Annotated in this window: 72 protein-coding genes and 1 pseudogene; 32 read left to right on the top strand and 41 right to left on the bottom strand. The window is 25.8% G+C overall.

The annotated features are described in order from the left end of the window. Window positions 1–101: 101 nt before the first annotated feature. The 24 genes and pseudogenes from CLOACE_RS00670 to CLOACE_RS00555 all read left to right on the top strand — a co-directional run bounded on the left by CLOACE_RS00670 (window position 102) and on the right by CLOACE_RS00555 (window position 26,169). On the top strand, window positions 102–2,717 hold the full coding sequence (locus CLOACE_RS00670; RefSeq protein ID WP_070109115.1) for a coiled-coil domain-containing protein: 2,616 nt from the start codon (window positions 102–104) through the stop codon (window positions 2,715–2,717). Between the two features lie 164 nt (window positions 2,718–2,881). Next, window positions 2,882–3,454 (top strand): annotated as a pseudogene (locus CLOACE_RS00665) (MATE family efflux transporter); the annotation flags it as partial. 293 nt (window positions 3,455–3,747) lie between these two features. Continuing rightward, on the top strand, window positions 3,748–3,939 hold the full coding sequence (locus CLOACE_RS00660) for a helix-turn-helix domain-containing protein (protein WP_278287445.1): 192 nt from the start codon (window positions 3,748–3,750) through the stop codon (window positions 3,937–3,939). Window positions 3,940–4,060: 121 nt separating this feature from the next. Continuing rightward, window positions 4,061–5,083, top strand: coding sequence for a spore photoproduct lyase (gene splB / locus CLOACE_RS00655; protein WP_070109114.1), 1,023 nt, complete (start codon window positions 4,061–4,063; stop codon window positions 5,081–5,083). Window positions 5,084–5,174: 91 nt separating this feature from the next. After that, window positions 5,175–6,113, top strand: coding sequence for a ribonuclease Z (locus tag CLOACE_RS00650; RefSeq protein WP_070109113.1), 939 nt, complete (start codon window positions 5,175–5,177; stop codon window positions 6,111–6,113). A gap of 105 nt (window positions 6,114–6,218) precedes the next feature. Then, window positions 6,219–6,692 carry an HMA2 domain-containing protein gene (locus CLOACE_RS00645; protein ID WP_070109112.1) on the top strand — a complete coding sequence of 158 codons (474 nt, stop codon included), beginning with the start codon at window positions 6,219–6,221 and terminating at the stop codon, window positions 6,690–6,692. Between the two features lie 382 nt (window positions 6,693–7,074). Next, window positions 7,075–8,067 carry an adenosine deaminase gene (gene add / locus CLOACE_RS00640; RefSeq protein ID WP_070109111.1) on the top strand — a complete coding sequence of 331 codons (993 nt, stop codon included), beginning with the start codon at window positions 7,075–7,077 and terminating at the stop codon, window positions 8,065–8,067. A 476-nt stretch (window positions 8,068–8,543) separates the two neighbouring features. Next, window positions 8,544–9,326, top strand: coding sequence for a putative hydro-lyase (locus tag CLOACE_RS00635; RefSeq protein WP_070109110.1), 783 nt, complete (start codon window positions 8,544–8,546; stop codon window positions 9,324–9,326). A gap of 69 nt (window positions 9,327–9,395) precedes the next feature. After that, window positions 9,396–9,644 (top strand): CPF_0552 family protein, encoded by a 249-nt coding sequence (locus tag CLOACE_RS00630; RefSeq protein WP_070109109.1) that lies wholly within the window; start codon window positions 9,396–9,398, stop codon window positions 9,642–9,644. Window positions 9,645–9,718: 74 nt separating this feature from the next. Then, a complete protein-coding gene (pglX, locus tag CLOACE_RS00625; RefSeq protein ID WP_070109108.1) occupies window positions 9,719–13,258 on the top strand; it encodes a BREX-1 system adenine-specific DNA-methyltransferase PglX in 3,540 nt (1,179 codons plus the stop codon). Between the two features lie 415 nt (window positions 13,259–13,673). Continuing rightward, the gene (locus tag CLOACE_RS00620) at window positions 13,674–13,895 is read left to right on the top strand and encodes a DUF3006 domain-containing protein (protein WP_070109107.1); all 222 of its coding nucleotides are present in this window, start codon (window positions 13,674–13,676) and stop codon (window positions 13,893–13,895) included. 188 nt (window positions 13,896–14,083) lie between these two features. Then, window positions 14,084–14,914 carry a carbon-nitrogen hydrolase family protein gene (locus tag CLOACE_RS00615; RefSeq protein ID WP_070109106.1) on the top strand — a complete coding sequence of 277 codons (831 nt, stop codon included), beginning with the start codon at window positions 14,084–14,086 and terminating at the stop codon, window positions 14,912–14,914. 106 nt (window positions 14,915–15,020) lie between these two features. After that, window positions 15,021–15,422, top strand: coding sequence for an HNH endonuclease (locus tag CLOACE_RS00610; protein WP_070109105.1), 402 nt, complete (start codon window positions 15,021–15,023; stop codon window positions 15,420–15,422). Between the two features lie 17 nt (window positions 15,423–15,439). Further along, window positions 15,440–16,150: a pseudouridine synthase gene (locus tag CLOACE_RS00605; protein WP_070109104.1), complete on the top strand. Its 711-nt coding sequence runs from the start codon at window positions 15,440–15,442 to the stop codon at window positions 16,148–16,150. A 22-nt stretch (window positions 16,151–16,172) separates the two neighbouring features. Further along, a complete protein-coding gene (mnmM, locus tag CLOACE_RS00600; RefSeq protein ID WP_070109103.1) occupies window positions 16,173–16,715 on the top strand; it encodes a tRNA 5-(aminomethyl)-2-thiouridylate-methyltransferase MnmM in 543 nt (180 codons plus the stop codon). A gap of 18 nt (window positions 16,716–16,733) precedes the next feature. Continuing rightward, complete coding sequence (locus tag CLOACE_RS00595; RefSeq protein WP_084027498.1) at window positions 16,734–16,898, top strand: DUF4264 family protein; 165 nt, start codon at window positions 16,734–16,736, stop codon at window positions 16,896–16,898. Window positions 16,899–17,000: 102 nt separating this feature from the next. Continuing rightward, complete coding sequence (locus CLOACE_RS00590; RefSeq protein WP_070109102.1) at window positions 17,001–17,885, top strand: MurR/RpiR family transcriptional regulator; 885 nt, start codon at window positions 17,001–17,003, stop codon at window positions 17,883–17,885. A 198-nt stretch (window positions 17,886–18,083) separates the two neighbouring features. Next, window positions 18,084–19,349, top strand: coding sequence for an NAD-specific glutamate dehydrogenase (gene gluD, locus CLOACE_RS00585; RefSeq protein WP_070109101.1), 1,266 nt, complete (start codon window positions 18,084–18,086; stop codon window positions 19,347–19,349). A gap of 152 nt (window positions 19,350–19,501) precedes the next feature. Then, on the top strand, window positions 19,502–20,725 hold the full coding sequence (locus tag CLOACE_RS00580; RefSeq protein ID WP_070109100.1) for a BaiN/RdsA family NAD(P)/FAD-dependent oxidoreductase: 1,224 nt from the start codon (window positions 19,502–19,504) through the stop codon (window positions 20,723–20,725). 94 nt (window positions 20,726–20,819) lie between these two features. Beyond that, entirely contained in the window at window positions 20,820–21,473 is a 654-nt protein-coding gene (cmk, locus tag CLOACE_RS00575; protein WP_070109099.1) for a (d)CMP kinase, read from the top strand. A gap of 20 nt (window positions 21,474–21,493) precedes the next feature. Continuing rightward, complete coding sequence (locus tag CLOACE_RS00570) at window positions 21,494–23,446, top strand: bifunctional 4-hydroxy-3-methylbut-2-enyl diphosphate reductase/30S ribosomal protein S1 (RefSeq protein WP_070109098.1); 1,953 nt, start codon at window positions 21,494–21,496, stop codon at window positions 23,444–23,446. 232 nt (window positions 23,447–23,678) lie between these two features. Then, window positions 23,679–24,062 carry an adenosylmethionine decarboxylase gene (gene speD / locus CLOACE_RS00565; protein ID WP_070109097.1) on the top strand — a complete coding sequence of 128 codons (384 nt, stop codon included), beginning with the start codon at window positions 23,679–23,681 and terminating at the stop codon, window positions 24,060–24,062. A 122-nt stretch (window positions 24,063–24,184) separates the two neighbouring features. Further along, entirely contained in the window at window positions 24,185–25,258 is a 1,074-nt protein-coding gene (locus tag CLOACE_RS00560; RefSeq protein WP_070109096.1) for a CotS family spore coat protein, read from the top strand. 35 nt (window positions 25,259–25,293) lie between these two features. Further along, window positions 25,294–26,169, top strand: coding sequence for a GNAT family N-acetyltransferase (locus tag CLOACE_RS00555; RefSeq protein ID WP_070109095.1), 876 nt, complete (start codon window positions 25,294–25,296; stop codon window positions 26,167–26,169). A gap of 35 nt (window positions 26,170–26,204) precedes the next feature. On the opposite strand, the gene CLOACE_RS00550 is transcribed toward CLOACE_RS00555, so the two are convergent. Together CLOACE_RS00550 and CLOACE_RS00545 are read right to left on the bottom strand one after the other, a co-directional pair. Next, window positions 26,205–27,404 (bottom strand): pyridoxal phosphate-dependent aminotransferase, encoded by a 1,200-nt coding sequence (locus CLOACE_RS00550; protein ID WP_070109094.1) that lies wholly within the window; start codon window positions 27,402–27,404, stop codon window positions 26,205–26,207. A gap of 237 nt (window positions 27,405–27,641) precedes the next feature. Continuing rightward, a complete protein-coding gene (locus CLOACE_RS00545; protein WP_070109093.1) occupies window positions 27,642–28,829 on the bottom strand; it encodes an aminotransferase-like domain-containing protein in 1,188 nt (395 codons plus the stop codon). Between the two features lie 335 nt (window positions 28,830–29,164). Here CLOACE_RS00545 and miaB point away from each other — a divergent pair, with 335 nt between their 5' ends. The 6 genes from miaB to CLOACE_RS00515 all read left to right on the top strand — a co-directional run bounded on the left by miaB (window position 29,165) and on the right by CLOACE_RS00515 (window position 37,809). Next, the gene (gene miaB / locus CLOACE_RS00540) at window positions 29,165–30,508 is read left to right on the top strand and encodes a tRNA (N6-isopentenyl adenosine(37)-C2)-methylthiotransferase MiaB (RefSeq protein ID WP_070109092.1); all 1,344 of its coding nucleotides are present in this window, start codon (window positions 29,165–29,167) and stop codon (window positions 30,506–30,508) included. A gap of 73 nt (window positions 30,509–30,581) precedes the next feature. Beyond that, complete coding sequence (gene mutS, locus CLOACE_RS00535; protein ID WP_070109091.1) at window positions 30,582–33,209, top strand: DNA mismatch repair protein MutS; 2,628 nt, start codon at window positions 30,582–30,584, stop codon at window positions 33,207–33,209. Window positions 33,210–33,224: 15 nt separating this feature from the next. Then, complete coding sequence (gene mutL, locus CLOACE_RS00530; RefSeq protein WP_070109090.1) at window positions 33,225–35,150, top strand: DNA mismatch repair endonuclease MutL; 1,926 nt, start codon at window positions 33,225–33,227, stop codon at window positions 35,148–35,150. A 25-nt stretch (window positions 35,151–35,175) separates the two neighbouring features. Then, entirely contained in the window at window positions 35,176–36,111 is a 936-nt protein-coding gene (gene miaA / locus CLOACE_RS00525) for a tRNA (adenosine(37)-N6)-dimethylallyltransferase MiaA (RefSeq protein ID WP_070109089.1), read from the top strand. 61 nt (window positions 36,112–36,172) lie between these two features. Continuing rightward, window positions 36,173–36,412: an RNA chaperone Hfq gene (hfq, locus tag CLOACE_RS00520; RefSeq protein ID WP_070109088.1), complete on the top strand. Its 240-nt coding sequence runs from the start codon at window positions 36,173–36,175 to the stop codon at window positions 36,410–36,412. 101 nt (window positions 36,413–36,513) lie between these two features. Further along, the gene (locus tag CLOACE_RS00515) at window positions 36,514–37,809 is read left to right on the top strand and encodes a methionine gamma-lyase family protein (protein WP_070109087.1); all 1,296 of its coding nucleotides are present in this window, start codon (window positions 36,514–36,516) and stop codon (window positions 37,807–37,809) included. 105 nt (window positions 37,810–37,914) lie between these two features. Here the strand turns inward: CLOACE_RS00515 and lexA are convergent, their stop codons facing one another. Then, window positions 37,915–38,523 (bottom strand): transcriptional repressor LexA, encoded by a 609-nt coding sequence (gene lexA, locus CLOACE_RS00510; protein WP_070109086.1) that lies wholly within the window; start codon window positions 38,521–38,523, stop codon window positions 37,915–37,917. Window positions 38,524–38,823: 300 nt separating this feature from the next. On the opposite strand from lexA, the gene CLOACE_RS00505 reads away from it, so the two are divergent. After that, complete coding sequence (locus CLOACE_RS00505) at window positions 38,824–39,207, top strand: hypothetical protein (RefSeq protein WP_070109085.1); 384 nt, start codon at window positions 38,824–38,826, stop codon at window positions 39,205–39,207. 60 nt (window positions 39,208–39,267) lie between these two features. Here the strand turns inward: CLOACE_RS00505 and CLOACE_RS00500 are convergent, their stop codons facing one another. Together CLOACE_RS00500 and purB are read right to left on the bottom strand one after the other, a co-directional pair. Then, complete coding sequence (locus CLOACE_RS00500) at window positions 39,268–40,278, bottom strand: tyrosine recombinase XerC (RefSeq protein ID WP_070109084.1); 1,011 nt, start codon at window positions 40,276–40,278, stop codon at window positions 39,268–39,270. Between the two features lie 847 nt (window positions 40,279–41,125). After that, window positions 41,126–42,556 (bottom strand): adenylosuccinate lyase, encoded by a 1,431-nt coding sequence (purB, locus tag CLOACE_RS00495; protein ID WP_070109083.1) that lies wholly within the window; start codon window positions 42,554–42,556, stop codon window positions 41,126–41,128. 188 nt (window positions 42,557–42,744) lie between these two features. Here purB and CLOACE_RS00490 point away from each other — a divergent pair, with 188 nt between their 5' ends. After that, window positions 42,745–42,963: a DUF378 domain-containing protein gene (locus CLOACE_RS00490; protein WP_070109082.1), complete on the top strand. Its 219-nt coding sequence runs from the start codon at window positions 42,745–42,747 to the stop codon at window positions 42,961–42,963. A 28-nt stretch (window positions 42,964–42,991) separates the two neighbouring features. Here the strand turns inward: CLOACE_RS00490 and CLOACE_RS00485 are convergent, their stop codons facing one another. From CLOACE_RS00485 to codY, 36 genes are all read right to left on the bottom strand, one after another. Then, complete coding sequence (locus CLOACE_RS00485; RefSeq protein WP_070109081.1) at window positions 42,992–43,249, bottom strand: HPr family phosphocarrier protein; 258 nt, start codon at window positions 43,247–43,249, stop codon at window positions 42,992–42,994. A gap of 23 nt (window positions 43,250–43,272) precedes the next feature. Then, the gene (locus CLOACE_RS00480; RefSeq protein WP_070109080.1) at window positions 43,273–44,466 is read right to left on the bottom strand and encodes a pyridoxal phosphate-dependent aminotransferase; all 1,194 of its coding nucleotides are present in this window, start codon (window positions 44,464–44,466) and stop codon (window positions 43,273–43,275) included. Window positions 44,467–44,581: 115 nt separating this feature from the next. Further along, window positions 44,582–44,929, bottom strand: a complete 348-nt coding sequence (locus CLOACE_RS00475; RefSeq protein ID WP_070109079.1) for an SMR family transporter — start codon at window positions 44,927–44,929, stop codon at window positions 44,582–44,584. A gap of 4 nt (window positions 44,930–44,933) precedes the next feature. Continuing rightward, window positions 44,934–46,184, bottom strand: a complete 1,251-nt coding sequence (locus CLOACE_RS00470; RefSeq protein ID WP_070109078.1) for a glycosyltransferase family 39 protein — start codon at window positions 46,182–46,184, stop codon at window positions 44,934–44,936. A 15-nt stretch (window positions 46,185–46,199) separates the two neighbouring features. Next, the gene (locus tag CLOACE_RS00465; RefSeq protein ID WP_070109077.1) at window positions 46,200–47,066 is read right to left on the bottom strand and encodes a decaprenyl-phosphate phosphoribosyltransferase; all 867 of its coding nucleotides are present in this window, start codon (window positions 47,064–47,066) and stop codon (window positions 46,200–46,202) included. Between the two features lie 128 nt (window positions 47,067–47,194). Next, window positions 47,195–47,455, bottom strand: a complete 261-nt coding sequence (gene spoVS, locus CLOACE_RS00460) for a stage V sporulation protein SpoVS (protein WP_012101836.1) — start codon at window positions 47,453–47,455, stop codon at window positions 47,195–47,197. A gap of 139 nt (window positions 47,456–47,594) precedes the next feature. After that, complete coding sequence (rny, locus tag CLOACE_RS00455; protein WP_423230259.1) at window positions 47,595–49,217, bottom strand: ribonuclease Y; 1,623 nt, start codon at window positions 49,215–49,217, stop codon at window positions 47,595–47,597. A 165-nt stretch (window positions 49,218–49,382) separates the two neighbouring features. Continuing rightward, entirely contained in the window at window positions 49,383–50,438 is a 1,056-nt protein-coding gene (gene recA, locus CLOACE_RS00450; protein ID WP_070109075.1) for a recombinase RecA, read from the bottom strand. Between the two features lie 157 nt (window positions 50,439–50,595). Further along, entirely contained in the window at window positions 50,596–51,141 is a 546-nt protein-coding gene (pgsA, locus tag CLOACE_RS00445) for a CDP-diacylglycerol--glycerol-3-phosphate 3-phosphatidyltransferase (RefSeq protein WP_070109074.1), read from the bottom strand. After that, entirely contained in the window at window positions 51,125–52,462 is a 1,338-nt protein-coding gene (gene rimO / locus CLOACE_RS00440) for a 30S ribosomal protein S12 methylthiotransferase RimO (RefSeq protein WP_070109073.1), read from the bottom strand. Before rimO ends, pgsA begins: the two co-directional genes overlap by 17 nt. Before the next feature lie 62 nt (window positions 52,463–52,524). Then, on the bottom strand, window positions 52,525–54,771 hold the full coding sequence (locus CLOACE_RS00435; protein WP_070109072.1) for an FtsK/SpoIIIE family DNA translocase: 2,247 nt from the start codon (window positions 54,769–54,771) through the stop codon (window positions 52,525–52,527). Window positions 54,772–54,885: 114 nt separating this feature from the next. Beyond that, window positions 54,886–55,560 (bottom strand): ClpP family protease, encoded by a 675-nt coding sequence (locus CLOACE_RS00430; RefSeq protein ID WP_070109071.1) that lies wholly within the window; start codon window positions 55,558–55,560, stop codon window positions 54,886–54,888. A 71-nt stretch (window positions 55,561–55,631) separates the two neighbouring features. Next, window positions 55,632–56,834 carry an aspartate kinase gene (dapG, locus tag CLOACE_RS00425; protein ID WP_070109070.1) on the bottom strand — a complete coding sequence of 401 codons (1,203 nt, stop codon included), beginning with the start codon at window positions 56,832–56,834 and terminating at the stop codon, window positions 55,632–55,634. Window positions 56,835–56,857: 23 nt separating this feature from the next. Continuing rightward, window positions 56,858–57,130, bottom strand: coding sequence for a YlmC/YmxH family sporulation protein (locus tag CLOACE_RS00420; protein ID WP_070109069.1), 273 nt, complete (start codon window positions 57,128–57,130; stop codon window positions 56,858–56,860). Between the two features lie 71 nt (window positions 57,131–57,201). Beyond that, complete coding sequence (locus CLOACE_RS00415) at window positions 57,202–58,500, bottom strand: M16 family metallopeptidase (RefSeq protein WP_070109068.1); 1,299 nt, start codon at window positions 58,498–58,500, stop codon at window positions 57,202–57,204. A 61-nt stretch (window positions 58,501–58,561) separates the two neighbouring features. Beyond that, window positions 58,562–60,673 (bottom strand): polyribonucleotide nucleotidyltransferase, encoded by a 2,112-nt coding sequence (locus CLOACE_RS00410; protein ID WP_070109067.1) that lies wholly within the window; start codon window positions 60,671–60,673, stop codon window positions 58,562–58,564. 120 nt (window positions 60,674–60,793) lie between these two features. After that, the gene (gene rpsO / locus CLOACE_RS00405; RefSeq protein WP_070109066.1) at window positions 60,794–61,057 is read right to left on the bottom strand and encodes a 30S ribosomal protein S15; all 264 of its coding nucleotides are present in this window, start codon (window positions 61,055–61,057) and stop codon (window positions 60,794–60,796) included. A 119-nt stretch (window positions 61,058–61,176) separates the two neighbouring features. Continuing rightward, window positions 61,177–62,109 (bottom strand): bifunctional riboflavin kinase/FAD synthetase, encoded by a 933-nt coding sequence (locus CLOACE_RS00400; RefSeq protein ID WP_070109065.1) that lies wholly within the window; start codon window positions 62,107–62,109, stop codon window positions 61,177–61,179. 5 nt (window positions 62,110–62,114) lie between these two features. Further along, entirely contained in the window at window positions 62,115–62,990 is an 876-nt protein-coding gene (gene truB, locus CLOACE_RS00395; protein WP_070109064.1) for a tRNA pseudouridine(55) synthase TruB, read from the bottom strand. Window positions 62,991–62,993: 3 nt separating this feature from the next. Next, window positions 62,994–63,953, bottom strand: coding sequence for a DHH family phosphoesterase (locus CLOACE_RS00390; protein WP_070109063.1), 960 nt, complete (start codon window positions 63,951–63,953; stop codon window positions 62,994–62,996). Continuing rightward, window positions 63,940–64,305, bottom strand: coding sequence for a 30S ribosome-binding factor RbfA (gene rbfA, locus CLOACE_RS00385; protein WP_070109062.1), 366 nt, complete (start codon window positions 64,303–64,305; stop codon window positions 63,940–63,942). The genes CLOACE_RS00390 and rbfA overlap by 14 nt, the downstream gene beginning before the upstream one ends. A 36-nt stretch (window positions 64,306–64,341) precedes the next feature. After that, window positions 64,342–66,366 (bottom strand): translation initiation factor IF-2, encoded by a 2,025-nt coding sequence (gene infB / locus CLOACE_RS00380; protein ID WP_070109061.1) that lies wholly within the window; start codon window positions 66,364–66,366, stop codon window positions 64,342–64,344. A gap of 58 nt (window positions 66,367–66,424) precedes the next feature. Then, on the bottom strand, window positions 66,425–66,688 hold the full coding sequence (gene rnpM, locus CLOACE_RS00375; protein WP_070109060.1) for an RNase P modulator RnpM: 264 nt from the start codon (window positions 66,686–66,688) through the stop codon (window positions 66,425–66,427). Window positions 66,689–66,716: 28 nt separating this feature from the next. After that, a complete protein-coding gene (gene nusA, locus CLOACE_RS00370; RefSeq protein ID WP_070109059.1) occupies window positions 66,717–67,784 on the bottom strand; it encodes a transcription termination factor NusA in 1,068 nt (355 codons plus the stop codon). A gap of 16 nt (window positions 67,785–67,800) precedes the next feature. Next, window positions 67,801–68,262: a ribosome maturation factor RimP gene (rimP, locus tag CLOACE_RS00365; protein WP_070109058.1), complete on the bottom strand. Its 462-nt coding sequence runs from the start codon at window positions 68,260–68,262 to the stop codon at window positions 67,801–67,803. A gap of 325 nt (window positions 68,263–68,587) precedes the next feature. Continuing rightward, on the bottom strand, window positions 68,588–72,859 hold the full coding sequence (locus CLOACE_RS00360; protein WP_070109057.1) for a PolC-type DNA polymerase III: 4,272 nt from the start codon (window positions 72,857–72,859) through the stop codon (window positions 68,588–68,590). 114 nt (window positions 72,860–72,973) lie between these two features. Next, on the bottom strand, window positions 72,974–74,020 hold the full coding sequence (ispG, locus tag CLOACE_RS00355; protein ID WP_070109056.1) for a flavodoxin-dependent (E)-4-hydroxy-3-methylbut-2-enyl-diphosphate synthase: 1,047 nt from the start codon (window positions 74,018–74,020) through the stop codon (window positions 72,974–72,976). A gap of 11 nt (window positions 74,021–74,031) precedes the next feature. Beyond that, complete coding sequence (rseP, locus tag CLOACE_RS00350) at window positions 74,032–75,045, bottom strand: RIP metalloprotease RseP (RefSeq protein ID WP_070109055.1); 1,014 nt, start codon at window positions 75,043–75,045, stop codon at window positions 74,032–74,034. Between the two features lie 28 nt (window positions 75,046–75,073). Next, window positions 75,074–76,240 (bottom strand): 1-deoxy-D-xylulose-5-phosphate reductoisomerase, encoded by a 1,167-nt coding sequence (locus CLOACE_RS00345; protein WP_070109054.1) that lies wholly within the window; start codon window positions 76,238–76,240, stop codon window positions 75,074–75,076. Between the two features lie 238 nt (window positions 76,241–76,478). Continuing rightward, window positions 76,479–77,276, bottom strand: a complete 798-nt coding sequence (locus tag CLOACE_RS00340; protein ID WP_070109053.1) for a phosphatidate cytidylyltransferase — start codon at window positions 77,274–77,276, stop codon at window positions 76,479–76,481. A gap of 17 nt (window positions 77,277–77,293) precedes the next feature. Then, window positions 77,294–78,046 (bottom strand): isoprenyl transferase, encoded by a 753-nt coding sequence (locus CLOACE_RS00335; protein ID WP_070109052.1) that lies wholly within the window; start codon window positions 78,044–78,046, stop codon window positions 77,294–77,296. An 81-nt stretch (window positions 78,047–78,127) separates the two neighbouring features. Next, the gene (gene frr, locus CLOACE_RS00330; RefSeq protein ID WP_070109051.1) at window positions 78,128–78,685 is read right to left on the bottom strand and encodes a ribosome recycling factor; all 558 of its coding nucleotides are present in this window, start codon (window positions 78,683–78,685) and stop codon (window positions 78,128–78,130) included. A 30-nt stretch (window positions 78,686–78,715) separates the two neighbouring features. Then, on the bottom strand, window positions 78,716–79,426 hold the full coding sequence (gene pyrH / locus CLOACE_RS00325; RefSeq protein ID WP_070109050.1) for a UMP kinase: 711 nt from the start codon (window positions 79,424–79,426) through the stop codon (window positions 78,716–78,718). An 89-nt stretch (window positions 79,427–79,515) separates the two neighbouring features. Further along, window positions 79,516–80,436, bottom strand: coding sequence for a translation elongation factor Ts (tsf, locus tag CLOACE_RS00320; protein ID WP_070109049.1), 921 nt, complete (start codon window positions 80,434–80,436; stop codon window positions 79,516–79,518). Between the two features lie 83 nt (window positions 80,437–80,519). Beyond that, window positions 80,520–81,221: a 30S ribosomal protein S2 gene (rpsB, locus tag CLOACE_RS00315; protein WP_070109048.1), complete on the bottom strand. Its 702-nt coding sequence runs from the start codon at window positions 81,219–81,221 to the stop codon at window positions 80,520–80,522. A 255-nt stretch (window positions 81,222–81,476) separates the two neighbouring features. Next, the gene (gene codY, locus CLOACE_RS00310; protein WP_070109047.1) at window positions 81,477–82,253 is read right to left on the bottom strand and encodes a GTP-sensing pleiotropic transcriptional regulator CodY; all 777 of its coding nucleotides are present in this window, start codon (window positions 82,251–82,253) and stop codon (window positions 81,477–81,479) included. Window positions 82,254–82,302 lie beyond the last annotated feature (49 nt).

Here is an 82,302-nt window from a genome sequence, read left to right as displayed (position 1 = left end):
AAGTATTCACTCCTCTTTGTTGTGTATTTTTGGTGGTACTTAAATATTCGACATTTTGGGGTGAATTTCCTTTTTGAATAATAAAAAAGTTAGTAAAATCAATGATTATAAAATATGAAATTTACTCAATTGAAAGATTTAATAGAAAAATTTTAGTATTAAAAGAAGAACAAAAAAGTAATTATATTAAATTAAATAAATTAAAAGAGGAATATAATAAACTTGAATTAGGAAAAATATTGGATATACCTAAAGATATGGAAGATAAACTTCATGAAAGGGATATCAAAATCATATATGGAATGGATTGGCTTAAGAAAAATAACTATAGTGAAGAAGAAAATTTAATATTAATAAAAAATAACCCTTTTCTTCCCTATTCTTTAATTATGGAAAAAGATGATTTAATTAAATTAGAAAAAGAGAATTTAGAAATATTTACATACTATCCTATACCTATTATTAGAAGGGATAGTTTAAACTTGAAATCTAATAAAAATAGCAGTGAATTATATAATTTAGAAGAAGTCACATTTTATTTAGCTTTTAATAATAAATTAATCAATGAAAAAGAACTAAAGAAACTACTTAAAGAAAAGAAAAATCAAATTAATAACTTAATGGAAAATATAAATATTAAGGAAAAAGATATTGAATTTTATGAAAATAATAAAAATCAAATAGAATATTCTACTTTAGATAAGAATAATTATGAAAATCTTCAAAAACAACTAGTTTTAAAAGAAGAAGAACTAAATTTAAAAGATAGCATTTTAAACTCTACTAGAGATGCTATATCAGAAATAAATAGAATTATAGAAAAAACTAATAAATCTATAAGAGAAGGAGAAACAGAGCAATACAAATTAAAAATGGAATTAGAAGATTTTCAAACATTATCTAAGAAGTATGAAATATATGTAAATAATAAAGAGAATTTAGAAAAAAACAAATTAATACTAGAAGATTTTAATAATAAAAAAAGCATTATTAATAATGAAAAAGAAAACTTAGAAAATTCTTTATCAAATTTTCTTGAAGATTTAACACATTTAAAATCAAAACTTAATGAAACTGAAAAAAATTTAACAAAATATTTTCAATATAATAATGGACATATAATTGAAAAAGACATAGAGGATTTAGAAGCTAGATATGATAGTTTAACAAAAGAGCTTTCTTCAGATATACAACTTTTAGAAGATAATCTAAAAGATGCTAATGAAAGATTAAAGAATAAAGAAGAAGATTTAATAAACAAGCAAGATGAATACAACATAAAAGAGGAACAATATAGAGAAGTAGCCTATGATAGATTTAAAGAACAAGAAATAAAAAGAGAGTTAAAAACTGTTAAAGAAAGTTCAAATAATATTAATGAAGATATAAATAAATTAAATATAATCTATGCAAAATTAGAAAGCAAAATAGAAAATTTATATACTAAAATAAAAGATGATTTTGGTAAATATCAACCTAAAGAAAGGGAAAACATAATAAGTATAGACTTTAAAAATAGAATTTTTGAAAACAAACACAAATTAGAAGAAGTTATACTTCAAAAGGATAAAACTTTTAAAATTATTAATATAATTGAAAGCAATTTATCTAATTTAGAAGAGTTTAAAGATTTTAATATAATGGAAAAAATCAATATAGATGTAGCGGTGGAAGATTTTAATAAATTTAGAGGAGAGTTACAAAGAGATTTAAGACACTCCAAAGAAGAAGAAGGAAAGAAAAGTTTACTTTTAATTGAAGAAATTAATAAAGTATCTAGAAAGCCAGAATTTTTTGAGGATGATTTTTTTAGAAAATCTTTAGAAACTATTGAAAAAAGCGTGGATAAACCAGAAATAGTAATAGAAAATTTAAGCATAACTTTAGATGCTCATAGTGCTTTAATGGAAAAGCTTCAAGCAGATATTGATTTAATTACAAAGGAAAAAGAAAATGTATGTCAAAGTATTTATGAATATGTGTTAGAAGTACATACAAACATTGGAAAAATTGATAATAATTCATCTATAAAAATAAGAGATAAATATGTAAAAATGCTTAATATAAAGTTACCACAGTGGGAAAGTAATAGTGATATTTATAAACTAAGAGTGAATGATTATATAGAAACACTTACAAATAAAGCATTATTAAGATTAAAAAATAATGAAAATATAGAAGATTTAATATCAAAAAGCATTAATACCTGTGAACTTTACAATGAAGTAGTATCTATAAGTAATATTGATGTTAAGCTTTATAAAATAGAAGAAGACAAACAAGTACAAATAAGTTGGAACGATGTTTCTCAAAATTCAGGAGGAGAGGGTTTCCTTTCCGCTTTTGTAATATTATCTAGCTTATTATCTTACATGAAAAGAGATGAAACAGATATATTTTCTAATAATGAAGATGGTAAAGTTATTATAATGGATAATCCTTTTGCCCAAACTAGTGCAGAGCATTTATTAAAACCTCTTATGGACATAGCAAAAAAGAGCAATACTCAGCTTATTTGTTTTTCAGGATTAGGAGGAGATTCTATATATAATAGGTTTGATAACATATATGTGTTAAATCTAATATCATCAAAATTGAAAAGTGGTTTAAAATATTTAAGATCCGAGAAAGTGAAAGGAGAAGAATTCACAGAAAATCTAATAGGTTCTAGATTTATATTAGAAGAAGTTTCTGTAGATCAAATGGATTTATTTTAGCATCCATAAATTATAGTGTAAGAAAAAGAATATATATAAATAATTTTATGGAGCATTTTATATAGCAATAGAGTAGAAATGATAATTAATCTCAATTATACTAATGTTAATTAATATAATTTGAGAGGGGGGAGTATAGTATTTAATAGATACTATACAAGATAATGCAAGATACAAGAGAAATGTTATTACAAGAATCACCTATAAAACTTATGTTTAAATTATGTGCACCAGCTATTATTGGAATGGTTGTAATTGGATTATATTCTTTTATGGATGGAGTATTTGCAGGGCAGTTAATTGGAGAAAATGCAATGGGTGCTATATCAATAGCATATCCTATAACATTATTTAATTCAGGAATATCTACATTAATAGGAATAGGTTCAGCTTCGGTTTTATCTAGAGCCATTGGAAATAAAGATCAAGAAATAATAGATAAAATAATGGGAAATTTAATTGCATTAGTTTTATTACTTTCAACTATTATTATGGTAATTGGATTAATTTTTACTAGACAATTACTTGCAGTTAGTGGAGCTCATGGAGAAATACTAGAGTTAGGAGTTCGTTATCTTAGAATTGTTTTTATTGGTTCTATTTTTGTAAATTTTGCTCAAAGTGCTAATATGGTTATGCGTGGAGAAGGTTTAATGAAAAAAGCAATGTCAATTATGGCTTTCGGAGCTGTATTAAATATTGTTTTAGATCCAATTTTAATTAAAGCTTTTGGAGATAAAGAAATAGTATGTAATAATTAAAATTAAGAGCATTTTTAATATATTATAAAAAACGTGCCTAAATTGGTACGTTTTTTTAGTAGTAATTCTTATATAATTATAAAAAAGGTAAATACAGACAAGATACATAAATTTTACAGATAATCTATAAAACAAACTAAAAAAAGAGGTGAGAAAATTTTTACTAAATTTATATAGGCTTTGGTAAAAATATTAATGAAAATGAATAATAAAAATAGAGAAACAAATCCTTGGGAAATGAGTCATATTAGAGTAGTTAAGGAGGAAGAATTTTTGTAAAAAAGTATAAAATGAATAGAGCGGCTTTTTTACTTGCTACTACTGAAAAAAATATTAATGATATTGCTATATCTTTAGGATATTTAAATGCTAGTAAATTTACATCAGCTTTTAAAAGCGTAATTGGAGTTCTTCTAAAAGAATATAGAAAAGAAAATAATTTTTCAGAGCATTTTTTATAAGTACGCATACTTGTATAGAATCTTGTAATATTCAATATAATATATATAAATGCATTAATAATAAAAAAATTTAAAACTAAAATATAGAAAAAATTGGATTTTAGTAGAAAGTTGGTGTACTATGTTCAGTCCTAGATTAGTTTTATTTGAAAAAGGTGCTTTAGATTATGAACTTGGCAAATATATATATAATAGATTTAAAAATGATTCTAATGTTGAAATTATAAAATTATCATCAAATAAAATTATTTCATCTATACCAGGAGAAAATATGTATGAGAAGTATAGGGCAGGTAAAAAAACATTAGTTGTAGGAGTAAAAAAGAGTTTAAAATTTCAAAGTTGTAAACCATCAGCTCATTATCAATTACCTTTAGTTACTGGTTGTATGGGACAATGTGAGTATTGCTATTTAAATACCCAATTAGGGAATAAACCTTTTGTAAGAGTTTATGCAAATATTGATGAAATATTAAATCAGGCTAAAAAATATATACAAGCACGAAGTCCAGAGATAACTATATTTGAAGGATCAGCAACTTCAGATCCAATTCCTGTAGAACCCTATACTAATTCATTAAAAACATGTATAGAATATTTTGCAGGTGAACAGCTGGCAAAATTTAGGTTTGTGACAAAATATAATGATATAGATAGTTTATTGCAAGTTAATCATAATTCTCACACAGAAATTAGATTTAGTTTGAATACATATAGTATAATAAATGAATATGAACATTTCACAGCTTCTGCTCATAAACGCATAGAAGCCGCAGCTAAACTTGCAAGACATGGCTATCCTATAGGATTTATAATAGCACCGGTATTTATATATGAAAATTGGAAAGAGGAATATAGAAAACTTATAGATATGTTACATAAAACATTACCACAAGATTTAAAAGTCCCTATTGGATTTGAAGTAATATCTCATAGATTTACCACTAAAGCTAAAAATACTATACTTGAAATATTTCCAGAAACTACTTTACCCATGAAAGAAGAAGAAAGAAAATTTAAATATGGACAATTTGGATATGGAAAGTACATATATCCTAATGAACAATTACAAGAAATAAAAAATTTTTTTAAAGAGGAATTAAGTGATAAATTTAAAGATGCACATATTAAATATATAATTTGATATAGTAATTAAAAAAATTATCCCTATGATATAATATATTAAAAATACTTATCTAGAATGTATATAAATAACTAGAAAGAAGGGACTAAAAATGCTTGATATGATACTTCTAGGAACTGGTGGAGGAATGCCAACGCCAGAGAGAAATTTATCAGCAGCACTTTTAAATTATAAAGGTCATAAAATTTTAATAGATTGTGGAGAGGGAACACAAGTTTCTATGAAAATTGCTAGGACTGGTTTTAAAAATATAGATATTATATGCATAACTCATTGGCACGGCGATCATATAGTAGGTCTTCCAGGACTTTTAGCAACTATTGCAAATAGTGGACGTATAGAGCCTTTAACTATAATTGGACCTGTGGGAATAAAAGAAGTAGTAAATGGGTTAAGAATAATAGTTCCATATATGACTTATGAATTAAATATAATTGAACATAGAAATGAAACTTTAAATTTTACTTGTACTAACGAAAATCTTTTATTATCAGATAAAGGGGAAATTAGTATAAATACTTTAGAATTAGAACATTCTGCTCCATGTATAGCTTACGCTTTTAATATAAATCGAACACCAAAGTTTAATTTAGAAAAAGCTTTAAAAAATCAAGTACCTAAAGATATTTGGAATATACTTCAAAATGGCAGTAGTGTAAATTTTCAAGGAAAAGTATATGAACCCTCTGAAGTTTTAGGCGAAGAAAGAGAAGGTATAAAATTTTCTTATGTAACAGATACATTACCTATTGATAATATAGTTTCTTTTGTAGAAAAAAGCGATATTTTAATATGTGAAGGTACCTATGGAAAAGATGATGACAAAGATAAAGCTATAAAAAATAAACACATGACTTTTTCACAAGCAGCTTTAATTGCTAAAAAAGCACAAGTTAAAGAGCTTATGTTAACACATTTTAGCACTGCAATGGAAAATCCACATCAGTTTATTCATTTTGCAAAAGATATTTTCCCTAATGTACAAATTGGTGAAGATAGAATGACTAAAACTTTAACTTTTGAAAAATAAAGGTTTATGTTTTTAGTTGACATAATTACAAAGTATATATATAATTTAGTTAAATATTGAAGAATATTCTATAAATTTAACTAATTACAGGGGGTATGTATTATTATGATTACTTCTAATATTAAAGGAAGAATAAGATTTAAAGATGGTGCTTTTAAAAATGGAGAAGTTATTGCAAAATTACAAAATGAAATTAATAAAGTAGAAGGAATTAAAAATTACAGAATTAACGAAAGAATAGGAAGTCTTTTAATAGAATATAATTCTGATATTATAGGCGAAAATAAAGTAATAGAATTAGCAAGTAAATGTATGCAAGATAAAGGAGAACTTGTTAACAATATAAAAGAAACACTTAAAAATAAGGGATTAGATACTGTAAAGCAAAGTTTTGGAAAAAGCGGTAGTGGTAAAGGAAAAGGAAGAATGTCATCTAATTCTGATATGGTAGGAAATTTAATAGAAATGGTTAATCCATTAAATTCTTCAAATCCTTTAATGGCAATAGGAAAGACTCTTGGACTAGGTTTTGCAGGACAAAAGGGAATTAAAGCATGTGGCAGATGCTTTAGAAGATAGAGAAAAGGTAGAATAATTTCAGAGAAAAAAGAATTGAAAATAATCTATATAAAAATAATAAGACCGTCTCATAAAGAAAGTTTGTAAATAAGTCATTTCATCAAGATACTCTAAGAATAAAAAATAAAAAAACTCCTACCCAATTTATGCCCCGTCCTTGGGGCGGAAATTGGCTCATCACGTCCTGTGATGAATTACGGAGTTTTTTTATTTTTTCTTCTAAGAGTGTCTAAAATTCATTCAAATTATTTACAAACTTTCTTTATGAGACGGTCTTATTATTTTTATATAGATTATTTTCAATTCTTTTTTCTCTGAAATTATTTCAATTATATATTTATGTTAAAATAATAATAAAGTCTAAAAAAAGGAGGGGAACAACATGGATTTTCAAAAATTACCAAAGGTTGAATTGCATTGTCATTTAGATGGCAGCCTTAGACCAGAAACTGTTATAGAAATAGCAAAAGAGGAAAATATAGAAATTCCTTCTTATGAAATAGAGCATGTAAAAAATATGTTAATAGCACCTATGGAATGTAAGTCACTTGTAGAATACCTTGAAAGATTTAAAATTCCTGTAGCAGTTATGCAATCAAAAAATAGTCTTAGAAGAGTTTCTTATGAATTATTAGAAGATGCAGCAAAAGAAAATGTAAAGTATATAGAAGTAAGGTTTGGACCATTGCTTCATACAGAAAAAGGATTAAGTATTGAAGAAGTAATTGAAAGTGTGCTAGCTGGAATAAAAGATGCAGAAAATAAATTTGATATAAAAGGAAATTTAATTTTAGGATGCTTAAGAAACATGCCTGTAGATACGGTATTTGATATAATAGAATCGGGGAAAAACTTCATTAAACAAGGTGCAATAGCTGTAGATTTATGTGCTAATGAAGACCCGGGATTTTGTGAAAAATATATAGAGCCTATTAAATTAGCTAGAGAATATGGTTATAGAATAACAATTCACGCTGGAGAAACGGGAGTAGGAGAAAATGTATTTGATGCAATTAATATGCTTGGTGCTGAAAGAATTGGTCATGGCGTTTTTATAAAAAATTGCAAAGCAGCATATGATATTGTAAAAAACAAAAGAATTCCTCTTGAAATGTGTCCTACTAGCAATATTCAAACAAAAGCAGTAAATTCCATTAAAAATCACCCAATTTATGATTTTTATAAAGATGGAATTAAAGTAACAGTAAATACAGACAATAGAACAGTATCTAATACAACCTTAAATAAAGAATATGAGACATTGTTTAAAGAATTTAATATGGATTATGATGATTATAAGCAACTTTATTTAAACAGTATAGATGCTTCTTTTGCTGGTTCAGATACAAAAATTAAATTAAAAAAGTTAATTTGAAAATAAAAAATCACTAAGAAAATTTGCATATAGAAAATAATTAAAAATAATCTGTGTAAAAATAATAAGGCAGCCTCATAAAGAGAGTTTGTAAATAAGTCATTTCATTAAGACACTCTAAGAATAAAAAATAAAAAAACTCCTACCCAATTTATGCCCCGTCCTTGGGGCGGAAATTGGCTCATCACGTCCTGTGATGAATTACGGAGTTTTTTTATTTTTTCTTCTAAGAGTGTCTAAAATTCATTCAAATTATTTACAAACTCTCTTTATGAGGCTGCCTTATTATTTTTATACAGCTTATTTTTGATTATTTTCTATCTGTAAATTATATTAATTATTTTTTATTCAACAATTTAATTAAAAGCCAAAAATAAAAGTTTTTAAAAAACTTTTTGTATATGTTATAATTTTCTTATAATTGATAAAATTAATAGTGTACATTTCACATTTATGGTATGAAGGGAGTTTTAAAAATGGAATTTAAAAATGCTAAAGAAGCTAGACAAAAAATTAGAGAAGGTATGTGGACAAAGCCTACTCCAGGATTGGCTTATGGATATACTCAAGCAAATTTAGTAGTGCTTCCATATAAGTATGCTTTAGATTTTTTTATATTTTGTCAAAGAAACACTAAACCTTGTCCTATTTTAGATGTTTGTGAACCAGGTAAATATACTCCTATAGTTACAGCTCCTACAGGAGATATAAGAAGCGATATTCCAAAATATCGAATTTATAAAAATGGAAATTTAGTAGAAGAGGTTACAGATATAAAAAAATATTGGTCTGAAGATTTAGTTTCATTTTTACTTGGATGTAGCTTTACTTTTGAAAAAGCTCTAGAAGATGCTAATATACCTATAAGACATATAGAAGAAAATAAAAATGTTCCTATGTACATAACAAATATAGAATGTAAACCAGCAGGTATGTTTAATGGTCCTATGGTGGTGAGCATGAGACCTATGCCAAAAGATTTAGTACAAAAAGCTATAGATGTTACTTCAAGATTTCCTCAAGTACATGGTGCTCCTATACATTATGGAGATCCTAAAAAAATAGGTATAGAAGACATTAATAAACCAGACTTTGGAGATAGTGTAACTATAAAAGAAGGTGAAGTGCCTGTATTTTGGGCTTGTGGTGTAACACCTCAAGCAGCTATTATGAGAGTTAAACCAGACTTTGTTATTACTCATTCACCAGGACATATGTTTATTACAGATATTAAAGAGAATGATTTGGCATTATTTTAAATGAATTTATTAATATTTATATAAAATACTAATAATAAATTAATAATTACTAAGAAGGAGAGAATATATATGAATACTATTATAATGGCTTTAACTATTGAACCAAGAAATGCTCATGCTGTTGATGTACAGGATGTATTAACAAAACATGGTTGTATAATAAAAACAAGATTAGGACTTCATGAAGCTGACCAGAATATGTGTTCTCAAAAAGGTCTTATAATACTACAACTACATGGTGATATAGAAAAAGTAGAAGAATTAAAAAAGGATTTAGAAATTATAGAAGGTGTTAAAGTAAACTATATGGTATTGTAATTTTATTAGACTATGTTTTAAACATAGTCTAATAAAATTTTAAACGCAAAAATATTTTTAAAAGGAGACATTATATGAACAAAAACTCAATTAAGAACTATGCAGTTTGGGCTAGGCAAACTCTTATACATCAAATGTTAGAAAAAGCTTATAATATAGGAATATCAAAAAAAGAAATAAAGAAACTTAAACAAGTAGGAAATAAATTTTTTTTGGAAGATAAAATTATTTCTAAGAAAATTAAAATTCAAAGAGATAGTCTTATTTCAAAAATTAACAAAAATGGCTTTGAGGAAACTATGGAGGAAATTGCCTGTACTTGGTTTAATAGATTTATAACTTTAAGATATATGGAAGTTAATAAGTATATACCTTTTAAGATATTTTCATTTAAAAAAGAAGAACTACTAAAATCTGAAATTATATTAAAGTCATTAAAATGTAATTCAGAAATACACCTAAATAAATTTTTAAAACTTAAAAAAGAAAATAAAATAGAAGAATTATATAAATATTGTTTAATTTTTCAGTACAATCAATTAAGTGAATCATTTCCTTTTTTATTTAAAAAAATAAATGATTGGGAAGAATTACTTCTTCCAGATAATCTTTTAAATAAAAATTCTATTATTATGCAGCTTGTTCAATGTATAAAAGAAGAAGATTTTAAAGAAATAGAAATAATAGGATGGTTATATCAATTTTATATATCAGAAAAAAAACAGCAAGTTTTTGCTAATATAAAAAAGAAAATAAAAGTATCAAAAGAAAATTTACCTGTAGCTACTCAATTATTTACTCCTAAATGGATAATTAAATATATGTTGGAAAACAGTTTAGGAAGAATTTTAAATTTACATAATAATATAAAAAATCAATTTAAATATTATATAGAGGATTCTAATCAATTAGAAAGTGTTACAAAAATGTTAGATTCTATAAAGGAATTTTATAAAAATTTTAATATAGAAAATATAACTATATTAGATCCTGCGTGTGGTTCAGGACATATATTAGTATATGCTTTTGATTTATTATATGAACTGTACTTAAAAGAAGGGTATGATGAAAAAGAAATTCCTAAAATAATTATAGAAAAGAATTTATATGGGTTAGATATAGATTATAGAGCTTGCTGGCTTTCTATTTTTTCTGTAATCATGAAAGGAAGAGAAAAAAACAAAGATTTTTTTAACCAAATAAAAAAAGAAAAAATAAATATAAATATAACCTATATAGAGGAAACAAAAAATATAAATAAATATAAATATTTTCTAATAGACAATAAAGTAGATAATAAAGAATATGCTAAAAAACAAATAGATTATTTATTTGATAAATTTTTAGATGGTAAAGAATATGGTTCCATTATAAAAATTGATAAATTCGATAAAGATTTTTGGAAAGAAAGACTAGAATTTATTAATAATTATATTCCCAATTCAAAATTTACTAAGGAATTTCAATACTTTAAAGAAAAATTAAATAGTGTATACAAGCAAGCTATTATAATGATTAAGAAATATGATATAGTATGTACTAATCCTCCTTATTTAGGTATAAGAAAAGGTATGAATAGCAAATTATCAAAGTATGTAAGTAAAAACTTTCCTAATTCAAGAAATGATTTGTTTTCTGTATTTATAGAAAGAAGTTTTGATTTTTCAAAAAAACAAGGATTTATAGCCATGATAACTCAACATTCTTGGATGTTTTTATCTAGTTATGAAAAACTTAGAGAACACATAATTAATAAAAAAACCATAGTAAATATGCTTCATTTAGGAACTAAAGCCTTTGAAGATATAGCTGGTGAAGTGGTTCAAACTACTGCTTTTGTATTATTTAATAATGACATAAAAAACTTCCAAGGAACTTATATAAGATTAATTGATTATAATAGTTCTGAAGAAAAAGAAAAAGCATTTTTATCTAAAAAAGAAATATATGTGTGTAATAATTTGAATTATTATAAAATTCCAGGTTCACCTATAGTTTATTGGATAAATGACCCTATAAGAGAAATATTTAAAATAGGAAAACCATTAAAGTATATTGCAGAACCTAAGCAAGGCATGGCTACTACAGATAATAATAAATTTTTAAGATACTGGACAGAAATTAATATAAATGAAATAGGTCTTAATTTTAAAAGTGCAGAAGAAGCTAAAGAAAGTAAATTTTCTTGGTTTCCATATAATAAAGGTGGTAAAATGAGAAAATGGTATGGAAACAATAAATACATAGTTAATTACGAAAATAATGGAGATATTTTAATAGATCTAGTTAAGAAAAAATATCCCAATATAACAGATCCAGAGTTTGTAATTAAAAACCGTAAATATTATTTTAAAAAAAGCATAACTTGGTCTTTTGTAAGTTCAAGTAATTTTGGAGTTAGATATTCTCCTTACGGATTTATATTTGATGTAGGAGGTTCATCTTTATTTCCTAAAGATGAAGATTTTTATTATATACTAGCTTTTTTATGTTCTAAATTAGCTTTTATATTTTTAAATATATTAAATCCAACTATGAATTTTCAAGTAGGTAATATAGGTCTTTTACCAATAATTAAAACTAAAGATAAAATTAAAAAATATAAAATAGAAGTATTGGCAAAAGAATGTATTGAAATAAGTAAAAAAAATTGGGATTCCTTTGAAATGTCTTGGGACTTTACTATTCATCCGCTTTTAAAATATAAAAATGAAACAAATTTAATAAAAAATGCATATAATAATTGGGAAAGTACTTGCAATTCACAGTTTAATAAGTTAAAAAATAATGAAGAAGAAATAAATAAACTTTTCATAAATATATATGGATTAGAAAAATATATAGATTATAAATTAAAAGAAGAAGACATTACAATAAAAAAAGCTAATTTAAATAGAGAAATAAAAAGTTTTATATCTTATGCAGTAGGGTGTATGTTTGGAAGATATTCTTTAGATAATTTAGGATTACAATATGCTGGCGGAGATTTTAATAAATATAATTATACAACTTTTAAAGTTTCAGAAAATAATATTATTCCTATTTTAAATAATGAAACTAAATACTTTCAAAAAGATATAGTAAGTAACTTTTTTGATTTTGTAAGAATTACTTTTGGTAATGAACAATTAATTTATAATATAGATTTTATTGCACAAGTATTAGGTAAAAAAGATGGCGAAAAACCTAAAGATACTATAAAAAGATATTTTTTAAATGAATTTTATAAAGATCACTTAAAAATATACAATAAAAGACCTATATACTGGTTATTTACTTCTGGAAAAAATAAAGCTTTTAATGCTTTAATATATATTCATAGATATGATAAAAATTTAATTTCAAAAATAAGTAAAGAATATATTAGCAAATATAAAATTTATTTAAGTGAAAAAGCATATAATTTAAATAATTTAGCTTCTAATGATAGTTCAAATAAATCTAAATTAAAAGTACTTAATAAAAAAATTAACAAAATAAAAAAATATGCAAAAGAAACTAAAGAATATGATGAATTATTAAATGATTTTATTAAATCAAATATTGAAATAAAATTGCAAGAAGGTATCAAAATTAACTATAATAAATTTGGGAATTTATTATATAAAATTTAATAAATTTAAAATTGTAATAAGTTTTAAATATTAAATTGTTTTATTAAAAATTCATTTATTAATATTTTGTCGATTTTAAAATAAAAAACGACTTTTTTCGTGTAAAAGAATAAAATATATTATTGACAAACCTTGTTTAGATGATATAATTATCAATATAAAATACTTACTAAATGAATTGTGAGTTTTAAACTCTCCTCAAATTTTTTATATAATTTAATTTAATAAAATATTTTTAAAAAATGTTTTATTAAACACCTTAATCTAGGGAAAAATATTTGTGCCTAGATTATTTTTTTGCATATTTTATATTATAATAAATTTTAGAAATAATTATTAAATAAAAACTATACAAAAAAAATAAAATTAATAATAAATAAATTTTTATAAATGCTATTAAAGGAGATATGTTTTTATGAATTTTAAAAGAGGAATAATAGATAGATTTGAAGGAGATTATGCTGTAATAGAAACAAATTATAAACAAATGGTAAACATAGAAATAAGCAAACTACCTGCTGATATTAAAGAAGGAGATGTAATAGTTTATAATGGAGAAAACTTTGTATTAGATAAAGAAGAAACTAAAAAATTAAAAGAAGAAATAGAAAAATTATGTGATGATTTATGGGAGTAATTAGAATTTATTAAAAAATATACAAAAATATTATTTTTTAATTATATAGTATTAAGTATACATAACATTTATTATGATTTTAAAACAAAAGTAAACCAAAAAGTATATAGCAAGAAATTTATAAACTATTTATTTAATGGTATACTTATATAAAAATTATAAAAACTTTAATTAGGAGGATTTGTATAATGAAATCTTTAAAAGTTGCTTTATGCCAAATGCTAATACAAAAAGACAAAATATTAAATATAGAAAAAGCTAAAAAAATGATATTAAAAGCTTCTAAAAAAGGTGCAAAAATTATAGCTTTACCTGAAATGTTTAATTGTCCTTACAATAATAAATGCTTTCGTTCATACTCTGAAAGTTATCTAGAAGGAGAGACTATAAATACATTATCTAATATAGCTAAAGAAGAAAAAGTATATTTAATAGGCGGCTCTATACCTGAAAAAGATGAAAAAGAAAACATATATAATACTTGTTTCATATTTGATGACAATGGGAAAATTATAGGTAAGCATAGAAAAATCCATCTTTTTGACATTAATATAAAAGATAAAATTAAATTTATGGAATCTGAAGTATTATCAAGAGGAAATGATATAACTATTGTAGATACTAAATGGGGTAAAATAGGAGTTGCTATATGCTACGATATTAGATTCCCAGAATTAATAAGAATAATGAGTTTAAAAGGTGCAAAAATGGTTTTTATACCTGCTGCTTTTAATATGACTACTGGGCCTGCTCATTGGAGTACTTTATTTAAAAGTAGAGCACTGGATAATCAAATATATATGTTTGGTATTTCTCCTGCAAGAAATATAGAAAGTTCCTATAAAGCTTATGGTCACTCTATAATTTCTAATCCTTGGGGAAATATAATTAATGAAATGGATGAAAAAGAAGGCATATTAATTGAAGATATTAATTTAAATTTAATAGAAGAAATAAGAGAACAACTTCCGCTTATTAAACATAGAAGAACAGATATATATAAATTAAGTGTTTTATAATATACTGCATTTAATAATAATTTTTAGTAAATAACACAAAATTGACGCATATACTATTATTGTATATTATTATATTGTATAGAAAATTTATAAGGGAGGATATCTATTGGAAAAGTGTGAAATTTGTGCAAAAGAAGAAGCCGAAAGACATCATATAGTATATAAAAGTGAAGGTGGCTTTGACTTTCCGCTTAATTTTAAATATTTATGTCCAGAACACCATAGAGGTAAAAATGGTCCTCATAAAAATAAAAAAATAGATATACAATATAAATTAGAATTGCAAACTAAACTAAAAAATATTTTAGTTAAAGATTTTTATACAATAGAAGAATTAATAAGTATTTTAAAATTAAATAGCAGTCAATCTAAAAAACTTACTAAAGATTTTAAATTATATAAAGAAGGTTTTAAAAAAACAGATATTATAAAAGGGCTTATGGGAAATAAAACTTATAATAAATATATGTTAGAAGATATTTACCAAAAATTTTGCCAAGTATTATAAAGGGGGACCTTTTTTGTATGAAGGAAAGGCTACAAAAGTACATGGCTAGATGTGGAGTTGCATCTAGAAGAAAATGCGAAGAAATAATTTTAAATAAAAAAGTAAAAGTAAATAATGAAATAATATGTGAATTAGGATATAAAGTTGATCCTTTTAAAGATAAAGTGTATGTAAATAATAAATTAATTAAAGTTGAAGAAAATAAATTATATATAATGTTAAACAAACCTATAGGATATATATCCACCGTTAAAGATGAAAAAGGTAGAAAAACTATAATAGATTTGGTATGTACAAAAGAAAGAATATACCCTATAGGAAGATTAGACAGTGATACAACAGGATTAATATTATTAACTAATGATGGAGATGTATACAATAAAATAATCCATCCTAAAGTGGAAATAGATAAGGTATATTTAGCTGATATTAAAGGAATACCTTCAGAAAATGAAATAAAAAATTTTTGTTCTGGCATAGATATAGGAGGATATATAACCGCTCCTGCAAAATTTCATTTAATAAAAACTTTCAATGGCTATAGCAAAGTAAAACTAATAATACATGAAGGTAAAAACAGACAAATAAGAAAAATGTGTAACGCAATAAATCATCCTGTAATTAACCTTGAAAGAATTGCTATAGGGAAAATTAAATTAAAAAATTTACCCCTAGGTAAATGGAGACATTTAAATAAAAAAGAAATTAACTATTTAAAAACACTATAATTGACTAAAAGGTAGGATTAATATGTTTAATTATGTAAAGGACGTAAGCTCAATATCTCATTATATAATAAGTAAATTTTGTTTAAACACTGAAATAGCTATAGATGCTACTTTAGGCAATGGCTATGATACAGATTTTTTAAGTAGTATATTTAAAAAAGTATATTCCTTTGATATTCAAAAAGAAGCTATAGATAAATATGCTTGTAAAAACAAAAAAAATGTACTACTAATACAAGATTCTCATGAAGAATTAAATAAATATATAAAAGAAAAAGTAAACTGTGTTATATATAATTTAGGCTTTTTACCTGGTGGCAACAAAGAAATAACTACAAAATACAACTCTACCATAACCAGTATAAAATCTGCTTTAACACTATTAGATAGTGGTGGTTTTATAAGTATAGCTATATATACAGGTCATACTGAAGGTAAACAAGAAGAATACTATATAAAATCTTTAGTAAAAAACTTACCTAAAAATAAATTTGCAGTACTATTACATACTTTTATTAATAGAGACAATAATCCGCCTTCGCTAATAATAATAGAAAAAAAATAAATTAATGGGAGGATAAAAATGAATAATGAATTAGAAGTAGTTGCTTCTAAAGAATTTGATTCAAATTATGAATTATATAAAGTAGTAGATTTTTTAAATAAAAACTTAGGTGATTCAGAATTCATTTTTGGTTTAAGCTTAAATGAAGAAAATAGTGTAATAACAATATATAAAGAAATTTAATTATTTATGAAAGTATTATTGATAAACTATATAATAGATGATAAAATGAAATAAAACTTTCATAAATTTGTATATAATGCAGAGAAGGGATAGGATTTTAGGATGGGAGAAAATAAGCAAGATATAGACTTAATGCATACAATTCAAATAAAGTTTCCAAGACTAAGTAAAGGACAAAAATTAATTGCAGAATATATTTTAAAACACTATGATAAAGCCGCTTTTATGACTGCTGCTAAACTTGGTACTAGTGTGGGAGTTAGTGAATCTACTGTTGTTAGATTTGCAAATGAATTGGGATTTAGTGGCTATCCTAAATTACAAAAGGCTTTGCATAACTTAATAAAAACTAAATTAACTACTGTTCAGAGAATAGAGTTATCTAATGATTTTATAAGTCAAGAATCTGCTTTAAAGAGTGTATTAAAATCAGATATGGAAAATATAAGAGCTACATTAGAAAAAATAAATCATAAAACTTTTGATAATATTGTAAATAGTATATTTGATGCAGAAAAAATATATATAATAGGATTACGAAGCTCTACAGCTTTATCAGAATTCTTAGGATTTTATTTAAGTATAATATTAGATAATGTAAAAGTAATAAGTTATGGCATTAGTGATATATTTGAACAAATGATAAATTTAACAGAAAAGGATTTTGTTTTTGGCATAGGATTTCCTAGATATGCTGCAAAAACTATAGAAGCATTAACTTTTGCAAGAAGTAGAGGAGCAAAAGTTGCTGTACTAACAGACAGTCTATTATCACCTCTTGCTTCTAAGTCTGATTATACATTAATAGCACAAAGCAATATGGCTTCCTTTGTAGACTCTCTAGTAGCACCTTTAAGCGTTATAAATGCACTTATAATAGCAGTAGGTTTAAGAGAAAAAGATAATATATCAAAGACATTTAACGATTTGGAAAATATATGGAAGGAATACGGTGTATACTCTTCTAAAGATAAAGAAGAATATTAAAAATAAAAACCCTTCATTAATAGTACGTACTATTAATGAAGGGTTTTATTAAAATATAAAAAAATATTCTAAATTTAAAAAAAGTTTTTAAAAAAAGAAGGATTCTTGCAAAATTTATCGAATATATATAGTGTAAGAAAATTAAGATATAAAAAAATAAGTAAAAGTTAATTTAATTCATTTAGGAGGTATTTTAATATGGCAAAAGAAAACTTAAACCCATTTGAAAGTGCTCAAAAACAAGTTAAAAAAGCTTGTGACAAATTAGGAATGGAACCTGCAGTTTACGAATTACTAAAGGAACCACTAAAAGTTATTGAAGTATCAATTCCAGTAAAAATGGATGATGGTTCATTAAAAGTATTTAAAGGATTCAGAGCTCAACATAACGATGCTGTTGGACCAACTAAAGGTGGAGTAAGATTCCATCCAAACGTTTCTTATGATGAAGTTAAAGCTTTATCAATTTGGATGACATTCAAATGCTCAGTAACAGGTATCCCTTATGGTGGTGGTAAAGGTGGTATCATAGTTGATCCTAGCAAATTATCAAAAGGTGAATTAGAAAGATTATGTAGAGGATACATCGATGGAATATATAAATTAATAGGAGAAAAAGTTGACGTTCCAGCACCAGACGTTGGTACTAACGGACAAATCATGGCTTGGATGGTTGACGAATACAACAAATTAGTTGGACAAAGTGCTCTTGGAGTAATAACTGGTAAACCAGTAGAATTCGGTGGATCAAAAGGAAGAGGTCCTGCAACTGGATATGGTGTTGCTGTTACAACTAGAGAAGCAGCTAAAAAATTAGGAATTGATTTAAAGAAAGCTAACTTAGCTATCCAAGGTATAGGTAACGTTGGTGGATCAACAGTTATCAACTGCGAAAAATTAGGTGGTACTGTTGTAGCTATGGCAGAATGGTGCCCAGAAGCAGGTCCATATGCTATATACAACGAAAAAGGATTAGACGGACAAGCTATGCTTGATCATATGGCTAAAAACGGAAACTTATTAGAATTCCCAGGATCAAAGAGAATCACTATGGATGAATTCTGGGCATTAAACGTTGATATATTAATTCCAGCAGCTCTTGAAAACGCTATAACTGCTGATGTAGCTAAGAAGATAAATGCTAAACTTATCTGCGAAGCTGCTAACGGTCCAACTACTCCAGACGCTGATGAAATAATCAACGAAAGAGGAATTACATTAACTCCAGATATATTAACTAACGCTGGTGGAGTTACTGTTTCATACTTCGAATGGGTACAAAACTTATATGGATACTATTGGGATGAAGAAACAGTTAATGAAAGAGAAGAAAAAGCTATGGTTGATGCATTCAACGCTATTTGGGCTATCAAAGAAGAATACAATGTACCAATGAGACAAGCTGCTTACATGCACTCAATTAAGAAAGTTGCTACTGCAATGAAACTTAGAGGATGGTACTAATTCTCTTAATAATATAAAACAAAAGAACCTGCTTTGTCAGGTTCTTTTGTTTTATATTATGCTAATTCATATAATTACTTTAAAAATATAAAGTTAAGTATATACTATAAATATAACAATAGATACAATAATTTTAAACGAGGTGTATATAAATGCCAGTAGTAATCGTAATAGGTGGAGGTCCAGCAGGTATGATGGCTGCTATTTCTGCTTCAAATAACAATAATAAAGTGATATTAATAGAAAAAAATGAAAAATTAGGTAAAAAGCTTTTTATAACTGGTAAAGGAAGATGTAATATAACTAATGCCAAAGATATAAGCGAGTTTTTTGATTATATACCTGGTAATGCTAACTTTTTATACAGTGCACTATACTCCTTTACTAATCAAGATACCATAAATTTTTTTAACAATTTAGGATTAAAGTTAAAATTAGAAAGAGGAGATAGAATATTTCCTTTTTCAGATAAATCTTCAGATGTAATTTCTACTTTAGAAAAAGAGTTAATAAAAAAACATATAAATATATTGCTTAATTCAAAAGTAAATAAATTTAATACTGCTAATAATAAAATAAATTCAATACAGCTAGAAGATGGTAAAATAATAAAAGGAGATTATTTTATTCTATGTACTGGAGGTTTATCTTATCCTCAAACAGGTTCTACTGGTGATGGACTTAAATTTGCTAAAAAACTAGGTCATAGCATTATAGAACCAAAACCTGCATTAGTTCCAATAGAAGTAGAAGAAAATTGGATTAAAGATATACAAGGTTTATCTTTAAAAAATGTAGAACTAAGTATTAAAGATAACAAAAATAAGTGCTTATACAATGCCTTTGGAGAAATGATATTTACTCACTTTGGTATATCTGGTCCTATAGTGTTAAGTGGTAGTAGGTTAGTTAATAATAGAATAAATTTAAAAGCAGTAATTAATTTAAAACCTGCTTTGAATTTTGAAGAATTAGATAAAAGAATTCAAAAGGATTTTATGAAATATTCAAATAAAATGTTTAAAAACTCCTTAGGAGATTTATTACCTAAAAAATTAATAAATACAATAATAAAATTATCTAATATAGATGAAAATAAAAAAGTTAACTTAATTACAAAAGAAGAAAGAAAAAATTTAATAAAAATAATACAAAATTTCCAACTTAACATAAAAGGTTTAAGACCTATAGAAGAAGCTATAATTACCGCTGGAGGTATAAATACAAAAGAAATAAATCCTTCTAATCTTAATTCTAAGATAATAAGTAATTTGTACTTTGCTGGCGAAATAATAGATGTAGATGCTTATACTGGAGGATTTAATATACAAATAGCACTATCTACAGGCTATTTAGCTGGTAATTCTATAATATAAAACAATTCAACTTTATATATTGAAATTAAAGGATTTTAAAGGATTTTTATGATTTTTATAGAATATATATATCAGAAAGGCGGAAGAATGAAATATGAAAATTTCAATAGCTATAGACGGTCCTGCTGGTGCAGGAAAAAGCACTATTGCAAAAATACTGTCTGATAAATTTAACTTAATGTATATAAATACTGGCTTTATGTATAGAGCTGTTACTTTATTTGCACTTAAAAACAATGTTCAACCAAATGATATAGAATCTTTATGTAAATTAATAAATTCACTAGATATGAAATTTATTAATAATAGATTAATTGTAAATGATGTAGATGTAACAAATGAAATAATTTTACCTGAAATAAGTAAAAATGTATCCAATTACGCTGCTGTGCCAGAAGTTAGAGAAAAGTTAGTTGATCTACAAAAAAAAATATCAAAAAAATATAATGTAATTATGGATGGTAGAGATATAGGAACAGTAGTTTTAAAAGATGCACCTTTTAAATTTTATTTAAATGCATCCCCAGAAGAAAGAGCTAAAAGGAGGTTTAATGAACTAATAAATAAAGGAATTAAAGTAGAATATAATAATATATTAGATGATATAATAAAAAGAGATTATATAGATACTCATAGAAAAACAAATCCTTTATATAAAGCTTCAGATGCTATAGAAATAGATTCATCTAATTTAACAATAGAACAAGTGGTAAATAAAATATACCATATTATAAATAGTAAGCTTTAATTATATGAGGTGAAAAGCAAATGAATATAACTTTAGCTGAAAAAGCAGGTTTTTGCTTTGGAGTGAAACGAGCTGTAGATACAGCTTTAAATACTAAAAAAAAGTACAATACAAAAATATATACACTAGGTCCCCTTATACATAATAACGATGCTGTAAATTATCTTAAAGATAATAATATATATCCTATAGAAATGGATAAATTAGATACTTTAAAAGAAGGAGACATAGTAATAATACGTTCTCATGGTGTTTCTTACCAAACATTAGAAATGCTAAAAAATAAAAAATTAACAATAGTAAATGCAACTTGTCCTTTTGTATCAAATATTCAACAAATAGTAAAAAAATACTATGATTTAAAATATAAAATAGTAATAGTAGGAGATAAATTTCATCCAGAAGTTATTGGAATAAATGGCTGGTGTAATAATGAAGCCATTATATCTAAAAATGGTGATAATATTTCCTTAAAAAATTTAAATAAAATATGTGTAGTATGTCAAACTACCGAAAAAAAAGAAAATTGGGAAAAAGTGTTGTGCAAAATAGTAAAAACAAGCAAAGAAATTGTTGCTTTTAACACAATATGTAGTGCTACAGATGAAAGACAATTAGCTGCCAGTATTTTATCTAAAAAATCAGATTTAATGGTAGTAATAGGCGGAAAAAATAGTTCTAATACTACAAAACTTTACGAAATATGCAAAGATAATTGCAGTAACACAATACACATAGAAAACGCAAAAGAAATTCCTAAATATATAAAAAATTATAATAATATAAATCAAGTAGGTATTACTGCTGGTGCTTCAACACCAGATTGGATTATAAAGGAGGCAATTTTAAAAATGAACAACGAAAATAATCAAGAATTAACTGAACAACAAAAATATATGGAAGAGTATATGAATGAAAATGAAATAAGTATAGTTGTTGGAAAAACAATAAGTGGTGAAGTTATTCAATTAGATGATAATTCCGCTTTAATAGACATTAAAGATAAAAAAGAAGCTCTATTACCATTAAAAGAAATAACTAAAGAACCAGATGCTAAAATATCCGACTTAGTAAATGTAGGTGATAAAGTAGAAGCTAAAATCATAAAAAGAAGAAATGAAAACGGTCAAGTAGTTTTATCTATAATTGAATTAAAAAGAGAAGAAATAAATAAAAAAAGAGAAGAGGTTTACAAGGAATTAAAAGAGGCTTTAGACAACAAAACTACAATAGAAGTAGAAGTAACTAAAGTTGTAAATGGTGGCTTAGTATCAAATTATAAAGATGTTAGAGTATTTATACCTGCATCTCATATAGAATTATCTCATGTAGATGATTTAGAATTATACTTAAATAAAAAGTTAAATGTTAAAATAATAGAACTTGTAATAGGTAAAAAGTTTAATAGAATAGTAGCTTCTAGAAGAAGCATTCTTAAATCTGAAAAATTAGAAAAAGAAAAAGCAGCTTGGGATTGTATACAAAAGGATACTATAGTAGAAGGAGAAGTTAAAAGATTAACTAATTTTGGAGCTTTTGTTGATATTAATGGAGTAGATGGACTATTACACGTTTCTGAAATATCTTGGGGTAGAGTAGAAAAACCAGAAGATGTTCTAGAAATTGGTCAAAAAATAAAAGTTTATATTATTGATGTAGATAAAGAAAATAGAAAACTATCTCTTAGCATAAAAAAAGCTACTGAAAATCCTTGGAATAATGTAGATATAAAATATCCTTTAGGAAATATAGTACTTGGAAAAGTAGTTAGATTTGCTAACTTTGGAGCTTTTGTTGAATTAGAACCTGGAGTAGATGCTTTAGTGCATATTTCTGAAATAAGCAGTGATAGAATCAATAAACCAAGTGATGTATTAAAAGTTGGTCAACAGATAAAGGCAAAAATTATAGATGTAAATAAAGAAGATAAAAAAATAGGACTAAGTATTAAAGAAGTAGCATCTATAGAATAATATTTAAAAATTTAAATAGAATATTTTATTGAAATGCGTGTTAATATAAAATATAACACGCATTTTTTTATTAAAATATATACTTATAAAAGGTTTATGAAGAAAATTAGACTAAACTAGAGCAAATAGTAAAAAAATAAAAAATTTAACGTATTATATTGACTTTTTTCATATTTTTGATAAAATTTACTTGTTAAATTTATTGAATTACAAAGGGAGGTAATGGTAAGAAATGAATACATTAGGAAGACATATTTTAGCTGAAATTTATGGATGTAATGCCGAAATGTTAGACAATAAAGATTTTATAGAAAAAATCATGGTAGACTCTGCTCTTAAATCAGGTGCTGAAGTTAGAGAAGTGGCTTTTCATAAATTTAGTCCTCAAGGAGTTAGTGGAGTTGTAGTTATATCTGAATCACATCTTACCATACATACATGGCCAGAATTAGGATATGCAGCCGTAGACGTATTTACTTGTGGCGATAGAATAAACCCTTGGGATGCTTGCAACTATATAACAGAATGGCTTGAAGCTAAAAATATGACAGCTACAGAAGTAAAAAGGGGATTATTTGATCAGTCTGTATGTGTAAAAAAAGCTTCTATTATATAGAAGTATTAAATTAATTTTAAATTATACCTCTTAATTATTGTTTTAACTTATAATAGTAAAGTAATATTTAATTTAAAAAATAATATAATTTACTAAGGTACAACTAATTTGGAGGTATATAAATGGAGTATAATAAGTTTGCATCAAACCAGGAAAAAGAACTAGAAAAAAAACTTAGTAGAGATGAAACTTCTTTTGTTTATAGAATATTAAAAAATTATAACTTTAGTGATATAATGTCTATATATAAAGTGAGAAGCGTATATAAAGTAGAAACTTCTCAAGGTAATATATGTTTAAAAAAATTTAAACATGGAAGATACAAAGTTAGAAATGGATATAATTTAGTAAAAGAACTTCACAAACTAGGATTTTATAATACACCACCTTATATAAAAACGAAAGAGGATCATTTATTTATAAAATACAAGAAGTACTTTTTTTATGCTACTAAATGGGTAGATGGAAGAGAATGTGATTTAAAAAATTTAAATGAAGCTGTAGATTGTATGAAACTTTTAGCTAAGTTTCATCTTTATTCTTCTAAAGTTAATATAAAAAAATTTAAGTTAAAAAACAATTTAAAAAATTGGCCTAATATATTTTATAATAATTTAAAAAATTTAGATAATATAAAAAAAATAATAAATAAAAGAAAAATAAAAACAGAATTTGATATAATATATTTAGAGAATATTAACACATTTTATAATAGAGGAATTTTGGCTTTAAATTTATTAAATCACTCTCAATATTATAAATTTTCTAAAGAAGCTAATAGAAATAAAACCATATGTCACGATAGCTTTTACTATCAAAATATAATTAAAATGAATGAAGAATATTATATTATTGATTTAGATAGCATAATTTTTGATATTCATGTAAATGATGTAGGTAAATTAATTCGACGATTAATGTCTAAAAAAACCTATAGTTGGGATTTTAAAAAAGCTAAAATATTAATAGAATCCTATAATTCAATTAATAAACTTTCTAAAAATGAATTGGAAATAATGATATCTTTAATCATGTTTCCACATAAATTTTGCAAATTAGGAAAAAAAAGATACTTTAAGCATAAAAATTGGTCAGAAATTAAATATTTAAAAAAATTAAACAAAATACTTAGAACAGTTAAATTAGAAAATATTTTTTTAAGTGATTACTTAAATTATTTAGATACGTATAAATAAAAAAACTAAAACTTTTAAAGGGGATTTATATATGAATGTATAAATGTATTAGATTAAATAATATTAATATAAAATTTTTAAAAAAATTAAATGGCAGAAGGTATATATTTAATACATTAAACGAAAATTTTTTTGATATATATAATACAAGTAATTTTGCTCAGCGAATATTACTTAGAAAAAGGGTTTATTTACTTTCTTATGATTCTAACTATGTAGGATATTTATGGTTTACTCCTAATAATAAATACAATTATACTATAAATGCTTTAAACATTGTATATTATACCAATATAAATTTAAAGAAAGCTTGCTCATTGCTTTTAAATTCATTAAAAATCAATGCAACTTTTAATTTTCATTGTGAAAACAATGGATTTAATTTTAAAATATTAAAGCAATTAGGATTTAGTAATGTTTCAGGAGTTTTAAAATTGAGTTTATTACTAAATAAAAGCTTTAATTTTAAATTTAATAATGATGAAATTAGTTTTTCTTCATTAAAATTAGGTAGTGAAGAAAATATTCGATGCTATATACAAAATACAGTATTTAAAAATCCTAATAGAGTTCCTTTAACTATAGAGGATATATTTTATGATGAAAATCAAAATTATTATTTTGACCGGGGTTCTATATTAGTTAAAAAAAAAGATACATATATAGGTTATGGTCAAATAATAATTCAAAACAACATACCTATAATAGTTAATGTAGGCATATTAAATTCATATAGAGGCAAGGGATATGGAGAAGAACTTCTAAAATACCTTATAAATATATTAAAAATAGAAGGCTTTAAAAAAGCCTATATAAATGTAGATATGAATAATACTATTGCCTTAAATTTATATAAAAAATTAGGTTTTAAAATTAAATCTGAAAAATGTATATGGGAAATTAAAAGGTAAGGAATTTTATTCCTTACCTTTTTGTTTATTTTATATTATTTTTCAATTTTTTTATATTCAGCTATACCTTCTGCAAATATTTTCATAGCATCTGCTAAGTCGTCGCAATTTAAGCAGTATGAAAGTCTAACTTCATCTAAACCTACACCGTCAACACCGTAGAATCCTGCAGCTGGAGCTACCATAACAGTCTTACCGTCTTTGTTAAAGTCTGTTAACATCCATGTTGCAAAAGCTTCTGCATCTTTAACTGGTAATTTAGCTACTATATAGAAAGCACCTGTTGGTTTTTCACATATAACTCCAGGTATTTTCTTTAATCCATCAAATAATATGTTTCTTCTTCTATCATATTCTGCATTAGTTTCTTCAAAATAGCTAGCTGGTGTATTGATTAAGTTAGCTGCAGCAAATTGTTCAATTGTAGGAACACATAATCTTGTTTGAGCTAATTTCATCATTTGACCCATTACTTCTGTATTTAATGATCCAGCCATACCTATTCTAGCACCACAAGCACTATAACGTTTTGAAATACTATCGATAACGATTACTCTATCTTCTAAATCTTTGAATGATAATAATGAAGTATATTTTAATCCATCATATACGAATTCTCTATAAACTTCATCAGCTATTAAATATAAGTCTTTTTCTTTAGCAATGTCGCCTAACATTCTTAATTCTTCTTTAGTGTAAACAACACCAGTTGGGTTTCCTGGGTTTGAAAGCATTATAGCTCTAGTTTTATCGTTTACTTTAGCAAGTATTTCTTCTTTAGTTGGAAGGTGGAATCCATCTTCAGCTTTTGTTATAAATGGTACAACTTTAACTCCTGCTTCAGCAGCAAAGCTTACATAGTTTGTATAGAATGGAGCAGGTACTATAATTTCATCTCCAACATCACAAATTGTAAATAATGTCATGAATATAGCTTCACTACCACCATTTGTTACCATTATGTTTTCTGGTTTAAAATCGACATTCCAGCCTTTATAATATTTTATAAAACTTTCAACTAATTCATCTATTCCTCTTGAACCAGCATATTTAAGAACTTTTCCTTCATAGTCATTTATTCCTTCGAAGAAAGTCTTAGGAGTTTCAATATCAGGTTGTCCTATATTTAAGTGATAAACGTGAACACCTTTCTTTTTTGCTTCATCAGCAAATGGAGCAAGTTTTCTAATAGGGGAAAATTGCATTGCATTAATTCTGTTTGATGTTTTTGACATAATAAAAATCCTCCAATCATTTTTAAAATTATTATATATATATTTTAAATAATATACAATTGTTAAAATAATTATATATTATTTACTAACTTTATTATATTATATATCTCTATATTTATCTATATTAAAAATGACATTATGTATATATTTTATTTTTAATTTTTATATATGTAAAATAATTCAAAATTCTTCCTATTAGGCAAAAGCCTAATAGGAATAAATTTTAAATTATTGTTTTTAATAATATTTCTTTAAAACGTTTCCTAATCTCTTAATTCCTTCTACAATTTTATCTTCAGTCATATTTGAGAAGTTTAATCTAAAGTGGTTTTTATTTCCACCATTAGGATAGAATGCTCCACCTGGAACAAAAGCAACTTTTTCTGCTAAAGCTTCCTTCATTAATTCAGCTGCGTCAACTCCTTCTTTTAATGTTACCCATAGGAATAATCCACCTTGAGGACGAGTATATTCTACTCCTGTAGGGAAGTACTTATCCATACTATCAAACATAAGCTCTCTACGTTTCTTATAAACTTTGTTGATTTCAGCTATATGTTGATTTAAATCATACTTACTCATAAATGCAGCTGCAAGTCTTTGGTCAAAAGAACTTGTTTGTAAGTCAACACCTTGTTTTACTATAATATATTTTTGTAATATTTCATCTGTAGCATAAACCCATCCTAATCTAAGACCTGGGCAGAATGTTTTTGAGAAAGTTCCTAAATAAACTACATAACCAGCTTCATCAAAGCTCTTAATTGAAGGTATTTTTTCACCTTCATATAAAAGTTCTCCATAAGGAGCATCTTCTATTACAGGTATTTCATACTTAGCAGCAAGTTCTGCTACTTTCTTTCTTCTTTCTGCTGGTAATCTCTTGCCTGTTGGGTTTTGAAAATCAGGTATTGTATAAATCATTTTAGCATTTGGATTTTCTTTTATAGCTTTTTCTAATTCTTCTACTATTAAACCATCATCATCCATAGGAACTTCTACGAATTTTGGTTGATAAGATTTGAAAGCGTTTATAGCACCTAAATAACTAGGGCTTTCACAAATTATTACATCGCCTTCATTAACAAAAATCTTAGCAGAAAATTCAATACCTTGTTGAGAACCACTAGTAAGCATTATTTCATCTTTGTTAGGATTTTTAATTCCAGCAGCTGTTAATCTTTGTTCAGCTATTATTTTTCTTAATGCTGGTATACCTTCTGTGGATCCATACTGTAAAGCAGCTTCTCCTTCTTCTCTAACTACTTTAGCAGCTATTTCTTCCATCTTTTCCTTAGGAAATAATTCTGGTGCAGGTAATCCTCCTGCAAAAGATATTATTTCAGGTTCTTCAGTTAATTTTAGTAACTCTCTTATTTCTGATGCTTTTAGTTTAGAAACTCTTTCTGAAAATTTAATATTCATAAAAAATTCACCCCCGTAGAAATTTGAAAAACAAAAACTTTATTAATTTATCTGACAATTAAATATATTCTACAAATATTATAAAAATCCTTCTTATTCTGAAATTTTAAAATAAAAATACAACATATGTAATGCTTTAATATTGATAAAAACATAACATATAACACTTTACTTAATTGTATTGTTTGATTTTATTCTATAAATTAATAGTTTGTTAATTTATGCTAAATTAATTTTATAAAATAATAATAAATAGATAATAGATATAAAATATAGTATAATATATAAAGTTATAGTTATATAAATACTAACATTTTAGTTAAGAGGTGAACCAAATGAATACAATATCAAAAAATAATAACAGTAAATTATTTTTTATTGAAACTTGGGGTTGTCAAATGAATGAAGAAGACTCTGAAAAACTATCTGGAATGCTAAAAAAAATAGGATATATAAAATCTAGCTCTAAAGAAAAGGCAGATTTAATAATATTTAATACTTGCTGCGTTAGAGAAAATGCAGAACTTAAAGTATACGGTAACTTAGGTACATTAAAAAAATTAAAAAAGAAAAATCCAAATCTTATAATTGCTGTATGTGGATGTATGATGCAACAAGAAGGTATGGCACAAGATATTATAAAAAGATTTCCTTTTGTAGATATTATATTTGGTACTCATAATTCACATAAATTTATAGAGTATCTAAATAGATGCCTACAATCAAATGAACCTATAATAGAAGTTTTCAATAAAGAAGAAGAAATAGTGGAAGGTATTCCTATAGATAGAGAAAGTAGCATTAAAGCTTTTGTTACAATTATGTATGGTTGTAATAATTTTTGCACTTACTGTATTGTTCCTTATGTAAGAGGAAGAGAAAGAAGTAGAAAACCAGAAGATATAGAAAAAGAAATTAAAGATTTAGTATCAAAAGGATATAAAGAGATTACTTTACTAGGGCAAAATGTAAATTCCTATGGAAAAGGCATTGAACCTAAAATTAATTTTGCACAACTACTAGAGAGATTAAATAAAATAGAAGGTATTGAAAGAATACGCTTTATGACATCTCATCCTAAAGATTTAACAGAAGATGTAATAGATGTAATATCTAAATGTAGTAAATTATGTGAACATATTCATTTACCAGTTCAATCAGGTTCAAGTAGATTGCTTAAAAAAATGAATAGAAATTATACAAAAGAACAATATTTATCTCTAGTTGATAAAATAAAGTCCAAAATACCAAATGTATCTATAACTACTGATATTATAATAGGTTTTCCTGGAGAAACAGAAGAAGATTTTCAAGAAACTTTAGATTTAATAAAAAAAGTAGAATTTGACTCGGCTTTTACATTTTTATATTCAAAACGAAAAAATACTCCAGCCTATGAAATGGAAAATCAAATTGATGAAGATACGAAACATGATAGATTTAACAGATTAGTAGATGTTGTAAATGAAATATCCGCTAAAAAAAATAAAGAATATGAAAATAAGATTGTAGAAGTATTAGTAGAAGGCAAAAGTAAAAATGACACTACTAAATTAACAGGTAGAACTAGAACTGTTAAATTAGTTAATTTTTCAGGTAATGCTGACCACATAGGAAAATTAGTTAATGTGAAAATTACAGAAGCTAAATCTTTTTCACTAGTTGGTGAAGAAGTATAAATTTGTGCTAGTAAATATTTACTAGCACAAATTTGCTTAAATGTATTTTTATATAATTTAAGGAGGGTACACAATGGCATTAACTCCAATGATGCAGCAATATTTAAATATAAAAGAAAAATGCAAAGATTGTATATTATTTTTTAGATTAGGTGATTTCTACGAAATGTTTTTTGAAGATGCTAAAATTGCCGCTAAAGAACTAGAACTAGTACTTACCGGAAGAGATTGTGGATTAGAGGAAAGGGCACCTATGTGTGGAATACCTTACCATGCCGCTAATTCTTATATATCTAAACTAATAAATAGAGGTTATAAAATAGCATTATGTGAACAACTAGAAAACCCTTCTACTGCAAAAGGTATAGTTAAAAGAGATATAATAAAAGTTATTACTCCTGGAACCTATACAGACTCTTCTTTCTTGGATGATAATGAAAATAACTATATAATGAGTTTATACATAAATAAGGATACTGCGGCATTAAGTTTTGCCGACATATCTACTGGTGAATTTTATTGTACTTATACAAACTTAGATATTCATTTAATATTAAATGAAATATCTAAATTTGAACCTACCGAAATACTTATACCAGAAAATATAGATGATGATATTTTAAATTCTATTAAAGAAAGATTTAATACTTCTTTTACTAAATTGACTGAAAGCTTTTTTGTAGAAGATTTTATAGAAACTATAAAAAAACAATTTGGAGATTTAAACTTTGAAAACTATTCAGAAACTCTACTTAAATGCAGTAATGGGATAATTAAATACATAATAAACACTCAAAAAACAGCATTATCTCATATAAATAATTTTCAGTATTACAATATAATTGATTATTTAAGTATAGATATAAATTCTAGAAGAAATCTAGAAATAACAGAAACTTTAAGAGATAAAACTAAAAAAGGTTCATTGCTTTGGGTAATTGATAAAAGCAATACTGCTATGGGTGCTAGAGAGCTTAGAAGATGGCTTGAACAACCTCTTATAAATAAAACAAAAATAGAAAATAGATTAGATGCCTTAGAAGAGCTAATATCAAATATATCATTACAAGAAGATTTAAAAACTTCGCTAAAAGAAATTTATGATATAGAAAGAATAGTAGGTAAAATATCCAGTAAAAGTGTAAATGCTAAAGAATTAATATCTCTTAAAAATTCTATAAGTAAAATACCAGAAATAAAAATATTACTAAAAAACTGTAAAAGCACTTTATTAAAAAATATGTATAGCCAATTAGATGAATTAAAAGATATATATTCTTTAATAAATAATTCTATATTAGATAATCCTTCTATTTCATTAAAAGAAGGTAATATAATAAAAGAAGGCTTTAATAATAATGTAGATGAACTTAGAACTGCAAAATCTCATGGCAAAGAATGGATTGCTTCTTTAGGAAATAGCGAAAAAGAATCTACTGGAATAAAATCTTTAAAAATAGGATATAATAAGGTTTTTGGTTATTATATAGAAGTAACTAAATCCAATTTAAATCTTGTACCTGAGGAGAGATATATAAGAAAACAAACTTTAGCAAACTCTGAGCGATATATAACTCCAGAGTTAAAAGATATGGAAAGCAAAGTTTTAGGTGCAGAAGAAAAACTTATTAACTTAGAATATGAAATATTTATAGATATTAGAAATGAAATAGAATACCATGTAGATAGAATGAAAAAAACTGCAAAAATAATATCTAATTTAGATTGCCTAAGTTCACTTGCTACAGTTGCACTAGAAAATAATTATTGTAAACCTGAAATAAATAATAATAATGAAATAATAATTAAAGAAGGAAGACATCCTGTAGTAGAAAAAATGATAGAAACAGGCACATTTGTAAATAATGATACTTTTATAAATAATACTAGTGAACAACTTCTTTTAATAACAGGTCCTAATATGGCAGGTAAATCTACATATATGAGGCAAATAGCTTTAATTGTTTTGTTAGCTCAAATAGGAAGTTTTGTACCAGCCAAATCCGCTAGTATATCTATATGTGATAAAATATTCACTAGAATAGGTGCCTCTGACGATTTAGCTGCTGGCAAAAGTACATTTATGGTGGAAATGTGGGAAGTATCTAATATATTAAAAAATGCTACAAATAAAAGCCTTATACTATTAGATGAAGTAGGTAGAGGTACTAGTACTTTTGATGGATTAAGCATTGCTTGGTCTGTAATTGAGTATATTTGTAATACTTCCTATATAAAATCTAAAACTCTTTTTGCTACTCACTATCATGAACTTACTAAATTGGAAGGCTTAGTGCCAGGAGTTAAAAACTATTCTGTTTCAGTAAAAGAAATAAAAGGTCAAATTGCTTTTTTAAGAAAAATAATACCTGGAGGAGCAGATCAATCCTATGGTATTGAAGTAGCAAAGCTAGCTGGATTACCTGATAAAGTAATACGTAGAGCAAAAGAAATTTTAAGCAATATAGAAAAAGACAATAATAATGAAATTAATATAGAAAATATATCTGAAAGCTGTAAAATAAATAATACAAAAAATAAACAAATTGATAAAACTCCTGAAAGAAAACAAATTAATTTAATAGATATACAAAAAGAAAATTTAATAAAAGAAATAGCTTCAATAGATATACTAAATATGACACCTATTGAAAGCTTTAATAAGTTATATGATATAATTAATAAATCTAAAACTTTATAAAATGGAAGTGGTATTTTGTTAAAAAGAATAAATATATTAGATGAAAAAACTATTAATAAAATAGCCGCTGGTGAAGTAGTAGAAGCTCCTTATTCCGTAGTTAAAGAATTAGTTGAAAATAGTATAGATGCTAAATCTAAAAATATAACTATAGAAATAGAAGAAGGTGGACAAAAAAGCATAAAAATTACTGATGATGGTATAGGTATACACGCCCAAGATATAGAAAAAGCCTTTATACCTCATGCTACCAGCAAAATATCTTCACTAGAGGATATTTACCAAATAAACTCTATGGGTTTTAGAGGAGAAGCTTTATCAAGTATAGCTGCTGTATCAAAAGTTTTATTAAAAAGCAAAATTGAAAAATTAAACTTTGGGAAAGAAATATCTATAGAAGGTGGAAAAATAAATTATATAAAAGATGTGGGATGCAATACAGGAACCATAGTAGAAGTAAAAGATTTATTCTTTAATGTACCTGCTAGAAAAAAATTTTTAAAATCTCAAAGGAGAGATACATCTTTAATATCAGATATAATAAACAGATTAGCTATTTCTAATTCAGATATATCTTTTAAATATATAAATAGCAATAAAAAATCTCTCATTACCTATGGAACTGGTAAAATAAAAGATGTCATAAGAAGTATATATGGTAAAAAAACATATGAAAATATAATATATTTTGAAAATCATTTAGATGTAGTTTCTATGTATGGATATATTGGTAATTCTAATATAACTAGAAAAAGTAGAACTAATCAAAGTATATTTGTAAATAAAAGATATGTAAAAAGCGGACTAATTTCAGCAGCTGTAGAAAATGCTTTTAAATCCTTTACTACTGTAAATAACCATCCTTTTTTTGTATTATTTATAGATATATTTCCTGAATTTATAGATGTAAATATTCATCCTTCAAAATCTGAAATAAAATTTAATAATGAAAGATATATATTTAAAACAGTATTTAATTGTATCCACGAAACTCTTAAAAAATACTTGAAAAATAATTTTTCCTATTCTTTCGAAAACAAAATATTAAAAGATTTAAATAATGAATGCAGCAAAGAATCTATTTTAGAAGAAAATAAAATAGAAAAAATAAAAATCCCCATAGATTTCATTAATAAAGATAATAATACATATAAAAGCCAAGAAAATAATAAATTTAATCATCAATATATACAAGAAAATAATAATAAACTTAATCCTCAATATGCGATAGAAAAAGAAAACACTGTTAACAATAATTTAAAAACTAAAAAAAGCAATATTGATGAAATTGATGAAATTGATAAAATCAGTAAAAAAAACAATTTAAATTATGACAATATAGAATCTAAATTTGGATTATTAAATATTATTGGTAAATTTGACAATACTTATATTATTGCTGAAAATTATAATAAAGAAAATAAAGAACTATATATAATAGATCAACATGCTGCTCATGAAAAAATACTTTTTGAAAAATACCTAAATGAAATAAAAACAAAAAATATTAATTCTCAAATACTTTTATGTCCTACAGTATTAGAATTATCTTTAGAAGATTTTACATTATATGAAGAAAATAAATGTATTTTTGAGAAATCAGGATTTCACATAGAGATTTTTGGTAATAATACTATATGTATAAAAGAAGTTCCTATCATATTAGATAAATCTAATATAGAAAATTTATTTGCAAATATATTAGATAATATAAAAAATATGGGAAGTGGAAAAACTGAAGAAATACAATATGATTTAATTGCTAAAACCGCATGTAAATCTGCTGTAAAAGCAAAGCACCAACTTTCTGATATAGAAATTAAACATTTAATTGAACAACTAAGATTTATAGATAATCCTTTTACATGTCCTCATGGTAGACCTACTATTATAAAAATTACTTTAAAAGATTTAGAAAAAAAGTTTAAAAGAATACAATAAAAAATGTAAAAGGGGAGATTTATAAATGAAAGAATTGCTTATAATTGCAGGACCTACAGCTGTAGGAAAAACAGATATATCTATAAAACTTGCTAAAAAATTAAATGGAGAAATAATTTCTGCAGACTCTATGCAAATATATAAATATATGAATATAGGCTCAGCTAAAATAACAAATGAAGAAATGAATGGAATAAAACATCATTTAATAGATGTAGTAGAACCTAAAGAAAATTTTAATGTATCCATGTATAAAGATTTATCTGAAAAAGCTATAGATAATATAATATCAAAAAATAAAATTCCTATTTTAACAGGAGGAACAGGTTTATATATAAATTCATTAATTTGCAACTATAATTTTACAGAAGCTGAACAAGATGAAAAATACAGAGACTATCTTCAAAACTTAGCTAAAGTAAAAGGAAAAGAATATGTGCATAGTCTTTTAAAAGATGTAGATGTAGAATCCTACAATAGACTTTATCCTAATGACTTAAAAAGGGTAATAAGAGCTTTAGAAGTATATAAACTTACAGGAAAAACTATTAGTGAGTACAACAAAGAAAATGATATTTATGATATACCTTATAAAATATATTATTTTATATTAAACATGGAAAGATCTAAACTTTATGAAAGAATAAATAAAAGAGTAGATATTATGTTAGAAAAAGGTCTTATAGAAGAAGTTAAAAAATTAAAAAATATGGGTTGTACTGCAGATATGCAATCTATGAAAGGCATAGGTTATAAAGAAATTCTAAATTACTTAGATGGAGATATAAATTTAGATAGGGCAATTTACCTAATCAAAAAAGGTAGCAGAAATTATGCTAAAAGACAATTAACTTGGTTTAGAAAAGATAAAAGAGCTATTTGGATAAATAAAGATAATTTTGAGAATGATAATTGTATAGTTGAAGAAATTATAAAAAAAGTAGATTTGCTTAAAAAATAGAGGATTTTTATTATTTTTATAGAATATATATAAATAATGTTTATGGAGGGTGATTATATTTATGACCAAGGCAGTTAACAATTTACAAGATATATTTTTAAATGGTGCAAGAAAGAATAGAACTAACGTTATTATATACTTAACTAATGGTTTCCAAATTAGAGGAACTGTAAAAGGATTTGACAATTTTACTGTAATTCTAGATACTGATGGAAAACAAATGATGATATACAAACATGCAATTTCTACAATTGTACCTTCTAAACCTCTACTATTTAATAATAACGAGTCGCTATACTAAAAAGAATAGGCTGCAAAATTGCCTATTCTTTTTTTATATGTTACTATATTTAAGATAGTTTTTCAACTAAAGTCGTATTTTTATTTATAGGAGGTTACAAAATGTTAAACGAAACAAAAAACAAACTAAAAAATATGTATAATATAACAGATATAGTATTTGATATTTATGAAAAAGCTATAAAAGATGTAGAATCTCAATTTGATGTTTATGATAAAATACGAGAATTTAATCAATTAAAGGTTTTAAATGCTTTTCAAGAAGAAAGAATAAGTGATTCACATTTCACAAATTCTTCTGGATATGGATATGGAGATATAGGAAGAGATGCTTTAGATAGAGTATATGCAAAAATATTTAATTGTGAAAGTGCTCTTGTAAGACCCCATTTTGTAAATGGTACCCATGCTTTAGGAGCTGCACTATTCGGAAATTTAAGACCGGGAGATACTCTTCTTTCTATTTGTGGAAGCCCTTATGATACTTTACATAGCGTTATAGGCATAGGAGATAATAAGAACATAGGTTCTCTAAGAGAATATAATATAAATTATAAACAAATAGATTTAACAAAAGAGGGTAAAGTAAATTTAGAAAAAGTTAAAGAAGAATTAGAAAAAGATAAAACTATAAAAATTATACATATACAAAGGTCTACTGGTTATGGATGGAGAAGGGCTTTATTAGTATCAGAAATTAAAGATATAATTAGTTTTATAAAACATATAACTAATGATGTTATATGTTTTGTAGATAACTGCTATGGAGAATTTATAGATACTATGGAACCTACTGATGTAGGTGCAGATTTAATGGCAGGGTCATTAATAAAAAATATTGGAGGGGGAATAGCTCCTACAGGTGGATATATAGCTGGTAAAGAAAAATATGTAACTCAATCTTCTTATAGATTAACCATTCCTGGAATAGGAGGGGAATGTGGTTCCACTTTTGGAGTTATGAGGCTTTTATTTCAAGGATTGTTTTTTGCACCTCATGTAGCTATAGAAGCTATAAAAGGAGCTATATTATGTTCTAGAATAATGGAAATTGCAGGATTTGAAGTACTTCCAAATTATAAAGATAAAAGAAGTGATATAATTCAAGCTATTAAGTTTAATGATAAAGAAAAGTTAATAAAATTTTGCAAAGGCATTCAATATGGTTCTCCAATAGATTCTTTTGTAGAGTGCGAACCTTGGGATATGCCAGGATACGACGATAAAGTTATAATGGCAGCTGGAGCTTTTATTCAAGGATCTTCTATAGAATTATCAGCAGATGCTCCTATAAGACCTCCTTACATAGCTTATCTACAAGGGGGACTTACTTTCGATCATGCCAAAATAGGTATTTTAATAGCTTTATCAAATATATTTAAAAATGACTCTATTTAATTTTTATTCCTAACCATATAGTTTTAATAAATAATAATCAAAGCCGTTATATAAATATTCGACTTTGATTTTTATTTATTAAAATTTATATAAAATACAGTTTAATTAATATTTTCTATATAATCCTACTATTTTTCCAAGTATTGTACAATTCTTAACTATTATAGGTTCCATGCTTTTATTTTCAGGTTGTAATTTAATACAGTCTTTTTCTTTAAAAAATCTTTTAATTGTAGCTTCATTTTCAATCAATGCAACTACAATATCACCATTTTCTGCTATATTGCTTTTTTCCATTATAACTAAATCTCCATTTAATATTCCTGCTTCCACCATGCTTTCTCCATTAACTTTTAACATAAATAACTGTTTATTATTTTTTATAAATTCTATGGGTAAACAAAAAGTATTTTCTATATTTTCCACAGCTAGCATTGGAGCTCCAGCAGTTATATTGCCTACTATAGGTATATTAACCATTTCCTTTTTTACAGAGGATTCTTCTAATATTTCTATAGCTCTAGGTTTAGTAGGATCTCTTCTTATAAATCCTTTTTTCTCTAAACGTTCTAAATGACCATGAACTGTAGATGTAGACCTTAATCCTACTGCTACACATATTTCTCTAACTGATGGAGGATAACCTTTTTCTTTAACTTGTTTTTTTATATATTCATAAATTTCCATTTGTTTGCTATTTCTACTTTTACCCATAATAAAAAACACCTCACAATTTATTATTTTGAATTATATCACAAATTTTATTAAATAGCAAACTTATGTTCTTATAATATAATTTTTACAAAAATATTATATTGAATATTTTTTTCTGTTTTGATATAATGTTAGTTCCATATAATATTAAAATACTTAGTATATTAATTAAATGTAATTAGGGAATAATCTATTAATATATTATATTTTTATAAAATTTAAATTTTACTAAAATGAATAATTAAAAATAAATTAGTTTTTTTAACTATAATATTTATAAAGAAAGAAGGTATTCATAACATGGAAAATAAACTTTGTATATTTAATTCTAACAAAGTATGTAATAATTGCGGCGATTGTATAAAATGCGATTTAGATAAAAATAAAACTTGTAACAATTGTGGCAAATGTCTAGAATTAGAAGGGTATGATTTAAAAGCTATAAAAATAAATGAAATTATTGAGGATAGCGAAGATTATACTGAATTAGACATTCCAAAAGATGACTTGGATTACTCACAAGAATACTTATTAGAAGAAGATTTAAAAGAAGAGGATATAAAAATAGAATATATTGATGATATAACTGGTTTAAAAGAAGTATTAGAAGATGAAGATTTATTTAAAAAAGTTGCTATAGAACAATTTCCTGGATTAATAAGATTAAAAAAGAATAAAAAATAACTCTATTATTATTTTTAATAGAGTTACTTTTTTAATTATTTGTATATGAATTTACAAAAGCTAATCTTGATTTTCATCATTTTCATCTTCATTACTTAAAGGATTTAATTTTACTGCTTCTCTTAATTTATCATCATCTACATGAGTATATATTTGAGTAGTAGAAACATTTTCATGACCTAATATTTTTTGCAATGTTCTTATATCTACATCTCCATATTTATACATCAGTGTAGCTGCTGTGTGTCTTAATTTATGAGGTGTATATTTAGTGCTATCTAAACCTGCTTTTTTTACATATTTTTTCACCATTTTTTCAACAGTTCTTTTATTAATTCTTCTGTAATTTTTGCTTAAAAACAAAGCATCTTTTTCACTTTCAGAAATTTTATTTGCTTTTTCATTTCTTACATTTAAATAGCTGCGTATAGCATCAACACAAGCTTTATTCAAATATACTGTTCTTTCCTTATTTCCTTTACCTATAACCGTTAGAGTATCTCCTTTAATTTTAGATATATTAATACTACATAATTCAGACAATCTTAATCCGCAATTTAAAAACAACGTTATTATGCAATAATCTCTTTCTCTATACCTTCCATCTATAGCATTAAGAAGGGCTTTGCTTTCCTCTAAAGTTAAATATACTGGGTTTCTTTTATTGATTTTAGGTGTTTCTAATTCTACAGCAGGGTTATCATCTATAATTTTTGCTTTACCATATAAAAATTTAAAAAAAGATTTTAATGTAGCTACTTTTCTAGCTCTAGCATAATTTCCATTGTTTCTATATTCTTCTGTAAAAGATATAAAAGCATAAAGATCTGCTAACTTTATTTTTCTTAAAAATCTATCATCAATATCATCTATTTCTATTTCTTCAAATTCAATATTATCAGATATAGAACCTTTATATAATTTTAAAAATCTAAAAAACATAATCAAATCAATTTTATATCCATTAATAGTATTAATTGATTTTCCTTTTATAGTACTCAAATAATTTAAGAATTCATTAACTCTCTCTGGTAAAGCATGATTATATATATGATTTAATTTGTATTTCATGTAAAAATCCTCCTAAACACTATATTATATTCGCTAAATGTATATTTAGCGAATATAATATTCTATAAAAGTTTATAAAAATCCTTCTTTTATAAAATATTAATTATAATTATTTTGCTTATTTTTAGTAAAATTTAAAATTTATATTTTTGAAAATTTTAGTTAAATATTGTAGAATAATATATAAGTAAAAATCATCATTTTTGTTTACTTTTCTACTCTATTTTCAATTACGTTTCAATTGATAATATATATCAACTATAAGGTTTTTGTTTATACATATCATTAATAATTATACCACATTTTACATTAACATTATGTGGAAATAATTGTTGACTATTATCAGTTTAATTTTTTACCACATAATGTTAATAGTTATGTGGATTCATTTTTTTACTATATTTGACTATTTTAGATATGTAGATTTACAAAAAATTTGAAACTAATTTATTTGTAAAAAAGGAAAATAAAAAATCTACATTTGTAGAAAACTACATCTGTAGATTTTTAAATTTGTTTTTAATAATACAAATCATGTGCTCTTAAAAATATACACTTAGAATGTATTTCAAATTTATAACAATTTAATTAATATTCTTTTAATGTATTCTATATAATATAAAATAAAATTTATAATTATTATTTTGTATTAAAATATTTTCTTTTTCAAAATTTATTATAAGATTTTTAAATAAAACTTTTATATCATTATATATTAATTTTATTTAAATAATGTGTAGGATTTTATTATTTTGGTTTACTTTATTTTTTATACACATATTTTATATTATGTAAATATAATTCTAAAAATTATAAAGGTATAATATTATACCTTTATAATTTAAAATTAAACATTTATTTCTACTTCTTCTCCTAATAAATTTTTATTATTATCTAATATTGGTTTTATAACTAATTTTATAAATTCTTCAACTTGACTTGGTGCTCTGCCTATAAATTTACTAGGATTTATTAATTCTTTAATTTCTTTTTCTTCTAATTTAAAATTATTATCCTTAATAATTCTCTCTATTAAATCATTATTTAAACCTTCTTGTTTTACTTTCTTTGCCGCTTCCATTGAATGTTGTCTTATTCTTTCATGTAATTCTTGTCTATCTCCACCTCTTTTTACAGCTTCCATTAAAATATTTTCTGTAGCCATAAAAGGTAATTCACTTTTAACATGAGACTCTATGACTTTTTTATATACTACCATATTTTCAGATACATTCATATATAAATTAAGCACTCCATCTAAAGCTAAAAATGCTTCTGCTATGGATATTCTTTTATTAGCTGAATCATCTAATGTTCTTTCAAACCATTGAGTTGAAGCTGTTATAGCAGGATTTAAAGAATTAACTACTACATATCTGCTTAATGCACTTATTCTTTCACATCTCATAGGATTTCTCTTATATGCCATAGCCGAAGAACCTATTTGATTTTTTTCAAAAGGCTCCTCCATTTCCTTCATATTTTGAAGAATTCTCAAATCATTGCTAAATTTATAAGCACTTTGAGCTATTTCTGAAAGAGTATTTAAAATTATTGAATCTACTTTTCTAGGATAAGTTTGACCAGTAACCATAAATTCATTTTTAAATCCCATTTTTTCTGTAACTAATTTATCTAATGTTTTTACTTTATCATCATCACCATTAAATAATTCCATAAAACTAGCTTGTGTTCCTGTAGTTCCTTTTACTCCTCTAAATCTTAAATTTTTAATAACAAAATCTAAATTTTCTAAATCTAAAACTAAATCCTGTATCCAAAGTGTTGCTCTTTTTCCTACAGTAGTTAGTTGTGCTGGCTGCAGATGAGTAAATCCTAAAGTAGGTAATTCCTTATATTTTAAAGCAAATTTACTCAATGAATTTATTACATTAATTAATTTTTTTCTTACTAAATTTAATGCATCTCTCATTACTATTAAATCTGTATTATCTCCTACATAACAACTTGTAGCTCCTAAATGTATTATCCCTTTAGCTTTTGGACATTGTACTCCATAAGCATAAACATGACTCATTACATCATGTCTTACTTCTTTTTCTTTTTTTTCAGCTACTTCATAATTTATATTATCTATATTATCTTTTAATTCCTTTATTTGCTCTTCTGATATATTTAATCCTAAATCTTTTTCACATTCTGCTAAAGCTACCCATAATTTTCTCCAGGTTTTAAATTTATTTTCTTCTGAAAATAAATAAGACATTTCTATTGAAGCGTACCTAGAATTTAAAGGTGTACTATAAAGATTTTTCATACTATACCTCCATACGTATAAAATTTATTTGTTTTTTTATTTCATTCATATTATAACATATAATAAATATTATTAACACTTCTATATTCGTATTTATTTAATTTAAATTTTATATTAGTTCTATATATGTATAGATAATAATATACTTTACTATAATATAAAATTTAATATATATAGGAGGTTAATATATGTATAAACTAAGTTTACTAGATAAAATATCATTAATATTAGTGATAATAGGTGCAATTAACTGGGGACTTATAGGATTATTTAATATTAATTTAATAGGACTATTATTTGGTGAACCCGCTAATATACTAGGAAGAATAATTTACATAGTAGTAGGTGTAGCAGGTATAAATATGATTTTACTTTTGTTAAAAACAAAAAAAACATCTAAAGCATAAAAAAGGCTCAAAAATTATAGAGCCTTTTTTATTCTAATAATTTTATTAATCTAACAATTTCATCTACTGCTAAAGCTTCATCATCTCCTGATGCAATTACACTTATCTTTAAACCTTTAGTTACACCTAATGATAAAACACCTATTAAACTTTTAACATTAGCCTTTTTTCCATTAGATTCTATAAATATATCTGATTTAAAAGATGATGCTTTTTTAACTAATAAAGTAGCTGGTCTAGCATGCAATCCTGTAGCACTATTAACCATTACTTCTTTTTTTATCACTTATATCACCTCACTAATTACATTTATTTTATCATATCAATAAAGCTTTCAATTCTATTTAAACCTTCTTCAATATTTTCCATAGATGCTGCATAAGAAAGTCTAATATAATCATCTATTCCAAAACCTATTCCAGGAACTACCGCTACTTTATGACTATCTAATAATGCATCTGCAAAAGAAATTGAATCTTTTATATTTATTCCATTTATAGTTTTCCCAAAAAATTTAGATATGTTTAGCATTAAGTAAAATGCGCCATAGGGTTTTATAAAAGATACACCCTTCATTTTTTCTATTCTTTTAATCATATAATTTTTTCTTTTTTCAAATTCTAATTTCATATTATTTACTGTAGTTTGATCCCCTTCTATAGCTTCTAATGTAGCATATTGAGCAATAGAATTTGGATTAGAAGTAGTATGGCTTTGTATATTTGACATAAGCTTTATTATTTCTTCATCTGCTGCACAATACCCTATTCTCCATCCTGTCATAGAATAAGTTTTTGATACACCATTTATAATTATAGTTCTTTTGTAAGCATCTTCAGAAATACTAGCTATACTAATATGTTCTTTATTTTCATATATCAATTTTTCATATATTTCATCTGATATTATATATAAATTATGTTTTTTAGAAAACTCTGCTATTTTTTCTAGCTCTTCTTTTGAATAAATTGTACCTGTAGGATTATTAGGACTATTAACTACTATTGCTTTAGTATTTTCAGTAATTGCTTTCTCTAAGTCTTCTATAGTAAATTTAAAACTATTTTCTTTTTTTGTATCTACAAAAACAGGAATACCATCTGCTAATTTTATTAACTCTGGATAACTAACCCAGTAAGGCACAGCTAAAATAACTTCATCACCAGGATTTAATATAGCCTGAAAAGCATTGGCAAGGCATTGTTTAGCTCCATTAGATATTATTATTTGAGATGGCTTATATGAAATATTATTATCTTTACTAAATTTATTGCAAATAGCCTTTTTTAATTCTAATATACCAGATGCAGGTGTATATTTTGTTAATCCATTACTCATAGCACGAATTGCTGCTTCTTGAATATTTTCTGGAGTATTAAAATCTGGTTCTCCTGCTCCAAAACTTACTACATCAACTCCATTAGCTTTCATTTGCTTTGCTTTAGCTGTTATAGCTAATGTAAGAGATAAGGATACTTGTTTTGCTTTTTTTGATAGTGTCATTTAGCAATACCTCCATATAATAAATTCTAAATAAATTTTTACTAATAATATATCACTTTTTATACTTTTTGTAAAATATCTATTTAAAATTCATTAATAAATTTTGTAGTTATTTTTAACTTTTAGAAATAAAAATAACTCCTATTATTATAAAAACAACTCCTATTATTCTTAAATAAGTAATATTTTCTTTAAAAACTAAATAAGAAAATATCATAATTAAAACATACCCTAAACTAACAAAAGGGTAAGCATAACTTAACTCTACTTTACTAAGTACCTTTATCCATATCAAGAAGCTCACTCCATAAGATGTTATGCCTAACATTACAGGAATATTTTTTAATATATCAAATATAATTTTAAATATGTTTCCACTAAAACTTAAATTAACTGCTCCTAATTTAACCAAAACTTGTCCTAATGCTCCTAAAAACACTGATGTAAGAATAAATCCATACATAACACTAACTCCTTATTTTAATTATATATAATATATTTTTAATAAAATAGTAAGAAAAATATATCGCTATAAATATTGTTGGAAAAGCATATCTTCCTTGACCTTCTGTTATAAAATATACACAAGTAAACATATAAAACAATATACAAAAATATAGGCTATAAAAATTTAAGCAATCTGTATCTTTTTTTAAAATATGCTTCATTACTACAAAACTATATAATACTATAAAAACTAAAGCAGCCATGTAAAATACTTTCTTAACTAAATATGAAAGTCCTATAATAATATTCTTAAATGAAATTTTAATATTACTGCCATACATACTATAGCCTACATCATCACAGGTAAAATAAGTATTATAAAGCCTTTTAAATCCTAATTGTATAAATTGTTTTGGATGAGATTTTATCCACTTTTTTGCTGACTGTCCTAACATTTTATTTCTTTCTGTCATATTGGCTTTTTTATATTCTTCCATTTTTACTATAGAATTTTCTACATCTTCCGCTGCCATCCATCTACCAGATTTATTTTGTGAATTATTATTAATATAAAGAACTATTCCTCCATTATTTGATACATAAGTAAGTTGCCCCATAAGTTTTGTATTTCTATATATCCAAGGGGAAATAGTTAAAAAAGAAATAACAAGTACAGTTAAAGTATTTTTTATAATTTTAATTAAATTTTTAAATTTAATTGCTTCTAATATAAATATTAATAAGAAAAAGACTATAAAAAAGGGTTTTATCATTGTATTAATTCCTACTAATATACCTATATAAATATATTTATAATTTATATTACTAAAATATATATATGTTATTAATAATAGTATGGTAGAAAATAATACTTCAGTACCTACTATACTATTATAAAATATATTGTTAGGGAAAAAAGCAAATATAAAAAATATTATTCTTTTGTCTCTTTCATTTATAGATAACTTTTTTAATATACCTAATACTAATAGATTATTTAAAAAAGCTAATATCACATTAAATATTTTAGCCCATAAAATATTTACTCCAAATATTTTATATATTAATCCTAATACAATGGAATAACCTACTGAAGTATATGTATTACCCCAGCTTCCACCCTTCGCTATATTTATAGCTAAATTATTGTAATATTCAAAATCTGAAAAGGGAACAGCTTTAACTAATCCTATCCAAATTATACTTAATAAAAATGAAAAAAGTAATATGTATTTATAAAAACTTTCTGATTTTAGTATTCTTTCTCTCATTTCTAAATCTCCAATCTACATTTCTACATATATTATTAACATAACTAGTAATATCCACAAAATTATATTTATCAAAAAAGGCATGTCCTTAGTAAATACATCTTCAGGTTTACCACCTATATTTTTCTTATCCATTAAATATTGATATCTAAATATTCCATATAATACAAAAGGAATTGTAAACATCATTTTTTGACTTTGTATAGAACTAAAAGTATATAAACAATATGCCATAAGTATAGATGGAGTAACTATACCTAACATTTTGTCTAATAATTCAATAGAATATTCTTCTAATATAATTCTATGTTTATTACTTTTTTCTTTTAAAGTTACTATTTCACTTTTTCTTTTATTAAGAGCTAAAAATAAAGAAAGTAACGTAGTACATAATATAAGCCAAGGAGATATAGTAACTCCTGTTGCTACACTTCCGCTTTCAACTCTTAATACAAATCCTAAAGTTATTATCATAACATCAATTATAACTATATTTTTAAGTTTAAATGAATATAATATATTCATAACTATATATATTAAATAAACAAACAATATATTTATATTGATAAAATTAATGGAACAATAAAAAATTGTAGCTAAAAGTATAAAATCTAATACTATAGCATCTCTTTTAGATACTCTTCCACTAGCTAAAGGTCTATTCCTTTTTTCTGGGTGAATTTTATCTTTTTCTATATCTACTAAGTCATTTAATACATATATACAAGATGATGTTAAACAAAATAATATAAATGCAATTATATTCAATTTTAACAATTCTAAATTAAAAAACTTTCCTGAGAAAATTATTGCAGCAAATACAAATGAATTTTTTATCCATTGTTTAGGTCTCATTAGTTCAATTATTGCTTTGAATTTCATATTTTACCCTCCTATATAAATTATACTGACATTTTATTATACATCAAATCTACTCTAATTTAACATACTTTTTATATAAATAAAAGGGCTTGATAAATTTCAAGCCCTTTTATTTATATAATTTAATTTTATCTAGGTTGAACTATAAGCTTAATAGCTGTTCTTTCCTCCCCATCAATTTCTATGTCTGTAAATGCCGGTATACATATTAAGTCTATACCACTTGGTGCAACAAAGCCTCTTGCTATTGCAACAGCTTTTATAGCTTGGTTTAAAGCTCCTGCTCCTATAGCTTGTATTTCTGCAGCTCCTCTTTCTCTTAGTACTCCTGCTAAAGCGCCTGCCACTGAATTTGGACTTGATTTTGCTGAAACTTTTAATACTTCCATAATAAACCTCCTATAATATAAATATACATAAATTATTATTGTTACTAATTTATATATTCTACATTTATTAAAAAAATCCTTTTAAACTTTGTAATTTTTCTAGTTTTTACAAAATTCAAAAGGATCTCTGTTTTCTAATTTATTTTGCATACTCTATTGCTCGTGTTTCCCTTATAACATTTACCTTTATTTGCCCAGGATACTCTAATTCATTTTCTATCTTTTTAACGATATCCCTTGCAATTAAAACACATCCTGTATCTTCAATTTCTTCTGGTTTAACTATAATTCTTATTTCACGTCCAGCTTGAATGGCATATGACTTTTCTACACCTTCACATGAATTTGCAATTTCCTCTAACTTTTCTAATCTTTTAATATAGGCTTCTAAAGTCTCTCTTCTAGCCCCAGGTCTAGCCGCTGATATAGCATCTGCTGCCTGAACAAGAATTGCTTCAATTGATTGAGACTCCACATCTCCATGATGTGCTGCAATAGCATTTACTATTAAAGAAGATTCATGATATTTTTTCGCAACTTCAGATCCTATAATTGCATGAGGACCTTCCAATTCATGATCAACTGCTTTTCCTATATCATGAAGCAATCCTGCTCTTTTTGCAAGTGTAGGATCCATTCCCAATTCTGAAGCCATAAGACCAGCTAAATAAGCTACTTCTATAGAATGCTTAAGTACATTTTGACCATAACTTGTTCTATATTTTAGCCTTCCAAGCAATCTTACTAATTCTAAATGAAGACCATGAACACCTGTTTCAAAACTTGCTTGTTCTCCTTCTTCTTTTATAGCATTTTCAACTTCTTTTTTTGCCTTTTCAACCATCTCTTCTATTCTTGCTGGATGAATTCTTCCATCTACTATAAGTTTTTCCAATGCTATTTTAGCTATTTCTCTTCTGATTGGATCAAACCCTGAAAGAATTACCGCTTCTGGAGTATCATCTATAATTAAATCAACACCAGTTAATGTTTCAAGGGTTCTTATGTTCCTTCCTTCCCTACCTATTATTCTTCCTTTCATTTCATCATTAGGAAGATTAACAACGTATACTGTTGTTTCTGCTACATGATCCGCTGCACACCTTTGAATTGCATAAGTTATAATTTTTCTTGCTCTTTTTTCAGCTTCTTCTTTAGCTTTTGATTCTATTTCTTTAATCATTAAAGCAGCATCATGCTTTGCATTTTTTCCTACTTCTTCTAATAAAATATTTTTAGCTTCTTCTGCTGTTAATCCTGAAAGTCTTTCTAATTCTTCTTTTTGCTTTTTGTATAATTCTTCTATACTAACTTCTATTTCTTCAACTTTTTGATACTTTTTATTAAGACTTTCTTCTCTTCTTTCAATGGTTTCGCTCTTTTTATCAAGTACCTCTTCTCTTTGAATCATTCTTCTTTCTAATCTTTGAATTTCATTTCTTCTTTCTCTGGATTCTCTTTCAAAATCAGCTCTTAATCTATGAACTTCTTCTTTAGCTTCTAATATAGCTTCTTTCTTTTTAGATTCTGCTTCTTTTAAAGATTCTTCCCTTATTTTTCGAGCATCTTCCTCTGCCTTAGAAATTTTAGCAGAGGATACATTTTTTCTTATATAAAAATCAATTAATATACCTACCGCTACTATTATAATAATAGCTATAATAAATATTGTTTCTTTCACATGAACACCTCCTTTGCTTTTGTCAGTGAAATCTATTAGTGTTAAATATGAAAGCTTAGAAAAGGTGTCATATTTATTCAAAGTGTATAAATATTATTTACGCTAAACCAGATTTTGTATTAATTTTATATTATTTTTTTAATAATGTCAAGCTGACAAAAATTTTTAATTAAAAATAATTATATACATAAAATTCAAATTTTCCATTTAAAATCGCAAGCATTTTCACTTGCGATTTTAAGAATATTATTTTTTTTCTGTTTTTTCAGCTTTCGTATCATCATTTTTTTTATTATTTTTAGGAACTTCAGCTATAGGCAAATTGTATATTTTTCTAATTTTATTTTCTATCTCTAAAGCAGTATCTGGATTATCTTTTAAAAACTGCTTAGCATTTTCTCTTCCTTGACCTAATCTTATATCATTATAAGAAAACCAAGCACCACTTTTTTGTACTATTTCTTCTTTTACTCCTACGTCTACTATATTTCCTTCTCTAGATATACCTTCATTATACATAATATCAAATTCTGCTTGTTTAAAAGGTGGTGCAACTTTATTTTTAGTTATTTTCACTCTAGTTCTATTACCCATAAATTCATCACCTTGTTTAATTGAATCTATTCTTCTTACGTCCATTCTTACACTAGAGTAAAATTTTAATGCTCTGCCACCAGGAGTGGTTTCAGGATTTCCAAACATAATTCCAACTTTTTCTCTCAATTGATTTATAAATATTGTAACACACTTTGATTTATTTATAGAGCCTGCTAATTTTCTTAAAGCTTGAGACATAAGTCTTGCTTGAAGACCTACATGAGAATCTCCCATTTCACCTTCTATTTCTGCTTTAGGAACTAGTGCCGCCACTGAGTCTACTACTATTACATCAATAGCTCCAGATCTCACCAATGCTTCTGCTATTTCCAATCCTTGTTCTCCAGTATCTGGCTGAGAAACTATTAAATTTTCTATATCTACTCCTAAATTTTTTGCATAAGATGGATCTAAAGCATGCTCTGCATCTATAAAAGCTGCAGCTCCACCTCTTTTTTGTGCTTCAGCTATTATATGTAGTGCTACAGTAGTTTTTCCTGAAGATTCAGGACCATATATTTCTATTACTCTTCCTCTTGGCACACCACCTATACCTAATGCAATATCTAAACCTAAACAACCAGTAGATACCGAATCTACACTTAAAATACTATTTTCTCCTAATTTCATTACAGAACCTTTTCCAAATTGCTTTTCTATTTGAGTCATAGCACTTTTCAATGCTTGTATTTTTTCATTATCCATAGCTTTCCCTTTAGGGAGTCACCATCCTTTCTTCGAACATCTGTTCTTAAATCATTATATACTATTATTAAAATATGGTCAACTTATAAATAAAAGTCCCTATAGTAGGAACTTTTATAATTATTGACTAAATAAACTAAATTAATCACTTATTAAATTATTTATCTATTCTTATTACGTCCTTATTTTTCACAAAGTAATCTATTCCAGACACTATGGTAATAAGCACTGCTAAAAATATAAATACCATTGTAATTTTATCTAATAATAAATTTTCGCGGTTTAATGTTACAAGTGCAAATATAATTGCTATTATTTGAGTTACTGTTTTAGCTTTTCCCCAGGCACTAGCTGCTATAACTATTCCTTCTGAAGCAGCTACTGTTCTAAGCCCAGTTACTGCAAATTCCCTGGCAATAATTATCATAGCTACCCAAGTAGGTATTACATGATATTCAACTAAAGAAACTAAAGCTGCTGTAACTAATAATTTATCCGCTAAAGGATCCATAAATTTGCCAAATCTAGTTATTTGATTTCTGCTTCTAGCTATATATCCATCAAGCTTGTCTGTTAATGCCGCTATTATAAAAATAACAGTAGCTATAAAAGTACCGCAAGGAATATCTTTTACAGCAATAAATATTAAAAAAATTGGCACTAAAAAAATTCTCATTATAGTAAGCTTATTTGCAAGATTCATCTTCAACAACTCCTATTAAATCATATTCTAATGCATTAATTATTTTTACTTTTAATATTTCACCTACATTCAATATTTTATCACATTTAAAATAAATTGCACCATCTATTTCAGGAGCCATTTCATAATTTCTACCATACCATACATCTTGATTTTTACCTTCTACTAGAACTTCGTAAATTTTGCCTATGTTACCTTTATTAATCTTTGCAGATATATTCTGTTGTAAAATCATAATTTCTTTTTGTCTTAATTCTTTTATGTCATCCGATATTTGATTGCTCATATTAGCAGCAGCAGTACCTTCTTCTTGTGAATATTTAAATACACCTAGTTTACCGAATTCAAATTCTTTAACAAAATCTTTAAGTTCATTAAAATCTTCTTCTGTTTCACCTGGGAATCCTACAATTAAAGAAGTTCTTATACATATATCCTTAATTTGATTTTTTAATTTGGTTACTACAGATATTATATCTTCTTTACTACTTTTTCTTCCCATACGTTTAAGTATTCTATCACTTATATGTTGTATAGGTATATCTAAATACTTACACACTTTTTTGTTATTTTTTATTTCTTCTATTAATTCTTCTGTAATTTCTTCTGGATAACAATAAAGTATCCTTATCCACTTAATTCCATGAATTTTTGATATACTTTTTATTAAATTGTGAAGCTGCTTTTTTCCATATATATCAATACCGTACTTTGTTGTATCTTGAGCCACTAAAATAACTTCATTAACACCCTTTTTAGCTAATAAATTGGCTTCTTCTATAATACTTTCCATATCTCTGCTTCTATACTTACCTCTTATATATGGAATTGCACAATATGTACAATAGTTACTGCAACCTTCTGCTATTCTTAAATAAGCAGTATAATTAGGTGTTGTTAATATTCTATCACCTTCATTTATATTATTATCACTATAATTGCAATGAATTATTTTTGATTTATCTTCTAAAAATTTGTATATACTTTGTTTTAATTTATCATAATCATTTACTCCTAACATAATATCTATTTCAGGCATTAATTCCATAATCTCTGTTTTATATCTTTGACTTAAGCAGCCTGTTACAATTAAAATTTTACATTTATAATTGTATTTATATTCAGCCATTTCTAATATGGTATTTATAGATTCTTGTTTTGATTCTTCAATAAATCCACAAGTATTTACTATTATAATATCTGCTTTTTTAGCATCATTTACTATTTTAAAATCTTTATCTAAAGATTTTATCATTATTTCTGAATCTAGTCTATTTTTATCACAGCCTAAACTTACAATTCCAATACTTAATTTATTCACTTTATTATCCTCCTGCAATATATTGAATAACTATTATTATATTGATTTTTTAATATAAATATTTACAAATTATTTCCAGGGTAATATTTTTTATCAATAGCACATTCTTTATCTATTAAAACTTTTCTAGGCTTACTTCCATCTCTGCCAGATATAATACTCATCTCCTCCATTTGATCCATAATCCTAGCTGCTCTATTATAACCTATTTTTAACTTTCTTTGCAAAAGAGAAGTAGATGCTTGATCCATATCTACTACAATTTTTACTGCTTCATCTAAAAGTTCATCATAATCTAATTCTTTTTTGTTTACACTAGTGTCTATTTCTTCCATAATTTCATCCACATACTCTACTTCCCCTTTTTCTTCTTTTATGAAATTAACAACTTTTTCCACTTCCTCTTCTGATATAAATGCTCCTTGTATCCTTATAGGTTTTGATTCTCCTACAGGATAAAATAACATATCTCCTTTTCCTAATAACTTTTCTGCTCCTGACATATCTAGTATAGTTCTTGAATCCACTTGGCTGGATACAGCAAAAGATATTCTTGAAGGGATATTCGCTTTTATAACACCAGTAATTACATCTACTGATGGTCTCTGTGTTGCAATTACTAAATGCATTCCAGCAGCTCTTGCCATTTGAGCCAATCTTCCTATATAATCTTCTACATCATTAGGGCAAACCATCATTAAATCTGCAAGCTCATCTATTATTATTACAATCCAAGGAAGCTTATTTTCAACTATACCTTTTGCAGCTAGTTCATTATATCCTTCTATATTTCTTACATTATTTTTTGCAAAAAGACTATATCGTTTTGTCATTTCATTTACTGCCCAATTTAAAGCTCCTGCAGCTTTTTTTGGATTAGTTACTACCGGTATTAAAAGATGAGGTATTCCGTTATATACACTTAATTCAACTACTTTAGGATCTATCATTAGAAGTTTTACATTATTAGGAGAATATTTATATAATATACTAATTATTAGTGTGTTTATACATACACTTTTACCTGAACCAGTAGCTCCTGCAATAAGCAAATGAGGCATTTTAGCTAAATCTGCAACTACACATTTTCCTGCTATATCTTTACCTAAAGAAAAAGCTATATCCTTATTTGAATTAAAAAATTCTTCTGATTCTATTACTTCTCTTAGATAAACAGCTGTTAACTTTTTATTAGGCACTTCTATGCCTATAGCAGACTTTCCTGGTATAGGTGCCTCTATTCTAACACCGGATGCTGCTAAATTTAATGCTATATCATCAGACAAATTAACTATTTTACTAACTTTTACTCCAGCACTAGGTTGTAATTCAAATCTAGTTACTGAAGGTCCTTTTGTAACTTGTATTACTTTAGCATCTACTCCAAAACTAGCTAATGCATCTTCTAATTTATTTGCACTATGAAGTAATTCTTTTTTATCTTCTTTATTAAATTGCAATTGATTATTCATATTTAATAAATCACTACTTGGAAATTTGTATTCCACATCTACTGAATTATTTGTATTTTTATTTATTTCTTTTTCTAATTCTTCATTTATGTCTTTATCACTATTATTGCTGTAGCTTGCAATAACTGGTTCACTAATTTTTTTACTTTCTTTAGGTTCTATTTTAGAAGATTTCATAAAATCTATTATTTTTATTCTATTTTTAATATTTTTTGAAGAAGTATCTTCTTTTTTTTCATCTAGTGCTACTTCATTTGAACTTATTTCTTCACTTATATCATTTAAATTTTCTTTCATTTTAGGAATTTGTTTTCTTATATTATTAATTAAATCATATAAAGATAATTTACATATTAAAACAAAAGAAACTATGTATACAGATATAAAAATAACATAAGAGCCTATTTTTCCAAGTAACTTATAAAGAGGTATATCTATTAAATAAGATATTATTCCTCCATGAAACACATTATCAGCATTGTATAATTTAACAATACCCTCTATTATATTGCCATTTATATAATAACTATCTATTATAAGCATTTGTATAAATAGAAGAGTATTTAATATAAATAAAATAATGCCATAAAATTTAACATTAAAATTTATACATTTTTTCTTTATTATATAACAAGTTCCTATAAATATTACTATAAAAGGGAAAATATATGCTCCTAATCCTAAAACAGAAACCAATATTTTTTTTACCAATTTACCTAATATACCTGATGATGATGAAAATACACTTAACAGCATAAGTACACCTAATGTAACAAATATTATACCTTTTATATCTTTATTTTCATTGTGTTTTAAATTTTTTGATTTTCTAGGCACAGTTTATCACCTCCTTATGTTTAATTCTACATATTTATAAATTATCCTTTTAAACACTTTGCATGTACAATAAATTTAACCATAGGAAAGTTTCCTATGGTGTAGTTAAGTATATTAAAAATTTTTATTTTTTTCCTCTATAAGAGATTTTAATTTTTTAATTGCATTGCTAATTCCTCCAACTTCATCTATTAAGCCACATTCCACTGCTTGTTTTCCTATCAATATAGTTCCCATATCATTTAAAACTTCATCTGTTTTAAGAAGCATGTTTTTTAAATTATCTCTTTCTATTTTAGATGTTCTAACTATAAATTTAATTATTCTTTCTTGCATTTTATTAAAATATTCAAAAGTTTGAGGAACACCTATTACAAGACCATTCATTCTAATGGGATGTACTATCATAGTAGCAGTAGGTGAAATAAAAGAATAATCTGCCGATGTAGCTAGAGGTACACCTATAGAATGTCCTCCTCCAATTACTAAAGATACAGTAGGCTTACTTAAGCTATTTATCATTTCTGCTATGGCTAAACCTGCTTCTACATCTCCTCCAGCAGTATTCAATATAATTAAAAGTCCTTCTGAATCTTCATCCCTTTCCATGGCTACTATTTGTGGAATTATATGTTCGTATTTTGTACTTTTGTTTTGAGGTGGTAATATTACATGACCTTCTATTTGTCCTATAATAGGTAATACTTTTATTTTTTCATTTGGTTTAGCTATATCTGTAACTCCTAAGCTGTTAATATTATCTAAAGTTGCTTTTTTCTCATTATCCATATGATTTCCTCCTAAAATAACATTAATAAATATAATGTTATTTTGCTCATTTAAGGAAAAGCATATTCATACTATTTAGATAAACAAAATTCTCTATGCAATGCATTTATAGATTTTTGAGTGTTTTTATCTTCTACAAGGCACCATATAGTTGTATGAGAATCTGCTGTTTGCAAAACTTCTATACCTTCTTTAGTTAAAGTCTTTAATATTTTTGCCATAACACCAGGAATGCCTCTCATTCTACTTCCTATTATAGCTATTTTACTACAGCTATCTACCTTTGAGTAATTTATTTTTAAATTATTTATTATTTTATTAAATTTATTAAAATCTTTTTTATCTATAGTAAAAATTTTTTCTTTTGGAAATACATTAATTAAGTCTATACTTATTAAATTTTTAGCTAGTATATCAAATAGTTCATAATAATAACTATTATTTTTATTTAAATCATGCTCTACTGTAATTTGCACTCTATCACTCATATGAGTTATGCCAGTTATTACATTATCTGAATTTTGATCTCCAGCACTATTTATTATAGTCCCATTACAATTATTCATGGTGTTTTTTATAACTAATGGAATATTAGCTCTCATAGCTATTTCTACTGCTCTAGGGTGAATTACTTTTGCACCTTGATCTGCAAATTGAAATACTTCATTGTAGCTAATTTCTTTAATAAGAGATGCATTAGATACTATTCTTGGGTCTGCTGTCATTATACCATCTACATCTGTATATATTTCTATTTCTTCTGCTTTTAAAGCTGCTCCCAAAAGAGCTGCAGTTACATCACTTCCACCTCTTCCTAAAGTGGTTATAAATCCTTTTTCACTTATTCCTTGAAAACCTGCTACTATTGGAACTTTATCTTCTTTTAATATTCTTATAATATTATCACATTCTGTACTTATAACAGAAGCATTACTATAGTTGTCATCTGTAATTATTCCTGCTTGTCCTCCTGTTAAAGGAACAGAGGCTATATTTTGATTATTTAATTCATTGCTCATTACTATACAACTTATTACTTCACCACAGCTCATAAGTAAATCTACTGCCAATAAATTTTTGTCTTTAAAATCTTCTGTAATTAATGAAAGTAATGTATCTGTAGAATAGGGCTGTCCTTTTCTTCCCATAGCTGAAACTACTACTACAGGATAATATCCTAACTTTTTAGCATTTGCTATTTTTTGTACTACATTTAATCTTTTTTCATGTGTTGATACAGATGTTCCACCAAATTTTTGTATTAATATTTTCATTTTTAAATTCCCTTCCTTTTATGTCAATGAATTTTTTTTAATGATTTTTTGTCTACATCAATTATTATAGTTTTAGCTCCTACCTTTTTAACATACTTCCACGGAACTTCTATATATTCACTTTTATTAAACAAGTTAAATTTAGTAGTATTGTTATCTAGTATTAATAATATTAATTCGCCTTTATCATTTATAACCACATCATTAGTGCCTAAATAACCAAACTTATCTCCATCATTAATATTTATTATTTCATATCTTTCTATTTCACTATACATTTTTATACTTTCTTCCATAGTAATACCTCCTTAATATATTTTAAACTTAATATATTTTATTAACTATATTAAGAAGATATTACTTTATACTAAATTAACTTGCTTTGTTGATTTTTAAAAGCAATCACATCTTTTCCAATACTATTAGATAATAAATTTAAATTTACATTTTCTCCTACAAAAGAAGAATTTAAAATACCCTTAGAAAAAGTTTTTTCCATAACTTCTTCTAACTTATTCTTTGTTATATTATCAATTTTCTTTATTATATCCTCAGGAGTATTAATTTTATTCAAAAACAATACAGACTTTCCATTACTAAACATTCTACTACTAGTGCTTTCTAAACCTAGTATGTAACTTCCTTTTATTTGTTCTTTGGATTTAATTAACTTATCATCCGTTATATGTATTTTTGTAAACTTTTCCAATTCTTCTTTTATTAAATTTATTGCTTCACAAGCATATACTGGATTTAATCCTGTATATATATTAATAATACCAGTGTTATTATAAGCTGTTAAATAAGAATAAATAGAATAACATATTCCTTTATCTTCTCTTATTTTTTGAAATAATATAGAAGAAGCTCCCCCACCTAATAAGTTATTAAGCAATATCAATGGGTACACATCATCATTACCTAATCCAAAACCTTCAATACCTAAACTTATATGTAATTGTTCTATGCTTTTCTTTCTAAACAAATTATTATTAAGTATTTTAGGACTAGAGTATTTTGTTATTTTTTTTGTATTACTGCTCCACATTCCAAAAAACTTCTCAATAGTACTTTTTATAGTTTTCATATCAAAATTACCACAAATTGATAAAACTGAGTTTTCTGGTATATAATAAGAGGATATATATTCTAATATTTGATTTTTAGTAAAAGATTTTACTGTTTTTATTGTTCCTAATATTGGAAGTGCTATAGAATCTTCTCCCCAGGTAGCTATACTATGTAAATCTAAAAGCACATCTTCAGGAGAATCTTCACTCATATTTATTTCTTCAATTATTACTCCTTTTTCTTTTTCTATATCTTCTTCAGAAAATTTACTATTAAAAAGCATATCTGATAATATATCCAAAGCTAGTTCTAAATGAGAGTTTAAAGCTTTTATATAAAAACAAGTAGATTCTTTGCCTGTAAAGGCATTTATTTGTCCACCTACATTTTCTATACTTTCTACTATATCTTTTGCTGTTCTATTTTTTGTACCTTTAAACAACATATGTTCTATAAAATGGGATATTCCATTGTTTATTTTATTTTCATTTCTTGATCCATTTTCTACCCATAATCCCACACTTATAGAATTTACATAATCTATACTCTCTAAAACTATCCTTAATCCATTATCTAATTGAATTATATTATACATGAATATCCTCCTAATTTTAATATTAAAATTAAAAAAAATAAAAAGGCAGCAATATGCCCTTCTATTTTTCTTGCTCTCTCTTCTCACTGGAATCTTTAATTGCATCTTTTCTAGAAAGATTAATTCTTCCTTGTTTATCAATATCTGTAACTTTAACTAGTATTTCATCCCCTAAAGAAACAATATCTTCAACTTTATTTACTCTGTTAAAATCTAATTTAGAAATGTGTACTAATCCTTCTTTTCCTGTTAAAACTTCTACAAAAGCTCCAAAAGGAACTATTTTAGTAACTTTTCCTAAATAAATTTCTCCTACTTCTACATCTCTTGTTATATCAGATATTATTTTTAATGCTCTATCTGCACCAATTCTATCATCTGACATTACAAATACTTTTCCATCTTCTTTAATATCTATTTTAACTCCAGTTTCTGCAATTATCTTATTTATAGTTTTTCCTCCAGCACCTATTACATCTCTTATTTTTTCTGGATTAATATTAATAGTATATATTCTAGGTGCATATTTAGAAAGTTCTTCTCTTGGTTCAGGTATGCATTCTTTTATCTTTTCTAATATGAATAATCTTGCTTTTCTAGCATCTTTTAAAGCCTTTTTTATAACTTCATTTGGCATTCCTTTAATTTTAGTATCTACTTGTATAGCTGTTATTCCTTTTTCTGTACCTGCTACTTTAAAGTCCATATCTCCAAAAAAGTCTTCCATACCTTGTATATCTGTAAGTATTTCTGCTTGTGATAAATCATCACTAGTAACAAGTCCCATAGCTATTCCAGCTGCTGGTCTCTTAATAGGAACACCTGCATCTAATAAAGCTAAAGTACTTCCACATACACTAGCTTGGGAAGTTGAACCATTTGAACTTAACACCTCGGATACTAATCTTATAGTATATGGAAATTCCTCCTCTGATGGTATTAATGGTTCTAAAGCTTTTTCTGCTAAAGCACCATGACCTATTTCTCTTCTTCCTGGACCTCTTAATGGTCTAACTTCACCAGTAGAATATCCTGGAAAATTGTAATGATGCATATATCTTTTAAATTCATCTTCACTTATTCCATCTAATATTTGAACATCTCCTAAAGCACCTATAGTAGCAACTGTCATAACTTGTGTTAGACCTCTTGTAAATAAACCTGTACCATGAGTTCTTGGAAGCAATCCTACTTCACAACCTATAGGTCTTATTTCTTCAAATCCTCTTCCATCAGGTCTTCTTTTTTCATTTAATATCATATTTCTAACTATTTCTTTTTGCATTCTATATACTACATCTGCTATATCTTCTTGATTATCTGGATATTTTTCATCGAATTCTAAACTAACATTTTCTCTAACCTGATCCATAGCATTATTTCTTTCATCTTTATCCATTATATACATTGCATCTTTTATCATATTAAATGCAAATTCTCTTACTTCTTTTTCTATTTCTTCCTCTGGTTTAAATAATTTAGGTTCTACTTTTTCTTTTCCAAACTTATTCATAGCTTCTTCTTGAAAATCTATGATTTTTTGACATTGTTCAAATCCAAATATTATTCCATTATACATTATATCTTCTTCAATTTCTTCTCCACCAGCTTCTATCATCATAACTCTTTCTTTTGTAGCACATACTGTTAAATCTAATATGCTTTTTTCTCTTTGTTCTGATGTAGGATTAGTTATAAATTCACCGTCTATTAATCCTACTGCTACTGTAGCTACTGGAGTAGTAAATGGAATACTAGATACACATAGTGCCAAAGAAGCTGCATTCATTGCTAATATTTCTGGTAAATTATCCTGTTCCACAGATACTACTGTACATACAATTTGCACATCATTTCTATATCCCTTTGGAAATAAAGGTCTTAAAGGTCTATCTATAGCTCTAGAATGCAATATAGCCTTTTCTGAAGGCTTACCTTCTCTTTTTATAAAACCTCCTGGAATTTTTCCTACTGCATATAGTCTTTCTTGATATTCTACAGTTAATGGAAAGAAATCTATTCCTTCTTTGGGTTCCTTAGATGCATTTACATTAACTAATACCACTGTATCACCATAACTAACCAACATAGCACAATCTGAAAGCATTCCTACTTTACCGTATTCTACTTTCATTATTCTACCAGCTATATTAGTTTCTAAAATATGATTCATATAAAAAATATACCTCCTTTCAAATTTCTAGCTAATTAAATTGCTATTATTATTTTAACTAACTAATAAAATTTTATTAGTTAGTTAAAATAATAGAGCGGAACTTGCCCGCTCTAATAATTATTTTCTTAATCCTAATTGTTTTATAAGAGTACGATATCTTTCTATGTCCTCTTTTGCTAAATAGTTCAAAAGACCTCTTCTTTTACCAACCATCATTAAAAGACCTCTTCTTGAATGGTGATCTTTTTTGTGAAATTTTAAATGTTCATTTAAATGATTGATTCTTTTAGTAAGTAATGCAACTTGAACTTCAGGAGAACCTGTATCTCCTTCATGTCTAGCATACTTATTCATTATTTCTTGTTTAACTGCCTTATCCATAAAACTACACCTCCAAAATTTACTCCCTATCCCAAGAATATCGTTGGCAAGTCAATATTCTTAGCATAAGGCTTTACGTATGTATTATAGCAAATAAACTTTCTATTGTAAATTATTTTTTATATATTTAATTCTATTCTTTGTTTTTCTGCATATAATTTATCATTTTTTAATTGCTCTGATAATTCTGCTTTAGAATTAAATTTTTTTTCATCTCTTATTCTTTTTACAAAATAAATAGTTATATTTTCACCATAAACATTTTGATTAAAATTTAATATATGAGTCTCTACACCTAATTTATCATTATTTACTGTTGGGTTGTATCCTATATTAGTTATTCCTTTAAAATGCATTTTTTTATATTCCACTATAGTAAAATAAACTCCACCTCTTGGCAAAACGAACTTTTTATCATAATCTAAATTTATAGTTGGAAAGCCCATTTCTCTTCCTATTTGTTTACCCTTAACAACTTTTCCTTTTAAACTAAAATATCTAGTTAGCATTTTATTAGCCTTTTCTATGTCTCCTTCTTCTGATAGAATATTTCTTATTTTTGAACTACTTATTACACCTTCTTTAGATTTAACAGCTTTTATAATATGTACTTTAAAATTAAATTTTTTACTTAATTCTTTAAGTAATTCTACATCTCCTAAATTTTTATATCCAAATCTAAAATTAAATCCTACTATAATTGCTTTAACACTGTAGCACTCCACTAAATTCTTTATAAAATCTTCTGCACACATTTTCATAAATTCATAATCAAAATTAATAAAATTAACTATATCTACACCTAATTTATTTAAAATTTGAATTTTTGTTTCTTCATTCATTATTAATTTAGGAGCTAAATCTTCATTTATAATTGTTAAAGGGTGATTTTTAAAAGTACATACCATGCTTTTACACTTATTTTTTTTAGCTATTTGAATAGCTTTGTTTATTAATTGTAAATGCCCTAAGTGCAATCCATCAAAGCTTCCTAAAGCAATACATGTACCATATTTAAATTTTGTTTTAAAATTGTCTTCTAATGTTATCATATTTATTACTCCCTAAACAATAATTTTATAATTTTAAATCCATATTCAGAATACTTTCCTAACCCTATAAAACTATTATCTTGTAAATAAACTCTATATATTTTATCTTTATGTAAATTTTTTAGTACATTGTAGTCTTTTAATACAACCCCATTTAAAACTAAGTTTTTATATTTTATATCTAAATAAATTTTATCATATTTATATAGAGCTTCATCTATTGGTATTAAATAATTTAATATATTGGTTTTATCCAATTTATCTATTTCTATAGAGTTATGCACTTGAAATCCACCTGTTTTTATTCTTTCTAAAGCCCACATAGAAGCTCCACAATTTAATTTTTTTCCTATATCATAACATAAACTTCTTATATATGTGCCTTTAGAACAAAAAACTTCTATGTCTACATAAGGAATATTTATATTTAAAATTTTTATATAATGTATGGTAATATCTCTAGGTTTTCTTTCTATTTCTATACCTTTTCTAGCCAAATCATATAATCTTTTTCCTTTTACTTTTATCGCAGAATACATAGGTGGTATTTGCTTTATATTGCCTATAAAATCGTTTATTACAAAATTTATTTCTTCTTCTGATACATTTACTTCATTATTTTCAATTATATTACCTTCTTTATCGTAAGTATCTGTAACTATTCCTAATTTTAGCTTAGCTTTATATATTTTATCTTCATTCATTATGTAATCTACAATTTTAGTAGCTTTTCCAATACAAATAGGTAAAACTCCAGAAGCCTCAGGATCTAATGTTCCGGTATGTCCTACTTTCTTTGTATTGGAAATATTTCTTACTTTTCTTACTACATCAAAGGAAGTCATTCCTACAAGTTTATATACATTTATAACTCCATCCATATATTACAACTCTTTTCTAACTTCTTCTAATATTAATTTTTCTACTTCATATATACTTTTATCGTTAATGCATAATCCTGACGCCCTTATATGACCTCCTCCTCCAAAGTTTTCTGCTACTTTTCTAACATCCACTTTAGATTTTGACCTTAAACTTACCTTTACACCTTCTTCTGATTCTTTTAAAAGAATTGCTACTTCAACTGTATTTATTTGCATCCCAAGAGATATTACATCAGATGTATCTGATGCTTCTTCAACATTTAATTGTTTTAACATATTTTTAGTAATTCTAATAATACAAATTTTATCATCAACTATTTTTAAATCCTCTATTACTTTTCCATATAACTTTACTCTTATATAATCTTTATTTTCAAATATTTTTCTGTGTATACTGCTAAAATCTATACCACAATTTATTAAATCTCCCGCTATAGCATGAGTTACACAAGAAGTATTTGAGTATCTAAAAGATCCTGTATCTGTAATTAAAGAAGTATATAGACAAGTTGCTATATCAGTATCTATTTCAACTCCTAAGCTCATTAACATTTGATATACAATTTCTCCTACTGCTGCTGCATTAGCATCTACAAAATTCAAGTTTCCATATAAGTCATTTGAAAGATGATGATCTACATTTATGATAACACAATTTTTATTTTCAAATTTTAAATTTGCATTAATTCTTTCTACATTTCCGCAGTCTAAAACTATTACACAATCTGTATTTTCCTTTAAAGTAAATTTATCTTTATCTATATCTTTTGAATAAGGTAAAAAAGAAAAAGATTTCGGAAGCTCTTCTTTACATAGTATATATGCATTTTTATTTAATTTTCTTAAACCCTGCATTAAAGCTAAAGAACTTCCTAATGAATCTCCATCAGGAGATGTATGAAAAGTAATAGCTATTTCATTACTTTCCCTAATAGTTTTTAAAATACTATTCATCATCATTACTTTTTTTCTCCTTCAGCTTTTGTAATATGTTATCTATATGCATACCTTGTTCTATAGTATCATCTATTTTTAATATTATTTCAGGAGTATATCTTAGATTAATTCTTTGACCAATTTCTCTTCTAATAAATCCTGAAGAACTTTTTAATGCTTCTAAGGAAGATTCTTTATCTTCTTCTTTTCCAAATAAACTAATAAAAACCTTAGCATATCTTAAATCTCTAGTTACTTCTACTTTTGTAACACTTACCATAGCTGTTAATCTTGGATCTTTTATATCATTTTGTATTATAGAACTTATTTCTCTTTTTACTTCTTCATTTATTCTACCGCTTCTATACTTTGACATAATAACATCACTCCACTTTTTTTAAGTCATAACCTTCTATATTTCTTTCTTTTTAATTTCTTGTATTTCGTAAGCTTCTATTATATCTCCTTCTTTAATATCATTAAACTTTTCTATGCTAAGTCCACATTCAAATCCCGTAGCAACTTCTTTTGCATCATCTTTAAATCTCTTTAATGAAGCTAATTCAGATTCAAATATTACAATACCATCTCTTATAACTCTAACTTGAGAGTTTCTGGTTATTTTTCCATTTTGAACATAGCATCCTGCTATAGTTCCTACACTAGAAATTTTATAAATTTGTCTTATTTCTGCTCTTCCTAAAACTACTTCTTTATAATCTGGTTCTAACATACCTACCATAGCATCTTTAATATCTTCTATAGCGTCATATATTACTCTATAAGTTTTTATATCTACTTCTTCTTTTTCCGCTAACATATTTGCATTTGTATCTGGCCTTACATTAAATCCAATAATTATTGCATTTGAAGCATTAGCTAGCATTACATCTGTTTCTGTTATAGCACCTACTGCTCCATGAATAACTCTTACTTTTACTTCTTCACTAGATAATTTTTCAAAAGATTGTCTAATAGCTTCAACAGTTCCTTGAACATCAGCTTTAACAATTATTCCCAGCTCTTTAATTTTTCCTTCTTTAATTTGACTATATAAATCTTCTAAGGAAACTTTATGAGTTGATTGAAGATATTCTGTTCTTATTTTTTCTTTTCTCTTATCAGCCATTTCTCTTGCAGTTTTTTCATCTTTAACTACATGGAATCTATCTCCTGCTGCTGGAACTTCAGATAAACCTAAGATTTCTACTGGTATTGAAGGTCCTGCTGATTTTATTTTTTTACCTTTATCATCAAACATAGCTCTTATTCTTCCATAAGTAGATCCTACTATTACAGAATCTCCTACATTCAGAGTACCATTTTGTACTAATAAAGTAGCTACTGGTCCTCTTCTTTTATCTAATTTAGCTTCTATTACTGTTCCTTTTGAATTTCTATCTGGATTAGCTTTTAGCTCTTGAATTTCAGCAGTTAAAATAATCATTTCTAAAAGACTATCTAATCCTTCTTTAGTATGTGCAGATACAGGAACACATATTACATTTCCTCCCCATTCTTCTGGAACTACATCTCTTTCTGCTAATTCTTGTTTTACTCTATCTGGATTAGCTCCTGGCCTATCTATTTTATTTATAGCAACTATTATAGGTACATTAGCTGCTTTACAATGGCTTATAGCTTCTTCAGTTTGAGGCATAACACCATCATCTGCTGCTACAACTAATATTACTATATCTGTTATTTGAGCTCCTCTTGACCTCATAGAAGTAAAAGCTTCGTGACCTGGTGTATCTAAAAATGTTACTTTTTCTCCATTTATATCTACTGTGTACGCTCCTATATGCTGAGTTATACCTCCTGCTTCTGTTGCTGTAACTTTTTCTTTTCTTATAGCATCAAGTATAGATGTTTTACCATGGTCAACGTGCCCCATTACAGTAACTACAGGTGGTCTTTTAACTCCTTTTTCGTCTTGTTCATCTTCTTCATTGTATAATTCATCTTCTGCCACAGCAGAATTATCTTCTTTTTTTATAACTATGCAATTAAACTTTTCTGCTAGCTTTTCTGCAGTTTTAAAATCAATTTCTTGGTTTATACCAGCCATTACTCCCATAAATATCAATTGTTTTATAACTTCAGTAGTAGGTTTTTTCATTTTTTCTGATAATTCTTTTACTGTAATTGTATCTTCAATTTCTATTATAACTTCTTCATCTTCATCATCATCTTCTTTATTTTTTGATTTATTTTTTTTATCTTTAGGTTTTACTTCTTTTTTTTCATAATTATTTTCTTCATTATCTTTATCTTTTTCTTCAAAAAATTCTTTTAATAATTCTGCATCTTCTTCTTCTATTACACTCATATGATTTTTAACTATTATATTAAACTCTTCACCTAACATTTTTATTAATTCTTTACTTGATATATTAATTTCCTTTGCCAACTCATATATTCTTATTTTTGACAAAATATTCACCCCCGAAACTAAAGTTTACTACAAATAAAGTAAGAAAGTTTTAATAAATTTAACCATTAATCTCTTCCTGTAATCTGTTATAAATTTCTTCATCAATTTTAGTTTCTAGATTTTTTTGAAGCCTTTTAGCTTTAAATGCTTTTTCAAGACATTGAGCATTTTTACATATATACGCTCCTCTTCCAGGCTTTTTACCAGTTAAATCTACTGAAACTTCTCCTTCTTTATTTTTTACTACTCTTATTAATTCTTTTTTAGGCTTTGTTTCTAAACAACCTGTGCACATCCTTTGAGGTATTTTCTTTGCCTTCATTTTTAAACACCATCCTTTTTTGTGCCATTTATTCTTCTAATTCAGGTTGATCTTCAACCTGAGACTTGCTCTTTATATCTATTTTCCATCCTGTAAGTTTTGCAGCTAGTCTAACATTTTGACCTTCTTTTCCAATAGCTAAAGATAATTCATTATCATCTACTACTACTGAAGCTGCTTTTGAATCTTCATTCAACACTACATCTAAAACTTTAGCAGGGCTTAGAGAATTAGCTATAAACTCTTCTGATAACTTACTCCATTTAATTATATCTATTTTTTCATTTTTTAATTCATTAACTACATTTTGAACTCTTATTCCTTTAGGTCCAACACAAGCTCCCATAGCATCTACATTTTCATCATGGGAAAACACTGCTATTTTAGTTCTAAATCCTGCTTCTCTAGCAATAGATTTAATCTCAACTGTTCCGTCGTATATTTCCGGAACTTCTAATTCAAATAATCTTTTAACTAACCCTGGATGTGTTCTAGATATTATAATTTGAGCTCCTTTTGTTGTATTTTTAACTTCTACTATATATAATTTTATTTTATCATTAAAATTATATTTTTCTCCAGGAATTTGTTCATTTGGTCCTAAAACAGCTTCTATTTTTCCTAAATCTACTAAAATATTTGCTTTATCTTTTCTTAAAACAGTTCCTGTTATTATATCACATTCTTTTTCTATAAATTCATTATACACTATTCTTCTTTCTTCTTCTTTTATTCTTTGTATTACTACTTGTTTAGCTGCTTGTGCTGCAACTCTCCCAAATTTTTTAGGAGTAACTTCTATATTAACTACATCTTCAATATTATAGCCAGCATCTATCATTCTAGCTTCTTCTAATGAAATTTCATTCATGTCTTCACTAGGTTCTTCTACAACCTTCCTTTGAGAATATACATGTATTTCTCCATTTTCCCTGTCCATTGTAACTTTCACATTTTGAGAATTTATAGATTTATTAGCGTAATTCTTTTTATAAGCTGCTACTAAAGCATCTTCTATAGTAGAAAATAACAATTCTTCACTAATACCTTTTTCTTTCATAATTTCTTTTAATGCTTCAATAAATTCCAGATTCATTTTTAAAGTAACCTCCTTATAGTTCTCCTTTCAAATTAATATTATGAATTTTTTCTCTTGGCACTTCTATTTCTTCTTTTTCAAATTCTACATTTACATATTCACTATTAAACCCCAAAAGTTTACATTGAATTTTTCTTTTCCCTTTAAATAAACTTTTTAATTTAATTTCAATATTACAGCCTATATGTGCTTTTAAGTGAGTATCATTATACAAAGTCCTATCTATACCTGGAGATGATATTTCCAAGTAATAACTATTATCTATAGGATCTTCTATATCTAGCATGTCACTAACTTCTCTACTAACTTTTTCACAATCTTTATGAGTTATTCCTTTTTGGTTATCTATATAAACCCTTAAGTAATGTTCTCCTTGCTCTTTAACAAATTCTATATAATATAATTCATAATTTAAATTTTCAACTATTGGCTTAATAATATTATTAAGTTTATTTAATAATATTTCATTATTCATAAAATCCCTCCTTAATATATTATTGAAATAAATCATAGAGTAATTCTGCGATTTACAAAGCTAGTTTTTCATAACTACTTAATAAACTTATAAAATATATATGAATTTATGTTAAAATTTTATTTGCAATAATCTAAATATATTTAAAAACGCAACATCAGTTGCGTTTTTAAATATACCTTTTACAAATAGAAAGAGCGGGCTTTTACCCACTCTTTTGTCAAAACATAAATTTGTTAAACAACTATACTTATTTTAGCATACTAAAATAAGTATTTCAAGGAAAAGTTAAATAGCCAATATTTTATTAAATCTAATTAAAAAATTAAACCATATTAAATAAAGACAATTGATTGGTTTCTTGAAGCCCTCTTAAACAACCATGATTCTCTAAAGACTCTATTACTGTTTTAGATACTTTTGATCTTATCCTTAAATCTTCTTTAGATATAAATTCTCCTAATTTTCTAGCTTCTACTATATTTATAGCTGCATTATTTCCTACACCTTGCAGTGAATTTAAGGGAAGTCTTATTCCTTCATCTTCAATTAAAAATTTAGTAGCATGAGATTTATATAAATCCACTCTTAAAAATTTTATGCCTCTTTTATACATTTCGTAACTTAACTCTAAAATAGTAAGCATTCCCTTATCCTTTTGGGTAATATTATTTCCCATTAAATTTATTTCATTCATTTTTTGCTTTATAGTTTCTTCACCTTTTACTATTAAATCTGCATCAAAATCATCTGCCCTAACAGTAAAATAGGTAGCATAATAAGCGTTAGGATAATAAACTTTAAAATAAGCTATTCTTACTGCCATCATAACATAAGCTACTGCGTGACCTTTTGGGAACATATACTTTATTTTTTTACAAGACTCTATATACCAATCTGGAACTTTATTTTCCCTCATTATTTTCTCATGTTCTTCCGTAAGACCTTTACCTTTTCTTACCTTTTCCATTATAGTAAAGGCAATTTTAGGAGGAAGACCTTTATTAATTAGATAAATCATTATATCATCTCTAGTAGCAATACAATTTTTAAGAGTAGTGTATCCTTCTTTTATATAATACTGTGCATTGTTTATCCAAACATCTGTTCCATGAGATAATCCCGATATTCTTACTAAATCTGCAAAAGTTTTAGGTCTAGTATCTATTAACATCTGTCTTACAAATTTTGTTCCAAATTCAGGAAGACCATAAGTACCAACTTCACATCCTAATTCTTCTTTAGTTACACCTAATTCTTTTGGTGAAGTAAAAAGACTCATAACTTTTTCGTCTCCTAAAGGTATTTTTTTAGGATCTACTCCTGTTAAATCTTGTAACATTCTCAAAACAGTAGGATCATCGTGTCCCAGTATATCTAATTTTAATAATCTTCCGCTTATTGAATGATAATCAAAGTGAGTAGTTATTATATCTGTATTATTGTCATCAGCAGGATGCTGTATTGGACTAAAATTATATATATTATTATCTGTAGGAACAACCATTACTCCCCCTGGATGTTGACCTGTAGTTCTTTTTATACCAGTACATCCTTGGGATAATCTCTCTATTTCCGCTTGAGGTAATACTATGTTTTTTTCAGAAATATATTTTTTAACAAAACCATAGGCTGTTTTTTCTGCAATAGTTCCTATAGTACCTGCTCTAAATACATGACCTTTTCCAAATAACTCTTCAGTATATTTATGAACTACTGGTTGATACTCTCCTGAAAAGTTAAGGTCTATATCTGGTTCTTTATCACCTTCAAATCCTAAAAATGTTTCAAAAGGTATATCATGACCATCTTTAGTCATGTCTTCTCCACATTTTGGACATTTTTTATCTGGCAAATCCGCTCCTGATCCAATAGATGCATCTGTTATAAATTCACTATATTTGCACTTAGAACACACATAATGGGGTGGTAATCCATTAACTTCTGTTATATCAGACATAGTAGCTACAAAAGAAGATCCTACAGAACCTCTAGATCCTACAAGATATCCATCTTCTACAGATTTTGCTACAAGCTTATGAGCTATTAAATATAAAACAGCATACCCATTACTTATAATAGAATTTAGTTCTTTATTTAATCTTTTTTCTACAACTTCAGGCAACTTTTCTCCATATATTTCATGAGCTTTTTTTAATGTCATTTCTCTTATTTGTTCTTCTGCTCCTTCAATTTTAGGTGGAAAAGTTTCTTCTGGTATAGGTTTAACTTCTTCTATAATTTCTGCTATTTTGTTTGTGTTATATATAACTACTTCTTTTGATTTTTCTTCTCCTAAATATTTAAACTCCTGAAGCATTTCCTCTGTAGTTCTAAAATATAATGGCGGCTGATTATCTGCATCTGAAAAACCTTGACCATACATTAATATTCTCCTGTAGACTTCATCTTTAGGATCCATAAAATGAACATCACATGTAGCAACAACAGGAAGATTGTTCTTTTCTGCTATATTACAAATTTTTATATTTATTTCTTGCAATTCTTTTTCATCTTTCACTATGCCATTCCTAATCATAAAACTATTATTTCCTAAAGGCTGTATTTCTAAATAATCATAAAAATTTACTAAATCTTTAATTTCTTCATCTGATTTGCCCTGAAGTACTGCTTTATAAACTTGACCAGCTTCACAAGCAGATCCTATTATTAAACCCTCTCTATACTGTTGTATTAAACTTTTAGGTAATCTTGGTTTTTTATAAAAATATTCTAAGTTTGATTTAGAAACTAATTTATATAAATTTTTTAATCCCTTTTGATTTTTTACTAATAATATAATATGATATGTGTTTAATTTCTTTATATCTATATTTTTTATAAATTCTTTATTCAAAGTTTCTAAATCTAATATATTCCTATCTTTTAAAATTTTAAAACAATTTAAAAGTATATCTGCTGTAGCTCTTGCATCATCTACAGCTCTATGATGATTTTCTAAGGATATATTTAAATGTTTTGCTATTACATTTAATTTATATCTTTTTAATTCAGGAAATAAAAACTTAGCTAGTGGTAAAGTATCCATAACTGAATTGTTAAAATTTATATTATAATTGCTACAAATCTTTTTTATAAAGGATACATCAAAATTAGCATTATGAGCTACTAAAATAGAGTCTTCTACAAATTCCATAAACTTTTTTATTATGACACTTATGTCTTCTGCATTTTTTACCATATCATCGGTAATATTAGTAAGTTCTATTATTTTTGCTGGTATACTAATTTTAGGATTAACAAATTCATTAAATTTGTCTATAATTTTTCCATTTTTAATTTTTACTGCACCAATTTCTATTATTTTATCATTTATTACAGAAAGTCCTGTAGTTTCAATGTCAAATACTACAAATGTATCTTCTATAGTTTTATTTAATTCTCCTATAGTAATAGGAATACCATCATCTACTAAATATCCTTCTAAACCATATATAATTTTTATATTGTGTTTTTTAGCAGCATCCATAGCTTCAGGATAAGCTTGAACAACTCCGTGATCTGTTATAGCTATAGCTTTATGTCCCCATTTAGCTGCTCTTTTAATTAATTCATTAGCAGAAGTTATTGCATCCATAGCACTCATTTTAGTATGCAAATGAAGCTCTACTCTTTTTTCTTCAGAAGTATCCATTCTTTCTATTTTAGAAACTTTAATTATATCTTTTGCCATAATTACTACTTCTTTTAAATACCTATCATATACAGCTTCTCCTCTAACTTTACAATGAAGACCCTTCTTTATAGATTCAATAACTCTATCTGTATCTTTATTTTTTGGAAAAAGCTTTACTGTTATAGAACTAGTATAATCTGTAATACAAAAACTAATAATCTTTCTTCCAGTTTTTGTTTCTATAATATCTACTTTAAAAATATCTCCTATTATAGCAACAATGCCTGAAGTTTCATCTACATCCACTATATTTATATTATTTAAATTTATATTTTTCCCTACTATTATGTTATTATTATTTTTATTAATGATTTCTTTTTTGCATTTATTGTGGTTATTATGATTTTCACATTTTGTTGATATTAAGTGTTTAATTAATTTTTTTTCTTCTATTGCTTTTGACTCTACATAACTAAAATTTTCTAGTTTTAAATCATAATTTAAAGAAACTAAGCATTTAACTCCAAAAATGTCTACTATAATATCAGATACTAATTTTTCAAATTTTTTATTTTTAAGTAATGTACATAAAAATTTATTGCCATAGCTTAACTTTAATATATTATTTTCTACTTTTCTTATAGAAGTACGTAAACAATCCTTGCTTACAGGCAAAATAGAAATTATCTTATCTACAAGTTCATTCCAATACTTTCCACATATATCCTCAATGTTTATATCATCTACATTTTTATAAAATATTAAATTTATATTTTTAAATTCTTGCAATTTTTTTAATATACTTTTCTCTATATTTTGCTTTTCATCATAGTTTATATCGCTATTACACTTTATCATAATTATAACTTTATTGCTTTTTTTTAAATATTTAATTTTTGTAATTTCAACATTTTTGCCGTCACTATCATTAGTATTTATTTCCTTTTGCAATAAATGCATTGTTTTTCCCCCTAATGAGCTAATTAATGAAAATTAGACAGCTATTTGCTGTCTATTCTTATATAGTAAACTTATATTATTATTTGTTTTATAAATTCTTATATTCATTTTTTTCTATATTTTATTAATTTCTTCTATTAATTCATCTACTAGTTTATCTTCTTTAACTTTTTTTATTATTTCTCCTTTTTTAAAAATAAGACCTTCTCCTTTTCCACCTGCTATACCTATATCTGCATCTCTTGCTTCTCCTGGTCCATTAACAACACAACCCATAACAGCTACTTTAATATCTTTATTGCAATTTTCAAGTTTTTTCTCTACTTCCTTGGCTATATTTATTAAATTAATTTCTGTTCTACCACAAGTAGGACAAGATACAAATTTTATGCCTTTTTGTAAGTTTAATGCTTTTAATATTTCTTTTCCAACTTTAACCTCTTCTACTGGATTTCCTGTAAGTGATACTCTAATAGTGTCTCCTATTCCTTGCTGAAGAAGACTTCCTATACCTATACTAGATTTTATAGTTCCCCTCCAAATAGTTCCTGCTTCTGTCACTCCTAAGTGAAGAGGATAGTTTACTAAATTTGAAATCATTTTATAACTTTCTATCATATAGTTTACATCTGAAGATTTTATAGATATAACAATATCATAAAAATTTACATTTTCTAGTATTTTTACATGTTCCATAGCACTTTCAACTAAAGCCTCTGGACACACTTTTCCATATTTATTTAGTAGTTTTTTATCTAAAGAACCTGAATTCACGCCTATTCTTATAGGTATATTTTTACTTTTAGCTTCTTTTGCTAGTAATTTTACTCTTTCTATACTTCCTATATTCCCTGGATTAATTCTTAAAGCCGCTACTCCACTTTCTATAGATTTTAATGCTAATCTATAGTCAAAATGTATGTCTGCAACTAAAGGTATATTTATATTATTTGTTATTTCTTTTAAAGCAATTGCTGCCTCCATATCAGGAACAGCACATCTTACAATATGACAACCTGCATTTTCTAAATCTTTTATTTGATTAATAGTAGCTTTTACATCTCTAGTATCAGTATTAGTCATAGATTGCACCGTTATTTCATAATCCCCACCTACGTAAGTACTTCCAACTCTAATCTTTTTTGTTTTTTTTCTATCCATAATATCATCTCCTAAAACTTAATAGGATACAATATATCTTTAATAGTTACTAGTACCATTAACGTCATGAGTATAGCAAAACCTATATAATTTATAAATCCTACTTTATTATCATCAAATTTTTTACCAGTTATTATTTCAATTAACAATAAAAATATCCACCCTCCATCTAATGCTGGAAAAGGTATTATATTGAATATAGCAAGTTGAACACTTAAATAAGCTGCAAAAGCTGTTAAACTTATTATTCCTGCTTTAGCTGCTTGACCGGATACTCTTATTATAGTTACTGGTCCTCCAAAATCATTTTTTGAAACATTACCTTTAAATAAAGTTTTCAAAAATGCAAAAGTTTGTTTAACTAAAGAATTTGATTCTATAAAACCATACTTCATTGAATTAACCAAAGAAGGATTTGTTACTTGTGTTGGATATATTCCTACAATATATTTTTTTTCATTAACATCTTTTATAGGTACTATTTTTACATTTTCTATTTTATCATTTCTATTTAATTTTATATTTAAAGCACTTCCATTAGATAAGTACACTTCTGTAACAAAATCTTCCCAAGTTAAAATCTTTTTATTATTTACACCAATAATTTTATCTCCCGGCTTTATACCTGCAACTATTGCTGGTTTATTTGGTTCTAACTCACTAACTACTGGTGATAAATATCCTCTTACAGAAGCTATTAAAGCAAACATCAAAATAGCAAATATAAAATTCATTATTGGACCTGCAGCTACTATACTCAATTTTTGTACTGGTGTTTTGTTTATAAATGCTCTTTGGTCTGTTGTTTCAGCTCCGTCTTCTCCTAACATTTTCACATAACCACCTATAGGCAAAATTTTAACTGTATATTCTGTTTCTTTTCCTTTTATTCCAAAAAGTTTAGGTCCCATACCTAATGAAAATTCTTCAACTTTTACACCATTTAATTTAGCTAATATAAAATGTCCAAATTCATGGACTATAACCAATACACTAAATGCTAAAAGTGCTCCTATTATATACACTATATTATTCCTCCCTAAATAAATAGATTTATATGTAATTATATTTTATTATTTTTACATATCTTCTTACTTTTTTATCTAATTCAAGTATATTTTCTAAATTAACTTCTAATGACAATTTTGAAAATTCATCCATACATTTTTCTAATATTGTAATTATATCTAAAAACTTTATTTCATCTTCTAAAAATAATTTAACAGCTTCTTCATTAGCTGCATTTAAAACTGTAGGCATTATACCTCCTTGTTTTCCAGCATCATAGGCAAGTTTAAGAGGTTTAAAAGTTTCTAAATCTGGCTTTTCAAAAGTTAAATTTCCTATCTTAGATAATTCTAGCTTATTTACTACAGCTTTTTTTCTATAAGGATAATTTAAAGCATACTGTATTGGAAGTCTCATATCTGCTACTGCTAATTGAGCTAATACACTTCCGTCAGCATATTGAACCATAGAATGTATTACACTTTCAGGATGTACTATAGTCTCTATTTTATTATAATCTATATTAAATAGCCAATGAGCTTCTATAACTTCTAATCCTTTATTCATAAGTGTAGCTGAATCTATAGAAATCTTTTTGCCCATATTCCACTTTGGATGACTTAATGCTTGATCTTTTGTAACATTTATTAATTCATTTTTGCTTTTTCCTCTAAAAGGCCCTCCTGAAGCTGTAATTATTATTTTATCTACTTCTTTTTTACTTTCTCCTTTTAAACATTGGAAAATTGCACTATGTTCAGAATCTACTGGTATAATATTTACATTATTTTTTTTTGCTTCTCTTGTTACTATTTCTCCTCCTACAACCAATGTTTCTTTATTAGCTAAAGCTATAGTTTTTTTATTTTTTATAGCTTCTAATGTAGGCACTAATCCTACCATTCCTACTAGTGAAGTAACAACAATATCCACCTCTGGCAAAGTTGATATTATTTTTAATCCTTCAATTCCAAATAATATATTAACATTTAAATTATTAATTTTGCAATAATCTTTAACTATGTTAAAAGCCTCTTTTTCCATTAATACTACATATTTAGGTTTAAATTCTTTTATTATATCTATGATTTTTTTATAACTTTTATTGGCAGAAACTGCAACTAATGAAAAATTTTCTTTATCTTTTCTAATTACATCTAAAGTCTGAAACCCTATAGAACCAGTTGCCCCTAATATACTTAATCTTTTCAATTTTAACGCCCCATTCAATAGTTAATTTCTTTATAGTATACAGGTTTAATATTAACATATTTAATAATTAAAATAAAGTAATGCTACAATTAATAATTTAAAAAAATCAATAATAAAATTAAAATAATACAGTTTGAATTATTATTTATATTTATAAAATAAACATACTCTTTTTAATATTGTTAACATTAAAAAGAGTATACTTTTATTTTATACTAACCCAAATATAATTATATATTTAAATTTTAATAATAAAAGATATGTAATAGTATACTGCTACTGCGGAAAAAAGTATGCTATCGAATCTGTCTAATATTCCGCCATGACCAGGAATTAAATTACTATAATCTTTAATTCCAACGTATCTTTTTATTGAAGAAGCAACTAAATCTCCAAATTGACATACTATTCCACATATAGCACCTATTATATAATAATTATATATTGGTATATTTACTCCATTATGTATACAAAAAACTCCAAATAAGCCACATCCTATAATACTTCCTATAAACCCTCCTATGGAACCTTCTATAGTTTTTTTAGGACTAACTTTAGGACACAATTTATTTTTCCCAAAAAACTTTCCAGTATAATAAGCTGCAGTGTCACAAAGCCAAGAAGAAATAAAAATTAACCAAATAAGATAATTGCCATAATCTTTAAAATTTGTAAGCACTATAAAACTAAAACAAATAGGTATATATAAAAATCCAATTATAGTAATTGAAGCATCAATAAAATTATATTTTAAATTTATTATAGGTATACTTAACATTATAATAATTAAAAATACCATTAAATGAAATATCAAAAAATAATTTATTTCTTTTTGTAATGTAATATAATAAACTATGCAAAGTAAATACCCAATTAAATTAAAACTATTTATACCTTTTTTATTTGCTGCATTGTAAAATTCAAACATTCCAATTAAAGAAACAGCAAACATTAAGTATTTTAAATATACTCCTCCTAGAAATAAAAATATAATTAAAGGTGAAAGTATTAATGCTCCTATATATCTTTTATCCATAACTCACCATCTCCAATTTATTTTATACCACCAAATCTCCTATCTCTATATTGATAATCATAAATAGCTTTATGTAAATCTTCTTTTTTAAAATCTGGCCATTTTATATCAGAGTACCAAAACTCAGAATAAGCACACTGCCACAATAAAAAGTTACTCAATCTTTGCTCTCCACTAGGTCTTATAATTAAATCTGGATCTGGTATACCAGTAGTATATAAATATTTAGAAAAAACTTCTTCATTTATATCTTCTTTTAATATATTTTTACTCTCAATATCTTCTACTAATTTTATTACTGCATTTATTATTTCATCTCTTCCACCATAATTTAAAGCTAAATTTAAAACAAGTCCTGTATTATTTTTTGTTTTTTCATAAGCTAATATCAGTTCTTTTTTACATATTTCTGGAAGTTTAGAAATATCACCAATACTATTTATTATTACATTATTTCTATTTAATTCATCGAACTCTTTTCTTAAATATTGAACTAATAGCTTCATTAAAGCACTTACTTCTTCCTTAGGTCTTTTCCAATTTTCAGTAGAAAAAGCATATAAAGTTAAATACTTTACTCCTAAATTGCTACATTCTTTAACTATTTCTCTTATAGTTTCTACTCCTGCTTTATGACCCATAGTTCTTGGTAATTTTCTACTCTTAGCCCATCTTCCATTGCCATCCATTATTATAGCTATATGTTTTGGTATTTTTTTTAAATCTATGTTAGAATTTATTTCATTTGATTTCATTGAAAAATTAAACATAATTTTTCTTCTCCTTTTAATATATATTTTTTTACTAATAAGAACCTGCGAATTCGCAGGTTCTTATTAGTAATTAATACTTTAAACAGACATAACTTCGCTTTCTTTTTTATCTACTAGATTGTCTATTTCTTTAATAAATTTATCTGTTTTCTTTTGAATTTCATTTTCTGCTACCTTTATATCATCTTCTGATATATCATCTTCTTTTTTTAAATTTTTTATTTTATTATTACAATCTTTTCTAATAGATCTTATAGATATTTTTGCTTCTTCTGCTGTTTTCTTTATAACTTTTACAAGCTCTTTTCTTGTTTCTTCTGTTAATTCAGGTATTACAAGTCTTATAACATTACCATCATTGGAAGGATTTATTCCTAAATCAGATTTTAGTATAGATTTTTCTATATCTTTTATAGAATTTTTATCCCAAGGCTGTATTAATAACACTCTTGGTTCTGGCACTGAAACATTAGCTAATTGATTTATTGGCATCATAGATCCATAGCACTCTACTTGAATTCTATCTAACATAGAAGGTGTTGCTCTTCCAGCTTTTAAGCTAGCAAAATCATTTTTTAAATTTAATATAGTTTTATCCATTTTTTCATCAGCCATATTATATATGTCCTTAATCATATTATTTCCTCCTTTTATTTTCATATTCTCTTATTTTGATACTATAGTTCCTATTTTTTCACCTAAAACAGCTTTTTTAATATTACCTGGAGCATCTAATCCAAATACTACTATAGGTATACTATTATCCATGCATAGAGATGTAGCAGTTGAATCCATTACTTGTAATCCTTTTTCTAATACTTCTATATAATTTAGTTTATCATATTTTTTAGCATTTGAATATTTATGAGGATCTTTATCATATACACCATCTACTTTTTTTGCAAGTAATATAACATCTGCTTCTATTTCAGCTGCTCTTAATGCAGCAGTAGTATCTGTTGAAAAATAAGGATTTCCTGTTCCTGCTGCAAATATAACAACTCTTCCTTTTTCTAAATGTCTCATAGCTCTTCTTCTTATAAACGGTTCTGCTACTTCCTTCATTTCTATAGCTGTTTGTACTCTAGTATCTACTCCTATAGACTCTAAAGAATCCTGAAGACCTAGAGCATTTATACATGTAGCTAACATACCCATATAATCTGCAGTAGTTCTATCCATATTTTCTCCATTTCTACCTCTCCATATGTTTCCTCCTCCAACTACTGCTCCTACTTGTATTCCCATATCAACTAATTCTTTTATTTCATTGGCTATTCTACTTGTTACTTCAAAATCTATTCCATATCCATTTTTTCCTGCTAATGCTTCACCCGATAATTTTAACATAACTCTTTTATATTTGACATTAGACATTAACTATACCTCCAAATGTAAATAAATTTTTGTAATAACTTATTTATACTTTAAAAAAAGAGAACACGCAGTGTTCTCTTTACATTACATTAACCCTGCTGCATTTGTTTTTTTACTTCTTCAGCAAAGTCTTCTTCTTTCTTTTCTATTCCTTCTCCTCTTTCGAATCTTATAAATCCTGCAACCTTTATTGGAGAACCTATTTCTTTTGATTCTTTTTCAACATATTTCTTTATAGTAAGGTCTGGATCTTTAACCCAAATTTGTTCTATAAGACAGTTTTCTTTATAAAACTTTTTAATTCTGCCTTCTACCATTTTTTCAACTATTTTTTCAGGCTTTCCTTCATTTAAAGCTTGAACTTTATAAATTTCTCTTTCCTTTTCTAAACTTGCTTCATCTACGTCATCTTCATCTAAATATAAAGGATTAGTTGCAGCAACATGCATAGCTATTTCTCTTGCAACTTCTTCTAGTTTTTCCGATTCCTTTTCACATTCTAATTTAACTAAAACTCCTATTCTTCCACCACCATGGATATAGCTTCCTATTGCTCCACTATCTACAGCAAATTTACCAAATCTTCTTGCGGACATATTTTCACCAAGTTTTGCTATTAAGTCAGTTACAGAATCTTTTATTGTTTTGCCATTATTAGCTATGTATGATTCATTTACAAATTCATCTATATCTTTAGCATTTGTTGCTGCTGCTTGTTTAGCTATGTTTTTTGTTAAATTTATAAAATCTTCATTAGCTGCAACAAAGTCTGTTTCACAGTTAACTTCTACAATAGCCCCTACTTTTTTATCTTCTGAAATATATGTTTCAATTAATCCTTCTGCAGCTATTCTTCCTGCTTTTTTAGCAGCTGCTGCAAGTCCTTTTTCTCTTAACAATTCTACGGCCTTTTCAGTATCTCCATTGGCTTCTTTTAAGGCTTTTTTACAATCCATCATGCCTGCGCCAGTTACTTCTCTTAATTCTTTTACCATCTGTGCAGTAATCATTCTTATTCCTCCTATTATACATAATCTAAAAGGTAAATGAAATCTTTTCATCTACCTTTATATTTTAATACTTAAAGTATTTATTATTCAGCTAATTGTTCTCCTTGTCTTCCTTCTAAAACAGCTTCTGCTACTTTTGAAGTAATTAATTTTACAGCTCTTATAGCATCGTCATTTCCAGGAATAACATAATCAACTTCATCAGGATCACAATTTGTATCTACTATTGCTACTACTGGAATTCCAAGAACTTTAGCTTCAGCAATTGCATTTTTTTCCTTTCTAGGATCTACAACAAATAAAGCTCCTAGATTTTCTAAATTCATTTTTCTTATTCCGCCTAAATTCTTTTCTAATTTTTCTTGTTCATTTTTAAGTTTTATAACTTCCTTTTTAGGTAAAACATCAAATATTCCATCTTGTTCCATGGCTTCTATTTCTTCTAACTTTCTGATTCTTCCTTGGATTGTTACAAAGTTTGTTAACATTCCACCTAGCCATCTATTATTAACAAAATTCATTTCACATTTTGAAGCTTCTTGTGCTATAGCTTCTTGTGCTTGCTTCTTTGTTCCTACAAATAGAACTTCTTTACCTTCTTCTGAAATTTTTCTAATAAAGTTATAAGCTTCTTCTACCTTTTTTACAGTTTTTTGTAAATCAATAATGTATATTCCATTTCTTTCTGTAAATATGTATGGAGCCATTTTAGGATTCCATCTTCTTGTTTGATGTCCAAAGTGAACACCTGCTTCTAATAATTGTTTCATTGATATTACTGCCATATTACTACCTCCTTGGTTACTCCTCCATTATCTTCATACTTATAAAATACCTATTAAACAAGGCACCTTTTTATAAATTAGATAATGTGTGTATTTTATCTTACTTAAGTAGTATATCATAAACATATTTTCTTATCAATATAAAATTTTCAAATGATATTTTATAATTAATATATGATAAAATAAAGCCCAAAATAAATTCAGATAAAAATAATTAAAAAAGATAGCAAACAATTTTTGTTTACTATCTTTTTATTATTTTATTTTTTTTAATTCATCTAATAATTTATCATTTAATATTCTTATATGTGTTCCTTTCATTCCAAGAGATCTAGACTCGATAACCCCTGCACTTTCAAACTTTCTTAATGCATTTACTATAACAGATCTTGTAATTCCAACTTTATCTGCTATTTTTGATGCAACAAGCAATCCTTCATCTCCATCTAATTCATTAAATATGTGTTCTACTGCTTCTAATTCTGAATAAGATAATGTTCCTATTGCTAGTTGTACAACTGCTTTTTTTCTAGCTTCTGATTCTATTTCGTCTTGTTTTGATCTTAATATTTCAAGCCCTATAATAGTAGCACTATATTCTGATAAAATTAAATCATCATCTGTAAAAGGTTTATCAAAACGAGCTAGTAATAAAGTACCCAATCTTTCTCTGTTACCATTTATAGGAACTATAGTGGTTAATTTGCTTTTTAAATCACATTTACTTCCTTCATTAAAAACGCATTTTCCTTTGTTAGTAATATTAGCTCTTGTTTCATGAACATTTAATAATTTTTCATTGTAGAAATCTGGAAATCTCATTTCGTTTATTATATCTTCTTTTACTATATCACATTCAAATCCTACAGAAAAATCGTATCCTAATATTTTTCCTTTCCTACTTATTATATATACATTAGAAACTAAAACATCACTTAAAACTTTTGCTATGTCATCAAAAACTACTGGTTCTGTTCCTGACTTTTGTAATATCTTGTTTAACATCCTTGTTTTTTCTAATAAACTTGGCATATGTATTCCTCCTCATACTATATATATATTAACCGCAACTTATTTTTGA

This window comes from Clostridium acetireducens DSM 10703 (assembly GCF_001758365.1).
Classification (GTDB): domain Bacteria; phylum Bacillota; class Clostridia; order Clostridiales; family Clostridiaceae; genus Clostridium_C; species Clostridium_C acetireducens.
Note: the sequence above shows the minus strand (reverse complement) of the source record. Positions and strands in the feature narration are given on the sequence as shown.

What these genes read in the sequence shown, in the direction of transcription:
- CLOACE_RS00670 (WP_070109115.1), top strand. Translation starts at nt 102, where the DNA reads ATGATTATAAAATATGAAATTTACTCAATTGAAAGATTTAATAGAAAA.
- splB (WP_070109114.1), top strand. Translation starts at nt 4,061, where the DNA reads ATGTTCAGTCCTAGATTAGTTTTATTTGAAAAAGGTGCTTTAGATTAT.
- CLOACE_RS00650 (WP_070109113.1), top strand. Translation starts at nt 5,175, where the DNA reads ATGCTTGATATGATACTTCTAGGAACTGGTGGAGGAATGCCAACGCCA.
- CLOACE_RS00645 (WP_070109112.1), top strand. Translation starts at nt 6,219, where the DNA reads ATGATTACTTCTAATATTAAAGGAAGAATAAGATTTAAAGATGGTGCT.
- add (WP_070109111.1), top strand. Translation starts at nt 7,075, where the DNA reads ATGGATTTTCAAAAATTACCAAAGGTTGAATTGCATTGTCATTTAGAT.
- CLOACE_RS00635 (WP_070109110.1), top strand. Translation starts at nt 8,544, where the DNA reads ATGGAATTTAAAAATGCTAAAGAAGCTAGACAAAAAATTAGAGAAGGT.
- CLOACE_RS00630 (WP_070109109.1), top strand. Translation starts at nt 9,396, where the DNA reads ATGAATACTATTATAATGGCTTTAACTATTGAACCAAGAAATGCTCAT.
- pglX (WP_070109108.1), top strand. Translation starts at nt 9,719, where the DNA reads ATGAACAAAAACTCAATTAAGAACTATGCAGTTTGGGCTAGGCAAACT.
- CLOACE_RS00620 (WP_070109107.1), top strand. Translation starts at nt 13,674, where the DNA reads ATGAATTTTAAAAGAGGAATAATAGATAGATTTGAAGGAGATTATGCT.
- CLOACE_RS00615 (WP_070109106.1), top strand. Translation starts at nt 14,084, where the DNA reads ATGAAATCTTTAAAAGTTGCTTTATGCCAAATGCTAATACAAAAAGAC.
- CLOACE_RS00605 (WP_070109104.1), top strand. Translation starts at nt 15,440, where the DNA reads ATGAAGGAAAGGCTACAAAAGTACATGGCTAGATGTGGAGTTGCATCT.
- mnmM (WP_070109103.1), top strand. Translation starts at nt 16,173, where the DNA reads ATGTTTAATTATGTAAAGGACGTAAGCTCAATATCTCATTATATAATA.
- CLOACE_RS00595 (WP_084027498.1), top strand. Translation starts at nt 16,734, where the DNA reads ATGAATAATGAATTAGAAGTAGTTGCTTCTAAAGAATTTGATTCAAAT.
- CLOACE_RS00590 (WP_070109102.1), top strand. Translation starts at nt 17,001, where the DNA reads ATGGGAGAAAATAAGCAAGATATAGACTTAATGCATACAATTCAAATA.
- gluD (WP_070109101.1), top strand. Translation starts at nt 18,084, where the DNA reads ATGGCAAAAGAAAACTTAAACCCATTTGAAAGTGCTCAAAAACAAGTT.
- CLOACE_RS00580 (WP_070109100.1), top strand. Translation starts at nt 19,502, where the DNA reads ATGCCAGTAGTAATCGTAATAGGTGGAGGTCCAGCAGGTATGATGGCT.
- cmk (WP_070109099.1), top strand. Translation starts at nt 20,820, where the DNA reads ATGAAAATTTCAATAGCTATAGACGGTCCTGCTGGTGCAGGAAAAAGC.
- CLOACE_RS00570 (WP_070109098.1), top strand. Translation starts at nt 21,494, where the DNA reads ATGAATATAACTTTAGCTGAAAAAGCAGGTTTTTGCTTTGGAGTGAAA.
- speD (WP_070109097.1), top strand. Translation starts at nt 23,679, where the DNA reads ATGAATACATTAGGAAGACATATTTTAGCTGAAATTTATGGATGTAAT.
- CLOACE_RS00560 (WP_070109096.1), top strand. Translation starts at nt 24,185, where the DNA reads ATGGAGTATAATAAGTTTGCATCAAACCAGGAAAAAGAACTAGAAAAA.
- CLOACE_RS00555 (WP_070109095.1), top strand. Translation starts at nt 25,294, where the DNA reads ATGTATAAATGTATTAGATTAAATAATATTAATATAAAATTTTTAAAA.
- CLOACE_RS00550 (WP_070109094.1), bottom strand. Translation starts at nt 27,404, where the DNA reads ATGTCAAAAACATCAAACAGAATTAATGCAATGCAATTTTCCCCTATT.
- CLOACE_RS00545 (WP_070109093.1), bottom strand. Translation starts at nt 28,829, where the DNA reads ATGAATATTAAATTTTCAGAAAGAGTTTCTAAACTAAAAGCATCAGAA.
- miaB (WP_070109092.1), top strand. Translation starts at nt 29,165, where the DNA reads ATGAATACAATATCAAAAAATAATAACAGTAAATTATTTTTTATTGAA.
- mutS (WP_070109091.1), top strand. Translation starts at nt 30,582, where the DNA reads ATGGCATTAACTCCAATGATGCAGCAATATTTAAATATAAAAGAAAAA.
- miaA (WP_070109089.1), top strand. Translation starts at nt 35,176, where the DNA reads ATGAAAGAATTGCTTATAATTGCAGGACCTACAGCTGTAGGAAAAACA.
- hfq (WP_070109088.1), top strand. Translation starts at nt 36,173, where the DNA reads ATGACCAAGGCAGTTAACAATTTACAAGATATATTTTTAAATGGTGCA.
- CLOACE_RS00515 (WP_070109087.1), top strand. Translation starts at nt 36,514, where the DNA reads ATGTTAAACGAAACAAAAAACAAACTAAAAAATATGTATAATATAACA.
- lexA (WP_070109086.1), bottom strand. Translation starts at nt 38,523, where the DNA reads ATGGGTAAAAGTAGAAATAGCAAACAAATGGAAATTTATGAATATATA.
- CLOACE_RS00505 (WP_070109085.1), top strand. Translation starts at nt 38,824, where the DNA reads ATGGAAAATAAACTTTGTATATTTAATTCTAACAAAGTATGTAATAAT.
- CLOACE_RS00500 (WP_070109084.1), bottom strand. Translation starts at nt 40,278, where the DNA reads ATGAAATACAAATTAAATCATATATATAATCATGCTTTACCAGAGAGA.
- purB (WP_070109083.1), bottom strand. Translation starts at nt 42,556, where the DNA reads ATGAAAAATCTTTATAGTACACCTTTAAATTCTAGGTACGCTTCAATA.
- CLOACE_RS00490 (WP_070109082.1), top strand. Translation starts at nt 42,745, where the DNA reads ATGTATAAACTAAGTTTACTAGATAAAATATCATTAATATTAGTGATA.
- CLOACE_RS00480 (WP_070109080.1), bottom strand. Translation starts at nt 44,466, where the DNA reads ATGACACTATCAAAAAAAGCAAAACAAGTATCCTTATCTCTTACATTA.
- CLOACE_RS00475 (WP_070109079.1), bottom strand. Translation starts at nt 44,929, where the DNA reads ATGTATGGATTTATTCTTACATCAGTGTTTTTAGGAGCATTAGGACAA.
- CLOACE_RS00470 (WP_070109078.1), bottom strand. Translation starts at nt 46,184, where the DNA reads ATGAGAGAAAGAATACTAAAATCAGAAAGTTTTTATAAATACATATTA.
- CLOACE_RS00465 (WP_070109077.1), bottom strand. Translation starts at nt 47,066, where the DNA reads ATGAAATTCAAAGCAATAATTGAACTAATGAGACCTAAACAATGGATA.
- spoVS (WP_012101836.1), bottom strand. Translation starts at nt 47,455, where the DNA reads ATGGAAGTATTAAAAGTTTCAGCAAAATCAAGTCCAAATTCAGTGGCA.
- recA (WP_070109075.1), bottom strand. Translation starts at nt 50,438, where the DNA reads ATGGATAATGAAAAAATACAAGCATTGAAAAGTGCTATGACTCAAATA.
- pgsA (WP_070109074.1), bottom strand. Translation starts at nt 51,141, where the DNA reads ATGAATCTTGCAAATAAGCTTACTATAATGAGAATTTTTTTAGTGCCA.
- CLOACE_RS00430 (WP_070109071.1), bottom strand. Translation starts at nt 55,560, where the DNA reads ATGGATAATGAGAAAAAAGCAACTTTAGATAATATTAACAGCTTAGGA.
- dapG (WP_070109070.1), bottom strand. Translation starts at nt 56,834, where the DNA reads ATGAAAATATTAATACAAAAATTTGGTGGAACATCTGTATCAACACAT.
- CLOACE_RS00420 (WP_070109069.1), bottom strand. Translation starts at nt 57,130, where the DNA reads ATGGAAGAAAGTATAAAAATGTATAGTGAAATAGAAAGATATGAAATA.
- CLOACE_RS00415 (WP_070109068.1), bottom strand. Translation starts at nt 58,500, where the DNA reads ATGTATAATATAATTCAATTAGATAATGGATTAAGGATAGTTTTAGAG.
- CLOACE_RS00410 (WP_070109067.1), bottom strand. Translation starts at nt 60,673, where the DNA reads ATGAATCATATTTTAGAAACTAATATAGCTGGTAGAATAATGAAAGTA.
- rpsO (WP_070109066.1), bottom strand. Translation starts at nt 61,057, where the DNA reads ATGGATAAGGCAGTTAAACAAGAAATAATGAATAAGTATGCTAGACAT.
- CLOACE_RS00400 (WP_070109065.1), bottom strand. Translation starts at nt 62,109, where the DNA reads ATGATAACATTAGAAGACAATTTTAAAACAAAATTTAAATATGGTACA.
- truB (WP_070109064.1), bottom strand. Translation starts at nt 62,990, where the DNA reads ATGGATGGAGTTATAAATGTATATAAACTTGTAGGAATGACTTCCTTT.
- CLOACE_RS00390 (WP_070109063.1), bottom strand. Translation starts at nt 63,953, where the DNA reads ATGATGATGAATAGTATTTTAAAAACTATTAGGGAAAGTAATGAAATA.
- rbfA (WP_070109062.1), bottom strand. Translation starts at nt 64,305, where the DNA reads ATGTCAAAGTATAGAAGCGGTAGAATAAATGAAGAAGTAAAAAGAGAA.
- rnpM (WP_070109060.1), bottom strand. Translation starts at nt 66,688, where the DNA reads ATGAAGGCAAAGAAAATACCTCAAAGGATGTGCACAGGTTGTTTAGAA.
- nusA (WP_070109059.1), bottom strand. Translation starts at nt 67,784, where the DNA reads ATGAATCTGGAATTTATTGAAGCATTAAAAGAAATTATGAAAGAAAAA.
- rimP (WP_070109058.1), bottom strand. Translation starts at nt 68,262, where the DNA reads ATGAATAATGAAATATTATTAAATAAACTTAATAATATTATTAAGCCA.
- CLOACE_RS00360 (WP_070109057.1), bottom strand. Translation starts at nt 72,859, where the DNA reads ATGCATTTATTGCAAAAGGAAATAAATACTAATGATAGTGACGGCAAA.
- ispG (WP_070109056.1), bottom strand. Translation starts at nt 74,020, where the DNA reads ATGGATAGAAAAAAAACAAAAAAGATTAGAGTTGGAAGTACTTACGTA.
- CLOACE_RS00340 (WP_070109053.1), bottom strand. Translation starts at nt 77,276, where the DNA reads ATGGATAAAAGATATATAGGAGCATTAATACTTTCACCTTTAATTATA.
- CLOACE_RS00335 (WP_070109052.1), bottom strand. Translation starts at nt 78,046, where the DNA reads ATGTTTAATTTTTCAATGAAATCAAATGAAATAAATTCTAACATAGAT.
- frr (WP_070109051.1), bottom strand. Translation starts at nt 78,685, where the DNA reads ATGATTAAGGACATATATAATATGGCTGATGAAAAAATGGATAAAACT.
- pyrH (WP_070109050.1), bottom strand. Translation starts at nt 79,426, where the DNA reads ATGTCTAATGTCAAATATAAAAGAGTTATGTTAAAATTATCGGGTGAA.
- tsf (WP_070109049.1), bottom strand. Translation starts at nt 80,436, where the DNA reads ATGATTACTGCACAGATGGTAAAAGAATTAAGAGAAGTAACTGGCGCA.
- rpsB (WP_070109048.1), bottom strand. Translation starts at nt 81,221, where the DNA reads ATGGCAGTAATATCAATGAAACAATTATTAGAAGCAGGTGTTCACTTT.
- codY (WP_070109047.1), bottom strand. Translation starts at nt 82,253, where the DNA reads ATGCCAAGTTTATTAGAAAAAACAAGGATGTTAAACAAGATATTACAA.